This is a genomic window from Streptococcus sanguinis, assembly GCF_020729765.1.
GTDB classification, from domain to species: domain Bacteria; phylum Bacillota; class Bacilli; order Lactobacillales; family Streptococcaceae; genus Streptococcus; species Streptococcus sanguinis_Q.
The window spans coordinates 1-82,645 of sequence record NZ_JAJEPD010000043.1 but is presented as its reverse complement, the minus strand read 5'-3'; the positions used below and the strand labels follow the sequence as shown (position 1 = coordinate 82,645).

General features: G+C 42.3%; 80 protein-coding genes and 1 pseudogene. 59 read left to right on the top strand and 22 right to left on the bottom strand.

Features of this window, described 5'->3' with window-relative positions; genetic code table 11:
- Nucleotides 1–1,614, bottom strand: a 1,614-nt coding sequence (locus tag K4H96_RS06230; RefSeq protein ID WP_227956414.1) for an ATP-binding cassette domain-containing protein, incomplete at its 3' end; no start/stop codon positions are given.
- A gap of 292 nt (nt 1,615–1,906) precedes the next feature.
- Between K4H96_RS06230 and trpS the strand changes: the two genes are divergently transcribed.
- Both trpS and guaB read left to right on the top strand, forming a co-directional pair.
- Nucleotides 1,907–2,932, top strand: coding sequence for a tryptophan--tRNA ligase (gene trpS / locus K4H96_RS06225; protein WP_223338115.1), 1,026 nt, complete (start codon nt 1,907–1,909; stop codon nt 2,930–2,932).
- Nucleotides 2,933–3,137: 205 nt separating this feature from the next.
- Nucleotides 3,138–4,619, top strand: a complete 1,482-nt coding sequence (guaB, locus tag K4H96_RS06220) for an IMP dehydrogenase (protein ID WP_032908038.1) — start codon at nt 3,138–3,140, stop codon at nt 4,617–4,619.
- Nucleotides 4,620–4,799: 180 nt separating this feature from the next.
- Here guaB and recF read toward each other — a convergent pair whose 3' ends face one another.
- Both recF and yaaA read right to left on the bottom strand, forming a co-directional pair.
- Entirely contained in the window at nt 4,800–5,894 is a 1,095-nt protein-coding gene (gene recF / locus K4H96_RS06215; RefSeq protein WP_227956413.1) for a DNA replication/repair protein RecF, read from the bottom strand.
- A 2-nt stretch (nt 5,895–5,896) separates the two neighbouring features.
- Nucleotides 5,897–6,295, bottom strand: a complete 399-nt coding sequence (yaaA, locus tag K4H96_RS06210; protein WP_223338113.1) for a S4 domain-containing protein YaaA — start codon at nt 6,293–6,295, stop codon at nt 5,897–5,899.
- Nucleotides 6,296–6,482: 187 nt separating this feature from the next.
- Here yaaA and yfmF point away from each other — a divergent pair, with 187 nt between their 5' ends.
- From yfmF to K4H96_RS06170, 8 genes are all read left to right on the top strand, one after another.
- The gene (gene yfmF, locus K4H96_RS06205; RefSeq protein WP_321573082.1) at nt 6,483–7,730 is read left to right on the top strand and encodes an EF-P 5-aminopentanol modification-associated protein YfmF; all 1,248 of its coding nucleotides are present in this window, start codon (nt 6,483–6,485) and stop codon (nt 7,728–7,730) included.
- A complete protein-coding gene (gene yfmH, locus K4H96_RS06200) occupies nt 7,730–9,025 on the top strand; it encodes an EF-P 5-aminopentanol modification-associated protein YfmH (RefSeq protein WP_223338111.1) in 1,296 nt (431 codons plus the stop codon). Before yfmF ends, yfmH begins: the two co-directional genes overlap by 1 nt.
- 33 nt (nt 9,026–9,058) lie before the next feature.
- The gene (rodZ, locus tag K4H96_RS06195) at nt 9,059–9,913 is read left to right on the top strand and encodes a cytoskeleton protein RodZ (protein WP_223338110.1); all 855 of its coding nucleotides are present in this window, start codon (nt 9,059–9,061) and stop codon (nt 9,911–9,913) included.
- Between the two features lie 16 nt (nt 9,914–9,929).
- The gene (gene pgsA / locus K4H96_RS06190; RefSeq protein ID WP_004184972.1) at nt 9,930–10,469 is read left to right on the top strand and encodes a CDP-diacylglycerol--glycerol-3-phosphate 3-phosphatidyltransferase; all 540 of its coding nucleotides are present in this window, start codon (nt 9,930–9,932) and stop codon (nt 10,467–10,469) included.
- A gap of 1 nt (nt 10,470) precedes the next feature.
- The gene (locus K4H96_RS06185; RefSeq protein ID WP_004184970.1) at nt 10,471–11,307 is read left to right on the top strand and encodes an energy-coupling factor ABC transporter ATP-binding protein; all 837 of its coding nucleotides are present in this window, start codon (nt 10,471–10,473) and stop codon (nt 11,305–11,307) included.
- A complete protein-coding gene (locus K4H96_RS06180; protein ID WP_002894262.1) occupies nt 11,283–12,122 on the top strand; it encodes an energy-coupling factor ABC transporter ATP-binding protein in 840 nt (279 codons plus the stop codon). The genes K4H96_RS06185 and K4H96_RS06180 overlap by 25 nt, the downstream gene beginning before the upstream one ends.
- Nucleotides 12,115–12,909: an energy-coupling factor transporter transmembrane component T family protein gene (locus K4H96_RS06175; protein WP_223338109.1), complete on the top strand. Its 795-nt coding sequence runs from the start codon at nt 12,115–12,117 to the stop codon at nt 12,907–12,909. Before K4H96_RS06180 ends, K4H96_RS06175 begins: the two co-directional genes overlap by 8 nt.
- A 210-nt stretch (nt 12,910–13,119) precedes the next feature.
- Nucleotides 13,120–13,710 carry a LysM peptidoglycan-binding domain-containing protein gene (locus K4H96_RS06170; RefSeq protein ID WP_061591926.1) on the top strand — a complete coding sequence of 197 codons (591 nt, stop codon included), beginning with the start codon at nt 13,120–13,122 and terminating at the stop codon, nt 13,708–13,710.
- A 134-nt stretch (nt 13,711–13,844) separates the two neighbouring features.
- Here K4H96_RS06170 and K4H96_RS06165 read toward each other — a convergent pair whose 3' ends face one another.
- From K4H96_RS06165 to sdaAB, 3 genes are read right to left on the bottom strand one after another with little or no spacing between them, the layout of a single operon-like run.
- A complete protein-coding gene (locus K4H96_RS06165) occupies nt 13,845–14,492 on the bottom strand; it encodes an HAD family hydrolase (RefSeq protein WP_061591925.1) in 648 nt (215 codons plus the stop codon).
- Nucleotides 14,493–14,543: 51 nt separating this feature from the next.
- Nucleotides 14,544–15,416, bottom strand: coding sequence for an L-serine ammonia-lyase, iron-sulfur-dependent, subunit alpha (sdaAA, locus tag K4H96_RS06160; RefSeq protein WP_002899542.1), 873 nt, complete (start codon nt 15,414–15,416; stop codon nt 14,544–14,546).
- Between the two features lie 8 nt (nt 15,417–15,424).
- Nucleotides 15,425–16,096 carry an L-serine ammonia-lyase, iron-sulfur-dependent subunit beta gene (sdaAB, locus tag K4H96_RS06155; RefSeq protein ID WP_002928563.1) on the bottom strand — a complete coding sequence of 224 codons (672 nt, stop codon included), beginning with the start codon at nt 16,094–16,096 and terminating at the stop codon, nt 15,425–15,427.
- A gap of 298 nt (nt 16,097–16,394) precedes the next feature.
- On the opposite strand from sdaAB, the gene mnmA reads away from it, so the two are divergent.
- The 15 genes from mnmA to K4H96_RS06080 all read left to right on the top strand — a co-directional run bounded on the left by mnmA (nt 16,395) and on the right by K4H96_RS06080 (nt 32,570).
- Nucleotides 16,395–17,516 carry a tRNA 2-thiouridine(34) synthase MnmA gene (gene mnmA, locus K4H96_RS06150; protein WP_223338050.1) on the top strand — a complete coding sequence of 374 codons (1,122 nt, stop codon included), beginning with the start codon at nt 16,395–16,397 and terminating at the stop codon, nt 17,514–17,516.
- 138 nt (nt 17,517–17,654) lie between these two features.
- The gene (gene mnmG, locus K4H96_RS06145) at nt 17,655–19,562 is read left to right on the top strand and encodes a tRNA uridine-5-carboxymethylaminomethyl(34) synthesis enzyme MnmG (RefSeq protein ID WP_223338051.1); all 1,908 of its coding nucleotides are present in this window, start codon (nt 17,655–17,657) and stop codon (nt 19,560–19,562) included.
- Between the two features lie 187 nt (nt 19,563–19,749).
- Nucleotides 19,750–21,741, top strand: coding sequence for a DHH family phosphoesterase (locus K4H96_RS06140; protein WP_455710595.1), 1,992 nt, complete (start codon nt 19,750–19,752; stop codon nt 21,739–21,741).
- On the top strand, nt 21,738–22,190 hold the full coding sequence (gene rplI / locus K4H96_RS06135) for a 50S ribosomal protein L9 (RefSeq protein WP_223338052.1): 453 nt from the start codon (nt 21,738–21,740) through the stop codon (nt 22,188–22,190). The genes K4H96_RS06140 and rplI overlap by 4 nt, the downstream gene beginning before the upstream one ends.
- A gap of 26 nt (nt 22,191–22,216) precedes the next feature.
- Entirely contained in the window at nt 22,217–23,572 is a 1,356-nt protein-coding gene (dnaB, locus tag K4H96_RS06130; RefSeq protein ID WP_002894241.1) for a replicative DNA helicase, read from the top strand.
- A gap of 2 nt (nt 23,573–23,574) precedes the next feature.
- Nucleotides 23,575–23,850 (top strand): Veg family protein, encoded by a 276-nt coding sequence (locus tag K4H96_RS06125; RefSeq protein WP_002894239.1) that lies wholly within the window; start codon nt 23,575–23,577, stop codon nt 23,848–23,850.
- A gap of 96 nt (nt 23,851–23,946) precedes the next feature.
- Nucleotides 23,947–24,570 carry an HAD family hydrolase gene (locus K4H96_RS06120; protein WP_002922853.1) on the top strand — a complete coding sequence of 208 codons (624 nt, stop codon included), beginning with the start codon at nt 23,947–23,949 and terminating at the stop codon, nt 24,568–24,570.
- A 276-nt stretch (nt 24,571–24,846) separates the two neighbouring features.
- Nucleotides 24,847–25,626: an ABC transporter permease gene (locus K4H96_RS06115; RefSeq protein ID WP_223338083.1), complete on the top strand. Its 780-nt coding sequence runs from the start codon at nt 24,847–24,849 to the stop codon at nt 25,624–25,626.
- 44 nt (nt 25,627–25,670) lie between these two features.
- Nucleotides 25,671–26,669 (top strand): ABC transporter substrate-binding protein, encoded by a 999-nt coding sequence (locus tag K4H96_RS06110; RefSeq protein WP_032913036.1) that lies wholly within the window; start codon nt 25,671–25,673, stop codon nt 26,667–26,669.
- Nucleotides 26,669–27,391, top strand: coding sequence for an ABC transporter ATP-binding protein (locus K4H96_RS06105; protein ID WP_223338053.1), 723 nt, complete (start codon nt 26,669–26,671; stop codon nt 27,389–27,391). The genes K4H96_RS06110 and K4H96_RS06105 overlap by 1 nt, the downstream gene beginning before the upstream one ends.
- A 262-nt stretch (nt 27,392–27,653) precedes the next feature.
- Nucleotides 27,654–28,265, top strand: coding sequence for a 30S ribosomal protein S4 (rpsD, locus tag K4H96_RS06100; protein ID WP_002899562.1), 612 nt, complete (start codon nt 27,654–27,656; stop codon nt 28,263–28,265).
- Nucleotides 28,266–28,463: 198 nt separating this feature from the next.
- Nucleotides 28,464–29,495 carry an NAD-dependent epimerase/dehydratase family protein gene (locus tag K4H96_RS06095; RefSeq protein ID WP_223338054.1) on the top strand — a complete coding sequence of 344 codons (1,032 nt, stop codon included), beginning with the start codon at nt 28,464–28,466 and terminating at the stop codon, nt 29,493–29,495.
- Nucleotides 29,470–30,297 (top strand): MBL fold metallo-hydrolase, encoded by an 828-nt coding sequence (locus K4H96_RS06090; RefSeq protein ID WP_223338055.1) that lies wholly within the window; start codon nt 29,470–29,472, stop codon nt 30,295–30,297. The genes K4H96_RS06095 and K4H96_RS06090 overlap by 26 nt, the downstream gene beginning before the upstream one ends.
- Nucleotides 30,266–31,525: a F390 synthetase-related protein gene (locus K4H96_RS06085; RefSeq protein ID WP_049547775.1), complete on the top strand. Its 1,260-nt coding sequence runs from the start codon at nt 30,266–30,268 to the stop codon at nt 31,523–31,525. The genes K4H96_RS06090 and K4H96_RS06085 overlap by 32 nt, the downstream gene beginning before the upstream one ends.
- Before the next feature lie 100 nt (nt 31,526–31,625).
- Nucleotides 31,626–32,570, top strand: a complete 945-nt coding sequence (locus K4H96_RS06080; RefSeq protein ID WP_002894224.1) for a 3-oxoacyl-[acyl-carrier-protein] synthase III C-terminal domain-containing protein — start codon at nt 31,626–31,628, stop codon at nt 32,568–32,570.
- Between the two features lie 103 nt (nt 32,571–32,673).
- Here K4H96_RS06080 and K4H96_RS06075 read toward each other — a convergent pair whose 3' ends face one another.
- Nucleotides 32,674–33,204: a TetR/AcrR family transcriptional regulator gene (locus tag K4H96_RS06075; protein ID WP_002894223.1), complete on the bottom strand. Its 531-nt coding sequence runs from the start codon at nt 33,202–33,204 to the stop codon at nt 32,674–32,676.
- A 233-nt stretch (nt 33,205–33,437) separates the two neighbouring features.
- Nucleotides 33,438–34,142 (bottom strand): DUF4947 domain-containing protein, encoded by a 705-nt coding sequence (locus K4H96_RS06070; RefSeq protein WP_002907588.1) that lies wholly within the window; start codon nt 34,140–34,142, stop codon nt 33,438–33,440.
- A 374-nt stretch (nt 34,143–34,516) separates the two neighbouring features.
- Between K4H96_RS06070 and K4H96_RS06065 the strand changes: the two genes are divergently transcribed.
- From K4H96_RS06065 to K4H96_RS06055, 3 genes are all read left to right on the top strand, one after another.
- Entirely contained in the window at nt 34,517–36,940 is a 2,424-nt protein-coding gene (locus K4H96_RS06065; protein WP_223338056.1) for a YhgE/Pip domain-containing protein, read from the top strand.
- 189 nt (nt 36,941–37,129) lie between these two features.
- Nucleotides 37,130–37,843 carry a polyphosphate polymerase domain-containing protein gene (locus K4H96_RS06060; RefSeq protein WP_223338057.1) on the top strand — a complete coding sequence of 238 codons (714 nt, stop codon included), beginning with the start codon at nt 37,130–37,132 and terminating at the stop codon, nt 37,841–37,843.
- Nucleotides 37,844–37,862: 19 nt separating this feature from the next.
- Nucleotides 37,863–39,122, top strand: coding sequence for a carbohydrate-binding domain-containing protein (locus tag K4H96_RS06055; RefSeq protein ID WP_223338058.1), 1,260 nt, complete (start codon nt 37,863–37,865; stop codon nt 39,120–39,122).
- An 83-nt stretch (nt 39,123–39,205) separates the two neighbouring features.
- On the opposite strand, the gene K4H96_RS06050 is transcribed toward K4H96_RS06055, so the two are convergent.
- The 5 genes from K4H96_RS06050 to K4H96_RS06030 all read right to left on the bottom strand — a co-directional run bounded on the left by K4H96_RS06050 (nt 39,206) and on the right by K4H96_RS06030 (nt 42,921).
- Complete coding sequence (locus tag K4H96_RS06050; RefSeq protein WP_223338059.1) at nt 39,206–39,859, bottom strand: HAD family hydrolase; 654 nt, start codon at nt 39,857–39,859, stop codon at nt 39,206–39,208.
- Nucleotides 39,852–40,805: a S66 family peptidase gene (locus K4H96_RS06045; protein ID WP_223338060.1), complete on the bottom strand. Its 954-nt coding sequence runs from the start codon at nt 40,803–40,805 to the stop codon at nt 39,852–39,854. The genes K4H96_RS06050 and K4H96_RS06045 overlap by 8 nt, the downstream gene beginning before the upstream one ends.
- Nucleotides 40,806–40,948: 143 nt before the next feature.
- Complete coding sequence (locus K4H96_RS06040) at nt 40,949–42,016, bottom strand: DUF4097 family beta strand repeat-containing protein (RefSeq protein WP_223338061.1); 1,068 nt, start codon at nt 42,014–42,016, stop codon at nt 40,949–40,951.
- Nucleotides 42,009–42,608: a DUF1700 domain-containing protein gene (locus K4H96_RS06035; protein ID WP_023917122.1), complete on the bottom strand. Its 600-nt coding sequence runs from the start codon at nt 42,606–42,608 to the stop codon at nt 42,009–42,011. Before K4H96_RS06035 ends, K4H96_RS06040 begins: the two co-directional genes overlap by 8 nt.
- A complete protein-coding gene (locus K4H96_RS06030) occupies nt 42,583–42,921 on the bottom strand; it encodes a PadR family transcriptional regulator (RefSeq protein ID WP_002913906.1) in 339 nt (112 codons plus the stop codon). Before K4H96_RS06030 ends, K4H96_RS06035 begins: the two co-directional genes overlap by 26 nt.
- Nucleotides 42,922–43,179: 258 nt before the next feature.
- Between K4H96_RS06030 and K4H96_RS06025 the strand changes: the two genes are divergently transcribed.
- Genes K4H96_RS06025 through K4H96_RS06000 form a run of 6 tightly spaced genes read left to right on the top strand, consistent with a single transcriptional unit; the run spans nt 43,180 to nt 48,168 of the window.
- Nucleotides 43,180–43,311 (top strand): teichoic acid D-Ala incorporation-associated protein DltX, encoded by a 132-nt coding sequence (locus K4H96_RS06025; RefSeq protein ID WP_002894209.1) that lies wholly within the window; start codon nt 43,180–43,182, stop codon nt 43,309–43,311.
- Between the two features lie 19 nt (nt 43,312–43,330).
- On the top strand, nt 43,331–44,881 hold the full coding sequence (gene dltA, locus K4H96_RS06020) for a D-alanine--poly(phosphoribitol) ligase subunit DltA (RefSeq protein ID WP_023917120.1): 1,551 nt from the start codon (nt 43,331–43,333) through the stop codon (nt 44,879–44,881).
- Nucleotides 44,878–46,122: a D-alanyl-lipoteichoic acid biosynthesis protein DltB gene (dltB, locus tag K4H96_RS06015; RefSeq protein WP_002899375.1), complete on the top strand. Its 1,245-nt coding sequence runs from the start codon at nt 44,878–44,880 to the stop codon at nt 46,120–46,122. The genes dltA and dltB overlap by 4 nt, the downstream gene beginning before the upstream one ends.
- Before the next feature lie 19 nt (nt 46,123–46,141).
- Nucleotides 46,142–46,381, top strand: coding sequence for a D-alanine--poly(phosphoribitol) ligase subunit DltC (dltC, locus tag K4H96_RS06010; RefSeq protein WP_002894204.1), 240 nt, complete (start codon nt 46,142–46,144; stop codon nt 46,379–46,381).
- Nucleotides 46,374–47,642, top strand: a complete 1,269-nt coding sequence (dltD, locus tag K4H96_RS06005) for a D-alanyl-lipoteichoic acid biosynthesis protein DltD (RefSeq protein ID WP_223338062.1) — start codon at nt 46,374–46,376, stop codon at nt 47,640–47,642. Before dltC ends, dltD begins: the two co-directional genes overlap by 8 nt.
- 40 nt (nt 47,643–47,682) lie before the next feature.
- Nucleotides 47,683–48,168: a GNAT family N-acetyltransferase gene (locus K4H96_RS06000; RefSeq protein ID WP_223338063.1), complete on the top strand. Its 486-nt coding sequence runs from the start codon at nt 47,683–47,685 to the stop codon at nt 48,166–48,168.
- A 30-nt stretch (nt 48,169–48,198) separates the two neighbouring features.
- Here K4H96_RS06000 and K4H96_RS05995 read toward each other — a convergent pair whose 3' ends face one another.
- From K4H96_RS05995 to K4H96_RS05985, 3 genes are all read right to left on the bottom strand, one after another.
- Nucleotides 48,199–49,026, bottom strand: coding sequence for a Cof-type HAD-IIB family hydrolase (locus tag K4H96_RS05995; protein ID WP_223338064.1), 828 nt, complete (start codon nt 49,024–49,026; stop codon nt 48,199–48,201).
- Nucleotides 49,027–49,058: 32 nt separating this feature from the next.
- Complete coding sequence (locus K4H96_RS05990; protein WP_223338065.1) at nt 49,059–49,805, bottom strand: DeoR/GlpR family DNA-binding transcription regulator; 747 nt, start codon at nt 49,803–49,805, stop codon at nt 49,059–49,061.
- 162 nt (nt 49,806–49,967) lie between these two features.
- Entirely contained in the window at nt 49,968–50,363 is a 396-nt protein-coding gene (locus tag K4H96_RS05985; RefSeq protein WP_223338066.1) for a hypothetical protein, read from the bottom strand.
- A 280-nt stretch (nt 50,364–50,643) separates the two neighbouring features.
- On the opposite strand from K4H96_RS05985, the gene K4H96_RS05980 reads away from it, so the two are divergent.
- The gene (locus K4H96_RS05980; protein ID WP_032915416.1) at nt 50,644–51,225 is read left to right on the top strand and encodes a DNA-3-methyladenine glycosylase; all 582 of its coding nucleotides are present in this window, start codon (nt 50,644–50,646) and stop codon (nt 51,223–51,225) included.
- A 3-nt stretch (nt 51,226–51,228) separates the two neighbouring features.
- Nucleotides 51,229–52,491, top strand: a complete 1,263-nt coding sequence (locus K4H96_RS05975) for a S41 family peptidase (protein ID WP_223338067.1) — start codon at nt 51,229–51,231, stop codon at nt 52,489–52,491.
- Between the two features lie 26 nt (nt 52,492–52,517).
- Here K4H96_RS05975 and K4H96_RS05970 read toward each other — a convergent pair whose 3' ends face one another.
- Nucleotides 52,518–53,684, bottom strand: coding sequence for a CynX/NimT family MFS transporter (locus K4H96_RS05970; protein ID WP_223338068.1), 1,167 nt, complete (start codon nt 53,682–53,684; stop codon nt 52,518–52,520).
- 38 nt (nt 53,685–53,722) lie between these two features.
- The gene (locus K4H96_RS05965) at nt 53,723–54,244 is read right to left on the bottom strand and encodes a TetR/AcrR family transcriptional regulator (RefSeq protein ID WP_223338069.1); all 522 of its coding nucleotides are present in this window, start codon (nt 54,242–54,244) and stop codon (nt 53,723–53,725) included.
- Between the two features lie 169 nt (nt 54,245–54,413).
- On the opposite strand from K4H96_RS05965, the gene K4H96_RS05960 reads away from it, so the two are divergent.
- The 23 genes from K4H96_RS05960 (at nt 54,414) to K4H96_RS05850 (ending at nt 79,073) form a co-directional block, all read left to right on the top strand.
- Nucleotides 54,414–55,301, top strand: coding sequence for a cation diffusion facilitator family transporter (locus tag K4H96_RS05960; protein ID WP_223338070.1), 888 nt, complete (start codon nt 54,414–54,416; stop codon nt 55,299–55,301).
- A 1,120-nt stretch (nt 55,302–56,421) separates the two neighbouring features.
- A complete protein-coding gene (locus K4H96_RS05955) occupies nt 56,422–58,104 on the top strand; it encodes a GspE/PulE family protein (RefSeq protein ID WP_223338071.1) in 1,683 nt (560 codons plus the stop codon).
- Between the two features lies 1 nt (nt 58,105).
- Nucleotides 58,106–59,170, top strand: a complete 1,065-nt coding sequence (locus tag K4H96_RS05950) for a type IV pilus twitching motility protein PilT (RefSeq protein ID WP_002899359.1) — start codon at nt 58,106–58,108, stop codon at nt 59,168–59,170.
- Nucleotides 59,171–59,173: 3 nt separating this feature from the next.
- Nucleotides 59,174–60,400 carry a type II secretion system F family protein gene (locus tag K4H96_RS05945; RefSeq protein ID WP_223338072.1) on the top strand — a complete coding sequence of 409 codons (1,227 nt, stop codon included), beginning with the start codon at nt 59,174–59,176 and terminating at the stop codon, nt 60,398–60,400.
- Between the two features lie 169 nt (nt 60,401–60,569).
- Complete coding sequence (locus K4H96_RS05940) at nt 60,570–61,043, top strand: prepilin-type N-terminal cleavage/methylation domain-containing protein (protein WP_161543708.1); 474 nt, start codon at nt 60,570–60,572, stop codon at nt 61,041–61,043.
- Between the two features lie 115 nt (nt 61,044–61,158).
- Nucleotides 61,159–61,632 (top strand): prepilin-type N-terminal cleavage/methylation domain-containing protein, encoded by a 474-nt coding sequence (locus K4H96_RS05935; protein WP_161543709.1) that lies wholly within the window; start codon nt 61,159–61,161, stop codon nt 61,630–61,632.
- An 83-nt stretch (nt 61,633–61,715) separates the two neighbouring features.
- The gene (locus tag K4H96_RS05930; protein ID WP_125378292.1) at nt 61,716–62,171 is read left to right on the top strand and encodes a prepilin-type N-terminal cleavage/methylation domain-containing protein; all 456 of its coding nucleotides are present in this window, start codon (nt 61,716–61,718) and stop codon (nt 62,169–62,171) included.
- 138 nt (nt 62,172–62,309) lie between these two features.
- Nucleotides 62,310–62,804, top strand: a complete 495-nt coding sequence (locus K4H96_RS05925; protein ID WP_223338073.1) for a hypothetical protein — start codon at nt 62,310–62,312, stop codon at nt 62,802–62,804.
- A gap of 17 nt (nt 62,805–62,821) precedes the next feature.
- Nucleotides 62,822–64,210, top strand: coding sequence for a prepilin-type N-terminal cleavage/methylation domain-containing protein (locus K4H96_RS05920; RefSeq protein ID WP_223338074.1), 1,389 nt, complete (start codon nt 62,822–62,824; stop codon nt 64,208–64,210).
- Nucleotides 64,211–64,222: 12 nt separating this feature from the next.
- Nucleotides 64,223–65,686, top strand: coding sequence for a type II secretion system protein (locus K4H96_RS05915; RefSeq protein WP_223338075.1), 1,464 nt, complete (start codon nt 64,223–64,225; stop codon nt 65,684–65,686).
- A gap of 40 nt (nt 65,687–65,726) precedes the next feature.
- Nucleotides 65,727–67,139 carry a pilus assembly protein PilM gene (gene pilM, locus K4H96_RS05910; RefSeq protein WP_002899353.1) on the top strand — a complete coding sequence of 471 codons (1,413 nt, stop codon included), beginning with the start codon at nt 65,727–65,729 and terminating at the stop codon, nt 67,137–67,139.
- The gene (locus tag K4H96_RS05905) at nt 67,139–67,720 is read left to right on the top strand and encodes a PilN domain-containing protein (RefSeq protein WP_223338076.1); all 582 of its coding nucleotides are present in this window, start codon (nt 67,139–67,141) and stop codon (nt 67,718–67,720) included. Before pilM ends, K4H96_RS05905 begins: the two co-directional genes overlap by 1 nt.
- On the top strand, nt 67,704–69,290 hold the full coding sequence (locus tag K4H96_RS05900) for a hypothetical protein (protein ID WP_223338077.1): 1,587 nt from the start codon (nt 67,704–67,706) through the stop codon (nt 69,288–69,290). Before K4H96_RS05905 ends, K4H96_RS05900 begins: the two co-directional genes overlap by 17 nt.
- Nucleotides 69,291–69,578: 288 nt before the next feature.
- Nucleotides 69,579–71,291, top strand: a complete 1,713-nt coding sequence (locus K4H96_RS05895) for an SSA_2305 family type IV pilus system protein (RefSeq protein ID WP_263281057.1) — start codon at nt 69,579–69,581, stop codon at nt 71,289–71,291.
- A 55-nt stretch (nt 71,292–71,346) separates the two neighbouring features.
- Entirely contained in the window at nt 71,347–72,435 is a 1,089-nt protein-coding gene (locus K4H96_RS05890) for a PRC-barrel domain-containing protein (protein WP_223338079.1), read from the top strand.
- 7 nt (nt 72,436–72,442) lie between these two features.
- Entirely contained in the window at nt 72,443–73,507 is a 1,065-nt protein-coding gene (locus K4H96_RS05885) for a VanW family protein (RefSeq protein WP_011837681.1), read from the top strand.
- Nucleotides 73,504–74,316, top strand: coding sequence for a prepilin peptidase (locus K4H96_RS05880; protein ID WP_223338080.1), 813 nt, complete (start codon nt 73,504–73,506; stop codon nt 74,314–74,316). The genes K4H96_RS05885 and K4H96_RS05880 overlap by 4 nt, the downstream gene beginning before the upstream one ends.
- A 34-nt stretch (nt 74,317–74,350) precedes the next feature.
- A complete protein-coding gene (locus K4H96_RS05875) occupies nt 74,351–74,950 on the top strand; it encodes a glucosaminidase domain-containing protein (RefSeq protein ID WP_002894168.1) in 600 nt (199 codons plus the stop codon).
- Between the two features lie 162 nt (nt 74,951–75,112).
- Entirely contained in the window at nt 75,113–76,027 is a 915-nt protein-coding gene (locus K4H96_RS05870) for a hypothetical protein (RefSeq protein ID WP_223338081.1), read from the top strand.
- A 48-nt stretch (nt 76,028–76,075) separates the two neighbouring features.
- Nucleotides 76,076–76,966, top strand: coding sequence for a hypothetical protein (locus K4H96_RS05865; RefSeq protein ID WP_227956410.1), 891 nt, complete (start codon nt 76,076–76,078; stop codon nt 76,964–76,966).
- A 52-nt stretch (nt 76,967–77,018) separates the two neighbouring features.
- Nucleotides 77,019–78,053, top strand: coding sequence for a SepM family pheromone-processing serine protease (locus tag K4H96_RS05860; RefSeq protein WP_223338084.1), 1,035 nt, complete (start codon nt 77,019–77,021; stop codon nt 78,051–78,053).
- Between the two features lie 196 nt (nt 78,054–78,249).
- Entirely contained in the window at nt 78,250–78,846 is a 597-nt protein-coding gene (locus K4H96_RS05855) for a DUF3796 domain-containing protein (RefSeq protein ID WP_223338085.1), read from the top strand.
- Nucleotides 78,847–78,848: 2 nt separating this feature from the next.
- Nucleotides 78,849–79,073, top strand: a complete 225-nt coding sequence (locus tag K4H96_RS05850; protein ID WP_061591895.1) for a helix-turn-helix transcriptional regulator — start codon at nt 78,849–78,851, stop codon at nt 79,071–79,073.
- 228 nt (nt 79,074–79,301) lie between these two features.
- Here the strand turns inward: K4H96_RS05850 and K4H96_RS05845 are convergent, their stop codons facing one another.
- From K4H96_RS05845 to K4H96_RS05830, 4 genes and pseudogenes are all read right to left on the bottom strand, one after another.
- A complete protein-coding gene (locus tag K4H96_RS05845; protein WP_227956409.1) occupies nt 79,302–80,567 on the bottom strand; it encodes a tyrosine-type recombinase/integrase in 1,266 nt (421 codons plus the stop codon).
- 84 nt (nt 80,568–80,651) lie between these two features.
- Nucleotides 80,652–80,903: a MerR family transcriptional regulator gene (locus tag K4H96_RS05840; RefSeq protein WP_223338087.1), complete on the bottom strand. Its 252-nt coding sequence runs from the start codon at nt 80,901–80,903 to the stop codon at nt 80,652–80,654.
- A gap of 15 nt (nt 80,904–80,918) precedes the next feature.
- Nucleotides 80,919–81,734, bottom strand: coding sequence for a rolling circle replication-associated protein (locus K4H96_RS05835; RefSeq protein ID WP_227956407.1), 816 nt, complete (start codon nt 81,732–81,734; stop codon nt 80,919–80,921).
- Between the two features lie 215 nt (nt 81,735–81,949).
- Nucleotides 81,950–82,645, bottom strand: a pseudogene (locus K4H96_RS05830) (FtsK/SpoIIIE domain-containing protein); the annotation flags it as partial.

Sequence of the window (82,645 nt, the reverse complement as noted above, 5' to 3'; positions counted from 1 at the left end):
CCAAAGTTCTTTGACTTTTGCCTGAACTTCCTGATTTTCCAAGAATTCATCATAGGTTTCGTCAATGCGGTCAATCACACCATTTTTAGAGAGGACAATGATATGGTTGGCTAAGGTTTGAATAAATTCATGGTCGTGACTGGCAAAAATAATGGATCCTTTGAAATTTTTTAAGCCATCATTTAAGCTGGAGATTGATTCCAAATCTAAGTGATTAGTTGGATCGTCCAAGACTAAAACGTTGGATTTAAGCAACATCAACTTAGATAACATAACCCGAACTTTTTCTCCTCCTGACAAGACATTGACAGACTTGTTAACCTCATCTCCAGAGAAAAGCATGCGTCCAAGGAAACCTCGAAGGAAGGTGTTGTCATCCTCTTCTTTGCTAGCAAATTGACGCAGCCAGTCAAGGATTGATTCACCATTAGCAAAGTCACGAGAATTATCTTTTGGTAGGTAAGATTGACTGGTTGTGACACCCCACTTGACAGTTCCTTCATATTCAATATCACCCATCAAAGCACGAATCAAAGCTGTTGTTTGGATGTCGTTTTGGCCAATCAAAGCTGTCTTGTCACCAGGACGCAAAATGAAGTTAATATTATCAAGAATAGTTTCTCCGTCTATCTTGACAGAAAGGTTTTCCACTGTCAAGAGATCATTACCAATTTCACGATCTGCTTTAAAGCTGATAAATGGGTATTTGCGGCTAGATGGAACAATTTCTTCTAACTCAATCTTGTCAAGCATCTTTTTACGAGAAGTTGCTTGTTTTGATTTTGAAGCATTGGCAGAAAAGCGAGCAACAAATTCTTGAAGTTGCTTGATTTTTTCTTCTGCTTTGGCATTTCGGTCAGCGAGCAGCTTAGCCGCTAGTTCGCTTGATTCTTTCCAGAAATCATAGTTTCCGACATAAAGTTTGATTTTTCCAAAGTCAAGGTCGGCCATATGAGTGCAGACTTTATTCAGAAAGTGACGATCGTGGGATACAACAATAACTGTATTGTCAAAATCGATAAGAAAGTCTTCCAGCCAAGTAATAGACTGAATATCTAAACCGTTAGTTGGCTCGTCCAGAAGTAAGACATCAGGTTTACCAAAAAGGGCTTTGGCTAAGAGTACTTTAACCTTATCTCCGTTAGAGAGCTCGCTCATATTTTGGTAGTGAAGATCTTCCGGAATATTGAGATTTTGCAATAATTGAGAGGCTTCACTTTCAGCTTCCCAGCCACCTAGTTCAGCAAACTCTCCCTCAAGCTCGGCCGCACGTACACCATCTTCATCAGAAAAATCAGGCTTCATATAAATAGCATCTTTTTCTTTCATGATATTGTAGAGATGTTCATTTCCCATGATTACAACATCAATAGCCCGTTCTTCTTCATAGTCAAAGTGGTTCTGGCGAAGGACTGAAAGACGTTCATTTGGTCCTAGAGAAATGTGGCCTGTTGTTGGCTCGATATCACCAGCTAAAATTTTTAAAAAGGTTGATTTTCCAGCGCCGTTAGCTCCAATCAATCCATAAGTATTTCCTTCTGTAAATTTGATGTTGACCTCATCAAACAATTTTCGGTCACTGAAACGCAGTGATACATCTGATACTGTAAGCAATGTCTTTCTCCTATATATATATAATCTTCTTCATTTTACTAGAAAACAGAACTTTTTTCAAATAATTCTGAGATAAAAAGAAAAAATCAAAGCAGAAAGAAAAAAGGAGAATAGAATGAACTAAGACTTTTAGGTTTTCCAGCCAGAATAGTTTGTAAACTAAGTTTACAAACATTGTAAAGGGATGTYAATCAAGCTGTAAAAACTGGAATTTTCTCTTTTTTCTAGAAACTTCTTTCTCATTTTCATTGAAAATGATATAATGAACTCATTATAAATTGAGGAGTAATAAATGACTAAACCAATTATTTTAACAGGAGATCGTCCGACAGGAAAATTGCATATTGGTCATTATGTAGGAAGTTTACGGAACCGCGTGCTTTTGCAGGATCAGGGTAAATATGAGATGTTCGTATTTTTGGCTGATCAGCAAGCTTTGACAGATCATGCAAAGGATCCTCAGACAATTGTTGAGTCCATTGGGAATGTAGCTTTGGATTATTTAGCGGCTGGATTGGATCCTGAAAAGGTGACTATTTTTATTCAAAGTCAGATTCCTGAGTTGGCAGAGTTGTCAATGTATTACATGAATTTGGTGTCATTGGCTCGTTTAGAGCGTAATCCTACTGTCAAGACTGAGATTGCACAAAAAGGTTTTGGGGAAAGTTTGCCAACTGGATTTTTAGTTTATCCAATTTCTCAGGCAGCAGATATCACTGCTTTTAAAGCTAATTATGTACCAGTCGGACATGATCAAAAACCTATGATTGAGCAAACTCGGGAGATTGTTCGCTCCTTTAACAATGCTTATCAGACAGATGTTTTGGTAGAACCGGAAGGGATTTATCCTGAAAATGAAGCAGCTGGACGTTTGCCTGGTTTGGATGGCAATGCTAAGATGTCTAAGTCTCTCAATAATGGCATTTATCTGTCAGATGATATGGATATTCTGCAAAAGAAAGTTATGAGCATGTATACAGATCCTAATCATATCAGAGTGGAAGATCCTGGAAAAATTGAGGGAAATATGGTCTTTCATTATCTGGATGTTTTTGGCTGCCCCGAAGATGCTGCTGATATTGCTGCAATGAAAGAGCATTATCAAAGAGGTGGTCTGGGAGATGTCAAAACCAAACGCTATCTGTTAGAAATTTTAGAGCGAGAGTTAGGTCCGATTCGTGAGCGTCGTGTGGAGTTTGCTAAAGACATGGGACAGGTCTATCAGATGCTGCAAGAAGGATGCGATAAGGCACGTCAGACTGCCTCTCAGACTCTTTCGGAAGTGAAGTCTGCGATGGGGATTAATTATTTTAAATAACGAACATTATTGATTATAAATCACAAAAACTATCGTTTTTAGTTTTAAAAATGATGGTTTTTATTTTTTGTATAATAATGATTGACAATTTCCTATAGAATGGTATGATATTAACAACAAAAAAACCAGCTCTTATTCAAAGAAAACTGAACTTCAATTTTCTTTGGGTATTAGTTCAAATAAGAAGGAAAAGAGGAAACTGTGGATGTCTAACTGGGACACTAAATTTTTGAAAAAAGGTTTTACCTTTGATGATGTGCTTCTGATTCCAGCTGAAAGCCATGTACTGCCCAATGATGCTGATTTGAGTACCAAGCTTGCTGAGAATTTGACCTTGAATATCCCAATCATTACTGCCGCTATGGACACTGTTACAGAGAGTCAGATGGCTATCGCTATTGCCCGTGCTGGCGGTCTTGGAGTTATCCACAAAAATATGTCTATTGAGCAACAGGCCGATGAAGTTCGAAAGGTTAAACGTTCTGAGAATGGCGTAATTATTGATCCTTTTTTCCTAACGCCAGAGCATACGATTGCTGAAGCAGATGAGTTGATGGGACGTTACCGTATCAGTGGTGTTCCTGTTGTAGAAACTCTTGAAAATCGTAAGTTAGTAGGGATTCTAACTAATCGTGATTTGCGTTTTATTTCTGACTATGACCAACCTATTTCTCGCCATATGACCAGTGAGAATCTTGTAACGGCGCCTGTTGGAACAGATTTGGGAACTGCAGAGCGTATTTTGCAAGAACACCGGATTGAAAAGTTGCCTTTGGTTGATGATAAGGGCTGTCTTTCGGGTTTGATTACCATTAAAGATATTGAAAAGGTTATTGAGTTTCCAAATGCTGCTAAAGATGAGTTTGGTCGTCTTTTGGTCGCTGGTGCTGTCGGTGTTACTTCAGATACTTTCGAACGTGCAGAAGCTCTCTTTGAAGCGGGTGCAGATGCGATTGTTATTGATACTGCTCATGGCCACTCAGCTGGAGTTTTGCGCAAGATTGCTGAGATTCGTGCTCATTTCCCTGATCGCACCTTGATTGCTGGAAATATTGCAACTGCTGAGGGTGCGCGTGCACTTTTTGATGCAGGTGTGGATGTTGTTAAGGTCGGAATTGGTCCTGGTTCTATCTGTACAACCCGTGTCATTGCTGGTGTTGGTGTTCCTCAAGTAACTGCTATTTATGATGCAGCTGCTGTGGCGCGTGAATATGGAAAAACCATCATTGCTGATGGTGGGATTAAATATTCTGGAGATATTGTTAAGGCCTTGGCTGCAGGTGGAAATGCTGTTATGCTGGGTTCAATGTTTGCAGGAACAGACGAAGCGCCAGGCGAGACGGAAATCTTCCAAGGTCGGAAATTTAAGACTTACCGTGGTATGGGATCTATCGCCGCTATGAAGAAGGGCTCTAGTGACCGTTACTTCCAAGGTTCTGTCAATGAAGCGAATAAGCTAGTTCCAGAAGGAATTGAAGGCCGTGTGGCATACAAGGGAGCTGCTGCAGATATTGTCTTCCAGATGCTTGGTGGTATCCGCTCTGGAATGGGCTACGTTGGTGCTGCAAATCTGCAAGAACTTCACGATAATGCTCAGTTTATTGAGATGAGTGGCGCCGGATTAAAGGAAAGCCACCCTCATGATGTGCAAATTACAAATGAAGCCCCTAACTATTCAGTTCAATAAAAAATAAAACGAGGTCGGGAATTTTTCCTAACCTCGTTTTAAATTTACGATTTAAATTGACATACTTTTACAATTCAAAAGTCTATAAAAGCTGTTCTAACAACAATTCGATATAATTCGTTTACACTATAAGCAACATTATGTAAATAAAATTTACAAAAACGTAAATCTCATGTGATGCTAGGATTGAGATATAATTTGTCCTTGCTGAATAGTGAAAATTTTAATATCTTGTGGAAGATTTTTTAAATGTTCTAAAGTTGTTGTAGTGATGAAAGTTTGAATATCCTGAGAGATAGTTTCTAATAATTTTAGTTGACGGTTATTKKCAAGTTCGCTCATTACATCGTCAAGCAACAAAATAGGTGTTTCCTTTGTAATGCTTTCTATTAACTTGATTTCGGCTAGTTTCAGTGATAAAACAAGACTGCGATGCTGACCTTGGCTACCAAAGTTGGCATCCATCTGGTTGATAAAAAAAGCAATATCGTCACGATGAGGACCAACACCTGTATTTTTTTTGAATAGATCACGTTTACGGCTGCTTATTAAGGAAGAGCGGTAAGTTTCTTCTAAATTGTCAATTTTTTGTAAAGGAATAGATGACAGATACTTGACAGTCAACTTTTCCAGATTCTGAGAAATGTCCCAGTGCTTGTCCTGAGCAAAGCTTTCTAATTTTTGCAAAAAATCTAACCGATGCCTGATTACACGACAGCCGTAGTCAACCAGTTGCTCATCAAGGACAGTCAAGAAGGTTTCATCAACTTTGTCATTAGCTTTCAGATAGGCATTGCGTTGTTTAAGGACATGATTATAATTGGATAGATCTGATAGATAGACTGGCTTGATTTGTCCGAGTTCAATGTCTATAAATTTACGACGTAAACTGGGGGAGCCTTTAATCAACTGTAAATCTTCAGGAGCAAAAAGGACAACATTCATAGTTCCAATGTAGTCTGATAATTTACTTTGTTTCAAGTGATTGACTTTTGTGATGCGACCTTTTGGTGTCAAGTTAATGTCAAGGGGAACCTTACCTGTCTTTTTTTCTAAGAGGCCAGAGACAAGGAGGTCATTTTCTGTAAAATGAATCAGATCCTTATCTGAGCGTGTGCGGTGGCTTCTTGTCAAGGCTAGGAAATAAACAGCTTCTAAAATATTGGTTTTACCTTGTGCGTTCTGGCCTAGAAAGACATTTAAGCCAGGATGGAAGTCAATATCAGCTTCCTGATAATTTCGGAAATGCTTGATTTTTAATGATTGCAGCCACATGATTAGATACCAGGGAAGCGAACAGGGCTTTTCGTAGTTTTCTGCTTTTTAGGCCCCCCTGTATTCTTACGCTTTTCTTTTTTAGAAGTCTGAGATTTTTTTAAATCCTTGTTCATGGCTTTGACAAGTTCAGCAACTCTTTTTTTTTCTGCGATTTCTTTCTGGTGTTGCAGAATTTCTTCTTGACTAGGGGCTGTTAAATCAATTTCAATTCCTTTCTCGGGAAGGGAAATCCTGTCATTGACACGGAGTTTTTTTCCCCGGCGGTTTTCTGGCTCACCGTTAAAAAGAACTGGATATTCACTTAGAAATGTTTTAATTGCTCCGCCGCTTTGGATAATTCCTGTTTCTTTTAAAAGTGCTTGTAGCGTGATGTAGTCATCAAATAATTTATATTCCATATTTCACCTCAACCCTGTCATTATACCATATTTGTTAGTAAAAAGTGCTGAGGTGCTTTGGATAAAAGTGGAAATTTTCTCCTGTTATCAGAAAACGTTTTAATCAGCAAAAAGCTTGGTAGAACAAACAAATCAGAGGCATTTCATGATATAATAGTAGTCTATATTATTCAGTATGAGGGGCGTCATGGAAATCACTAAAGGAGTTCGTCTCCATTTTATTCAATCAGAAAAATTTAAAACAAACAAAATAAGGGTTCGTTTTTCAGCGCCTATGTCCAAAGAAACAGTAGCTGGTCGGGTTTTAACAGCCAGCATGCTAGAGACTGTCAATGCTGTTTATCCTACTTCGCAGGCTTTTAGAGAGCGTCTGGCCAACTTGTATGGTGCTGATTATTCTACGAGTCTTTCAAGGAGAGGATTGGTGCATTATTTAGATATCAATCTTTCTTTTGTGCGGGATAAATTTTTGAGTCGCAAGAATGTCCTGACAGATGCCATGCTTGATTTTTTGAAAGCCAGCTTGTTTTCTCCATTGGTAAGTCAGGACACTTTTGATGAATCTGCTTTTGAAATTGAGAAGAAAAATATCTTGAATGATTTGGAAGCTGAAATTGAGAATCATTTTTATCATGCTCATCGAGAATTAGATAAACTCTTTTATGAAGAAGAGGAAATGCAGATGCCTCGTGTTGGGACGATTGAATTAATCCAGAAAGAGACTGCTGCAAGTAGTTTTGCTGCTTTTCAGCAGATGCTTCAGGAAAATCAGATTGACTTTTTCTTTATTGGGGACTTTAATGAAGTGGCTGTTCGGGAGAAAATTCAATCTTTCAATTTTGCACCTCGTCAGCAAGAACTTCAGTTATTTTATCAGCAAGAATATTCCAATGTTTTGCGAGAAGGACTGGAGCAGAAGGATGTGCATCAGTCAATTATTGAGTTGGGCTATCACTTCCCTATTCAGTACGGAGAGAGTGAGCACCTGCCTTTAGTCGTTTTAAATGCTTTGCTAGGTGGCTTTGCCCATTCAAAATTATTTGTCAATCTTCGTGAAAAGGAAGGGCTGGCTTATACAATTTCTAGCAATTTTGATATTTTTTCAGGAATGATGCGAATTTACGCTGGTATTGACCGCAGCAATCGGACCAGAACAGTTGCTTTAATCAACCGGCAAATTGGTGATTTGAAGCGTGGGAATTTTAGTCTGGAAGAACTGAATCAAACCAAGAAAATGCTGAGAAATTCGGTATTGTTAGCTCAGGATCGACAGAWTACAATCTTAGAGAGAGCTTATATGGCTTCTGTTTTAGGGAAAAAATTCTTATCTCTTGAAGCTTGGTTGGAAGCTTTGGAACAGGTTCATAAAGATGATATTATCAAGGCAGCTGGTCAGTTGAAATTACAAGCTATTTACTTTATGGAAGGAAAATAATGCAGGGAGAAGTGCTAGAAAAAATCAATTATTCAGCAGTGGGAGAAACTGTCTATCAGACAGTTTTAGCAAATGGTTTGCGTGTTTTTCTTCTGCCTAAAAATGATTTTAATGAAACTTATGGGATTATCTCAACTAATTTTGGTTCAGTGGATACTGGGATTGTTTCACGTGAAACCAATCAGGTCACTCAATATCCGGCTGGAATAGCTCATTTTTTGGAACATAAGCTTTTTGAAGGCCCGCAGGGAAAGGATTTGCTGTTGGAATTTACTAAGCTAGGGGCTGAGAGCAATGCCTTTACAAGCTTTACTCGGACTAGCTATTTATTTTCTGCAACGGATAATATCTCAGAAAACCTACAGCTTTTGCAAAAACTAGTGCATCGGGCTGATTTCACAAAAGAATCCATTTTGCGGGAACAGGATATTATTGGCCAAGAAATTGAAATGTATCAGGATAATCCAGATTATCGTCTCTTTTTTGGAGCCTTGGCCAATCTCTATCCTCAAACACCTCTGGCAGAAGACATTGCAGGAACGAAAGAGTCCATCTCTGAGATTACCGTCGAAAATTTGAAGGAAAATTTCAAGAACTTTTATCATCCTTCTAATATGACTTTGTTTGTGATTGGTAATTTTGATTTGGAACAGATAGCTGCTGAGATTGAAGAACAGCAGGAAAAACTAGTTTTTGCTGGGAGTTCGGAATCTATTGAAAAAATTCCTGTTAGCCTTCACCCAGTGGTATCAACGGATACCTACCGAATGGAGGTGGCTAGTCCAAAACTGGCAGTTGGGATTCGGGGTACAGACTTTGTTGATGAATCGGAGTTGTATCGCTATAAAATCACTTTGAAACTCTTATTTGCCATGATGTTCGGCTGGACTTCCAAGCGTTTCCAGTCCCTCTATGAAAGTGGTAAAATGGATAATTCTTTAACGCTGGAAGTGGAAGTAGAAAAAGATTTTCACTTTGTCATGCTGACGATGGATACTCAGGAACCAGTGGGACTTTCTCATCAATTTCGCTCAGCCATCAAGAATTTTGACAAGGATCCGGATGTGACAGAAGAGCATTTGGATACGATTAAAAGTGAGATGTTTGGTGATTTTCTGCACGGTTTAAACTCGCTTGAGTATATTGCAACCCAATATGAACCGCATTTGACGGGTGAGAATCTGTTTGATTTGCCGAAAATTTTACAGGACATCAGCTTGAATGATGTGATAAAACTAGGTCATCAATTTATCGATCAGTGTGATATGACAGATTTTACTATTTTTCCAAAATAATTCCAGAATCGTTTTTAAAATTTTGTTAAAATAGTGAAGAATAGAAATAAGGGAAAAGTACGTATGAGAAAAAAAACGATAGGAGAAGTGTTGAAGCTTGCCCGGACCAATCAAGGGCTGAGCTTAGAGGAATTTTCAAAAAAGACAGATATCCAGCAGGATTTGCTGGAAGCGCTGGAACGAAATGACTATGATTTGCTTCCTAGTCCTTTCTATGCCCGTAGCTTCTTGCGGAAATATGCTTGGGCTGTAGATTTGGATGAATCCATTATTTTGGAGGCTTACGAAGCTGGTGAGATGATAGTCTTTGATGAAGTGGCACTGGCAGCAGATGAGGAATTTAGGAGCAGAAAAAATAAAAATAAAAGCTCTTTTCTGCCCTTGTTCTATTTTTTCTTGTTGGCTTCAGCTATTGCTGCTTTCGTGGCATACTATATCTGGAGCTATGCTCACACTAATTCGGTAAGTTTCAAAGCATCTAACAGCAATTATAGTCTGGTGTCTTCTACAAGTATTAATAGTCAGATGGGTTCCTTTTCTTCGGCTGATTCTAAGTCAGTTTCTTCCTCGGCTAGCAAGTTGACAGTTGGTGGAAGCGGAGATAATTTGATTGCTGAGTACAGCGGAGCAAGTCAGCCTGTCAAAGTGACCGTTTCTGTGGAGCAAACGACCAATTTGGTAAGCATAAGCGATTCAGAACTAGCCGAAGGCATCACCTTATCTCCTGAAAAATCAAGCCAGACGGTTGCTCTTGAGCCAGGAAATAAGTATCTTATTACGTTAGCACCTGTTAAAGGAGCAACTGTGACGATAGAGGGGCAAAAACTAGATACTTCGGCTTTGACTAGCGATAGTGGAACAATTAGTTTGAACATTACGAAAGGATAGAAACGAAGGGAATCCCATGAAAAAAGAAAATATTCCAAACGCCTTAACTCTTGTTAGAATTGCTTTAATCCCTGTATTTGTTGTGATTTTAACATTCGGTCATTCTTATGCCATGCATATCTTGGCAGCTTTTATCTTTGCTTTTGCCAGTATAACTGATTATCTAGATGGTTATTTGGCTCGAAAGTGGGAAGTGGTAACAAACTTTGGTAAATTTGCTGATCCCATGGCTGATAAGCTTTTAGTGATGTCTGCCTTTATCATGTTGATTGAGATGGAAATGGCTCCCGCCTGGGTTGTAGCTATTATTATTTGCCGGGAATTGGCAGTAACAGGTCTGCGCTTGCTTTTAGTGGAAACAGGCGGTACAGTCTTGGCGGCTGCTATGCCAGGTAAAATCAAGACCTTCACGCAGATGTTTGCTATTATTTTTCTACTGATTCATTGGACTCTCTTAGGGCAAATCCTTCTGTATATTGCTTTAATCTTTACGATTTATTCTGGATATGACTACTTCAAGGGAAGTGCCTATCTCTTTAAAGATACCTTTAAATAATATGAAAAATATCATCGAAGTAAGAAATCTTAAGTACAAATACGATAGTGAGTCTGAGAATTACACTTTAAACGATGTCTCCTTTCAGGTAAAAAAAGGGGAATGGCTATCCATTGTTGGCCATAATGGCAGTGGAAAATCAACCACTGTTCGTTTGATTGACGGCCTTTTAGAAGCGGAAAGCGGAGATATTATTATTTCAGGCGATAAGCTGACAGTTGAAAACGTCTGGGAAAAACGCAGACAGATTGGCATGGTATTCCAAAATCCAGATAATCAGTTTGTCGGTGCAACTGTAGAAGACGATGTAGCCTTTGGTTTGGAAAATCAAGGGCTGGACTATGATCTGATGGTAGAGCGAGTCCAGCAGGCATTAGAGCTTGTCGGCATGCAGGATTTTAAGGAGCGTGAACCAGCTCGTCTTTCCGGAGGGCAAAAACAGCGGGTAGCTGTTGCAGGTGTGGTAGCTCTGAGACCGGATATTATTATTTTGGATGAAGCAACCAGCATGCTGGATCCAGAGGGACGTTTGGATCTTATCCAGATCGTGAAAAAAATTAAAGATAGTAATCAGCTGACCGTCATTTCTATCACTCATGACCTGGATGAAATAGCCTTAAGCGACCGTGTTTTGGTTATGAAAGAGGGTCAGGTTGAGTCTACCGCTACCCCGAGAGAGCTTTTTTCTCGAGAAGATTTGGAAGAGCTAGGATTGGATCAGCCATTTGTTAATCAGGTAAAGGCGGCTTTGCGTCAGTCTGGTCTTTCTCTGCCAGACTCTTACTTAACAGAAAAAGAATTGCAGGATCAATTATGGGCATTACTCTCAAAAATGTAAGTTATACTTATCAAGCTGGCACTCCTTTTGAGGGACCAGCGCTTTTTGGAGTGGATTTGGAGATAAAATCGGGCAGTTATACAGCTCTTATCGGGCATACTGGCAGCGGTAAGTCAACCATTCTTCAGCTTTTAAATGGCTTGCTGGTTCCCAATCAGGGTAGTGTTGAAGTAGGCAGTACAGTCATCACAGCTGATTCTGTCAATAAAGACATTAAACAGGTGCGCAAGAAGGTCGGTCTAGTCTTTCAATTTCCGGAAAGTCAAGTTTTTGATGAAACAGTTTTGAAAGATGTGGCTTTTGGTCCTCAGAATTTTGGTGTTTCTAAGGAAGAAGCGGAAGCTTTGGCGCGTGAAAAGCTGCACTTGGTCGGGATTTCTGAGGATTTGTTCAATCGCAGTCCTTTCGAACTTTCTGGTGGCCAGATGCGTAGGGTAGCCATCGCTGGTATACTAGCCATGGAGCCCGATATCTTGGTTTTGGATGAGCCGACAGCAGGACTTGATCCATCCGGTCGAAAAGAACTGATGAGGCTCTTTGAAGAGCTGCATCGAGCTGGTATGACCATTGTTTTGGTAACTCACCTAATGGATGATGTAGCCAACTTTGCTGATACAGTCTATGTTTTAGATAAGGGCAGAGTAGTCAAGAGCGGTCAGCCTGCTCAGGTCTTTCAGGATTTGGATTTTATGGAGAGTATTCAATTGGGTGTTCCTAAGATTACAAAATTTGCTCACGAATTGGCGGAGAAAGGGATGAATTTCTCGCATTATCCTATTACAATTGAAGAATTCAAGGAGATCTTGCATGGATAAGTTGATTTTAGGTCGCTATATTCCCGGAAATTCAATTATTCATCGTTTGGATCCGCGGAGCAAGTTGCTGGCGATGTTTCTTTTTATTCTATTAATTTTCTGGGCTAATAATCTTGTGACCAATCTGCTGTTGTTTGTTTTCGTTTTTAGTTTGGTCTTGCTGTCCAAGGTTCCTTTGAAGTTCTTTTTAAAGGGTATCCAGTCCATGGTTTTTATCATAGCTTTTACCACCTTGTTTCAGCTGTTTTTAACCTCTGGAGGGGCCACAATCTTTCGATTCGCTTTTATCAGAATTACAGAACTAGGACTGTCACAGGCTGGAATTATTTTTAGCCGCTTTATTCTGATTATTTTCTTTTCTACTCTTCTGACTCTGACAACGACGCCCTTAAGCTTGTCCGATGCGGTTGAGTCTTTGTTGAAACCACTGAAGGTTTTCAAAGTGCCAGCACATGAGATTGGTCTGATGCTCTCTATGAGCCTGCGCTTCGTTCCAACGTTGATGGATGATACTACTCGGATTATGAACGCCCAGAGGGCGCGTGGTGTTGACTTTGGCGAGGGAAAGCTTGTTCAAAAGGTTAAATCTATTATTCCCATTCTAATCCCTTTGTTTGCTTCTAGTTTTAAAAGGGCAGATGCTCTAGCAATTGCCATGGAAGCGCGCGGTTATAATGGAGGTGAAGGCCGGACACGTTTTCGCCGCTTGGCATGGAAAAGAAATGACAGCTTGGCTATTATTAGCTTACTTATATTAGGTGTTCTGCTTTATATATTGAAAAACTGACCTATTGTTTAAAGTGTTTTTAGAGAATAGTATAAGTTAAACTTGTCTATTTTTTGCTTTGTCAAAGAAAATATTTGGCAAAAAAGCTCTAAAAGTCTGTTTTTAACGTCTAAACTAAATGTTCTTGTAACGTTTGACTTGGTAATGTAACTTTTTGGTAATATTTTATGTGTAAGATAGTATTATCACCGAAAGGAGAATTACATTTTAATGAACAAAAAAACAGCAAAATGGACTTTAACAGGTGCAGTCGCTGCAGCGGCTTTCTTGGTTTCAGGTATTGCGAATGCTGAGACCTATACAGTTGAAGCCGGTGATACTTTATCAGCTATTGCTAACGAAAAAAATACAACTCTTGAGAAATTAGTAGAGTTAAACAAGATTGCAGATCCAAATCACATCCGTGTTGGTCAAATCTTGGAACTTGGAAATAGTGCCAAAACGTCTGAAACAAGCGTAGCAGCAACTGCAACTCCCGTAAATAATTATGCAGCACCTGCAGCAACAGCTAATTCAGCAGCAACATCAGGAGGCCTTGTACTTAGCAATGGTAATACTGCTGGTGCAACAGGCTCTTATGCAGCATCACGTATGGCAGAAATGACTGGTGTCCCTGCATCAACTTGGGAAGCTATCATTGCCCGTGAATCAAATGGTCAAGTAGATGCTTACAACCCTTCAGGTGCTAGTGGTCTTTTCCAAACAATGCCAGGTTGGGGATCAACAGCTACTGTTGATGATCAGATTCAAGCAGCATATAGTGCCTACAGTGCTCAAGGACTTTCAGCTTGGGGCTACTAAAATAAAAATAAAAAAACCACAGAAACTCTGTGGTTTTTTGGTTTACAAAAAATTGACAATTTATAAGCAGAAAATGGTAGTGTAGATTAAGATTTAAAGGTAACAATCTTATCTATATTGACAGCTGTGTAAAGTTATGAAAAGTGTTCTTTCAATATTTTTAAAATGTAGTTAGGAGAATTAGCTAGCAAATCTGCTCCATTTTCTAGTAACTCTTTTTGGCTACCAAAGCCCCAAAGGACTCCTAAAGTTAAGATTCCTACTTCCTTACCGCCAATTATATCAAACTTTGTATCGCCTATAATTATGGTTTCTTCTGGATTTGCATCTAGTGTTCGCAGAGCTCGACGCAGAACATCTGCTTTGTGAAATGAATCTGGCAGTGAGCCAAAAATATCATCAAATTGCTCATAGATAGCTAGATTTGCTAATAAATCTTGTGCTGTGGGTTGATTTTTACTAGTTGTTACATAAATTTTATAACCAGCTTCTTTTAACTGTGTCAGTAATTCTGGTATCCCTTCATAGAGGCGAACGCCCCAGATGCCTTTTTCCTTATAGAAGCTACGATAATAGTTAATCGCTTCTGGAACTTGCCTTTCTTCAAGAACGGAGGCGAAGCTTACTTCCAGAGGCGGCCCCATAAAACTTTTGATAATACTTTCTTCAGGGCACACTTTTCCAAGTTGTTTGAAGCTGTATTCAAAAGATTCTTGGATGCCCTTTGAACTGTCAACTAAAGTTCCATCCAAATCAAAGAAGATATATTTCAAATGATTCATCTTGTCTCCTTGTTTACTATCTAGTAAATCTACTTGACAAATTTGTAAAGGTTATTCTCCAAAGATTTCTTTTGAAAGTCTGCGTCCTGTAGGTGTTGTAGCTAGACCGCCTTCAGCTGTTTCTCTGAAAGCAGTAGGCAGGCTTGACCCAACTTGATACATGGCGTCAATGACTTCGTCAACAGGAATTTTAGATTCGATTCCCGCAAGAGCCATATCAGCTGCAATAAAGGCGTAGCTGGCTCCCATGGCATTTCGCTTGACACAAGGCACCTCCACTAGACCAGCTACTGGATCACAAATCAAGCCCAGCATGTTTTTAATGACAAAACAAATAGCTTGACTGGCTTGAAAAGGTGAACCTCCAGCAGCTAGAACTAAAGCAGCTGCACTCATAGCAGAAGCGGAGCCGACCTCAGCTTGACAGCCACCTTCAGCACCCGAAATTGAGGCGTTATTGGCAATGACGAGGCCGAAAGCACCTGCGGCTAATAGAAAGTTTAGCTGTTCTTCTTCTGAGAGTCCTAATTTTTCAATGGCAGATGTAAGAACAGCTGGCAGACAGCCAGCGCTGCCGGCAGTAGGTGTTGCACAAACCAAGCCCATTTTAGCATTATGCTCATTGACAGCAATAGCATTTTTTGCAGCAGTCAGCACAGTGTGGTCTGATAAAGCCTTTCCTGACTGGATATAGTGGTCAAGTTTTGCTGCGTCTCCTCCAGTCAATCCGCTGCGAGACTTGCTCTCATCAAGTCCAAGAAGGACAGAGGCTTTCATGACTTCCAGATTGCGATGCATCAACCGCAGGACTTCATCTCTTTCACGACCAGTCAATTCATACTCGGTAGCAATCATCAATTCAGCAACATTTCCTTGGTAATCTAAATCAGCTTGCTCTACCAATTCTTTGATGGAATAAAACATATTTTCTCCTATTTAAAGAAATTCACATTGTGCAGATGAGGAATATTACGGATTTCATCAATGGCTTCCTCACAGCTTCGGCTGTCAACTTCAATAATCATAATCGCTTTTTCTCCAGCCTTCTCACGTGTAACATTCATCTGAGCTATATTGATATTGTAGCGTGACAGAGCTTCGGTGACATGGGCAATCATACCTGGGACATCCTGATGGACAATAATGATGGTCGGAGTATTCATGCTCAGAGATACTGAAAAGCCATTCAGCTCTGTTACTTGAATGTTGCCTCCACCGATAGAGACTCCAGTCACACTGATTGTTTTACGGTCATTTTTGACTGTAATTTTTGTCGTATTAGGGTGGGGAGCATTGCTATCCTTTTGAATCGTCCAGACAATCTTGATACCGCGTTTATGAGCAATTTCAAGGCTGTTAGGAATCTCTGGATCATCAGTCTCCATACCTAGAATCCCTGCGACAAGAGCCAAGTCAGTTCCGTGACCTCGGTAAGTTTTGGCAAAAGAGTTAAAGAGCTGGAACTCTACCTCTGTCGGCTCATCGTTAAAAATAGAGGAGACAATTTTTCCGATACGGACGGCGCCTGCTGTATGACTGCTTGATGGGCCTATCATCACAGGTCCGATAATATCAAAAACAGATTGAAATCTTAGTGAAGTCATGATTTCTCCTTGCAGCTAATTTATTATTTTCATTATAACAAAGTTAAGGGCTTTCTGCTGATTTTTTAAATGAATTAAAAGTGCATATTATAAAAGTTTGTTAGTGAAGAAAGTAAAAGAGAAAATCAATAACTTTACAACTTTGTAAATATTCTTTACAGTTGATAATTCTAGCTGAATTTCTGATTTGTTTTCCTAGTTCTTTCGTGCTATAATAGGGCTTGCTCAAGCGACCTTCAATCGTTGAAAGCACAGCACGACCTTCAATCGTGAAATAACGAAAAGATGGGAGAACACAATGAGTGATAACTCTAAGATTCGTGTCGTAGTTGGAATGAGTGGAGGTGTCGATTCATCAGTAACTGCTTTGCTCTTAAAAGAGCAAGGTTACGATGTGATTGGCATCTTCATGAAAAACTGGGACGACACAGATGAATTTGGTGTCTGCACAGCCACAGAGGACTACAAGGATGTAGCTGCTGTTGCAGATCAGATTGGCATTCCTTACTACTCTGTCAACTTTGAGAAAGAGTACTGGGATCGCGTTTTTGAATACTTCTTGGCGGAATACCGAGCAGGTAGGACTCCAAATCCAGATGTTATGTGTAACAAAGAAATCAAGTTTAAAGCCTTCCTTGACTATGCCTTGACACTGGGTGCAGATTACGTTGCAACGGGTCACTATGCTCAGGTGAAGAGAGACCAAGAAGGCGTGGTTCACATGCTGCGTGGCAAGGACAATAATAAGGATCAGACTTACTTTTTAAGTCAACTATCACAGGAACAACTGCAAAAGACCATGTTCCCTCTGGGTCATTTAGAAAAACCAGAAGTTCGAGCGATTGCTGAAAGAGCAGGTTTAGCTACAGCTAAGAAAAAAGACTCAACGGGTATTTGTTTCATCGGCGAGAAGAATTTTAAAGAGTTTCTGAGTCAATATTTACCAGCCCAGCCGGGTCGCATGATGACCTTGGAAGGTCGAGATATGGGCCAGCATGCTGGCTTGATGTATTATACCATTGGCCAGCGAGGTGGTCTTGGAATTGGTGGTCAGCACGGGGGAGATAATGAGCCTTGGTTTGTGGTTGGAAAAGATCTCAGCCAAAATATTCTTTATGTCGGTCAGGGCTTTTACCATGACAATTTGATGTCAACCAGTCTTGACGCTAGTCAGGTTCATTTCACAAAAGAAATGCCAGAAGAATTTACTATGGAATGTACAGCTAAGTTCCGTTATCGTCAGCCTGATTCCAAAGTGACAGTTACTGTAAAGGGTGACAAGGCAGTTGTCAACTTCGATCAACCGCAAAGGGCTATTACTCCAGGTCAAGCAGTTGTCTTTTATGATGGGGATGAGTGCTTAGGTGGTGGCTTGATTGACAGAGCTTATAAGAATGGTCAAGTCTTACAGTACATTTAGATTGACAATTCAGCTCAATCTGCTAAAATAAGATAAGCAATACCTATGATGGTCAAAGCTCATGGATGTTGCAGGCTTTTTTGTCCTGCACTTCTAGAGACTTGGCCTTTTTTGGTGAAAAAATGAGGGAAAAAGAAAATGACACACAATTTTACTGAAAGTTATGATATTGTCGTGATTGGGGCAGGCCACGCTGGAGTTGAGGCGTCTCTGGCTGCCAGTCGAATGGGCTGTAAAGTTCTGCTGGCAACCCTTAATATTGAGATGCTGGCTTTTATGCCTTGCAATCCATCTATCGGAGGGTCTGCAAAAGGGATTGTCGTTCGTGAAGTCGATGCTTTGGGTGGTGAGATGGCCAAGAATATTGACAAGAGCTATATTCAGATGAAGATGCTCAACACGGGTAAGGGACCTGCAGTTCGGGCTCTTCGGGCGCAGGCAGATAAGGAAGTCTACTCCAAAGAAATGCGGAAGACTGTTGAAAATCAAGAAAATCTGACCTTGCGGCAAACTATGATTAATGAAATCTTGGTAGAAGATGGTAAGGTAATTGGGGTTAAGACAGCGACCCATCAGGAGTATGCGGCTAAAGCCGTCATTGTTACGACTGGAACAGCCTTGCGGGGAGAAATTATCATTGGTGATCTAAAGTATTCATCTGGTCCTAATCACAGTCTGGCAGCCATTCCTTTGGCTGATAACCTGCGAGACCTAGGTTTTGAAATTGGTCGTTTTAAGACAGGAACGCCACCGCGTGTCAAGGCGTCATCTATCAATTATGATGTGACCGAGATTCAGCCAGGTGATGAAAAGGCCAATCATTTCTCTTACACGTCTCGTGATGAGGACTATGTGAAAGATCAAGTTCCTTGTTGGTTGACTTATACCAATGCGGAAAGTCATGAAATCATCCAAAATAACTTGCATCGGGCGCCTATGTTTTCAGGAGTAGTCAAGGGTGTGGGCCCTCGCTATTGCCCGTCTATTGAGGATAAAATCGTCCGTTTTGCGGATAAGGAACGACACCAGCTTTTCTTAGAGCCTGAGGGGCGTGATACGGAAGAAGTTTATGTGCAGGGGCTGTCAACCAGTCTGCCAGAAGATGTACAAAAGGACTTGGTTCACTCTATCAAGGGTCTAGAAAATGCTGAGATGATGCGGACAGGCTATGCCATTGAGTACGATATGATCATGCCCCACCAGTTGCGGGCAACCTTGGAAACCAAGAAAATTTCAGGGCTCTTTACAGCAGGTCAGACCAATGGAACTTCTGGTTATGAAGAAGCTGCAGGTCAAGGGATTATCGCTGGGATTAATGCGGCCTTGAAAATCCAAGGTAAGCCGGAGTTAATCTTGAAGCGCAGTGATGGTTACATTGGAGTCATGATTGATGATTTAGTGACCAAGGGGACCGTTGAACCTTATCGCCTCTTGACTAGTCGAGCTGAGTACCGTTTGATTCTCCGTCATGACAATGCTGATATACGTTTGACAGAGATGGGACGGGAAATTGGTCTTGTAGATGATGAGCGCTGGGCTCGTTTCGAGATTAAAAAGAATCAATTTGATAATGAGATGAAGCGTTTGGAATCTATCAAACTAAAGCCTGTTAAGGAAACAAACGCTAAGGTAGAAGCGCTTGGCTTTAAGCCTCTGACGGATGCAGTAACTGCCAAAGAATTTATGCGGCGTCCGGAAGTGTCTTACCAAGATGTGGCTCAGTTCATTGGTCCGGCTGCAGAGGAGCTTGATGAGAAGATTATCGAGCTAATTGAAACAGAGATTAAGTACGAAGGCTATATTTCTAAAGCTCTCGATCAGGTTGAAAAGATGAAGCGTATGGAAGAGAAGCGGATTCCAGCTAATATTGACTGGGATGATATTGATTCGATTGCGACAGAAGCGCGGCAAAAGTTCAAGAAAATTAATCCAGAAACGATTGGTCAGGCAAGTCGTATTTCTGGTGTCAATCCAGCAGATATTTCTATTTTGATGGTTTACTTAGAAGGCAAGTCCAGAAGCATTTCTAAAAATCAAGCGAAGTAACTCTTGTAAAAGGCTGAGTTTCCTTTGGGAAGCAGCCTTTTTGTGTAAATTTACAAGGGGTTGACAAGATTGTAAACTTTGAAAGACTATTTTTCGCTTCCTTTACCCTTCTTAAATGCTTTACTTATTGGGAGAAATTCGCTTTTTTCTAGGATTTATGGTAAAATGGCGGAATAAGAGGTCTATGATGAAAAAATTTCGTTTTGCCCCAATTCACTTGGCGATGGCAGGTCTAATTTCCTTTATAATCTTAGCCATCTGTCTGAGGCTTTTTGGTGATAGTTTGGCCATGCTAGCTGCTCTTATGCTTGTGCTGGCTCTTTTGATTGTGCTTTTTATCCAGCAACAGAGAGTATCCGAGCTAGATGAGATTGAGCAGATTCATTATGTCAATCATCAAGCAGAAGGAAGCCTCGCTTCCTTGCTGGATAAGATGCCAGTTGGTGTCATTAAAATCAGTGAAGATAATGGTGATGTAGAGTGGTTTAATCCATATGCAGAACTGATTTTTACAACCGAAGATGGTGATTTTGATGCTGATATGCTCAAGAATATCATGAAGGCTGCTTATTCAGACTCTGGTCATTATGCTACGGTTGGAGACAAGAAATATTCGGTTTACTTGGACCGTGCATCCAGTGTGTTTTATTTTTTTGATGCATCCAATGAATACGAAGCTACCGTTGGTCTGGTAACAACGCGCCCGGTGATCGGGATTATCTCGGTGGATAATTATGATGATTTGGAAGATGTCGTTTCTGACACAGATATCAGTCATATCAATAGCTTTGTGGCCAACTTCGTAGCAGAATTTTCTGAGCAGTTTCACATGTTTTATCGTCGGGTTGGCATGGATCGGTTCTATCTTTTTACAGATTACACGGTGCTGGAACAGCTGATGGAAAATAAATTTTCTATCATCGACCAATTCCGTACGGAAGCTAAAAATCGAGAGCTGTCGCTGACACTCAGTATGGGCTTTTCTTATGGCGATGGCAATCATGATGAAATCGGTCGGGTAGCCCTGCTTAACCTCAACTTAGCTGAAGTTCGGGGTGGGGATCAGGCTGTCGTCAAAGAAAATAATGACAACATGAATCCAATCTTCTTTGGTGGAGGAACGGCGTCAGCTGTTAAGCGGACGCGCACCCGTACTCGAGCTATGATGACTGCGATCTCTGATAAGATTAAGAGTGTGGATCAGGTCTTTATAGTCGGACATAAAAATCTGGATATGGATGCCTTGGGTTCTTCTCTTGGTATGCAGCTCTTTGCCAGTAATATCATTGAGAAAGCTTATGTGGTCTATGATCCGTCCCAGATGGCTTCTGACATTGAGCGCTCCATTACAAAGCTTCAGCAGGAAGGGGCTGACTATCTGGTGCCGCTTTCTGAAGCAGTAAATATGGTGACCAATCGTTCGCTCTTGATTATGGTTGACCACTCCAAGATATCTCTGACTCTGTCTAAGGATTTCTTTGATCAATTCAGTCAGATTATCGTAGTCGACCACCATCGCCGTGATGAAGACTTTCCGGAAAATGCTGTGATTGCCTATATCGAAAGTGGGGCTAGTAGTGCCAGTGAATTGGTAACGGAGCTGATTCAGTTCCAGAATTCTAAAAAGAACCGTCTCAGTAAGATGCAAGCCAGCATTCTCATGGCAGGTATCATGCTTGACACTAAAGGATTTTCATCTCGGGTCACCAGTCGGACCTTTGATGTGGCCAGCTATCTACGGACTCGGGGCAGTGACAGTGTTGTGATTCAGGACATTTCCGCTACGAATTTTGAGGAATATCGTGCGATTAATGAGCTGATTTTAAACGGCAAGAAGATTTTGCCTAATGTCATTGTAGCAGCTGGTCCAGAAGAGAACACTTATGATACAGTTGTCATCAGTAAGGCAGCTGATACCATGCTCTCTATGTCAGGAATTGAAGCCACTTTTGTTGTAAGCAAGAATACCAAAGGCTATGTGTCTATTTCGGCTCGCAGTCGCAGCAAGATCAATGTTCAGCGAATTATGGAAAAGCTGGGCGGTGGCGGTCATTTTAATCTGGCGGCAGCTCAAATTGAAGGCAAAACAGTTTCTGAGGTCCTTCAGTCGCTGAATCAAGAAATTATGGACCAAGTCATTAAAGAGGAAGTAATAATAGACGAGGAGAAAAAAGGATGAAAGTAATTTTTTTAGCAGATGTAAAAGGCAAGGGCAAAAAAGGCGAAATCAAGGAAATGCCGACTGGCTATGCTCAAAATTTTCTGATTAAGAAAAATTTAGCCAAGGAAGCAACAGCGCAGGCTATCGGTGAACTGCGCGGTAAGCAAAAGTCCGAAGAAAAAGCTCACGCAGAACTAGTGGCAGAAGCTCAAGCTATTAAAGCTAAGTTAGCAGAAGAAGCTACTATTGTTGAATTTACTGAAAAAGTTGGTCCGGATGGCCGCACCTTTGGCTCTATTACCAGTAAGAAAATAGCAGAAGAGCTGCAGAAGCAGTTTGGCATCAAAATTGACAAACGTCACATTAAGGTGGACTCACCGATTCGCTCCATTGGTCTGATAGATGTTCCAGTGAAAATTTATCAGGATATAACTGGGGTGATTCGTTTGCGGGTTAAAGAAGGATAATAGTGATTTGAAGGAAGGATTTACCGATGGCAGAGATTGATGAACTCCGAGCTCAGCCTCAGGATATTTTAGCGGAGCAGTCCGTCTTAGGAGCCATTTTCATTGATGAGAGCAAACTGGTCTTTGTTCGTGAGTATATCGAGCCTGCTGACTTCTTTAAGTATGCCAATCGCTTGATTTTCAAGGCTATGATTGACTTGGCTGACCGCGGTGATGCCATTGATGCAACGACGGTTCGCAATATTTTGGACAGTCAGGGTGATTTGCAGAATATCGGTGGTCTCAGCTACTTGGTGGAAGTGGTCAATTCTGTGCCAACATCTGCCAATGCTGAATACTATGCTAAAATCGTTGCAGAAAAGGCCATTCTAAGGCGGCTGATTTCGCGTCTGACAGAGTCTATCAATCAAGCCTACGATGGTGACCGTCTGTCAGAGGAAATTATTGCCGGAGCTGAAAAAGCTCTGATTGATGTCAGTGAAACAGCCAACCGCAGTGGCTTTAAAAATATCCGTGATGTGCTGAACCTTAACTTTGGCAATCTGGAGGCTCGATCTCTGCAGACGTCAGATATCACTGGGATTGCGACTGGCTATCGTGAGCTGGACAAGATGACGACTGGTCTGCATGAGGAAGAATTAATCATTTTGGCGGCTCGGCCAGCGGTCGGAAAGACGGCCTTTGCCCTTAATATCGCTCAAAATATCGGAACCAAGCTGGATAAGACTGTAGCTATTTTCTCTCTGGAAATGGGGGCGGAGAGCTTGGTGGACCGGATGTTGGCTTCAGAAGGGGTGATTAATTCTCATTCCATTCGTACGGGGCAACTGACAGATGAAGAGTGGCAAAAATATACCATTGCGACAGCTAATCTGGCCAATGCTAGTATCTATATCGATGATACACCAGGGATTCGGATTACAGAGATTCGCTCGCGGGCTCGAAAACTGGCTCAGGAAACGGGCAATTTAGGGCTGGTCTTGATTGACTATCTGCAGCTGATTACAGGAACTGGTCGTGAAAACCGCCAACAAGAAGTTTCGGAAATTTCCCGACAGTTGAAAATCTTGGCGAAGGAGCTCAAGGTGCCGGTCATTGCGTTGAGTCAGCTCTCGCGTGGCGTGGAGCAGCGGCAGGATAAACGACCGGTGCTGTCTGATATTCGGGAATCAGGTTCCATTGAGCAGGATGCGGATATCGTTGCTTTCCTTTACCGGGATGATTATTATGATCGAGCCGGTGAGGAGGAAGAAGGCATTCCCAATAACAAGGTTGAAGTCATTATCGAGAAAAACCGGAGTGGAGCGCGTGGTACAGTAGAGTTAATTTTCCAGAAAGAGTATAATAAATTCTCAAGTATTTCCAAAAGAGAGGACGAATAAAGATGAGTGATGCATTTACAGATGTGGCAAAAATGAAAAAAATCAAAGAAGATATCAAGGCGCATGAAGGACAAATCGTTGAGATGACGCTGGAAAACGGTCGTAAGCGCCAAAAAAGCAAGCAAGGCCGTCTGATTGAAGTCTATCCGTCTTTGTTTATCGTGGAATATTCCAATGAAGGCGGTCAGCCAGGGGAAATCTCCAATACCTATGTGGAGTCTTATACTTATTCTGACATTTTGACAGAAAAGAACCTCATCCGTTATTTTGATGAATAGAAAGGTCCAGTGGGCCTTTTTACTTATATTTGAAGCAATTCCTCAGTCAAATCGACGTATATAGAGGATGATAAGCAAAGAAAACAGGTGGTCATCATGATTAAAAATTTGGTTTTTGATTTGGGCAATGTCTTAATTGAATGGAATTCTGAGAAAATCTTGACATATTTTGAACCTGAGAAAGAGCGGCGGCAGGTTCTTAGGCAGGCCATTTTTGAGTCAGGTGTCTGGCATCAGACAGACAAGGGGGAGCTGAGTTTGAAAGATGCCTGTGAGGGAGTCCAGACTCAGCTAGATGCTTCCTATCATTCTGCCGTTAAGAATATCTTTTATCATTGGTATGAGGTTGTGCATGTTTACAGTGGTTTACAGGAAAGGATTCGGCTATGGTCTGATCAAGGTTATCGAATCTATATCTTGTCAACCACTTGTGAGATTTTTTATCATATTGAAAAAGCTGGTTTGTTGCCCATTTACCCACTGCTGTCGGGCTATATCCTTTCCTCAGAGGTCGGTGTCGTCAAGCCAGAAGTAGAGATTTACCACAAGCTGTTGAAAAAATATGGTCTGGATCCAGTGGAATCCGTCTTCATTGATGATATTCAGGCTAACTTAGATACGGCAGCTGAATTGGGCTTTGAAACCATCTTATCCACAAGCGAGACAGAGAATATCAGGGCTATGGAGACTTTGCTGGCTGCGAAAGGGAAGTTTGACTGATTGATGATCGTTTGCTTCACTTATCGTTGAAAAGGAGTGAGTCCAAGCTTCAACCTTGACATTTGCTGATGATTGCGCTATCATAGTTCTATATATGGGAGTCTGTGTACAGTCTGAGAGGAAGTGTAAGCTTCGACCGCACCTGATCTGGGTAATGCCAGCGTAGGAATCATACCGAAAAAAAGTGGTATTTGTGCGCCTTTTCCATATACGGAAAAGGCCTTTTCTTTTATCATCTTTATCGATGGTGATATCTTGAAGAATTGCAGCACCAAAATGCAGGAAGGGAGGAAAATCGTTCTAATGAAAGCACTACAAAGGCTGATGCGACAGCAAATCGGTCTCTTAGGTATGCTGGGTGTACTTGTCATCTGGCAGGTCATGGGCTGGCTCAAGCTCTTGCCCAAGTTTATCCTGCCGACACCTCTGGAAATCGGTCAGGCCTTTATCAGAGATGCTGGCTTTCTAGCAAGTCATAGCTGGGCGACTTTAAAAGTAGCCTTGCTGGGTTTAGTCTTGGGCGTCATCTTGGCCTGTATACTAGCTATACTCATGGACAGTATGAGCTGGCTCAATGATCTAATCTACCCCATGATGGTCGTGGTGCAGACGATTCCAACCATTGCTTTAGCGCCAATTCTGGTTCTCTGGCTGGGTTATGGGATTTTGCCCAAGATTGTGCTCATTATTCTGACGACGACTTTTCCGATTATCGTCAGTATTCTGGACGGTTTTCGGCATTGTGATCGGGATACTATGACTCTCTTTGAGCTTATGCAAGCCAATCGCTGGCAGATTCTTTGGCATTTTAAGATTCCAGCTAGTTTGCCCTATTTCTATGCTGGCTTGCGCGTCAGTGTTTCCTATGCCTTTATCACGACCGTAGTTTCCGAATGGCTGGGCGGTTTCGAAGGCTTGGGTGTTTATATGATTCAGTCTAAGAAACTTTTCCAGTACGACACCATGTTTGCTATTATCATATTGGTTTCGGTCATCAGTCTTCTGGGGATGAAGCTGGTGGCTGTCAGTGAAAAATATGTCATCAAGTGGAAATAGTAGCTCAGCTCTGCTATTTTCCAAAGAAAGAAAAGAGGATAATGATGAAAAAAAGTTATAAAGTCTTGTTGGCAGGTTTGGCTGCTGTGTCAATTATCGGCCTAGCGGCCTGCGGTCAGTCGAAATCTACATCTGAAAGCAAGGATAAAAAAATTGATTTTATCCTAGACTGGTCACCTAACACCAACCATACTGGCCTTTATGTAGCTCAAGAAAAGGGCTACTTCAAGGAAGCAGGAGTGGATGTGGATATCAAGTTGCCGCCTGAAGATAGCAGTTCGGATTTGATTATCAACGGCAAGGCACCTTTTGGTATTTACTTCCAGGACTCTATGGCTAAAAAACTGGATAAGGGCGCAGAAATCACAGCAGTTGCGGCCATTGTAGAGCATAATACTTCAGGCATTATTTCTAAGAAGTCTGCAGGTATTACAAGTCCTAAGGATCTGGCTGGTAAGAAATATGGCACCTGGAATGATCCAGTGGAGCTAGGCATGCTCAAAACTTTGGTTGAAAGCCAAGGCGGCCAGTTTGATGAAGTGGAAAAAGTTCCCAACAACGATTCCAACTCTATTACGCCGATTGAAAATGGTTTGTTTGATGCAGCGTGGATTTATCATGGTTGGGATGGTATCATGGCAGAGACTCAGGGCATGGACACTAATTTCTTTTATATGAAGGACTATGTCAAGGAGTTTGACTATTATTCTCCTGTCATCATTGCTAATAATGACTATCTCAAGAAGAATCCGGACGAGGCGAAAAAGGTCCTGCAGGCTATTAAGAAGGGTTATCAATATGCCATGGAGCACCCTGAAGAAGCAGCAGATATTTTAATCAAGCATGCGCCAGAGTTGAAAAACAAGCGTGACTTTGTCTTGGCTTCTCAAAAATATCTGTCTGAGCAATATGCATCGGATAAGGACAAGTGGGGTCAGTTTGAGGCTAGCCGTTGGAATGCCTTTTACAAATGGGCCAAGGATAAGGGTATCGTAGACAATGACTTGAGTGACAAGGGATTTAGCAACGATTATATAAAATAATGACAGAAATTAAACTTGAAAATGTAAGCTATGCTTATGATGAGCAGCAGATTTTGAAAGATATCAGCCTACAGGTAGAAGCAGGCCAGGTCGTAGCGATTTTGGGGCCTAGTGGAGTCGGGAAAACGACCCTCTTTAATCTGATTGCGGGGATTTTGGAGGTCCAGTCGGGCAGGATTGTCCTAGATGGGCAGGAAAATCCTAAGGGCCGGGTGAGTTATATGCTGCAGAAGGACTTGCTGCTGGAGCACAAGACGGTTCTAGGCAATATCATCTTGCCCCTCTTAATCCGAAAAGTATCCAAAAAGGAAGCGACGGAGCAGGCAACCCAGATTTTGAAGGAGTTCGGGCTCTTTGATGTGGCAGACAAGTATCCACATGAGCTGAGTGGGGGGATGCGGCAGCGCGTAGCTCTGCTGCGGACCTATATGTTCGGCCACAAGCTATTTCTTCTGGACGAGGCCTTTAGTGCCTTGGATGAGTTGACCAAGATGGAGCTGCACGCTTGGTATCTGGACATTCATCGTAGGCTGGGTCTGACGACTCTCCTTATCACTCATAGCATCGAGGAAGCTCTGGCTCTCAGTGACCATATCTATATTCTGAAAAATCGCCCTGGGCAAATCGTTGCAGATCTCCAACTGACTTGGTCAGACAGTGAGGATAAGGAACTGCAGAAGTTACGATACAAGCAGGAGATTTTGAAGATTTTGGGAGTGTGAAGCAACTGTCGGAATTCCTTTGCTTTCAAGAAACAACCTAAATCAAGCCTTTTGGCTTGATTTTTTGCATAAGTCCCTTTACTTTTGACTTTATTCATGGTACAATAGCCCTTGTGTGAAATAGCAGCAGGAAAGCATGGAGCTCGTCAACAGAACATCAGCTATAAAAGTAGCCTTAGCTGTTTGGGCGAAAATGTTCTGCACGAATCAGGGCTTTCTAAGTGACTATTTCCTCGAAAATATTTTACAGGAGGACATTTTTATGTCACGTTATACAGGACCATCTTGGAAACAAGCTCGTCGTTTGGGTCTTTCTCTTACTGGTACAGGTAAAGAATTGGCTCGCCGCAACTATGTACCTGGTCAACATGGACCAAACAACCGCAGCAAATTGTCAGAATACGGTTTGCAATTGGCTGAAAAGCAAAAACTTCGTTTCACTTACGGTGTAGGTGAAAAACAATTCCGTAACTTGTTTGTTCAAGCTTCAAAAATCAAAGAAGGAATCCTTGGTTTCAACTTCATGCTTCTTTTGGAGCGTCGCTTGGATAACGTTGTTTACCGTCTTGGTCTTGCGACTACTCGTCGTCAAGCTCGTCAATTCGTAAACCACGGTCACATCCTTGTTGACGGCAAACGCGTTGATATCCCATCATACCGCGTAACTCCAGGTCAAGTGATCTCAGTTCGTGAGAAATCATTGAAAGTGCCTGCAATCCTTGAAGCTGTTGAAGCAACTCTTGGACGTCCAGCATTCGTATCATTCGATGCTGAAAAATTAGAAGGTTCATTGACTCGCCTTCCAGAGCGCGATGAAATCAACCCAGAAATCAACGAAGCACTTATCGTTGAATTCTACAACAAAATGCTTTAATTTGTATTTGTTCAGAAGTCGGTTTCCCGGCTTCTTTTTTATACTCTCAATGAACTAATAAACCTGATTCTAACTAAGAATAGGTCGAAAAGAGGCAGCTGTTTTTCAGAAATTGGGTGATTTCTTTCTGCTCCTATCCAATCAGGTGAGACACTCTGTAAAGATTTTTTCCAGCTTTTTTACGGAAGATTTGCTGAAATGGTGTATAATGGGGACAAGACACAAACAGAAAATTGTATGAAAGGAGTAGCGATGAAGGTTCTAGTGACAGGAGCGACTGGCTTTCTAGGAAAGTATGTTGTAGAAGAGCTAGCTGAACAAGGCTATCAGGTGCGGGCTTTTGGTCGTAATCTGAAGGCTGGCCGGCAGTTAGAAGGTCCTTTAGTAGAGTTTTTTGCTGGAGATTTTACCAGAGAAGAAGAAATTTTTGCAGCCTGCGAAGGAGTGGATGCAGTGGTGCATGCTGGTGCCCTCTCAACGATTTGGGGACCCTGGGAGCAGTTTTATCAGACCAATGTGGTAGGAACCAAGCTGGTTATGGAAGCTTGCCGACATTTTGGAGTACAAAGACTGGTCTATATTTCCTCTCCGAGTGTTTATGCTGCCGCGCGTGACCAACTGGCTATTAAAGAAGAGGCTGCTCCTCAGGAGAATGAGCTGAATTTCTATATCAAAAGCAAGCTCATGGCTGAGCGGATTGTCCGAAGTTATCCTCAAGTTCCATCGGTTATCTTGCGCCCTAGAGGGCTTTTTGGTATTGGAGATACCAGTATCTTTCCTAGGATTCTGCGCTTGAGCCAAAAACTGGCGATTCCACTCATAAGAAATGGTCAGCAAATGATGGACATGACTTGTGTGGAAAATGTGGCCTTGGCTGTTCGTCTGGCTTTGGAAATTCCAGAAGCGCAAGGACAAGTTTACAACATTACCAACGGAGAATCCCGTAGTTTCAAGGATATGCTGGATGAAGCTTTAGATGGTTTACAGGTTCGTAAACGTTATGTTAAGTTGCCTGCTGCTTTTCTAGGTATTCTGGCACAGGGATTTGAAAGCTTTTATCGCTTCTTTCATATTGAAAAAGAGCCACCGCTGACTCTTTACACCTATTACTTAATGCGTTATAGTCAAACGCTGGATATATCAGCAGCAGTAAGGGATTTGGGCTATCAACCCAAGTTGACAATCAGTGAAGGGATTGCAAAATATGTCCAACATTATCGAGAAAATTGAGTATCTTCAGCCTGGACGCTGCAGCAGTCACTTGCAGCAGATGTTTAAGGGAGTTGCCAAGAAAAAAATGATTTTTCCAGCTGGCGTTTTCCTCTTGAAGCATCGTGAGAAAGGCTATATCCTCTACGACACTGGCTATTCTCCAGCTATTCTGAAACCCAACTTCAAATACTGGCTCTATGGTCTGGGAACGCCTGTTGATATGTCAGAAGAGGAGCGTGTAGATCGTCTGCTTGAGCAAAAAGGAATTGCGCCAGAAGATATTTCTTATGTCATCTTGTCGCACTTGCATCCAGATCACATCGGCGGAGCCGCTTTCTTTCCCAAGGCCCGCTTCATTCTGACCAAGACCGTTTTCAAAACGTATCAGCATGCCAAACTGAAGGATTTGATTTTCAAGGAATTTCTTCCGCAGGATTTTGAGAGTCGGTTGGAAGTGGTGGAACCTCAGCAGGTCCAAGCAGCATTCCTATATCGCAAGACAGTTGACTTGTTTGGCGATGGCAGTATATATCTGGCCTCAGTTGATGGGCATGCTGCTGGTCAAGCTTGTCTCTTTTTGCCAGATTATCATCTGTTTATCGGAGCTGATTTGTGCTGGGGCGTGGATCTGTTGCCTTATACGGAGCAGATGCGTCTCTTGCCGTCACTCATCCAAGATAGTAAGGAAGAATACATGGCCGGTGTGGCCTTGCTACGGCAGTTGCTTGCTGTTGGCTATCAGGTGCTAGTCAGTCATGATCCGGCTGAGAGAGCGGAGCAGATTTTGTATGAAACTAGGAACATTTCTAAAAACCTTTAGCGTCATGCGCTGGGGGTATCGATTTAAGGATCGACAGGCCTTGGAATGCTATCAAATCAAGGCTTTAGCAGCCTATCGGGAATTTCTGCAACAGGAATCACCTTATTTTAAATCAGGTATTCCAGCAGATTTTAAGATGAATAAGGCTTTTATGATGGAGCATTTCAATGAGCTCAATACTCAGGGACTGGATCGTGATGAGTTGCTAGCTTTGGCCCTAGAGAGTGAGCGGACACGTGATTTCAGTCCCATGATAGGAGAAATCGCTGTCGGCCTGTCTTCAGGAACATCTGGTCACCGAGGTTTATTTGTTACCACTGAAAAGGAGCGCAGTATGTGGGCGGCAGCCATCTTGGCCAAGATGCTGCCTAAAGGCAAACTCTTTGGACATAAAATAGCCTTCTTTCTTCGGGCGGATAACCAACTCTATCAGACTGTCAATTCAGGCTTGATTTCTCTGGAGTATTTTGATACTTTTCAGGGAGCCGAAGAGCATGTAGAGCGTTTGAATGCTTACCAGCCAACGATTTTGGTAGCGCCAGCATCAATGCTCTTGGAGCTGGCAAAACAAGTCCAAGTGGGAAATTTGCAGATTGCTCCTAGCAAAGTCGTATCAGTGGCAGAAATTTTGGAAGAGCCGGATCGGCAGAGGATTCAAGCAGGATTTGGTCTGAAAAAGGTGGACCAGGTCTACCAAGCGACCGAGGGCTTTCTAGCTTGCACTTGTGTCCATGGGAATCTTCATCTAAACGAAGATATTGTCCATGTAGATAAGAACTACTTGGATGATAGGCGCTTTTACCCAATTATTACGGATTTCAAGCGGACTTCTCAGCCAATTTTTCAATATGAGTTGAATGATATCTTGGTAGAAAATCCTGAACCTTGCCCCTGCGGTTCGGTCTTTACACGGATTGATAGGATTGAGGGCCGGTCGGATGATATTTTCATGTTTGAAAATGCTGCAGGTCAGTCGGTGGAGGTCTTTCCAGACTTTATCCGCCGTTGTCTGCTCTTGGTTGATGGGATTGGAGAATATCAAGTCGCTCAGAAAAAGGACTACTCGCTGACCATTGCTATCGAACATCGTAGTCAGCAGCGAGAAGACGAGCTTGTCCAGCAGTTTCAAAACTTGGCAAGTGATAAAGACTTTCTTATACCGGCTATTTCTTTTGAAGATTACCAGCGGGACAGAAGCCGTAAGTTGAAACGCATCTATCGGGCTTAAGAATGCCCCAATTTGGAAAACATATGAATTGGTGGCTCAAGTGCTTTGGCAGTTTACCCAGCTGCCGAGAAGCCCCAAGTCTGACAAGAAGGAGTTTAATATGACAGCAGTAAAGAATCATATAAAGATAGTTGGTTACGGTACGCATCTACCTAGAAATACCGTGACTTTTAAGGATCAGACTCGGTATCGGGTGGTGGAAAATGAAGAAACCCAGCTTTCTATGGCTGTTAAGGCGATTGAAAAAGCCTTAGAGCAAGCGGGCTTGACAATCAAAGACATCGATTGTATCGTGTCAGCCAGTGCGGTGGGCGTTCAGCCTATTCCTTGTACCGCTGCTCTGATTCATGAGTTGGTAGCCAAGGGCTTGTCCATTCCAGCCATGGATATCAATACGACTTGCACCAGCTTTATCTCGGCTTTGAGTCTCATGTCTCATTTGTTGGAGGCTGGTGAGTATCATAGGATCCTCATCGTATCTAGTGAGGTTGGAAGCTTAGGGCTTAATCCCAATCAGAAAGAAAGTTTTGAGTTGTTCAGTGACGGAGCAGCAGCTTTGATTTTTGAAGCAACAGAGGAAGAAAGAGGGGTCATCTCCAGTCTGCAGCGGACGTGGTCTGAGGGAGCTCATGATACAGAGATTCGCGGTGGTTTGACATCTTTTCAGCCTAAGGAGTATTCGGATGCTACCAAGACTCACTACATGTTTGACATGAATGGTAAGAAGATACTCTTGCTCTCTGCCAGAAAAATTCCGGAAATGTTTAAAGAGTTTAAGGAAAAGAGTGGTCTCAGCCTATCTGACTTGGATTATATCATTCCGCATCAGGCGAGTCGGGCTCTGCCAATGGTCATGCGCAGCTTGGGTATTCCTGATGATAAATACCTTAATATTGTGCAAGACTATGGTAATATGGTGTCAGTAGCAGTGCCCTTCTCTCTCTGCTATGCTCTGGAGCGCAATCTAGTCAAGGAAGGGGACACCATCGCTCTGATGGGAACGGCAGCTGGTATGACAGTCAATATGCTGGCTATGAAATTATAATATAAGAAAAATAGGGTGTACAGAACCAAAAGAGGTTTTGTACACCCTGTATAATTTTTCAAAATATGAAAAGAGCTGGAACCCATTGGGTTCCAGCAACTTCTTACAGCATTTTCAAAAGAAATTCTGCTATTTGTTCAGGACTTTCTTTTTTTCCTCTAGCAATCCACATTTGGCAGACACCAAAGAAGGCATTGGCAAGAAAGACCCTGCTGTATTCTTTTTCAAAATGATTGTAAACACGTCTACTAAAACGGTCCTGCAGACTATCCGCCAGCATCACCTGCAGCTTATGGCGCAGGAAATTTTGAATCTCTTTCGTGCCGTTTTCTGTCAAAAGAGCAGCCAAGAGTGGCTCTAGCTGGAGGAACTGAAAGACCTCTGTAATCGCAGTTTGAACATCTTCTTGATTATTCTCAAAAATATATCCCAACTGATGAAAGAGGTTTTGCTGATAACGTTCAATCATATCGTACTTGTCCTTGTAGTGAGTATAAAAACTACTACGGCTGATGCCAGCAGCTTGAGCTAACTGGACAGTAGTGATATGGTCGAAGGACTGCTTATGCAGTAGTGAAACCATGGCTCTTTCAATAATAGCCTTGGTTTTTCGGCGTTTATTGCTTTCTAACATAAAATCTCCCTTTGAGGCTAAGCCTCAGTCTGCTCTTCAAGATAATAACTATCATAGCAAACTACTTTTTCTTTTTCTCCGTGTACTATTATATCAAATGTTTTTCCAGTGGAAAAGAGTTAAATTCCGGAATTAAGCATAGATAGTCAAAATTTTATCTTAATTAGGCTAAATCGACTGGTAAAATAATAAAGCCGAGGCTTGAAGTAAAGTCTCGGCTGTCGTTCAGAACATTATTTGAAGTAGAGGTAGTCAGGGTCAGGAGTGACGTAAAGTAGCTCGCCTTCCTGTGAGAAGATAATAGAAATTTGTTCATTTTTATAAGAGTAAATTGTGTAGGTATTTTGTAATCTTGATGCTTGAGCAATGTCAACTACACCCGCTAAGAAAGCACGCGCTTGTTCGGTACTTATTTTTTGCTCCTGAACCAGTCTTTTAAGATTTTCTAATTCTTTGTTTTGGAAGGCTTCATATTCAGAAGCGAGATCGGTGCTTATTTTTTCTGGTTCGCCGAGAATACTTTTAACTTTTTCTTGGGTATATCCTTTAAATTCAGGAATTTGAGCTTCAAAACCGCCAGATTCATAGGATTGGTAATAAACCTTGGCATCGCCAGTCGCATAAATTTTATCTTTCTTAGCATGATCGGCATCTTCTGGAAGACCATCTGTGGTTTTTTCTATATCCTTACTAGAACTACTATTTTCTTTACTAGAACTTCTGGAAGAACTACTGCTGCTAGAGGAGCTGCTTTTGCTTTTGGAAGATTGCTTTGATGAGCTTGAGGAATCCTTTAAACTAACTTTTTTTCCTGATTTATCTGAATTAGAAGAGCGAGTGGTTGATTCTGAGTTAGATGGTACAAGGAAACGGCAGGCTGACAGCAGAAATAGTGCTGCAACTAGAGCAAATAAGCTAAATGGTGTTCTTTTTTTCATTGTCTTAAACCTTTCTTTACTATGCTCAATCTGACTTGAGCTATTGTGATGTGAGGCATCTGCTGGCAGCAGTGTTTCACATGGAACCGTACCGTCAAGTTAAGATCTCGATGCTTGACTCCATTTACCTCGCTTATCATTCTAACATAATACTGATTTTCTGTGTACTTACCTATGGGAAAATACCTTTTGTTTACAGATTATTCAGGGATTAAAGACAGTAGGGCTAACTTATTCCGCTTCCCAGCAATCTTTTCAAACAAAATTAGACACGGTGTCCAATTTTTAAATAATAAACTTGTAATAATTTTTCGATTGGTGTATAATCAATTTTATTGAAATTTGGACACTGTGTCTAATTTTAGGAGGTAGACATGTTAAGAGAATGGAAAGCTATTTTAAAAAAGCCGGCTTTTATCATTGTGATGTTAGGGGTCTCTTTGATTCCTGCCTTGTATAATGTTATTTTCTTGAGCTCCATGTGGGATCCGTATGGAAAGGTATCGGACTTGCCAGTGGCGGTCGTCAATCAGGATAAAGCTGTAACTGCTAGTGGTAAGACCTTGTCTATAGGCGAGGATGTTGTTTCCAGCCTCAAGGAAAATAAAAATCTGGATTTTCACTTCGTCAGTAAAGAAGATGCTCAAAATGGTCTGGAAAAGGGTGATTACTACATGGTTGTGACGCTTCCAAGTGATTTATCTGAACGTGCAGCCAGTATTTTGACTGATAATCCTCAGCAAATGAAGATTGACTATCAAACGTCTAGCGGCCACAGTTTTATTGCTGGTAAGATGAGTGATTCAGCCATGACTTCTTTGAAGCAGACGGTGGCGCAAAATGTGACGGATACTTATACAAGCGCCTTATTTAAGAATATGGGAGATCTAAAAACTGGCTTGGTGAAGGCATCCGATGGTGCTCAGCAATTAGCATCTGGCAGCCAACAACTAGGTTCAGGCAGTCAGACAATTGCAGATAACTTAAGAACTCTGAATCAAGCTACGAGCAAATTATCGTCCGGTGCAGCTCAATTTAACACAGGACTACAGACTTATACTGGGAGTGTTGCACAAGTATCGTCTGGACTGGGTAGTTTGTCAAATGGGATAAACACTTATGCTAATGGTGTAAGTACTGTGGCCGCAGGTGCAAATCAGCTGTCGGGTCGATCAGCAGACTTATTGGGTGGAGTCCAACAGCTTACTCAGTCAGGAGATGGAGTTCAGGCCTTATCAACAGGTGTAACGAATCTGAATACTGGCTTGGCTACATTAAAGTCATCGGTAGATACAACCTTAGCTAACAACCAGCAAAACGTGAATGATTTGGCAACTGGCTTGACTCAGTTGAATGCTAGTATTCAAGCTGCAGCAAGTGACTCAGCAGTATCGACAGACAGCATTGAGGCTTCACTGACTAGCATAGCAGCATCCGCTCAGGCCATTATCAATAATAATCAAGATGCCAAGGCCGCAGCTTTGGCGAGTGTCCAAGGGACCAGTGCTTATCAAGGCCTTTCTAGTGAGGCTAAGGCTGAGATTGATGCAGCAGTCGGTGCTAGTCAAGCGGGAAGTGACCAATCTGCTCAGACAATTTTATCAGAAATCGATACAATGAGGGCTTCTCTTGAAACGATAAAAGGCGCTAGTCAAACAAAATTTAGTCAGTTAGAAGGTGCGTCAAATCAAGTTCTGCCACAGGCAGCTAACATGATCAATGGCCTTTATAATGGCTTATCAACGGTGAGTACTGGCCTCGGTTCAGCAAGTGGAGGAGCCAATCAACTAGTCGCAGGTGTAGATACCCTAAATGAGAAACTAACGACTGGCGCGACACAATTGGAACAAGGGGTGACAAGTTATACCAATGCAGTCGGTCAGCTATCTGAGGGGACATCAGCTTTGGCAAGTAAGAATCCTGATTTGCTAGCAAATACAACAAAATTAGCAAACGGGGCAGCCCAATTAACAGACAAATCTCCAGAATTGACCTCTAGTTTCGGGAAATTAGCAGATGGAACCAATCAATTAGCGAGTGGCACAGAGAAGCTGGCTGATGGCAGCAGTGCTTTAACAGATAATCTCTCTAAACTTACTGTGGGAACGAGCGATTTGTCCAATGGCCTCTCAGATGCAGGCGATAAATTGTCGACTGTTTCTACTAAGGAAGACAATGCAAAAACTCTGGCAGATCCTCTGACGCTGAGCAAGACAGATGAGAACAAGGTAGAGAAAAACGGCATTGGGATGGCGCCATATATGATTTCAGTAGCTTTATTTGTGGCGGCTATTTCAACCAATATCATCTTTAGCGCACTTCCATCAGGGGAAGAACCTAAGACGAGACGAGACTGGCTGAAGGCCCGTATAGAGGTAAATGGAGTCATTTCTGTTGTGGCGGGTGTTTTGGTCTATGGTGCTGTGCACTTGATAGGCTTATCTGCAAACCATGAGTGGGCAACCCTTGGTTTGATTGTCCTAGCCAGCATGACCTTTATGGCTCTTGTGACGGCTTTGGTTACTTGGGATAGCAAGCTCGGCGCCTTTGCTTCTCTGATTCTTTTGCTTTTACAGCTGGCTTCTAGTGCAGGAACCTATCCGCTGGAGCTGACTAGTAAGATTTTCCAAGTTATCAACCCTTGGCTACCAATGAGCTATTCTGTATCGGGCTTGCGCCAAACGATTTCCATGAATGGTCAAATTGGTAGTCAGGTCCTCTTCCTTGCTTTTGTTTTAGTTCTTTTCATGGCACTTGGTACTCTGGGCTATCGAACAGATAAAAAACAGCTAGCTTAGGGTTCTTATTCTTATGAATCTGTAAAAATGTAGATGAAAAGTCTATCTGTAATTCGTTTACTTTTTCTCTCATCAACATCTCCTGAAAAGGGAGATGTTTTGTTTTCTTTAAGTTTTCTTTATCTTTCTTTTAAGTTTTCATCTTTAAAATTGCATTACATTCAAGAAAGATAGAGAGGGGAGAAGCCCATGGCAGAAAAATTTTTTCAACATCATTTTCAGCGCTTTGAAACCAAATATATCATTTCCAAGGAAACCTTATTGAATTTATTGCTAGAGTTTGAAGGCTATCTGGTGGAGGATGAGCGAGCTTATTCGACCATTAACAATCTCTACTACGATACGCCATCTTATCAGCTTATTCGTGAGTCCTTGGAAAATCCTTGCTTTGATGAGAAGGTGCGTTTGCGGACTTATCAAGAGCATCCGACTGAGGATAGTCAAGTCTTTTTGGAAATCAAGAAAAAGACAGAAGATCTGGTCACCAAACGCCGGCTTGCAGCAGATTTGCTGACAGCAGAAGCCTATCTGGACGGTGATTACAGTCAGCTGACTGACCTTCAGATAGATAAGGAAATGGCCTGGCTGACCCAGCGTTTTGGCCATATTCAGCCTATGATGTATATCGGCTACAATCGTTATTCTATGAAGGGGATTGAGGATGAGCGGATTCGGATTACCTTTGATCACGACCTGACCTACCGCCCTTATGATCTGAGTCTCTTGGCTGGTCGCCATGGGGATCATCTCCTGCCAGCCAATCACGTCATTATGGAAGTTAAGATTCCAGAAGCTTGTCCGCTATGGCTGAGCGAGATCATGGATCGCTACCAGCTGTCTCCAAGCTCTTTCTCCAAATACGGCTTTGCTTACAAAAAAGCAAACTGTATCAGCAGCAAATAAAAAAGATAGGAAAAGAAAAATGAAACAATCAAAATCAACCCTTAAAAAAATTAAATTGATGATTCCACTGGTCTTGATGACAGCAGTTCTAGGAGCATGCAGCTCAAACGCCAGCAGTTCTACAACTTCAAGCAACACCCAGGCTGCTAATGCTACAAGCACCAGTCAGACTAAAACCAATACTTCTGATTACTTTGCCTCAGAGGACTCAGACGCTTCTTATGATGAGTCTAAGGCGACGACTATCAGCTTGAGTGGATCCAGTGCCAAGACCTCTGGTGACGGGGCTAGTGTCTCCGGCTCGACTGTGACAATCTCAAAGGCTGGGACCTATGTCGTTTCTGGAACGAGTGAAAATGTGCAGATTGTCGTCAAAGCAGGTGATAGCGACAAGGTTCAAATCGTCCTAAATGGTGTAACCATGAGCGGGACAGACGCAGCTATTCTAGTAGAAAATGCGGGTAAAACAAGCCTAACTCTGGCTGACGGCAGCCAAAACACCATCTCAGACTCATCAAATCATAGCAATACGGATGCAGATGCAGCTATCTATAGTAACTCTGATCTGACTCTCAATGGTTCTGGAAGCCTGACAGTTGACGGCAAGTATGAAACAGCGATTAAGTCTGAGCAGACCTTGCGGGTGACAGGTGGCACTTATACGCTCAAGGCAGCTAAGAATGGTCTGTCAGCAGCTTCAGCCATTAATATCAAGGACGCTACTATCGATATCACAGCGACAGAAGATGCTATCCACGCGGACAATGATGAAGATACTTCTCTGGGAAATCTCTATATCCAGTCCGGCACCATCACGATTAATGCTGGTGATGATGGTCTACATGCTAGCAATATCGCTTTGATTGATGGTGGGACGATTACAGTTTCCAAGAGTGTAGAAGCTCTGGAAGGAACCAATGTTACCATTAACGGCGGCAAGCTGGACTTTTATGCGACGGATGATGGTATCAATGCAGCTAGTGATGTGACTGGCGCTGATATCTTTATCAAGATTACCGGTGGCGATATCAAGGTCGAGGTCGGTGAAGGTGATACAGACGCTATCGACTCCAACGGCGATGTTATTATGTCAGGAGGAAACTTAGACATTACTTCTACGGTATCTGCCTTTGACTTTGACGGAACAGCTACCTACACTGGCGGTACCATCACGGTCAATGGTGAAAGCCGAACAGAAATCACAGCCGACGGACCTGGCGCTGGTGGACCCGGTGGCGGCGGTGCCCCGGGCGGCCAAGGCGGTTTTGGTGGACGATAAGAAAATAAGGCAGTTCAATTTGAACTGCCTTATTAATTTATGAAAAAGACGGGGATGCAGCTATGTTTCTGCAAAGTAATCTTTTATAGAAGACTTAAGAGAGACGATAAATTTTCTATAGTGAAATCAGGTTTTTCTTCTAGTCGTTGGGGTTGGTAATAAGCACTAAAACCTTGTTTTAACCAGATAGTTGTCATTCCTAGTGCTTTAGCAGGTATGATATCATTGTCTATTCGATCACCAATCATAATAGCTTGTTTAGCAGGGCAATGAGCTTTCTCTAAAGCTAAAGTGAAAATGGCAGGGGAAGGCTTGGCAAGTCCGAGCTCTGCAGAAGAGACAACTAAATCAATCCATTGATATAGTCCCATTTTTTTCAAACGTTCTTTTAGGCCAGGTAGTTGGTTGGCGATGATTCCGATTTTATATCGGTTGTGCAATTCTTTTAAGACCACTTGGGCATCTGGGTATAATTTCTCCAAATTAGAGTTCCAAATGGGACGTTCTAAGTTAAATTCTTTTATTGTCTCCAAGTCTCCCTTTTTGCCTTCTTTAAACAGTTCAACCATACGAGCATAAAAAATATCGTAGTTAATATTTGTCCCTGTAATTGCTCTCCTAATTCTATCTTGATAGGCTTCTTTTTCATCAATCAAAGTAGAGCCAATGTCAAAAAACAACCATTTATGAGCTGACATTTTACTACCTCCACAGTAATTATGATATGCCTTACTCATCTATCTTAATCAACATCTTCTCCGTATCCACGGTCACTTGAGCACCGATGGTGATGGTAAAGAGTGGCTGAGTATGAGCAAAGTCCAAGTCATAGAGGACGGGAATCGTCTTTAGAATCGGATGTTTGTCCAAGATATAAAGGAGCAGCTCCTCTGTCATCTGGCATTCTTTTGGAAAGCGGCCGATGAGGAGGGCCTGTGGGTTAGGATAGGCCTGAAGGAGGGCAGCTAGATTGCGGTCAAACTCCACATAATCATCTTCCTCCGCCTCTTCAACAAAGAGGACATAGTTATCATCTGTCGGGGCGTAGGGGGTGCCACGCAGGAGTGAGAAGGTGGAAAGATTACCGCCGATAACAGTGGCTTGGGCTTGTCCGTGATGATAGACTTTCCACTCAGTTTCATGGAAGGTCATTGGCGCATCAGGCAGATACCAAGCATTGTCGCCCCATTTTTCACTAGGGGTCAATTCATAAGAAGTCTGGCTGACGGCCTTGAGCCAGCTCTCGGTCTGATAGTCCTGCAGGGTTTCCATCTTAAAGCTGGAGTAGGACGGTCCCATATAGGTTTTCATGCCGGTCTTGCTATAGATGGCGCTGAGTAAGGCTGTTGTGTCTGAGTAGCCGCAGAAAATCTTAGGATTTCTAGCAATCAATTCAAAGTCCAGATAGGGCAGGAGCTCATTGCAGTTGAAACCGCCGATGGTGGCCAGAATAGCATCAACGGAGTCATCCGAAAAGGCAGCATGAATGTCTTCCACGCGGCTTTCGATGGAGGCAGAGCCTAGTATATCATTTTCCAGATAATGCTCCGAAAAAGACACGATAAAACCCAGCTTTTCCAAGCGCTCCTTGGCGGCTAGATTGGCCTCAAAGCCACCGATGTGTTCGATTGATGCCGAAGGGCTGACGACCCGAATGTGCATACCAGGTGCGAGTTTTTTCATAGGGACCTCCTTATGATAAATTTTTATAGAATATCATAGCACAAAGGCCCAGGCCTGTAAAGCATCTTAGGGCATTACGGGAATTTTTATCAACAAAGGGAGCTGTTGAGGACTCCCTGATTGTATATATTCTTTTCTATGATTTATTCGCTGATCTTAATGCTGCCGCTTTCGACGCTGGCAGTAAGTGTAGTTGTCGGATTTTCGACTTTACGGATGGCAGAGCCACCAAGTTCATGGCCTTTGGAGTGCTCTACACTTATACTGCTAGGGATGTCAATTTCACCTAGATCCGTTTTCAGATCAAAGGATAGCTGCGACAAACTGCCAGAAACCAGATGCAGATTAATATCGCCCAGTTGGTTAGTGATAGAGATTGTACCAGCTAATTCCAACTGTTCAGAGTTCAGTGAGCCGCTTGAGATTTTCAGAGTGCTGTCGGAGATTTTGCTCGAGTTTAGATTGACCTCTCCCAGAGAGTTTGCTATTTCGCCAGATGCGAACTGGCTGTTGCTCAGAGTGATGGTACCCGAAGAATCAATGATTTTTCCAGAGCTAATCTGACTGTTATTGATGGTAATCTCTCCCAGAGAGTTCTTAAATTTACCAGATGCGAATTGGCCATCATTCACAGTCAACGAGCCCTGAGATAGAGAGAAGTCAGCATTTTTGGCTGATAGATTGGACAGCGTAACATCTCCTAATGACGAACTGCCGCTGAATGTCTCAAGCTTGGTCCCCTTGGGCAGGGAAAGCTCCACAGTACGCTTCTCCTGAGATTCTTGGTCAAATAAGCTGAGTAAGGAGCGGATGCCAGTGCTTATGTGGAAGGAGCGGATGTCAGTGCTTATGTGGAAGGAGTCTGCACCATCTTCCTTGATGTTTAAGTTTCCGTTTTCAGAACTTGTCGTGATTTTTCTAAGCGCGTCTCCATCAATCTTATAGTTGCCGTCGATTTGGTAATAGGTCAAGTGAGCCTTGTCATCAGGAGATTCGCTGATGACGAGGTTTCTAGCCACTAAGTTAATATTTAGGGAAGAAAGATCAGAGAAGTTTTCTTCTTTTTTCGTTACTTTTACCTTGCTCTTGGCAGAATTGACCAAGTCGTTGACACCGCCTGTAGTGGAGCCGATAGTTGTCAAGGCTCCACCAAAGAGACAGGCTAAAATAGCTGCAGATAAAAGAGGTTTTTTAAATTTGATGTTAGCCATGACGTGCTCCTTTCTTTGCGAAAAGTTGAGCTAGTTTGACAAAGCCGGCCTTGCCAAACTGAGCAACAGGAGAAATGCCTGAGTAGAAGATGCCTGACAGTCCCAGAGATAGGATACTGAGACCTAGGGTGAACAGGAGGGCTGGGACAGATGTCGTCAGTCCTAGGGTTAGAGTATCCCAGATCAGGCTGATTCCAAAGATAAAGAAGGCAAAGGCACCCGTAGCCATAAATATAATAACGTTAAAAATTAAGAGGAAGAAAATAATAATCAAAAGTGCTGCTACTATAAAGAGCGGAATAGCCAAGGGTGCTGCCAAAATGGATAGGATAGCAATCTGGACGATGTTCTTAGTGTTTTTTGATGAACTGCTGTCTTGATTATCTTCCTCGACTTTTTTATCCAAAAGATTCAACATAATCTCGTGGGCTGCTTCTTTAGGGCTGCCTAGCTCAGCAATAGCTGCTTCCTCCCCCTCTGGACCTACCTCGTCGAAGTACTCAGTGAAGTAATCCATAGTTTCTTCATAGTCCTTGCGTGGCAGTTTTTTTAGATATTTTTCTAGCTCAGCTAGATACTCGGTTCTTGTCATGACGGATGCTCCCTTCTATGATACCGCTGATGGTCGTGGTATAAGTTTGCCACTCTTCTTTTAGAGTGAGTAGATGTTCATGCCCGTAGGCAGTGAGTGAATAGTATTTTCGTTTTCGTCCTTGGTACTCCTGCGAATAAGTCGTGAGGCAGTCATTTTGCTCCAGCTTCTTCAGAATGGGGTAAAGTGTTGATTCTTTGATATTGGCAATCAGCTTGATTGTCTGGCTGATTTCATAACCGTAGGAATCGTCTTTTTCAAGGATGGCTAAGATGAGAAACTCAATCAAAGCCGATGATGTGGGGAAAGACATAGGACCACCTCCTTGTGTAAAATATTTATATATAATCTTTCTATATATAGTCTACAACCTCTTAGGGAAAAAGTCAAGCAAAATATATAAAATTTTTATATATTTTTTGAAAAAGTCTTTTAATGGCTGTTTATAAGGCACATCAAAGTACCTTTCTTACTTACAAGAACTTTACACCTTCCTTAGCTTTTGTGTTGAAAACATCTTCCATAAAATGGTAAAATGGTGTAAGTCTAACTAAAAATATAAGAGAGATCAATGAAAAAACATCAAACCCTATATAAGTTTTTGGGCCAAACCCTACTATATTTTGTTATCTTTCTGGCCTTGCTTTATTTCTTTAGCTATCTGGGTCAGGGTCAGGGTGGCTTTATCTATAATGAATTTTAATGTGAGAGAGTAGGAAATAATGTCAAATAAAGTGATACATGATATGATTGAAGCGATTGAGCATTTTGCTCAGGTGCAGCCGGATTTCCCGGTTTATGATATTTTAGGTCAAGTTCATACTTATGGCGATTTAAAGAAGGATTCCGATTCGTTGGCGGCTCAGATTGACCGTCTGGGACTTCCTGACAAGTCTCCGGTTGTGGTCTTTGGCGGTCAGGAATACGAAATGCTGGCTACTTTTGTGGCCTTGACCAAGTCTGGTCATGCTTACATTCCTATCGACAGCCACTCAGCCTTGGAGCGCGTGGCAGCGATTGTGGAAGTTGCTGAGCCAAGCTTGATTATTGCTATCAATGATTTTCCGCTGGCAGATGTGGCAGCGCCTATTTTCAGTGCGGAGCAAGTTCAGACGGCTTTCAGAGAGGGAGCATCCTATGAGCTTAGCCATCCGGTGCAGGGAGATGATAATTATTACATCATTTTCACATCAGGAACAACTGGCAAACCTAAGGGAGTACAGATTTCCCACAATAATTTGCTCAGCTTTACGAATTGGATGATTACAGATAAGGAGTTTGCGACTCCGGATCGTCCTCAAATGTTGGCTCAGCCTCCTTATTCTTTTGATTTGTCGGTCATGTATTGGGCACCGACTTTGGCCTTGGGAGGGACTCTTTTTGCCCTGCCTTCGGCTGTGACTCAGGATTTCAAGCAGCTGTTTGATACGATTCTCAGTCTGCCTATTGCTATCTGGACGTCGACGCCTTCTTTCGCGGATATGGCCTTGCTGTCGGATGACTTTAACAGCCAGAAGCTGCCTCAGCTGACGCATTTCTACTTTGACGGCGAGGAGTTGACGGTCAAGACAGCTCAGAAGCTGCGCGATCGCTTCCCTCAAGCTCGCATTATCAATGCATATGGCCCGACTGAGGCAACAGTGGCTCTGTCTGCAGTAGCAGTAACAGATGAGATGCTGCAAAATTGCAAGCGCCTGCCGATTGGCTATACCAAGGCTGACTCTCCGACCTTTGTCATTGACGAAGAAGGGCAGAAGGTACCGAATGGCCAGCAGGGAGAAATCATCGTCTGCGGTCCAGCCGTATCCAAAGGCTATCTGAATAATCCTGAGAAGACAGCGGAGGCCTTCTTTGAATTTGAAGGTCTGCCAGCCTATCATACAGGAGATGTCGGCTCGATGACAGATGAAGGCCTGCTGCTTTACGGCGGCCGGATGGACTTCCAGATCAAGTTTAATGGTTTCCGTATTGAGCTGGAGGATGTGTCTCAGAATCTGAACAAATCGAAATACATTGAATCTGCAGTGGCAGTGCCCCGCTACAATAAGGACCACAAGGTCCAAAATCTGCTAGCCTATGTCATTCTCAAAGACGGTGTGGCTGAACAGTTTGAGCGGGAAATCGATATTACCAAGGCAATCAAGGAAGATCTGCAGGATATCATGATGTCCTATATGATGCCGTCCAAGTTCCTCTATCGAGAGACCCTGCCTCTGACCCCGAATGGCAAGATTGACATTAAGGGGCTGATTAGCGAGGTCAATAAGCGATGATGGATTTCTTGAAACAGCTGCCTCACTTGGAACCCTACGGTAACCCAGTTTACTTTGTCTATATCGTTCTGGCAGTTCTGCCAATCTTTGTCGGACTTTTCTTTAAGAAACGTTTTCCCCTTTATGAAGCCTTGGTCAGCTTGGTCTTTATCGTCCTGATGCTGACAGGTCCTAGTCTGGCGCAGCTTTGTGCTTTGTTAGGCTATGTCATCTGGCAGATAGTCTGGGTTTATTCATACAAGCTCTATCGCCGGTCGCGGGATAGCAAGTGGATTTTTTATCTGCATACCTTGCTGGCGGTTCTGCCGCTTGTGCTTGTCAAGGTAGAGCCCGCAATCAGTGGCCATCAGTCTCTCTTTGGCTTTTTAGGGATTTCTTATCTGACCTTTCGCTCGGTAGGGATGATGATTGAGATGCGGGATGGAGTTTTGACAGAGTTCACGCTCTGGGAGTTCTTGCGTTTCCTGCTCTTCATGCCGACCTTTTCGAGTGGCCCCATTGATCGTTTCAAGCGTTTCAATGAAGACTATTTGAACATTCCCGAGCGCGATGAGCTGCTGGATATGCTAGAGCAGTCTGTCAAGTATATCATGCTAGGCTTCCTTTACAAGTTTATCCTAGCCCATATCTTTGGACATCTGCTGCTGGGTCATGTCAAGACCTACGCTCTCTATACCGGCGGTTTCTTTAATCTGGGAACTCTGGGCGTTATGTATGTCTTTGGTCTGGATCTCTTCTTTGACTTTGCCGGATATTCGATGTTTGCGCTAGCTATTTCCAATCTCATGGGAATCAAGAGCCCTATCAACTTTGATAAGCCCTTTCTCTCACGCGATTTGAAAGAATTTTGGAATCGCTGGCACATGAGTCTGTCCTTTTGGTTCCGTGACTTTGTCTTTATGCGGCTGGTCATGGTCCTGATGCGCAATAAGGTCTTTAAAAACCGCAACACGACCTCTAGTGTGGCCTATCTGATTAACATGCTGATTATGGGCTTCTGGCATGGCGTGACCTGGTACTATATCGCTTACGGTCTCTTTCATGGAGCTGGACTGGTCGTCAATGATGCCTGGCTGCGCAAGAAGAAAACGCTAAACAAAGAGCGCAAGGCTAAGGGGCTTCCGCCTCTGCCAGACAATAAATGGACTCAAGCTTTGGGGATTGTGGTGACCTTTCACGCAGTCATGTTCTCATTTTTGATCTTTTCGGGATTTTTAAATGAGCTTTGGTTTAAAAAATAAAAATGAATGAGGAAGAAAAATGGATATAAAAGCAGAAGTAATTGAAATTATTGAAGAACTATTTATGGAAGATGTGTCAGACATGATGGACGAGGATTTGTTTGACGCTGGTGTCCTAGACAGTATGGGGACGGTCGAGCTGATTGTTGAGCTGGAAAACCGTTTTGACATTCGCGTGCCAGTGTCAGAGTTTGGCCGTGATGACTGGAACACAGCCAATAAAATCGTTGAAGGCGTAACGGAGCTTCGCAATGCTTAAACGACTCTGGCTGATTCTGGGGCCGGTTTTCTGCGCCATGGCCATGGTTGCCCTGCTCTTTTTCTTCTATCCGCTTGATAAAAAGCATGATATAGAAGCAGAGAAGCGCTCGGCAGTGACCCTGACAGCAGAAAACTTCAAGAGCCGCAGCAAGAAGGTGACAGCCTTGACCGATAAGAAGATGCGCTTTGTTCCCTTCTTTGGCTCTAGTGAATGGCTGCGCTTTGATAGCATGCATCCGGCAGTGCTGGCTGAGAAATACAACCGCTCCTATCGGCCTTATTTTCTAGGCCAGCGCGGGGCAGCATCATTTAATCAGTACTTTGGTATGCAGCAGATGTCCTCTGAGCTGGAGGGGCAAACGGCGGTCTATGTAGTGTCGCCCCAGTGGTTTACCAAGACTGGCTATGATGCTTCGGCCTTTCAGCAGTACTTCAACAGTGATCAGCTGACGGCTTATCTGTCTCAGCAGCAAGGAGATGCGGCTGCGCAATATGCAGCCCAGCGCCTCCTGCAGCTTTATCCAGATGTTGCTATGGCAGAGAGTGTCCAGAAGCTGTCTGAAGGTAAAAAGCTGAGCAGCTTTGAAGAGCGCCATATTGAGATGATGGCTCATCTTAATGAGCGTCAAGATGCTTTTTTTAGCAACTTTGCTGCCCTTAATAATGAAAATTATGACCAGCGAATTTTGCCTTATATGGCTGATTTGCCAGACACCTTCTCCTATCAGGCTTTGGAAGAGATTTCCACAGCAGAAGCCAAGAAGAAGACCAATAACAATCAATTTGGCATAGACAATCAATTTTACAAAACACGTCTGGCCGGCAAGGTTGCCAAGCTCAGAGGTTTTCAGACCAAGCAATCTTATGAAAAATCTCCTGAGTACAACGACTTGCAGCTGGTTCTGGACCAGTTCGCCAAGTCAAAGACTAATGTCATCTTCATCATTCCACCGGTCAATTCTAAGTGGATGGAGTATACAGGACTCAGTCCTGAAATGTACCAGCGGACGGTTGCCAAGATTCGCTACCAGCTGGAAAGTCAGGGTTTTACCAACATCGCTGATTTTTCTAAGGACGGCGACAAGCCTTACTTCATGCAGGACACTATCCACATGGGCTGGAATGGCTGGCTGGCCTTTGACAAGGCTGTTGATCCTTTTGTAGCCAATCCACAGCCGGCGCCAAACTATCAGATCAATGACCGCTTCTTCACTAAGGAATGGTCTCAGTATACTGGCAAACCAGAAGAATTCAAATAAGGTTGGGACTTTCCAGCCTTATTTTTATAAAGGAGGAAAGATGAAGATTCGTTTGTCCCAAACAGAAGATATCCCAGCCATTATGGCGATTTATGATGTGGCTCGTCAGTTCATGAAAGACCAAGGCAATCCGACTCAGTGGGATGGAGGCTATCCCAGCGCGAGCTTGATTGAGGATGACATTGCGACTGGCCACTCCTTTGTTGTCGAGGAAGAAGGGCGGCCGGTTGGTACCTTTGCCTTTATCATTGGAGAAGACCCGACCTATCAGGTCATCGAAAAGGGAACCTGGCATTTTGCAGAGCCTTACGGCACCATTCACCGCATCACTTCGAACGGGCAAGTCAGAGGCCTGTCCCGTCAGGTCTTTGATTTTTGCCGCCAGCAGATTCCCTACTTGCGAATCGATACCCATGCGGACAATCAAGCTATGCAGGCTGCTGTGCTGAACTACGGCTTTAGGGAGTGTGGCATTATTTATGTGGCTGATGGCAGTCCTCGCCAGGCTTATGACTATCATCAATAAAAAAATCTGCCCTTGAGCAGATTTTTTGCGTTATATCAAAACATACTTTTCTACAGCTTCTGCAACTCCGTGCTCATTGTTGCTTTTGGTGACGGCTTTTGCTTCGGTTTTGACTGCTTCGGGGGCATTGCCCATAGCGACTCCAAGTCCAGCCAAGCGCAGCATAGGAAGGTCATTGAAGTTGTCTCCGATTGTCATGACCTGCTCTAGAGGCACTTGGTAGTGCTGGGCAATTTCGTACAAGGCTTGCTCCTTGGATACATGCTTGGCCGTGACTTCCATGTAGTTGTCCTTAGAAAGGTAGAAGGCTGTCTTGGGAAATTCTAAGGTCTGTAGGTAGCCGTAAAGTTTCTGGATGACAGGCACTTCATCAATGAGGAGTAACTTGTGAGCAGGCATTAGAACATCCAGCACCGGCATTAACACATTCTGAATTATCGGCTGCTCACCTGTAATCTCAGCCTCTATCTGCACCCACTTATCCAGACGGTCAGCGATCCAATCCTTACCAGAGTAGAGATTGATGGACACACTAGGAAATTCAGCCTTGACAAATTCCAGAAAAGTGCGGATTTCTTCCTTATCCAGAGGGTGCTCGATAATGGTCTCATAAGCTTGCGGGTCGCCCTTGATGACCAGAGCGCCATTGTAGCAGGCTAACGGATTATCTCCCAGTCCCAGCTCACGGGCAATGGGCTCCATGCCTAGAGGAGAGCGAGCAGAAGCGAGGACGAAAGGGATTTTTTCTCGGCTTAGCAGGGGAATGATATCCTTGAGCTTAGGATCCACTTGATGCTGGTCGTCCAAAATGGTGCCGTCAATGTCGCTGATAATCAGGCGAATCGGTTGGTTTGTCATAGCTCTTCCTCCTTTGTGTCTAAAAGATCGATTTAATAAATTATTTTAACCTTGTCTCCGATTAATTCTTGGACTTTAGGGCTGGGCTCTTGGTCCGTAATCCAGTAGTCAAAGTCGCTGACAGGACTCAGGATGTACTTAGATTCTTTCTGCCATTTGTCTTGCTCAGCCAGCAGAATCTTAGTCTTGGCGTGCTTCAAAGCCAGTCTTTTCAGGTGAGCATCAGCCTCGTCTTCAAAACTGACCAGACCGTCAGAGACACTGGCTGCCCCTATAAAGGCAATGTCAAAGGAAATTTGCTCCAGCAGCTCTGCTTCATTGAGTGCGTAGTAGAAGCGGTTTTTGGGATAAAATTTCCCACCTAAGAGATGAAAGTCCACTTTGTCCTGACTGCTCAGCATGATTGCATTATCCAGAGAATGGGAGTAGATTGTCATAGGCTCCTTGATGCGCTGGGCCAGATGGAGAACGATGGTTGAGACATCAAAGAAAGCAATCTGCCCCGGCTTGAGAAAGTCATGGGCCTTCTGGGCAATAGCCTTTTTTTCTTGACTTAGTCGGTTGATGCGGTCATTAAAGGAGGGGATTTGCCGGCTAGTATCCAGCGGGATAATACCTCCGTGGGTGCGTTGCACAAGCCTACGCTCGCTTAAAATTGAAAAATCTCGCCGAATAGTATCTTTAGAGACCTGAAAATGTTCAATCATATCCTTGGCTGACAGCTGTTTTTTCTCAGCCAAGAGCTCTAAAATTTCAGCTAAGCGTTGTTCTTGGTACATGCCTGTCCCTCCTTGCTTTTCTAAATAGAGTATAACACGACAGATAAGCTTTTACAAGTGTTTATAATGTTTTGCAAGTCTTTTTAAATGCGCAGGAGAAAATCAAAAAACCGAGCAAAACTCGGTTTTTATGAATTATAATAATCGAAACATGTTTTTCAATTAAGGTGTTTGGATATTGACAGATCCATCGCTGCCGACCTTAACATCAACACCGCCGCCTTGAACATGGACACCATCTTCATTTACGCTAACACCAGCGTTGTCAGTTTGTACATTAGCACTACCGTCTCCGTTAGTTTCAACAGAAGCATCGCCGCTCTCGTCATCGCTATTTACATTAACGCTAGTATCACCGCCGTTTACGTTGACTTTGGCACTACCGCTTTCTTCAGATGTGCTACTAGAGCTTGTCTTAGCTTTAGATGAAGAAGATATGCTTGAGCTGGAACTTGAGCTTTCTTCAGTCTTCTTATCCGCAGAATTTCCGCAAGCTGCTAAAAAGAAAAGTGCAATTAGTGGTAATAAAAATAAAGAAATTTTAGATAATTTTTTCATCTTACCCCTCCTTCTAGTATAATATTAAACAAATATTTCATTTGAAGCAATGAAAAACTGGATTGATACATAAATAACATACTCTGTTAATAAAAATGTTACAAAATATATGTACGATAAATAGATAATGCATAGATTTTATAAGCTTTTTCACGATTTTTCGCTTATTTAGTGCGTAATTGTTTTGTAACAAAATTCTTGTCCATGAGAAGGAGAAAAATAACATTTTTGCAACATTTCTTTTCCTCTGTAAATGGAGAAATCATGCTATAATCAACCTATGTTATCAAGAGATTTTCAGAAACTAATCGAGACAGACACAGTTGCAGCAGCGCGAGCTTTGTTAGGTATGCAGCTGATTCTAAATGGCCAGAAGTTGGGCCGGATTGTCGAAACAGAAGCCTATCTAGGAAGTCAGGACAGTGCCTGTCATTCAGCTAGAGGGCGCCGCTCCCCTAAGAATGAATCTATGTATCTATCAGCTGGTCACTGGTATGTCTATCAGATTCATGGCCATCAGATGCTGAATCTGGTGACCAAGCCTGAAAATGTGGCCGAAGCCGTACTGATTCGAGCCTTGGAGCTGCCGGATGGCCGACTTTTAGCTAACGGCCCTGGCAAGTTAACCAAGTATGCTGGGATTGATAAGCGCTTTGATGGACAGAGTTTAGCGACCTCCAGTCTGCAATTAGCCCATGATCTGACTCCCAATCAGATTACCAGTCGTCCGCGGATTGGCGTGACCTGTACAGATACCTGGCGGGAGGAGCCTTTGGGCTTTTATGTGGCCAGCAATCGTCATGTCTCAAAAATGCCCAAGCGAGGCTTGCTGGATGACGAGGATACTTGGAAGAAGGAGTAAAAGATGAAGAAAACAGAGATTTTTGAGCAAGTCGTAGAAATTATGCGAGAGGATTCCTCTACAAAGAAAGACATTCTGGGTGCAAATCCCGAAGAATATCGAGCGCGTATCACAGACCAGATGAGCCAAGAGGACTTTCTTTACCAGATGCATTGTTATATAGCCAGTTTTGGAATTTTGTCTCATGTTTGGTTTGGACTTAAGGAAACGCAAACGCCCGGTTTTAAGCTGAGATACTACCACGATCGCCTCTATGTCCTGCAGGCAAATAGTGACACGGGGCTGAAACGTGGAGACCAGATTCTGGCCTTGGATGGGAAAATCTTGCCTCAGGTTTATCAAGAGCACAAGGATTATTTTGTCAGTTCCACACCAGAGCGGCAGCACAAGGAGTGGGCTTACTTTGTGGGGCACGCCGGAGAAGTTACGGTAGTACGCAATGGCAAGGAAGAGCAACTGCATGTTCAGCCAACCGCTCACCCAAATAAGCCACTGCAGTTTGAATGGCGCAGACTTTCTGAGGACATCGTTTATCTCAAGTTAGAAGATTTTACGGATGAGGCTGCTATCAGTCAGCTATATGCAGACAGCCAAGCAGCTATTGAGCAGGCCAAGTATTTAATCATTGATGTTCGAGTCAATTATGGCGGGACGGACTCGCTTTATTATCCACTTTTCAAATATGCTCTCCCTCAGGGGAAGGCCTTCAGTGACTTAGATTTGCCAAGCGATGATGGGATGGAGATTCTCTATACCGATAGAAATGTTGATTTGCGTCAGCAACTGATGCAAAATATCCTAGAAGATCCAAACTTGTCAGCAGAAACTCACCAGATTCTCAAAGAATTTCTAAAAGAGTTGGAAGAGAATCGGGGAAAAGGTTATGTCCTCTATGGCGATGAGGACAGCAATCAAAACTTTCTGCCAGGCGTCCTAGGCCTAGCTCGACCTGAAAAAGTCTTTGTACTAGCAGATGTTACCTGTGGGTCTTCAGGTGATAATTTTGTTGATACTATGAAAAAGATGCCCAAGGTTACGGTCCTAGGGCGTCCGACTATGGGAATTTTAGATTATTCCAATTGCTGCGTGAAGGATTTTGGTGACTATGAGCTCCTGTTTCCCACTTCACGTGACACTAGAATTGATCAAGGAAAGGGCATGAATGACAGGGGAGTTGAACCGGATATCTTGATTCCTTGGACACCAGAGCACTTAGAGCGGGATGTGGACCTGGAAGAGTGCCTCAACTATTGCAAAAACGCTTAGGATTTCTAAGCGTTTTTTCGTCTTTACTATATCTTGTCAAACTTCTCAATGTAAAAGAGTGTTAGTGTCACGATGGCAGCCAAACCAATGAGAATGAGGATGGCTGGAGTCCAGGAATGGAATAAATCAAAGCTGTATCCAAAGAGGCTAGGTCCAAAGGCGGCCAGAATATAGCCACCAGTCTGGGCTAAGCCAGATAGCTGAGCGGTTTGCTCAGGAGTACTGGTTTTGAGTGAGAAAGTGACCATGAGGTAGGGGAAGAGGGCGCTGACGGACATACCGATTAGCAGATTGAGGATGAGCCAGTAGACAAAGGAATCTGTCTTGACCAGCAGCATACCCAGACCAACCATACCGGTTGCAGAAAAGAGAGCGATCATCCCCAAGCGTTTTTTAGCGGATAGACGCGTTGTCAGACTAGGTATCGTCATGGCTAAAGGAAGGCTGATAAAGGAAAAGACAGAGGCCAAGAAACCAGTAGCATCATTGGAAAGTCCTGCCAACTGACCAAGAGTCGGCAGCCAAGTGATAGCCGTATAAAAGAGTAAGGACTGCAGGCCGCCGAAAACAATCAAAGCCCATACTCTAGGATTTGTTAGCAGAGAGCCCATTTGCTGTTCACGATTTTTACTAGTTAGCTTGTGATTGTGACGGCTGTTAGGCAGCCAGATTAAGCAGGCCAGTAAGCAGATGAGGGTCAGGACGAGAATCAATCCTTTCCAGCCAGCTAAGCGGACAATAGGCGCAGCCAAGGGAGACATGACTGAGATGGCCAGTCCCATAGAAGTGATATAAAGCGTGGTTAAAAATCCAATTTTCCCTGGCTGATTAGCCTGAATGACATTAGGCAGGAGCACATTTAAGACAGCAATGGCAGCCCCTAGCATGATTGTACCTGCGTAGAGTAGAGGCAGGTTAAAGATACGAATAAAAGAGCCCAGAGTCAGCACAATCATGGCTATTGTAAAGAGCTTTTCCAGTCCGACCTTTTGAGCCAGGCGTGGGGAAAAGGCTGAGCAAAGAGCAAACATGATCAAGGGCAGGCTAGTCAGCAGTCCCAGAGAGTTGACGGGAACTTGCAGCCCCTTGGCAATATCGCCCAGCACAACAGGCAGCACAGCAAAAGGTGCCCGCAGGACAACCCCCACCATCAGAATACCTGGGAGCAAAAATTTCGAATGTTGCTTTTTCATAAAGTTAAGTTTCCTCCTATATAAATATCAAAATAAAATCAGTCCATCAAATCCAGAAAATACTGGCTGATAACTGTTTCTGGCAATGTTTTCTTCTGCTGGAGCCACCAGCTGACAGTCTCCACAAAGGTAGAAGTCACATAATTTCTTAGAAAGGGCTCTGGCAGCTGAGATTTTTTCTGCAGGAGTTGTTCCTGAATCATCGGAAAGAGATAATTTTCCAGCTCAATCTTTAAGCGATTGGTGAAATAGATATTTTTCGAAAGCAGCAAGGTTGCAATCTTGTCCTGATTCTTTTGGAAATGCTTGAAAATGTGGGTGGTTGCTTCAAAGAGATCCTTGCCGTCATCGCGCTCAATAAAGGTATGCTGAAAGAGGTCTTGGCAAACCTCCTCTAGCAAGGCTTCCTTGGTATCGAAGTGGGCATAAAAAGTCGACCGGCCAACGTCTGCCAGGTCGATGATTTCTTGCACTGTAATGCTTTCATAACTTTTTTGATGCAGCAGGCTGATAAAAGCTTGGTAAATAGCTGCGCGTGATTTCTTGACTCGTCTGTCCATAGCATTTCGGAACAAAAGAGCAGGATTGTTCAGTAACAGACAAAGCCCCTCAATTGCTTCTTGTTTCCTTTCTGAGAATAAGGGATAATAAAGATGAGAAAAACTGAACAAGGTGTTCCGTTTTGATTACATTATACTATAAATTTAGCCAAACCGAAAGGAGGCTGCCGTGAAATCTAGTAAAAATATGACTATTGCCTTTCTGTTAAACTTTTCCTTTGCCATTCTTGAGTTTATCTTTGGCTTTATGTTCAATTCCAGCGCTGTATTAGCCGATGCCGTGCATGACACGGGAGATGCGATGGCCATCGGACTTTCCACCCTTTTTGAAAAAATTTCTAATAAAAAAGAAGACAAGAAATATACTCTGGGCTACAAGCGCTACAGCCTTTTGGGAGCCCTGCTGACCTCGGTCATCTTGCTAGTCGGCTCAACCTTGGTGATTATCGAAAATGTTCCCAAGATTTTTGCGCCTGAAAAGGTCAATTATGACGGCATGCTGGTGCTGGGTATTTTCGCCATTATAGTCAATCTAGCAGCCAGCAAGGTAGTCGGCCATGGGCATGGACACAGTCATAATGAGTCTATTCTCAGTCTGCATTTCTTAGAGGACATTTTGGGCTGGGTGGCTGTTATTCTGGTCTCTATCGTTCTGCGCTTTACCGACTGGTATTTTCTAGATCCGCTGCTCTCCCTGCTCATTGCGGGCTTCATCCTCAGCAAGGCCCTGCCTAAGTTCTGGGAAAACATCAAGATTTTTCTGGATCACATCCCAAGCGATATTGATCTGAGCCAGCTTTATCAGGAAATTTTGGCGGTTGAAAACGTTCAGACTATTACCCAGCTCAATGTCTGGACCACAGACGGTTTAGAAAAATTTGCCATGATCCATATCTGTCTTGAAAATCCAGATCTGCTGGCCGAGACCCAGACTACTCTGCGTCAAGAACTGCAAGCTTACGGTATCACCAAAATCACTATCCAGACGGATAGCAGCTTGGAAGAGCACGAAGAGTGGTGTATAGGTGGAGAGGGCGATTTAAAACCTCATACTTAAATAGTACTAGTGTAAATTATATCTCTGCAGTCCGATATTTCGGGCTGTTTTTCGTTATACAGTCTAATTTCCATCGCTTAACTGGTTCTATTTTTATGATTTTCTTCTTATTTAATTTCTTTATTTCTCTGTCTGAAAATTCTAGCTTTTTGATTTTGTGGTTTTTCTATAAAAAATAGACAAGCTGAGTACATTGTGCATTTTTAGATAGGTTTTACATCTAATAAAATGCAAATGCATTGACAATGCTTTTTCTTTAGCATATACTATTGGGTAGGAAGAAACAGGCAAAGCTTGCTAAGCCTTGTCCTGAAGCGCCTTTCCTAAGCATATCGACTACCGATCAGAAAAGGACAGATGCTGTCACACTGTCCATCTGAAGGTTGAAAAAGAAGCAGTAAAGGGGAAATTTCCTCAAAAAAATTTGCTGTTTTTTTATCCTCGAAGTAAAAAAACGCTTTAAAAAAGTGTCAAAAAGCTTGATATAACAAGGTTTTGTCAAAATCAAACATTTTTTTAAATGCAATCATTTTTTTCGAGGCAAACCTGTTGACAAGATGTCGATTATGTCATATACTGTGATAGGTAAATGTTTTTTAAAGCAATAAAGCTTTTGTTCCTAGCATTTCCTACCAAAATATGCATATCGGTAAAAAGAAAAACCATAAGATAAGAATTCTTATCTTATGGCACTGGCTGCTTGATGATTCGGGTTAAACCAACTTCACACACACACGGTTTAACCTGCATCTAAAAGCATGAGAAATTTTGCAAGAGAACTTGCTTTGTATAGTATTTAAGAACGCAAGAACAAATGTTTTTGGCATCTGCTTTTTTGCGCCCCTTTTGACAAATCTAAAACGCCCTTATCAATCCTAGGATTGGTTTAAGGATTGTTTACTAGGTTTATCAAATGGAGATACTGCTCAAAGCATCTAACTTAAAACATTAAGTTTGGTTCTATTGGTAAATTTTCCATGTACTAGCCTAACTTAAAAAGCTTAAAGAAACCTTAAAGGAAACTTTAAGCGAGGGAGATTTTTTTAAGAAAGCTGTTATCTATTAACGCATAGAAAGAATTGAAGGATTTTTACAAAAAAATCACAGACAGGAGAAACAAATGGCACTAATCGCTATATTGGTTCAATTCAATCTGATAACGGCAGCTCAAAAAGAAGAAATTCTTCAAGATATGCCACAATCAAACATGCAGTTAGAGAGATATCTAATCAGCAAGGGCTATGTGACAGAAGAAGATATGCTGAAAGTCATGAGTTACTATTATCGTGTACCTCATGTCAATCTATCACAGTTTGTGATAGAAAAGGAAGCTGTCGAGAAGGTTTCAGAAAAAGTTGCTAAACGTCATGGATTGATTCCGATTGCCTTCACCGATGGAGAAACGGATGAAGAACCGAAATTAATAGTTGCAATGGCAGACCCAAGCAACTATATCGCCCTAGATGACGTTAAAATCGTCTCTAAGATGGCGGTAGAACCTTATGTAACTTTTCGGGATGATATTGAGAAATATATTGATCAATACTATTCTAAAGGAGAAGAAGCCCAACAGGCAGCGACCGAAATCGAAGGTTTTAATGTGGATGAAGAGATCATCGAAGAGGATCTCGAAATCAAAAACGCTCCGGTTGTACGTTTGATTGACTCGATTATCAGTCAGGCAATCAAGACGCGGACCAGCGATATCCATATTGAGCCCTTTGAAAAAGTTGTTCGTGTTCGTTTCCGGGTTGACGGGACTTTGGTGGAAAACATGCAGTTGAAAGCCAATGCTCACTCAGCCATTGCGACACGGATTAAGATCATGAGTGGTCTGGACATCGCCGAGCGGCGGATTCCTCAGGATGGACGGATTGAGACAACCATCGACGGCAAAGAAGTCGATATGCGGGTTTCAGTCTTGCCTACTGTATTCGGTGAAAAAATCGTTATTCGGATTTTGAGCCGGAATGCAACCCTCCTCAGTAAAGAGGAGCTGGGATTCTCACCAACCAATCAGAAGCTCTTTGAAGATATTCTTAAGGCGCCAGAAGGCATTATCTTGCTGACTGGTCCTACGGGAAGCGGAAAGACAACCACTCTCTACACAGCGCTCCGTGAGCTCAATGATGTAGGAAAAAATATCATCACTGTTGAAGATCCGGTTGAGTACCGATTGGAAGGGGTCAACCAAGTTCAGGTTAATAACAAAGCTGGACTGACCTTTGCGAGTGGTTTGAGAAGTATCCTGCGTCAGGACCCGGACATCGTTCTCTTGGGGGAAATTCGGGACGAAGAGACAGCTAGTATCGCGGTTCGTGCCGCTATCACTGGTCACGTCGTTCTCTCGACTATCCACACCAATGACACAGCTAGTACAGTCAACCGTTTGGTCGATATGGGCATCAAGCCTTATCTGGTATCAACAGCGACTGTCGGTATTATCGCACAGCGCTTGATTAAGCGCATCTGTCCTAAGTGTAAGACTGAGTATACTGTAGAAACAAATGAACATGCAGGTATCGGTATTCACAAGGGCGACACCTTGTATCGCGGACGCGGCTGCAACTACTGCAGCGGCACGGGATACTATGGACGTATAGCTATCCACGAAATCATGGCAGTGACAAGGGAGATTAAATCACTAATTAATGATGGTGGAACAACAGCACAGCTTCGAGCAGAAGCTAAGAAAAATGGTATGCGAGACTTGGCGGAGGAGGCCATTGATATCGCAAAACAGGGGACTACAACGATTGAAGAAGCAATGAAGATTGCCTTTAGTCTAGAAGGGGAAGTTTAGGATGAATTTGGATGAGTTAATTAAGCAGGCGATTGAAGCGGGTGCATCAGATATCCACTTCACGGTTGGCGCTGAGCCAACCATGCGTCTGCACGGGAGGTTAACACAACTCAACAATACAATTTTGACCAACGAAGACACGGTTCGCTTCACCAAGCATATTTTAAATGAGAAGCAGATTGCCCATCTTTTAGAAGTCGGTGAAGTGGACTGTGCCTACGAGGTCGACAATGGCTATCGCTTGCGGGTCAATATATTTAAGCAGAAAAACAACTGCGGGATTGCCTTGCGGGTCATTCCCAAGGATATTCCATCTATGGAATCTCTGGGATTGCCACCAGTTATCAAAAAACTGGCTGAGAAACGCCGGGGGCTGATATTGGTTACCGGGCCAACAGGAAGCGGAAAGTCAACGACCCTGGCAACCATGATCAACTACATGAACAGCTTGCGGGACGAGCACATCATCACGATTGAAGATCCAATCGAGTATATGCACACGCATAATAAGTGCTTGGTCAACCAACGTGAGCTGGGAGCGGATACGCAAAGTTTCGGAAATGCTCTCCGCGGTGCCCTTCGTCAGGACCCGGATGTCATCCTAGTCGGTGAGATGCGGGATAAGGAAACGATTGAAATCGCTCTGCGTGCGGCGGAAACAGGTCACTTAGTCCTGTCAACTCTCCACACGGTCGGTGCTGTAAACACCATGGACCGGATTATCGACGTATTTCCAGCCGAGCAGCAGGAGCAAATCCGTGTACAGCTTTCAGCCGTTATGGAAGGGGTTGTATCGCAGCAGCTCATGCGTACAGCGACCGGCAAGGGTCGTGTGGCCGCCTTTGAAATTATGCTGGGAACACCCGCTATTCGCAACCTCATTCGCGAAGGGAAGACCCACCAGCTGCTGACGCCAATCCAAACAGGGGCTCAGCTAGGCATGATTACTATGGACACTTCGCTCATGGGACTCTACCGTCGCAATGTCATCGATCAAAGAACACTGCTGTCCTACTCAGTGGACCGCGCTCAAGTTGAAAAATCCCTAGGAATAGTGGGGTACTAGAGCATGACAGTATATGTTTGTAAATACTTAGACACTCGGCAAGGAGTCGTCACACTAGAGGTGGACGCTCCTAACCGGACAGACGCCGTCAATCGGATCCGTCTCAAAGGGAAGCCAATCAGTGTCGAAGAAAAGGTCATGGGCTCTAAGGAGATCAACCTTTTCCAAAGTAAGAAGATCAAGCTCAAGGACATATCACTCTTCTGTAAGCAGATGTCGGTTATGTTAAACTCAGGTATCCCGCTCAACAATGCAGTAGATATCTTAGAGCAGCAGACAGATGCCAAAAACTTGAAGGCAAGTTTGAAGGTTATCAGTAAAAGCCTAAAAGAAGGTAGTCAGCTGTCCAAGGCCATGTTGGATCAGGAAGGGATGTTTCCCGATCTCCTGATCCGTATGGTACAGGCTGGTGAAAAGACTGGTAAGCTGGACGAAGTACTGGAAAAGATGTCTGAGCACTATAACAAAGAGCTCAAAACCAGTCGCCAGATTCGTGGGGCTATGATCTATCCCGCAGTCCTGGCCTTTCTAGCTGTAGCGGCAGTCTTGGCTTTGCTCTATATCGTTATCCCAAGCTTCTCAGGAATCTTTGAGCAGAGTGGGATGGACATGCCGCTACCGACGCGTATTGTGCTAGCAGCTAGTAACTTTGTCCGCTCTTACTGGTATATTCTCTTCGGTGTGACGGGGATTCTGGTCTTCCTCTTCCTGCGCTATCGCAGCACAGAGGCAGGTCGCTACCAGCTTGACCGCCTTAAGCTTTGGCTGCCGGTCATCAAGGGGCCAATGCAGAAGATTGTTACTGCTCGCTTTGCCAGCACCTTGGCTATCCTGACCAGTGCAGGTATTCCTCTGGTCGAGGCTATTGAGTCTGCTGCTGCAACGACCAACAACGCTGTCGTCATTGAAAAGATGAAGATAGCCAATGAAGGCCTGCAAAAAGGGGAACGTCTGACAGGGATGATTACCGCAACCGGTCTCTTCCCGCCCATGATGCTCTCTATGGTCAAGATCGGTGAGGAGTCTGGGTCTCTGGAGTCCATGCTGGTCAAGACATCAGATTATTATGAAGAAGAACTTGAAACAGCTATCAAGCAGTTGCTCTCACTCTTGGAGCCAGCCATGATCATCGTCATGGGGGTTATCATCGGAGGTATCGTTGCCTCTGTCATGCTGCCAATGTTTGAGCTTGCTCATGCTGTGGATGCAGGATCTGGAGTGGACCAGTAGGAAGGCACTCCGGAAAAGTTTAGGAGATAGCAGGGCAACTGCCCTGTACAAAAAGTTGGGAAATCGTTCATATGCTGGGAGTTTGTAGGGTCTCCCAGCTAGGAACAAAACAAATGCCCCTGTGGGCGAAAATAGTAAAAATTATGAAAAAATAGGAGATCTATTCAAAATGTTAAACAAATTGCAAAAATTCCGTCAGGATTTGAAGAAAAAAGGTAAAGGTTTTACTTTGGTTGAGTTGATTGTGGTAATCATCATTATCGCTATCATCGCGGCTGTAGCGATTCCAGCGATTACTGGATTCCAAGATAATGCACGTAAGAGCCGTATTCAATCAGAACACCGCGAGTTGGTTTCAGCAGTTCAATCCTTTATTGGAAGCCAAGATGATCCTGAAAATGCAACTCTTACAGATATTAATCAGTTAGCCCCTTATATTTCTAAGAATGCTAAACAAGAAGGTAGTTTGGCTTCTGCTTTGGCTAAAAACGATAAGAATCCAGCACACAAGATTGACGGTGGTAAGTTGGTATCAGAGTTTATTCCAGCAGGGAAAACGTCTTCAGACGCCAATTACAAGAAATGGACTTATGATTGGAAAGCTCAAACAACTGCAACTGCTGCACAAGGTGGCCATAATTAATCAAATCATCTAAGTAATGATGTATTAAAACCCTACATTTGAGAGATGTTAAAATTTAAAAATATAAAATGGCTATTTATCAGCCTTTATAAATAAAGAGATAGGAGAAAATATAATGTTAAACAAATTGCAAAAGTTCCGTCAGGACTTGAAGAAAAAAGGTAAAGGTTTTACCTTGGTAGAGTTGATCGTGGTAATCATCATTATCGCTATCATCGCAGCTGTAGCGATTCCAGCGATTACTGGATTCCAAGACAATGCACGTAAGAGCCGTATTCAATCAGAACACCGTGAGTTGGTTTCAGCAGTTCAATCCTTTATTGGAAGCCAAGATGATCCTGAAAATGCGAGCCTTACTAGTCTTGACCAGTTAGCCCCTTATATTTCTAAAAATGCTAAACAAGAAGGTAGTTTAGCTTCTGCTTTGGCTAAAAATGGCACTGCATCAGCTCACAAGATTGATGGAGGTAAGCTGATATCAGAGTTTATTCCAGCAGGAAAAACGAATTCCGATCCTAACTACAAACAATGGACTTATGATTGGAAAGCTCAAACAACCGCAACTAATGCACAAGGCGGTCACAATTAATTAATCATCAAATTATCTGAGTAAGATATTTGGATAGTTATTTCGATATAATTATGAAAAAGAATTAGGAGAGATATCATAGGATGTTAAGCAGGTTGCAAAAGTTTCGTCAGGATTTGAAGAAAAAAGGTAAAGGTTTTACCTTAGTTGAGTTGATCGTGGTCATTATCATTATTGCCATCATCGCAGCTGTGGCAATTCCTTCCCTCACTTCTTTCCAGGACAATGCTCGCAAGACCCGTATTCAATCCGAACATCGTGAGCTAATGTCAGCGGTACAATCCTTTGTTGGTAGTCAAGAAAATCCAGAAGAAACTAAACTGGAGAGTCTTAATCAGTTAGCTCCTTATATTTCTAAGAATGCTAAACAAGAAAGTGATTTGGCTTCCGCTTTGGCTAAAAACGATAAGAATCCAGCACACAAGATTGACGGTGGTAAGTTGGTATCAGAGTTTATTCCAGCAGGGAAAACGACTTCAGATGCTAATTATAAGAAATGGACTTATGATTGGAAGTCTCGTACAACAGCTAATAGTTAATTATTGAACTAACAATATGTAAAAGAGACGATTTCTCTACTCCGACTGCTAAAGCAGTCGGATATTACCAAAGTAGTTGTCAGGCTGTGACAACTACTTTGGTAATATCAAAAGTAGAAATATTAGGAGAATACTATAATGAAAGGGAAAAAAAGACAGGGATCAACCTTGCCTATGGTCATTGTAACCATTGTGCTGCTGGTAGCTATGATTGGGATTCTAGCTTCCATTGTCGATACTGGACAAACGCAGACTCAGCGCATGTATAGCTATCTCAAAGCTAAGTACACAGCGACTTCCGGTACACAGTTGGCATGGGGTGCCTATCTAGACCCTGTTGACGGCAATCCATCATCGATTTATGCAGAGTTTGACAAGCGGGCCCATAACGTGGATCCTTCAACAGAGCCAATTAAGTCAACCCATACCTTCAAAGATGGCAGTGTGGCAGAAATCGAGATGAATGGACAGCTTGTAGATGGCCTGACTGGTCCTGAAAATTATAATATCACGATTAAATCGAAGTCAAAATTAGCTGGCAGTAATGACTATTATGAGCATATTGTAACCTTTAACTTTGACACAAAAGGAATTCGCTCAGAAGAAGGACATTTGAGATCGGCGCAGAAGTAAAAATAATTTAGGTAGGAATGATGAAACAAATACAAAAAGGTTTTACCCTGGTCGAGATGATTATGGCTATCATGTTGATGAGTATGATAGCACTCATCATTGGTGTTATATTTAACACCATGTTTTCCAGCCGAGAATTGATCGAGCGTGAAGCGAGTATCCAAGCGGAAATGCGAACCTCCATGCAGTATGTGGATCGAACCGTTGGTAAGGCAACCTCAATCTTTGTCTTGGATGACAGCAAGTTCAAAGGTTCCAAGCAAGGACTAACTAGGGAATGGAGCTACATTGGCCTATCTGCGGATGGCAAGAAGGTTCTGAACTATGTTTGGAACAAGAAAAATCAGGACTGGGATGTCAGCGAGCTGGGAACCAAATCTCTCTATAATATGAAGTTGGACTTGGAGTTTAAGACAGAAGGTGCCTATCAAGACAATCGCTTGATTAGTTATAACCTGTCTGGTAAATATCCAGATACTAACAATAAGTTGTCTATTGATACAGCTATATCAGCTCTTAATACTAAGCAGGTCTTCTCTAAAGTTGCTAAAGGCAAGAAAGGGATTGCTATTGCTTATCGAACTGATCCTATTCAAGGGCAGATGAATATTGCTGTTTCTTTTGTATTTGATACATCTGGTTCCATGGATTGGGATTTGCAGGGAAGAAATGTTGAAAAAACTGGTAATGAGAGTCGTATGGATATTCTTCGAAAGAAATCCGTAATCATGATCAAGGACCTTGCGGAAATTGGGAATATTAGTGTGAACTTAGCGGGCTTYTCTACTTCAGGAAAATATATTCAACAAAATTTTTCTAATTTAGATAACGGTACAAATACTATTATATCCACCATAACTAAACGTGAAAATTTAAAACCGGATGGTGTTACAAATCCAGGGGATGGACTTCGCTATGGGATGATTAGTCTGCAGTCTCAACCAGCTCAGCTTAAATATATAGTTCTATTGACAGATGGCATACCTAATGCTTATTTAGTAGATTCAAGGGCGTTGTACGCTGGCAATAGAGTAGATCTTAGCCAGGGAGCTGGTCGTGTAACTTTTAACAATCCTATTTATGATCTGTCCCCAACTTTAGGGTATGAGTACAGTCGTCTGGGCTATGATTTGTATTCTAGAGATTCCATAACGCGTGAAAACTCTATTGCTTATGCTGGAGAAGTGTCTAAAAAATTTGGCCTTGGTATTAAGCGGGTCAATGTGATTGGTTTTTCTGGTGTGGACCATGAAATCGCTTATGGTCAAAGCTTGACAGATAGGATTGGCGAGGGTGGTATGGAGACTAAATATGTATCAGCTACGAATGAAGAAGCTTTGCAAAAGACCTTTTCTGACATTAAAAAGCAGATTCAGCAAGATTTGTGGTTTGTATCAGGGCCGTAGAAGGGAGCAGAGATGAAAAGATTAAAGAGACACAGAGGGATTACACTGGTCGAAGTCTTGGTTTCTCTGATTCTGATTGGAGTTATTGCGGCAGGGTTCTTGACCTTCTTTTCTGGGAGTTTTAATAATATTCTCCGTCAGCGAAGTCAGAATGCTATCAACTTTGATATTCAGGAGTCTTTCGAGAAACAACTGGCTGAAAGCAAGAAACACGAAGGCACAGGAACAGATATTGAAACCTTTACTTACCAAATCGGTAATGGAACCAAGCAGAGTATTGATGTAAAAGGTACAAATCTGTCTTATAATGATAGAATCAAAAAAATCCATCTTTTTGCTGCTAATGCAATCGAAACCCCGCTGGGACTTCCTGATATGAAGGTTACTATCCCTAGTGGGAAAAGGTATTATTATGCTGGTATGGGGATAACGACTCCCGGCGGCAAAGTAGATATAGCTGATAGTAAGAAAAAGAGTAAGACTAGGATTTACACAGAATCTGGATGGTTTCTAAGTGATCGTGCTATAGGACAAGGGGTGTCTGGCATTGTCCCAGTGGGAACGATAGGCCAAAAAGGTGACGGCACTATATCTCAGACGCTTTTTCCAGAAATGCCGACAGATTTTAAACAATTATCAAAGTTAGAAACCGGGATACATATTACAGATGATATGAGAGGGAAGTACCTGACTTTTGCTGCTCGAGCCATTAACTCTTATGGACGGGTAGGAAATTATCAGGAAGCAGACCGTATCTGGATTATGGGTCTGCCAGTTACACAGAACGTGCGTCTTCATACAGATGCCGACTTGGCTCTGCTTAAGAATGGAAATACTACCTCGCTTATACCAACGGATAATCAGTCACATACTAATACAGAAGTAAGAGATTATTTTAATGATGTTGTTTATGGTGCGACCATCCCTGTTCTGAATTATAAAGAGCCTGCAATTAACCAGACCCGCCAGTTAATAGCACTTGATGGCCGTACGATGCAGTTTAGTAATCATAATTTTAATAATGGCTATACGACTTCTGTATTGATTGGGAATCGTCAGCAGACTGGACCGCTTCTAACTTATAAGTTGGATAATACTCTGACTTGGGGGATTAATCTGGAAAACGATGGTAGAATTGCTATTAAAACAGTAGATACAACTACAGCTAATAACGGTGGTCAGGAATATATACAAAATGTTAAGTTAGACTATAGTAATGATAATTCTATACAAGTGCGCAGTGCTGCGAAGAATGGCGCTTTAGGTGTTGAAATTTTTATCAATGGACAATCAGTCTATAATAAAACAGTTGCACTAAACAGAGGCGGTGTAACCCATAATATTAGTAGTGGTCAGATTATCTTTGGTGGCAATACTTACATTAATGAGTTTGCAGTTTATACTGAAAGTCTGAATAACAGCAATATACAAAAACTTGCTGAATACTTCCGCGATAAGTATAAGGCGAGCCAATAGGGAAATAGTTTTTAGGAAAAATAAGGGAGATTAGGAGATTATGGCAAAAAATATGTTTTCGTCCAAGGGGCGCAGAAGAGCTCTGGACGAAGAAGATAATGAGAAAAAAGGCTCATTTTTAGGAAAATTAAATAAACCGCTCTTCTCATCAAAAGGGAAACATAAAGAACACTTATCTATTCAAGGAGTTCAGATCAAGTCAGATCGTCAAGAAGACTTTGACGATGAGGAAAAGTCAACAGCAAAAGGGAGCTTCTTAACCAAGCTCAACAAGCCGCTCTTTTCTAAGAATAGTGGCAGTGATGATATGCCTGCTAAGTCTGGTAATCGCTCGCTCTTTGCTAAGAAAGGCAGCGGTGCGGCGAGCCAACCGGTCACTAGAATGCATGCACCTTACACTATGTTTGGTAAACCAATCAAGGGCAATCTGATGGCCATTGACTTCACTGACGAATCAGTCTATCTGGTTGTTGCTAGACAGAAGCGCAATGAGCTGGAGATTATCAAGATGGCATCTGCCAATCTGCCAGAAGGTGTTGTACTGAATAGTGAGATTATCGACCCGATTACTCTCAAAAATATTATCAGCGACCTGATGGAGCAGCATGCTATCACTGCTAAGTACGCTTTCTTTGCTCTGGGCAATACGAATATTATCGCCCGTTCGGTTGATGTAGCCGCTAGTGTGCAGAATGATGAGGATATTGAGGGCTTGGTATCTTACGAGCTCCAGCAATATCTGGATATTGATCCGACTTCTTATGTTATCCAGTTCCAAGAGCAAGAGTCTAATTCAGCTTTTCCGCTTGATGAAGATACTCGCTCACTCATGGTCTATGCTGTGCCAAAAGGCGTGGTAGAGCAATATCTGGGCTTGGCTGAGAATTTGAAGCTGACACCCTATGTCTTTGACCTTCAGTCTAATACCTTTGAAAAATGGCTGGAACGCGTACAGGCGGTTAACAATCGTGCCAAGAAGCTGACCAAGGAAAATGTCGGCATGGTACATCTGAGCAAGAGCTTCATCGGTGTCTATCTCTACTCAGAAGGCAAGTTTGTGACCAGCAACTATCTCAACCGTGGCTACAAGGACATCCTGAGCTATGCAGACGATGCTAGTCTGCTGCAAAAGCTTCCAGCAGTGGCTTCAGATGATCTGGATACAGGTCTCTTGAAGCGGGCCTTGGATGAGTGGGTGGCTGATGCTAAGAACCACATTCTCAATACTGAAAACTTCTTTAGCGGGTCAACTGGTCTCAACATTGACAGTTTCTACGTCTTTGGTGACCAAGATATCTGCTGGCAGTTAGCAGCTATTCTGAAGCAGAGCATGAATCGGGAATTCATCTCAATTGATAATGTAGATTATGAGAATGTACTGTGGGAAGGTTCAGCCGAGTTTAATGCGGAGTTCATTCCGGCTACAGCCATGTTGATTAGGAGAGCGAACTAATGCGGAGAGATTTAAACTACTTTTCAAAATATTATGTGGCACCGGCTAAAGCTAGTCCACTAAAACTTGCTGCTATTTCCGCTTTTGCTGGTATTGCAGCGATTATGATTGTGCTGATTGGCTTCTTCCAGTTTAGCGCTATGCACCTCCAAGGCGAGATTGACCGTGCGGAGCAGACGCTCAAGAGTCCAGAAATGGCTCAAGAGCTGAAGGCAGTCTCTGAGACTGAAGATAAGATTGTTACGGTCAAGAATGACGAACTTCTCTTTACCAGCCTAGAAGGCGACTTCCGCCGCCTGCATCGAGTAAACAAAGCCTTTATGGACTTCCTTAATAAAAACGTGACACGGAACCTGGTCTTTGACGATATCAAGATTAATAACGACAATGTAGAAATCAATGGTTCGTCTCAAGAGCATCTTTCTATCGCTAAGTTTGAGGAAGAGCTTCGTAAGTCTGAGAAGTTTAACCATATTTTTGTGGATAACATTACTCGCGAGGAAAAGGATAACAATACAGTGTACAAGTTTAACATTAAAATTTTGACGAAGGATGTAGATTTCAATGAAGAGCAAAAATGAGAAAGAAAAGAAAAAAATCCTGAGTAATTTAAATGAGCGTGACAAGAAATTGTTAGCCTGTGTCGGAGGAGTAGCGGTCCTTGCTGGTGGAGGGTATCTGGTAACAAATTCTTATACACGGATGGCGCAGTTAGCTGAAGAGCATGCAACTATCTCGACAGAGTTGGAAGGCAAAAATGCCAAGATTAGTCAGAGAAAGTCTCTTACCAAGCAGCTCCAAACTTTGAATGCTAAGACTCTGGATCAGGCTAAGAAATACTATGGTACGACCAATCAAGGGGAGTTCATCTTCCTGATTGACAAGTTGGTCAACGAAAGCGGTATTAAATTCAAGTCTGTCAACTACACTGAGAGCACAGAGTTAGAACTCCAGCAGGAGGGATTGGCTGCGACTTCGTCCAAGGGGCAAAACTCCAACTCTTCTGATACGACTGGCAGCTCAAGCTCGAATGAGACGTCTTCTTCATCCAGTACGACCTCTAGTTCGTCTGGTACATCGTCTTCATCTTCATCTAGTAGCAGCTCTTCATCAGATGCCAATACTGCAACAACAACTGCAGCTAATACAGCAACACCAGGGAACGGAACGGCCAATAATACTAACATCACGCAGATGACAGCGGACATTGAGTTCGAAGGAACTTATACACAGGTTCTGAAATTGTTGGAATTGATTGATGGCAATCAACAAAAAATCGTTTCCAGCGAACTGGAATTGGGCGGAAAGAAAAGCCTGTCTAGCACGGAGGAAAACAAAAACCCTGATCTAACCAGCGGTAAAATCAAGCTACGTTTCTATCAGGTTAAAGACGTCGAGCGCTATGTGACTCTAGAGAGTAATGTCGATAAGACACCGATTCAGTTTGCTAACTGGGAGTCTCCATTTGCTATTCCGACTTGGCAGGCAGGCTCTATATCTGTAACGACAGCTGGTGGCGGCACAGATGCAACCGGCAATAAGGGCAGTTTGGGGGCCGCAACAACCAATACAACTAGCAGCGCGAATGCTAACAACAGTACCAATCTGGCTCCGTCTTATCTGGAGCAGCTTAGCACTCAGTCTAGCCGGAATGATGGTCTGTCAGCTTATTACAATTCATCAACTATCTACCGCTTCGAATCACCACTGAAGCTGACTCAGTCAGGCGGCAGCAATCAGTACGATGTGACAGTTGACAATACGGACTTCTTAGAGGGTTCAGGTTCCAATGTGGTTAAGATTCCAGCAACAAAATCATCTACTATGTATGAAATGGAATTTGCAGCACCGTATGTATCCTTGAACAATAAGCCGGATGCTATCAGCTTCTCTCTATCTCTGTCTAATCAATGGCAGGGCAAGATTGGCTTGATTGTCAAGAATGCCAGTGGGCAGAAGATTTATCTTCACGTCATTCGTCCCAACAGCTGGACTGGCTGGCGCGAAGTTAGCTTCGATCCTGAAAACATTCCAGGATTCAGTTATCCAATGACTATTGTGGGTTACTACTTCGAAACTCCAAGCGGAGAAAGCCCTGAAACGACTATGAAGCTGGATAACCTATCTGTGAATAACTTGGTAGTTAGCTAAAATACTTTGAAAAAATACCAAATAAGTCTATGGTTTAAAATTTCAAGAGCATGAGTAAATTTTTCTTAAAAAAATGCTAAAAACCAAGTTATTAGACTAGTATTCACGGTGCATTTATAGTAAACTAAAACATAGAGATATTTGAAGTATAATACAAGCAAACTCAGAATAGACGCCCGAGTCTATTTTGGGTTTTAATGGAGTTTATGGAAAAACAAAATCAAGACTGGTTTTGCATTGAAAAAGTTTAATATCATTTAGAAAGTGGGGGGTGTCGAAAATATTCAAATGGCATATTTTTTACCTTTTGGAGCAGGGCTTATAGCGCTGCATACGATTAGCATTTTATTTGTTTCTAGGATTTCATTAATAAAGCGCCTTTTTCTCGTAGTATGGGTCATGCTATTTGCGATTGGTGCTCCATTCCTCTTTCAACAAGTTCCCGGCATAGCCTTTGTTGGGCTCTGTGCCTTGGCCTTGGCTGTCTATATGGTGCTGCTCTTTTCACAGGAGCTAGCTCCAGTCAAGAAGAGAGCAACTGCTTCTGCGCGAAGCAGAAGCCAGAAGCACGCCAAGAGCTCACGCAAAAAAGTGGAAGCGACGAGCGCAGGCTTGTCATCTGCTAGAGATTTGAACTTTTCCAATGCTTCAACCGGTAGGATGAGAAAGGAAAGTAAAGAAAGGGTTCAGGCTGAGGAAAGTCCGGCAAGGCAGAGAGTATCTGCTTCTGGTCGCACCCTAGCAGACCGTTCTATCAAAAAGGATATGACAAGATTTGAGAAAGTAAAACCTCTCTACCCTGTTGATAACTTGGCTACAGCTCCTGCATTTGGAGAGTACGAGCCAAACAGTCAGCTAGCGGCAGCTGAGGTCGGCATGGTGGGTATGGACCACAGCGCACAAAAGGCCAATGATGAATTTTTGCAGTCCCTGCTTCATCACCGCAAGGGTTCTACTAAGGTTAAGGTGGCCAACTCTCTGATTCAGCCTACGGAAGCAAATGCAGCCGGAAATCAAGGCTATACAGATATAGATGATCCAGCCTTTGAGACAGCTGTTCTGTCTAAGATCAGACCGATGTCCTATACTGAGTCTAGCTATGGCAACTTCAGACCGCAAGCAGTTGAGGTGACAGGTGTTGTTTCTCAAGATGAGGAAGAATTCTTCACTGAGCAAGAACAAACTCAGCAGCCAGTGGCAGAAGAAGTAGGCAACAGCCTGGAAGATGTTTTTGCTGCTACGGGAGATATCAAGCCAGTTAGAGCAGAAGAGTCGAGAGCAGCAAATAGCTTAGAATCTCTCTTCTTTGCTGACTCAGACACTGAGCCACAAGCTAAAATGGATTCCGCCTTCAGTCAAGCAGCTGCAGAGCCAGAATTTTCTGCTACTGAAGAGTCTATGGTTAGCCGTGATCGTGCTGATATTCAGGGTTATCAAGATATTCTCAGCCAGATTCAGCATGATTTGTTGGGATCTGAAGAGGAAGATTTGACTGCTGAAGTGGCAGAGGCTTGGGAGGAAGAAAGCAGCTTCGAACCTGCTGCAGAAACGTTTGAATTTGAAGAAGCTGCTGAACCAGCGGTTGTTCAATCAGTTTCTGAAGATGCTCTTTGGACACAGGCTGAGCCTATCCAAGAAGCAGTTGCAGATGAGACAGAAGAAGACCTGCTCAAGGGAATTGCTGATATCCTCAAAGCTGAGGAGGCACAAATCAAAGCAGCTCCAGTCGTTCCAGCTGTAGATGAAACAGAAGAAGATTTGCTTCAGAAAATCACTGATATCCTCAAGGCTGAGGAAGCAGCAGAAGCAAGTCCAGCTGCAGCAACTGCGGGAGATAAAGAAGTCTATTTCCAATTCCTCCTACTGGAAAGTCAGGAATTATTGGCTTCTAATGCAGTTCAAGAAGCTGAGAGCTATCTGAAAGAAATTGTCCAAGGCAGCTCAGATCAAAATCTTCGTCAAGAAGCGTTCAACATGCTGGACAAAATCGTGAAAAATTAATACTATATAAACATACAATTGATTGTAATCAATTAGAAGGGTTTTAGGGGAAATTATGAAAAGTTGTAAAACAATCACAGGGACCGTTGTCATTGAGATTGAAAAAGGGATGGGACTGGGTGAAGTCCATGAAGTCTTTGTTGACGAGGGGGTCAATCTGACTTTTGTTATTAAGTCAAAGCAGTCTGAACAGCCTTTTGCCTTGCTGTCTAGCAAGAACATCCAAGGCATCGGTGACTTTGCGGTCATGGTAGAAAACAGCTCAGTCTTTCAAGAGCTGGAAGAGGCCGATCTGAAGGTCTTAAACGACAAGCAGGGTAGCGTCTTTGACGAAATTGTCATCACAATTGATGGAAACAAGGTGGGAACTGTTGTTGACTATCATATTGATGAAAAGAATGAAATTGGTTACTTGGTGGTTAATTCAGAAGATGCCAGCGAGGAAATTCAGATTCCTAAATCACGCATCTTGATGATTGGTAAAGAGTATATCATCCTTAATGATGAAAAAAAGACAGCTCCTCATCTTGAAGCAGATGTAGAGATGGGCCGTCTGGCTGCAGCAGATCTGCTCCATGAGACTGAAGCTGCAAAACCTGCCGAAAAAATTGAGGAAGTAGTTGCTGAAGCACCTGTATTCGAGCCAGTTGTAGATGAAAAAGCAGATGTAACAGAAGAAGTTACGACAGATTTGACAGAGGCCTTGGCTGCTGTAGGTCTGGGTGCTGCTGCTTCTGACTTGGAGTTTTCTGAAGCGGTCGTAGAGACAGCAGAAGAGCCAGAAGTCCAAGACTTGGTACAAGAAACAACAGCTCCAACTGAAGAAGAAGTTGAAGAAACAGATGCAGCGCTGAGTCTGGATGCTGCTTTGGAAGAAGTATTGGCAGCCCCTGCTGAGGAAGTTGAAACAACTATCAGTACAGCGCCAGTTGCTGAGGAAGACTCTGCAGCAAAGAAAGCTGTTAATGACTTTATCGATCAGCAAAAACGTCTTCTGGTAGGCAAAACACTGCAAAAAGATCTTGTTAATGCAGATGGAGGAGTTATCCTGAATGCCGGAGATACTGTTTCTGATGACATCATTGATTTTCTTCGCCGTATTGACCGTAAATTCCTTATCCGCTTAGCTGAATGCGTAGTATAAGGTTGGGATGAGATTCATGTCAAGAAGAAAAAGAAAGGTTTCATCAAAATATCAAAAACTACTTCCAGCAGCGACACTTGCTGCCTTTCTGCTGGGTAGTTTATTTTATGTCATTTTTGTCTTTAATCCAACGATTGACCTGAGTATCAATGGCCGTCCCTCTATGAAGGTTCGCTCTCGGAGCGAAGCTGAGATTGAAGTTTACAGAGAACTGCCCTATAAGGCTACATTTCAGTTGTCTACGGGGCAACACTTCTCTGTAGATATGCGATTTTTAGGACTGAGCTATTTCACAGAAGAAGAGCTCAAGCGGCTGGATAATATCTCAGCTAAGACAGTTTGGGATAAGTTTACACCGTTTTTCGATACCAAGGAAAACCTGCAGATTTCCATCTATCCTAACCGTCTTTTTTGGCTTAGACCTTTAAACGATGTCTTAGCTGCCCATCCTGATGTTCTCAGTCAGCTTCCAACGACCAATCATCTGGTCATGGACGGCGAGTCTAACGTAAAGGTGGGAGACAAGTCTAATGGCTATAAGATTGACCCTGCTGCTTTTATCCAAGCATCTGAGGAGATTGCCAAGACTGGTAAATTTGATGATGTCAAGGTTGAGAGTACGCCTGTTGAAGCAGAAGATCAAAGTGAGCTTCTGAGCCAATATACGCACTTTATAGAGCGTAAGGAAGTACCGCTGCCGACCAACGCTGCCCAAGCTCAAAACATGAAGACAGCCTTTTACAAGCTGCAGAATGTTTACTTGGCTCCTGGCGAGACCAAGTCTATCTCAGAGTTGCTAGGCGCTTTGAATGCAGAGTCCGGCTACCTGCCAGTCAAGAGCAAGGATGATAAAGAAGTTTACGGTCAGGGTGCTGAGCAGATTATAGATGCCATTCAGCAGCTCGCCTTTTCACGGACCAATGTTATTTCCTATCGAGGACAGTATTTCAACATCGGAACGCCGGCTGAAGGTTTGACCGAATTGACCATTCAAAACAATACAGAAACAGATATGGTATTTTCATTAAGTTTGGAGGAGGGGCAAGTATCCATCATTCTGGCATCTAAGTGATATTCAAGGGAAGTCGAAGTTTGACACCGTCATCTGAGATTTTCAAAGAGTATAAAAAGGGAAAAATTATGATTGCAAGTTTAGTATTTATATTAGGTGTCGTATTTGGGAGCTTTTTCAATGTCGTCATCTACCGTGTTCCGCTGGAAAAGAGCATTGCCAAAGGTCGGTCTATGTGCCCGTCCTGCGGTCATGTCTTGACTTCGGTGGAGCTGATTCCGGTTGTGTCGATTATCATGCAGGGCTTTAAATGTAAGCACTGCAAGGAGCCGATTTCACCGCGCTATCTCATTGTGGAGCTCCTGACGGGTCTGCTCTGGCTAGCCTCTTATCTGATCTTTCAGAATCAGGGGCCATGGATGGTTGTTTCAGCCTGTCTCCTGGTGTCGCTTTGTCTCATTATCGGCTATATCGATTTTGATACTCAGTACATCTCGGACTCGGTTCTGCTGGTTTTCTGGCTGGGCCGTATGGCTGTTACGCTTTTTACCAATGAGTTTAATTGGGGCCTGCTCCTTTCGCTGCTAGTCGGCGCTGGTCTCTACTCTCTCATTTATTTTGGGGCCAAGGCTTATTACAAGAAAGAGGCCTTCGGGATGGGAGATATTCTCTACTTAGCTGCTCTGAGCAGTTGGTTTAGCCCCTTGAATACGCTGATTTTGGGATATGGTTCTTTCTTTGTAGCTGGAGCGATTCTCTTAATCGCAACCATCTTTAAGAAATTCAAATTTAAGTTGAAAGAAGAAGTCCCTTTTGGTCCTGCTATGAGTATCATGGCGGTCATCCTATATTTCTGGGGAGGAATCTAGGAAACCAAAAGCGACAATAGAAATGGATAAAAAAATGTTTAGGAAGAAAAAAGTTATCATAGCATTAGCGACAGCTACTGTCCTTTCAGGCAGTGTGCTGCCTGTCAGCCGCCTAGCGGCAAATGAAAAGGCCAGTCTGGATCCGTCTTTAGTTCAGGTGTCAGATCAGTTTCAGGCCAAGAAAACAGGAGCAGTCGTTTTTTCAGAAGATGTAACAGTGCCAAGCACAGTGTCAGCCGATTTCATTGATAGTCGCCTGGCTGGCACACCGATGGCTGGATTGGGAAAAGCTTTCAAAAAAGCAGAGAAAGATCATGGAGTTAATGCAATTTTTCTCGTAGGGCTGGCTATTCACGAATCGGATTACGGCCGCAGTCAGATTGCTCAGGCCAAGCACAACCTGTTTGGTTTCATGGCTTATGACTCCAGTCCTTTTTCCAGTGCAGGAAATTTCGCAACATTTGACGATGGTATAGATACCGTTGCCCGCTATCTTAGCGAGCACTATCTCAAGCCTGGCGGTCAGTTCTACAATGGTAAGAGCATGGCTGCTATCAATGTAAGATACGCATCTGACAAAACTTGGTCAAGCAAGATTATGATTCGTATTCGAAATTTTTTGAAAAAAGGTTAAGGAGGCTGGGACAATCGTGTCTCAGCTTGCTTTATTATAGAAAGAATTTCTTTTGGAGAGGCGACTGACGGGGTTTTTCTTGCTCTCTGGGGCTCTAAAAATTCTTAATCATCTTCATGGGACTAGAAAAAAATTGCTTCTGCGACATCTACATCGTCTTTTATGGCGAAAAATGACTTAATTAGGGGATTTATGAAAAGAAAGTTTGATGTAAGCGATGTGTTAAAGGAAGCCTGGGGACTGACTGTTGATTACTTTTTTGTATGGACAGCAGGGCTTGCTATCATTCAACTGCCGTTTTTTATTCTGGGGCTGTTAATTCTATTTTTTTCTCCATTGACTTCTACATTTCTTCCAAGTATAATTCTGCTGGGATTTCTATGTTCTTTTGTGATTGCTTATATCCATAAGTTTTCCTTGACTATGGTTCGTAATCCGCAGATGGTGCGAAGAAACTTCTGGAGAGCTGTTGGCTACAGTATTTCTGATGGCTTTTTTGGGCGTTTACTTTCTGTGTCTATTTACGTATTCATGTTTTTCTTGGCTATGTTACTTCTTTTTGTATACTTCTATAATGTCTTGATGTCAGATGCAAATTTTCGAGAGAATATGGGAACTTGGATGATTTGGGTTGCAAAAAATCAAGAGAAGATAGCTAGCATGCTCTTCCTGCTTTTTTTAATAGCACCAATGTTTAACTTGGTATTCCATTTGTTTTACAGTTATTTTATCGTCTCTCACTTCTTCTTGTTGCCCTATATTATTCAAGATACCAACTCCTCTGATAACCTCTTGCGTCCTCTGTCAGCTTTTGGCAGCTTGGGCAAGTCTTTTTCTCGTATGAATGGTCAGAGGGGGCGTTACTTACTGGTAGAGCTTGTCTTAAAGCTTATTCCTGTAGTATTGGGTCTAATAGAAGTTTTGAGTTTACTTTTTAGTGCTGGTGTGTCTAATATTGTGGGAATGATTGTTAGTATGATAAATGGCTTTTTGCTGATTTATGCCTTGGCAGCCCGCTCGGTTATGGCTGACATCCTGATGTCTTATGATCGGGAAATAGTTAATTTTGGAGATTAATATTTATGAAAAAATTAGAAAGGGTTTTAGGATTTAGGATAATGAACGATGAATGATGTAAAAGTAACAAGGGTTTTCAGAGAAGCTTGGATTTTTGTTACAGAATATTATTTTGTCTGGCTGAAAGGCCTTTTGCTGGTCGGAATCCCGCTTGCAGTGCTGGGCTGGTTTCTTTTTCCGCTGGTTTCGAGTTGGTCTTACCGGTCCATTTTAGTCTTGACTTGTTTAGCATTTATAATTGCCTTCGGTTTTGCTTACGTCAATAAATTTGCCTTGACAGTGATACGAAATCCGCAGATGGTTAAGCTCTATTTTGGCTATGCGGTTTGGTACAGTATCTCAGATGGCTTGCTTACTCGCCTCTTTTATTCCTTCATTGTCAGTGCAGTCCAGGTTCTGATTCTGTACATGGGTTGGTCGGCAATCGGGATCAATCTTGGGGTGGCTAGTCTCTTTGCCTTTTATCGGAGAGCAGTAAGTCCAGAGGCCATTGTGATTTTCCAGTTTCTTTTTCCTTTCTTGTTCATGGTCTTTTACCTGCTCTTCACTTATCTGGTTGATTCGCACTTCTTTTTGCTGTCTTATATCATTCAGGATACTAGCTCAAGAGACAATCTGGCCAAGCCGCTTTCTTTTTATGGCTGTTTGAGAAAGTCAGTCCTGCTGATGAAGGAGCGCAGAGGTCGTTATGTTCTGCTCAGCTTTTTTCTAGCTTCTTTTGGTGGGCTGATTGGCTTGGGGACTCATCTCCTGATGGATCTGATAAGGCAGTATATTGGTCCCTTGCTGGGTGAGCTAGATGAGTTACTTGGTCTGATCCAGATGATTCCTGTCCTGGTTTTCAGTAGCTTTTACTGTGTATTTGTTCTGGCTGTGCGGACTGTTTTTGCCAACGCCCTGATGGAAAATGACACAGAGGTGGTGGATTTTGGTGATTAATTCAGGAAGTCGAAAGTCCAGACAATAACTTTATAGAAACAAGAGGAAGGATATGAAATCCGTAACAAGAATTTTAATAACTGCTTTGGTGCTAACTGGGATTGGCTTTATCCCCCTGCCTTATCAAGTGGAGACCTTGAGACCGGCTTTGAATGCCAAAGACTTTGTCCAAGTTCAAGGAGGAACTAGTCAAGGAAAAGGTCAAATCTATGTCATGGCTGTCGGTGTTTCCGATGCCCGAGTGTTCAGTCTCTTTTTGACTTTGCTGCCTAATTACAGGCTGGAAACAGAGTATGTCTCTGTACCTGAAAACTATTTTGATAAGGAGAAGGGACGGGAAGAGCGAGAGAACAGCACTATGGGGTCTTCCCATCTCAATGCCTTGCAGGTAGCTTATCAAGCAGCTGGTCGTACTGTTGAGATTAGACATAAAGAGATTTTTGTGGATGCTGTCAGCCAAGAGACGCCGTTAGCTCAGGAGCTGCAGAAAGGTGATGTGATTTTAAAGATTGACAATCAGAGTTACACTAGCCCATACGATATTGTCGATCAGACGGAGCAGCGGCCAGTTGGCGATGTGGTATCAATTGAGTACAGCCGTAATGGTGTAATCGGTTTGGCTAGCGGTCCTGTGATTGTGGATGAGACAACTGGTAAGCCTGGTTTGGGGATTGCATTGGGTTCTAAAGCCAGTGTTGCCATGAATCCTCTGACGAAGTTTAAGAGCAACGGTGTAGCAGGTCCCTCTGGTGGACTCATGTTCAGTTTGGAGCTGTACAATCAGCTCGTGTCTGAAGACATTACCAAAGGAAAAGCTATTGCTGGTACTGGAACGATTGACCACAAGGGAAATGTTGGCCGGATTGGCGGGATAGAGATGAAGGTCATGGCTGCAGATAAGGCAGGCGCTGAGATTTTCTTTGTTCCTGATGATACTATTGACGCCGATATTGCCCAGTACAATCCCAAGTTGCGCTCTAACTACCATGAGGCACTTCGTGCTTCTATCAAAATCAAGAGTAAAATGAAAATCGTCCCTGTCAAAACCTTCAACGAAGCTTTGAACTATCTCAGAGAGATGGAATAAGGGACTTTGCTATTCTTGAATAATCAATAAAAACATAGGACCTTGCTGGTTATTTATCTGGCAAGGGCTTTTATTATAGAATTTTTTCAAATAATTGCCACCTTAGCACATAAATACTTGATTTATAAATCGCTGTGTGATATATTTATAACATAAAGAGTGTTAAATATTTCTAACACCAGGAAAGGAGTCTATCATGAAAAATAGTCAAAAAACGGGTGGTCTCATTGCGATGATTGCCGCAGCTCTCTTTATTGATTTTACTGTTTTATTTGGTTCTAATCTTAGTTGGGGACCCAAGTTGATTATTGTTGGTATTTCAGTATTAGGTCAGATTATAGCTATTTGGGGCTGGCTACACATGAAACCATGGCCGGGGAAGAGTCAGAAAGGTAAGGAAAAGACTATTTTTGACTTGTCTGCTAAGCTGTACACGATGCTTCTGTTTGCAGCAACCATTTTTTATACAGTAGGGATTTGGGTTGCGACCCCAAGCGTAAGATCTGGCATTAAAGAATGGATTTTGGGAGTTGGTCTCGTTATTGAAGTGATTGTATTTGGTTTTTTCTCTTTGAAAAATGTCAAGGAAACTCCAGATGAACGTTTCTATGCTAATCTAGCTAAGGCAGCTAGCTTGATGTTTGTCTTTTTACTAGGCGCACTGATGATCCTAGCAGTTATCATTGGATACATGGGGTCTCTCACTCTTTACATGGGCCAGATCTTTATTAGCATAGCTGCCTTGATTTGCATCTTTGCAGTTGTCTATCTTATCTCAGAACGGAGAGGATAACCATGGCTAGAGAAAGCAAGATTATCACCAATCTAAAATCCGTCCGTGAATCCATGGGCATGACCCAGCAGGAGCTAGCCGACCGCATCGGCATGCGACGCGAGACAATTCTGCACTTGGAAAATAACCGCTACAATCCTTCGCTGGAAATGGCTCTCAAAATTGCTCAAGTCTTCAATCTGAAAGTAGAAGATCTCTTTGAACTCAGACAGAAAGAGGAGGCATAATTCTTTTCGAGATCTAGTATTAAATTCGTTGTTCAGTTAGGGCTTGAAACAAAAAGAAAAAATCCTTTGAAATGTTGATTTCAAAGGATTTTTGTTATATAAATTACTTAACTTCTGTAAGGGTTGAAAATAATTATTTCAATCTTCTATAAATGTTGCTATATCAACGTTTATAAAATGTTTTAATTTTTTATTTTTAGAAAGGTAGTCAAAAAGGTAGTCATCAGACTAGCTTGCAATTTGCTCCATCTTCTCAAGGAAGATAGAAACTGCTTCGAGCTTTTTCTTTGGTGCTAGTTCAGCATAGATATCCATAGTAGTTTTTATAGATTTATGCCCCATCCGAGTTTGTAACTCTTTCCAATTTACACCTGCATTTAACATCATAGAGGCATGTGTATGGCGGAATAAATGGAAGCCATAATCTGGGAGCCCAAGAGCAAATAAACGTTTTTTAAGAGTTGTACGTTCGTTTCTATCACACATATAATTACCGTAAATAGTTGGAAAAATTAAATCAGATTTTGGCAAACTTTGTTTTACAAAGTATTCATTCATTTCATCATGAAATGCTTTTAATTGGTCTAAAATTTGTTTTGGTACAGGCACACGCCGATTCCCAGAATCTGTTTTGGGAGTCTGTTTACAAATAACTTTCCCTTTTAGACCAAGCTTCTTATTAGCTGCTTTCCACATGACTGTTTTACTAACAATAATTTCATTAGTTTTAAAATCTAAATCAGTAATATGTAAAGCTAGTAATTCATTAATCCGTAGTGCTGAAGCTAATAACGTATCGCAAATAAGTTTAAAACGACGGTCGGCACGTGAACTAGATAAGGTATTTAGATAACTGACCCATTTAGTAAGTTCTTCATCATGAAGTACCATGATTTSCACTTTATTAGATTTTGGTTTCGGAGGAATCTTTATTGTTAAAGCTGGATTTTTTTCCAAGCTAAAGTTAGTCATTCCAAAATCAAAAATATCACTTAACTTGTGAGCGATTGCCCCAAAATCTTTAGCGCTTCCTTTGGGTGCTCGCTTTATCCCCGATTCAGCAACAAATTTTGCTTTTGAAGCAAGCTGATTAATCCAGATTTGAATATCTGCTGGTTCAATCATTTCAGGCTTGTAATCTCCGAATTTCGGAATAATATAGGTATCAAGATAGCCACGTACTCTATTTATAGTATTATGTGATGAAACCAAGTGTTTATAACTCTCAAACCAGAGTTCAGCAAGAGTTTCAAAATTGTTAATATTAATCCGCTCTTTCTTGGTTGCCCCATTATATTCAAAATCGAGTTTTACTTGTTTAACTTTTCTATCTAAACTCTTTAAAGTCTTAGCTGTCACAGTAGTAGTAATCTTTTTGTCTGTTTTTTCATCAATACCAACATATACTCCTTTTCGAGTATAGCTAATACTTCCATCTGATTTTAATTTTTTAATAACTTTTTTATCTTTGTGAATAATGATTTCAGTTTTCATTGTGCCTTCTTTTCGATATTCAAAAGGCTAAATAGTACCCTCACTTTTCTTTGTGATAACACTATTTTAGCACAGATTAACATGTCATGGAGTTAAAAATGAAATAACATCATCAATTTTGTAGTATATTGTTCTAGTACCCTCTATTGGAGGTTCTAGCCGTTTTAGACCTTTATTTTCCCACGATTTCAAAGTATTGGGAGCAATTTTTAGGGTGGCAAGTAGTTCTTTCTGTGTCATAATACCTGCTGAATGGTTGGTTTGTCCTTTTACTAACGAAACTAAAAGAGTTAGTAATTCTTCAATTGTTTTTAGTTTTTGAATTTCAATGGTCATATTGGTGTTTCCTTGTCAATTATTATAGTATTCTGTAATTATTTTTATTTCTTTATCATTTTCTGTTTTATGAGTTGTTTCTTTTACATAATTAGGAAAATGAGAAATTTCATATTCTTCTAGCAAGTCACCTTTGAGACCTGTTTTTTCTACAGGCCTATTTACGTTTCTACTAGACCTATATATTCGTAAACCTTTTGGATATAAATAGAGCCTAGCTCCTTTTGCAATCTTCTTTTTATTGTTTGTAACATCTGTTTCATATGCTAAATCACTTACATAAGAGATAACATAATTAGCTATATTATCGCCCTCATGTAGTCGATTTACTTTTGTAAAACCATTTCCCCATAATTTTGATAATTCTTTATTTGAAATAAATAATGTATTTTCTGTGGTATCTTTTAATAATACGTGAAAATGCCATCTTCCACTAGCTTGTGGTTCTATAATAGCTATGTAAAGTAAATTTTTATATTTTCTATTTAACCTTTTTATAAATCTATCAAATGATTTATATGCAAGATAAGTATCTGTAATATGTTCTTTAAAAGTAAGTGTTATCCACAGTTGGTTGGAACCTCCACCAAAATTACAACTAATTAGTCTTCTTAATTTTTTCATCGTTAGTTTGACTGAATTTAAATTGTCTAATCTTGTTTCTGCAGAAGTATTCATTTCCCTAATTTCTCCAGTTGCTAGGATTAAATATTTCTTATCTGGTAGAACTCTTATGCTATTTGAAATAAGACCGTTGGCGGTTGTAATTTCTAAATTTGAGCCATACTTATATGATTTAACAATATAGTCATTTGAAATTTTAGGCTTCATTAACTTTAACTGCTGAGAATGTTTCATGTTTTTAAATAGACCTYACGGTGTGATGTTTATAATTTTATCAAGTAAAAGCGTGCAAGTGCTATCGCACTTGCTACGCAAACATAGTAAATTTTGATTCTTTAACGCTAGTCAGCTTTCTAAGCTGAACGCCCATGCTCGGCGTCTCCGCACGAATCATACAAGATTCTCATGTAATAAATTACATCTTAATCTTGTATGATTGAAACAGTATCTTCTAAAAATTTGCAATGTGGTAATGTAATAAATCTTGGCTTATCAATACTAGCAATACTTGGATAGCTAAATACACCTTGTCCTGGCTTAAATTTCACTTTTGGTATGCTAACACTAGAACTAAACAAAGTTCGGTATGTTTGTTCGTCACTCTCAGCTAGTACAATTTTAAGAACTAATTGTTCAGAGGTAGATGTTTTCAATGTTTTAGCATTAATTTGTTGACTGGTAATCCACAGAAAGCAGCCTAACTGTCTCCCCAAAAAAGCAATTGAAGATAGTTGCATTTCAATTCTATCTCTTTCTTTTTTATCTAAAAGCTTGCAATACTCTGCATAACTTCCGTATTCGTCTATACATAAGATTAAAGCTGGCAAGTTAGCATGTCGATAATCGCGATTAGGATTATTAATAAAAAATTTTTCTAGTTCTTTTTGTCGCTTAATCATGTCATTATAAAATCGATTAATTAGTTCAGATGTAGTATATAAGTCAGCATAGTATGTTTCTTCTAAATGTCTTTCAGCTAGATAATACAAATCAGCACGTTTAGAATCTGATATATAGAATTTGTGTTCTTTATTTTGTAATTGATAAAATAACATTTGAAGAGCAAAACTCTTTCCTCCGCCAGTTTGGGCTGCTAAACCAAGATGATGAAGAAGAAC

Excerpts from the sequence above, each read along its gene's own strand:
- trpS (WP_223338115.1), top strand. The coding sequence starts at position 1,907 with ATGACTAAACCAATTATTTTAACAGGAGATCGTCCGACAGGAAAATTG.
- guaB (WP_032908038.1), top strand. The coding sequence starts at position 3,138 with ATGTCTAACTGGGACACTAAATTTTTGAAAAAAGGTTTTACCTTTGAT.
- yaaA (WP_223338113.1), bottom strand. The coding sequence starts at position 6,295 with ATGGAATATAAATTATTTGATGACTACATCACGCTACAAGCACTTTTA.
- yfmH (WP_223338111.1), top strand. The coding sequence starts at position 7,730 with ATGCAGGGAGAAGTGCTAGAAAAAATCAATTATTCAGCAGTGGGAGAA.
- pgsA (WP_004184972.1), top strand. The coding sequence starts at position 9,930 with ATGAAAAAAGAAAATATTCCAAACGCCTTAACTCTTGTTAGAATTGCT.
- K4H96_RS06185 (WP_004184970.1), top strand. The coding sequence starts at position 10,471 with ATGAAAAATATCATCGAAGTAAGAAATCTTAAGTACAAATACGATAGT.
- K4H96_RS06180 (WP_002894262.1), top strand. The coding sequence starts at position 11,283 with ATGGGCATTACTCTCAAAAATGTAAGTTATACTTATCAAGCTGGCACT.
- K4H96_RS06175 (WP_223338109.1), top strand. The coding sequence starts at position 12,115 with ATGGATAAGTTGATTTTAGGTCGCTATATTCCCGGAAATTCAATTATT.
- K4H96_RS06170 (WP_061591926.1), top strand. The coding sequence starts at position 13,120 with ATGAACAAAAAAACAGCAAAATGGACTTTAACAGGTGCAGTCGCTGCA.
- K4H96_RS06165 (WP_061591925.1), bottom strand. The coding sequence starts at position 14,492 with ATGAATCATTTGAAATATATCTTCTTTGATTTGGATGGAACTTTAGTT.
- sdaAA (WP_002899542.1), bottom strand. The coding sequence starts at position 15,416 with ATGTTTTATTCCATCAAAGAATTGGTAGAGCAAGCTGATTTAGATTAC.
- sdaAB (WP_002928563.1), bottom strand. The coding sequence starts at position 16,096 with ATGACTTCACTAAGATTTCAATCTGTTTTTGATATTATCGGACCTGTG.
- mnmA (WP_223338050.1), top strand. The coding sequence starts at position 16,395 with ATGAGTGATAACTCTAAGATTCGTGTCGTAGTTGGAATGAGTGGAGGT.
- mnmG (WP_223338051.1), top strand. The coding sequence starts at position 17,655 with ATGACACACAATTTTACTGAAAGTTATGATATTGTCGTGATTGGGGCA.
- K4H96_RS06140 (WP_455710595.1), top strand. The coding sequence starts at position 19,750 with ATGAAAAAATTTCGTTTTGCCCCAATTCACTTGGCGATGGCAGGTCTA.
- rplI (WP_223338052.1), top strand. The coding sequence starts at position 21,738 with ATGAAAGTAATTTTTTTAGCAGATGTAAAAGGCAAGGGCAAAAAAGGC.
- dnaB (WP_002894241.1), top strand. The coding sequence starts at position 22,217 with ATGGCAGAGATTGATGAACTCCGAGCTCAGCCTCAGGATATTTTAGCG.
- K4H96_RS06125 (WP_002894239.1), top strand. The coding sequence starts at position 23,575 with ATGAGTGATGCATTTACAGATGTGGCAAAAATGAAAAAAATCAAAGAA.
- K4H96_RS06120 (WP_002922853.1), top strand. The coding sequence starts at position 23,947 with ATGATTAAAAATTTGGTTTTTGATTTGGGCAATGTCTTAATTGAATGG.
- K4H96_RS06115 (WP_223338083.1), top strand. The coding sequence starts at position 24,847 with ATGCAGGAAGGGAGGAAAATCGTTCTAATGAAAGCACTACAAAGGCTG.
- K4H96_RS06110 (WP_032913036.1), top strand. The coding sequence starts at position 25,671 with ATGAAAAAAAGTTATAAAGTCTTGTTGGCAGGTTTGGCTGCTGTGTCA.
- K4H96_RS06105 (WP_223338053.1), top strand. The coding sequence starts at position 26,669 with ATGACAGAAATTAAACTTGAAAATGTAAGCTATGCTTATGATGAGCAG.
- rpsD (WP_002899562.1), top strand. The coding sequence starts at position 27,654 with ATGTCACGTTATACAGGACCATCTTGGAAACAAGCTCGTCGTTTGGGT.
- K4H96_RS06095 (WP_223338054.1), top strand. The coding sequence starts at position 28,464 with ATGGTGTATAATGGGGACAAGACACAAACAGAAAATTGTATGAAAGGA.
- K4H96_RS06090 (WP_223338055.1), top strand. The coding sequence starts at position 29,470 with ATGTCCAACATTATCGAGAAAATTGAGTATCTTCAGCCTGGACGCTGC.
- K4H96_RS06085 (WP_049547775.1), top strand. The coding sequence starts at position 30,266 with ATGAAACTAGGAACATTTCTAAAAACCTTTAGCGTCATGCGCTGGGGG.
- K4H96_RS06080 (WP_002894224.1), top strand. The coding sequence starts at position 31,626 with ATGACAGCAGTAAAGAATCATATAAAGATAGTTGGTTACGGTACGCAT.
- K4H96_RS06075 (WP_002894223.1), bottom strand. The coding sequence starts at position 33,204 with ATGTTAGAAAGCAATAAACGCCGAAAAACCAAGGCTATTATTGAAAGA.
- K4H96_RS06070 (WP_002907588.1), bottom strand. The coding sequence starts at position 34,142 with ATGAAAAAAAGAACACCATTTAGCTTATTTGCTCTAGTTGCAGCACTA.
- K4H96_RS06065 (WP_223338056.1), top strand. The coding sequence starts at position 34,517 with ATGTTAAGAGAATGGAAAGCTATTTTAAAAAAGCCGGCTTTTATCATT.
- K4H96_RS06060 (WP_223338057.1), top strand. The coding sequence starts at position 37,130 with ATGGCAGAAAAATTTTTTCAACATCATTTTCAGCGCTTTGAAACCAAA.
- K4H96_RS06055 (WP_223338058.1), top strand. The coding sequence starts at position 37,863 with ATGAAACAATCAAAATCAACCCTTAAAAAAATTAAATTGATGATTCCA.
- K4H96_RS06050 (WP_223338059.1), bottom strand. The coding sequence starts at position 39,859 with ATGAGTAAGGCATATCATAATTACTGTGGAGGTAGTAAAATGTCAGCT.
- K4H96_RS06045 (WP_223338060.1), bottom strand. The coding sequence starts at position 40,805 with ATGAAAAAACTCGCACCTGGTATGCACATTCGGGTCGTCAGCCCTTCG.
- K4H96_RS06040 (WP_223338061.1), bottom strand. The coding sequence starts at position 42,016 with ATGGCTAACATCAAATTTAAAAAACCTCTTTTATCTGCAGCTATTTTA.
- K4H96_RS06035 (WP_023917122.1), bottom strand. The coding sequence starts at position 42,608 with ATGACAAGAACCGAGTATCTAGCTGAGCTAGAAAAATATCTAAAAAAA.
- K4H96_RS06030 (WP_002913906.1), bottom strand. The coding sequence starts at position 42,921 with ATGTCTTTCCCCACATCATCGGCTTTGATTGAGTTTCTCATCTTAGCC.
- K4H96_RS06025 (WP_002894209.1), top strand. The coding sequence starts at position 43,180 with ATGAAAAAACATCAAACCCTATATAAGTTTTTGGGCCAAACCCTACTA.
- dltA (WP_023917120.1), top strand. The coding sequence starts at position 43,331 with ATGTCAAATAAAGTGATACATGATATGATTGAAGCGATTGAGCATTTT.
- dltB (WP_002899375.1), top strand. The coding sequence starts at position 44,878 with ATGATGGATTTCTTGAAACAGCTGCCTCACTTGGAACCCTACGGTAAC.
- dltC (WP_002894204.1), top strand. The coding sequence starts at position 46,142 with ATGGATATAAAAGCAGAAGTAATTGAAATTATTGAAGAACTATTTATG.
- dltD (WP_223338062.1), top strand. The coding sequence starts at position 46,374 with ATGCTTAAACGACTCTGGCTGATTCTGGGGCCGGTTTTCTGCGCCATG.
- K4H96_RS06000 (WP_223338063.1), top strand. The coding sequence starts at position 47,683 with ATGAAGATTCGTTTGTCCCAAACAGAAGATATCCCAGCCATTATGGCG.
- K4H96_RS05995 (WP_223338064.1), bottom strand. The coding sequence starts at position 49,026 with ATGACAAACCAACCGATTCGCCTGATTATCAGCGACATTGACGGCACC.
- K4H96_RS05990 (WP_223338065.1), bottom strand. The coding sequence starts at position 49,805 with ATGTACCAAGAACAACGCTTAGCTGAAATTTTAGAGCTCTTGGCTGAG.
- K4H96_RS05985 (WP_223338066.1), bottom strand. The coding sequence starts at position 50,363 with ATGAAAAAATTATCTAAAATTTCTTTATTTTTATTACCACTAATTGCA.
- K4H96_RS05980 (WP_032915416.1), top strand. The coding sequence starts at position 50,644 with ATGTTATCAAGAGATTTTCAGAAACTAATCGAGACAGACACAGTTGCA.
- K4H96_RS05975 (WP_223338067.1), top strand. The coding sequence starts at position 51,229 with ATGAAGAAAACAGAGATTTTTGAGCAAGTCGTAGAAATTATGCGAGAG.
- K4H96_RS05970 (WP_223338068.1), bottom strand. The coding sequence starts at position 53,684 with ATGAAAAAGCAACATTCGAAATTTTTGCTCCCAGGTATTCTGATGGTG.
- K4H96_RS05965 (WP_223338069.1), bottom strand. The coding sequence starts at position 54,244 with ATGGACAGACGAGTCAAGAAATCACGCGCAGCTATTTACCAAGCTTTT.
- K4H96_RS05955 (WP_223338071.1), top strand. The coding sequence starts at position 56,422 with ATGGCACTAATCGCTATATTGGTTCAATTCAATCTGATAACGGCAGCT.
- K4H96_RS05950 (WP_002899359.1), top strand. The coding sequence starts at position 58,106 with ATGAATTTGGATGAGTTAATTAAGCAGGCGATTGAAGCGGGTGCATCA.
- K4H96_RS05945 (WP_223338072.1), top strand. The coding sequence starts at position 59,174 with ATGACAGTATATGTTTGTAAATACTTAGACACTCGGCAAGGAGTCGTC.
- K4H96_RS05940 (WP_161543708.1), top strand. The coding sequence starts at position 60,570 with ATGTTAAACAAATTGCAAAAATTCCGTCAGGATTTGAAGAAAAAAGGT.
- K4H96_RS05935 (WP_161543709.1), top strand. The coding sequence starts at position 61,159 with ATGTTAAACAAATTGCAAAAGTTCCGTCAGGACTTGAAGAAAAAAGGT.
- K4H96_RS05930 (WP_125378292.1), top strand. The coding sequence starts at position 61,716 with ATGTTAAGCAGGTTGCAAAAGTTTCGTCAGGATTTGAAGAAAAAAGGT.
- K4H96_RS05925 (WP_223338073.1), top strand. The coding sequence starts at position 62,310 with ATGAAAGGGAAAAAAAGACAGGGATCAACCTTGCCTATGGTCATTGTA.
- K4H96_RS05915 (WP_223338075.1), top strand. The coding sequence starts at position 64,223 with ATGAAAAGATTAAAGAGACACAGAGGGATTACACTGGTCGAAGTCTTG.
- pilM (WP_002899353.1), top strand. The coding sequence starts at position 65,727 with ATGGCAAAAAATATGTTTTCGTCCAAGGGGCGCAGAAGAGCTCTGGAC.
- K4H96_RS05905 (WP_223338076.1), top strand. The coding sequence starts at position 67,139 with ATGCGGAGAGATTTAAACTACTTTTCAAAATATTATGTGGCACCGGCT.
- K4H96_RS05900 (WP_223338077.1), top strand. The coding sequence starts at position 67,704 with ATGAAGAGCAAAAATGAGAAAGAAAAGAAAAAAATCCTGAGTAATTTA.
- K4H96_RS05895 (WP_263281057.1), top strand. The coding sequence starts at position 69,579 with ATGGCATATTTTTTACCTTTTGGAGCAGGGCTTATAGCGCTGCATACG.
- K4H96_RS05890 (WP_223338079.1), top strand. The coding sequence starts at position 71,347 with ATGAAAAGTTGTAAAACAATCACAGGGACCGTTGTCATTGAGATTGAA.
- K4H96_RS05885 (WP_011837681.1), top strand. The coding sequence starts at position 72,443 with ATGAGATTCATGTCAAGAAGAAAAAGAAAGGTTTCATCAAAATATCAA.
- K4H96_RS05875 (WP_002894168.1), top strand. The coding sequence starts at position 74,351 with ATGTTTAGGAAGAAAAAAGTTATCATAGCATTAGCGACAGCTACTGTC.
- K4H96_RS05870 (WP_223338081.1), top strand. The coding sequence starts at position 75,113 with ATGGCGAAAAATGACTTAATTAGGGGATTTATGAAAAGAAAGTTTGAT.
- K4H96_RS05865 (WP_227956410.1), top strand. The coding sequence starts at position 76,076 with ATGAATGATGTAAAAGTAACAAGGGTTTTCAGAGAAGCTTGGATTTTT.
- K4H96_RS05860 (WP_223338084.1), top strand. The coding sequence starts at position 77,019 with ATGAAATCCGTAACAAGAATTTTAATAACTGCTTTGGTGCTAACTGGG.
- K4H96_RS05855 (WP_223338085.1), top strand. The coding sequence starts at position 78,250 with ATGAAAAATAGTCAAAAAACGGGTGGTCTCATTGCGATGATTGCCGCA.
- K4H96_RS05850 (WP_061591895.1), top strand. The coding sequence starts at position 78,849 with ATGGCTAGAGAAAGCAAGATTATCACCAATCTAAAATCCGTCCGTGAA.
- K4H96_RS05840 (WP_223338087.1), bottom strand. The coding sequence starts at position 80,903 with ATGACCATTGAAATTCAAAAACTAAAAACAATTGAAGAATTACTAACT.
- K4H96_RS05835 (WP_227956407.1), bottom strand. The coding sequence starts at position 81,734 with ATGAAGCCTAAAATTTCAAATGACTATATTGTTAAATCATATAAGTAT.